The following is a 111,019-nucleotide window of genomic DNA, read 5'->3' on the forward strand; positions in this document are numbered from 1 at the left end:
GAGAGGCCCGAAGGTCCCCCTCTTTGGCCCGTATGCATCATGCGGTATTAGCCATCGTTTCCAATGGTTATCCCCCACATCAGGGCAATTTCCCAGGCATTACTCACCCGTCCGCCGCTCGCCACCCGAGAAACAAGTTTCTCTGTGCTGCCGCTCGACTTGCATGTGTTAGGCCTGCCGCCAGCGTTCAATCTGAGCCATGATCAAACTCTTCAATTTAAGATTTTGTTCGGCTCAATGAATACTGACTTCAAAACTACTAATGTAATTTTAAAGCTATTATCGTTCCAACAGAACGACAATGAATTGACTGTGCCAAGACTAAGTAAACTTAATCTCGATTGGTCACTCAGTTCATTGATACCTAATTTGAAACCGAAGTTTCTAATTGGATTATCATCAACGAGTGCCCACACAGATTGATAGGTTTATATTGTTAAAGAGCTTTCTGACAACTTAGCGACTTAAGCGCGTCTTCATCAGAGGGTGCGTATCTTACAACGCTAATTTTGATAGTCAAGAAGTTTTTTAATTTCTTTTTCTCAACCTGACTCGCTGCGTGACTTCCGTCTCACTCCGTGTCAGCGAGGCGGCATTATAGGGACTTCTTTTCAGCGCGCAATACTTTTTTTAAACTTTTCTTTCAACCGCTCAACAAATCATCAGAATGGGCTTTTTTGCATATATTTTCAGCACATTTGAATCTCATCACAGCATTAGATTGGAAAAAGAACGCACATAAACTTAAGATTTGTGTGTCTATTTTGTTAATAGGCATCCATTTTATCTGTACCCTAAATGTAGTAATCCAGTATGACGTTAAAAAAACTTATTGCGAGTGCCGCTCTGGCTATTCTGGGTGGGTTCCTTTTTTCTCAGCTTGCTCTATCTTCAGCTGTTAGTTTCGTTATTGGTGTAGTGCTTACCACTTTACTTTTTTCTTTTCTTAAGAGCGCACCTACTATAGATAACGATGAACCCTCTGTTTCAACAAAAACGCTTTATGTGGGTAATCTGCCTTATAAAGCCAACGAGAGTCATGTTCGCGAACTCTTTGCTGAACATGGCGAGGTGTATGCGGTGCGTTTGATGAAAGACAAACGCACTGGGAAAAGAAGAGGTTTTGGTTTTGTTGTAATGGCAAGCACTGATGCAGAGAATGCTATTAATGCTCTTAATGAAAAGGAATATGCTCAACGAACGCTCAAAGTCCGTATCGCGAATGAGATGAAGGCCTCTATAGAGGATACGGCTCTATAGTTTCAAACCCCATCTTTTGTAATGAATGGTTCAGCGCAGCTTCATCCCAAGGTTGCGCTGTACTAAATATCCTTTTCTGAGCAGATCCTGCCAATGCGTCTTCATGTTTTAGCAGATCTCTCACTCGTCTCGCAATCGCCTCACCGGAGTCCACGAGCAAAATGCCTTCCCCTAGCACGATCTGTATTTCTTCTTTTATTAACGGGAAATGAGTGCACCCCAACACAGCTACATCGATTTTATTTACCATGGGGTCGAGAATGGATCTTAGTTCCGCGAGATCGACAGGTTTGCCTCTTAACTTTTCTTCCGCAATATCCACTAACCTTGTTGAACCTAGCAGCTCGACCTCCTTCTCTTTGGCAAAATCACGAATAAGGTCATGGGTGTATTGTCGAGTTACGGTAGCTGGTGTCGCAATAAGGCCAACAGCTTTGCTTGCCAATGATGATGCAGGCTTAATAGCGGGAACCACACCGACGACCGGAATAGATAGCACGTTTCTCAGTGTAGGAAGAACAATGGTACTGGCCGTGTTACAAGCAATGACGACCAGATCAATATCGAAATGGCGAGACATTTTTTCCACCAAGACTTCCACTCGGCTTAATAATGTTTGTGGAGAAAGCTCTCCATAAGGATAGGCTTGGTTGTCAAATAAGTAGTAGTAGTTCACTTGAGGTAACAGCTTGTTCATTTCTTGAAAAACGGACAAGCCGCCTACGCCAGAATCAAAGACCAATACATTCGGTTGATTTGAACTTTTCACTCTCTTAAACCTACCTCGACCAAAACGTCCAAATCATACTCTCTCATGCTAATTTAGCAATGCTGCTCGATATCTTTGATAGGTGAAGCGGCCATCACTTTCCGTGGCTGTTAATTCCAACGAAATCTCCCCATCAAAGCAAGGTGCTCCAACAACCAAGGTATGAAACTCGCCATCTTCTCCACAAGGATCAACACCTGGAGGGAGCTCGGCGATTAAAGCTTTGTCATACCAACGTCCACACCATGACCCAGCCAGTTGATGACCATCCGTGGTTACGATCAACGTTTTAATACCACGATCAATAATTTCATTCGCTAGGTCATAACTCGGTTCCCCTAACAGCGGGAAGACGCACTCCCATCCGGCTGGTTCAATATAGCTTCGTCGGTAATCAGCAATGCCATTACAAAACATATCGCCAAATGCCACCGCATCGATCTCGATGCCAGATGATTTCAGTCTGGTCACAATGCGTTGTTGATACACCTCGTTTGACGGGAAGATTTGTGGCAAAGCAATTTTAATCAGCGGCAAATTGAGCAGTTGAGCCTGCATTTCGACAACTTCTAATGGTGTCGCTTGGAAAGGGACTTCACGATCAACGTATGTGGTATAAAGCGCCACGATTTGATAGTCAGGATTTTCCATCAACCTTAATAAGGTCAAAGTAGAATCTTTACCACTTGACCAACTAATAACAACTTTCTTTTTCATCACGCCCTCTGAAAAATAAAACCGCCCGAAGGCGGTTTTGAGAATGAGTTAGAACTGATACGTTAGATTCGCGAAGTATCTGCGCTCTGGAGCGTTGTAGTTCAATGTGGTTTGATACTTCTCGTTTGTTAGATTGTCTACTCGCACACGAACAACCAGATCAGGAGAAATCCAATACCCAACCGACGCATCCCACAAGCTTACCGATGGTAACTCATTCTTCGGATCGCTGACTTCTTTAGGATTACCCAACCTCTCCCCTGTATAGGTATAAGTCAGGTTAACGTCGAAATTCTCATACGAGGCATCCATCAACCACTTGTAGTTTTCATCTGCGCGTTTGGCCAATTTGTTCCCGCCAGAATCTTGGTGATCTTTAAATTCCGCGACAACCGTGTGATGAACAAACCAAGTATTGAAGTAGCCCGTAATCTCAAGCCCTTTTAATGTTGCATCCACATTCTCTGGGTACCACCAAGGTGAGCCTTCGTACCAAATAATAAGGTTGTCGACATCATTGTCATACGCTGCAACATCCACGGTGAAGAGAGCAAACTCACCCGTATAGCCAATTTCTCGGCTCATCGCTTCTTCAGGTTTCAAATCTGGGTTATTGGTTAAGTCCGAATAACTCGGCGCTTTGAAAGAAGTACCAAACGTTGCCCTGACAGAATGAGACTCTGTGAGTTGATAGCGCGTTCCTAGTGACCATGTTCGATAATTATCGTAAGTGTCATGCTTGTCATTACGTACACTCCCCGTCACTTGTAAGTCGCCCAGTTGAAGGTCTGTAGAAAGATAAACACCGGTCGTGCTACGAGACTCTCCAGCTAGTTTGTCTGGATTGCCATAGCTTAAAGCATCATCATCAAGCTTTTCTCTGCGCCAATCTGCACCTGCGCCAATGGTAACGCCCTCTGATATCAAATACTGATTGAGGAATTGCAGGTTGGTTAACGCGATTTTCTTGACCGTTCCCGCGTTATCCTTGCCCTCAGCTTGTGAGTAGTTCAAGTTTTCAATCGCTTGCTGGTTGGCTCGTAAAGTCGAGCTTAGACGGGAACCGCTATACTGAACATCCGCCGTGATACTTAGATTTTCAGAGTAACCGTAATTTTTACCCCCTGAATCATATTCCGTTAAGCTGTCATACCAACGCACTGACGCTGATCCGGAAAATTCATCATTGAACGCTTGGGAATAGGAGGCAAAAAGATTCTGGCTCTCATACCCATAGTTCAAGCCAGTTTCTGGGTCCTTGATATCAAACCCTTCTGTCTCTTCAAAACCACCAGCAAGTTTCAGCACGCCACCATTAGCAAAAGCCCTAGTCGTCGAAAAGTTCGCTTCCTTCTGCGCGTCACTTCCCGCCCCTAGAGAGACGACGGAACCTTCACTCGATTCACTGGACGTGGTGATAACGTTAATCACTCCAGCAATTGCATCGGAACCGTATAGAGCCCCACCTGGGCCTTTAATCACTTCTACTCTTTCAATAATACCTACAGGTATATGGTTAAAACTGATCCCGCCTGCAGCCGAGTTAATACGAACACCATCAACTAAAAATAAGACTTGATTGCTATTAAAACCACGAATGAATACGGAAGCTGAGTGACCGCGACCACCACTTTGAGAAACCTCGATACCGGGAACTCGTTTTAAGACATCAAGCAAGGATTTCGCTTGCGTTTCTTCAATTTCTTGTTTTGAAATCACCGTCGTTGACGCGATGACTTCGGCAAGTGGCTGCTCAAAGCGGTTAGCTGTCACGACAACAGTGTCATTAGTTTGCACTTCTTGAGCGTGTAAATAAGAGATAGGGGTAAGCAGCGATGTCATGGCGATCGCTAAAAGAGACTTTTGCATATTGTAATCCTAAATCGCGTAAATCCTACCGAGCGTGAAGATAAGGCTTCCAGTGTTTGCTCAGTTGCTGGCAGGTATTCGGACTCAAGAGCTGTTAACCTACTCGCCTGACTTCCCACACGATTCCGTCGTGCAGTGTCTTAATAAGCTTTCGTTCTCTCTTACCGCTGCGCGTCAGTTCCGGATTCACACCGGATTCCCTTTTCAGCCATCTATACTTCCAGATAGCACCAGCTTGAAGCGCATACTATTAAGCGATTGATTATTTGTCCAGTTAGAATTGGCATAAGCTATATTTTTACACAGTAGTGCTTATCAATTTCCCCTTGGTACTGGACAATGAACGGGGATTGAATAAAATCTGCGCTCTTTATCTCTAAAGCACCCGAAAGGTATGAATTCATGGCGACTCTTGATGTAAACCCACAACGCTATCAGCAACAGTTAGCAGAAAAAGTGCAACGCTTAACCGATATGTTTGCACCTTATCAAGCCCCTGAGCTGGAAGTGTTTGAGTCTCCAGAGCAGCACTACCGCATGCGCGCTGAGTTCCGCGTTTGGCATGAAGGGGAAGAGATGTACTACATCATGTTCAACCAAGAGACGCGTGAAAAATACCGTGTTGATCAATTCCCTGCGGCCAGTCGCTTGATCAACGATCTCATGCCTTTGCTGATTGATGCGATGAAAGACAATGAGTCGCTACGTCGTAAACTGTTCCAAGTCGATTTCCTTTCCACTCTGAGCGGCGAGATTCTGGTTTCTTTGCTTTACCATCGCCAATTGGATGATGCTTGGATTGAAAATGCTAAAGCTTTAAAACAGCGCCTGAATGACGAAGGGTTTAACCTAAACCTCATTGGTCGCGCACGTAAAATGAAGATCGTCCTAGACCGTGATTACGTGGTCGAAAAGCTCGACGTCAACGGTAAGCCTTACACCTACCAACAAGTAGAAAACAGCTTTACTCAACCGAACGGCAAAGTCGCAGAGAAAATGTTGGAATGGGCGGTCGATTGTACCCAAGAAAGCCAAGGCGATTTATTGGAGCTTTACTGTGGTAACGGTAATTTCTCCCTTGCGCTGGCGCAAAACTTTGAGCGCGTGTTGGCCACAGAATTGGCGAAACCGTCTGTGGAATCGGCGCAATACAATATCGCTGCGAACAAGATTGAGAATGTGCAAATCATCCGCATGTCAGCGGAAGAGTTTACCGAAGCGATGGAAGGGAAACGTGAATTCCGTCGCCTGAAAGACAATGGCATCGATCTCAAGAGTTATAACTGCAACACCATTTTTGTTGATCCACCACGCTCTGGCATGGATGTAGACACTTGTAAAATGGTGCAAGGTTACGAGCGTATTTTATACATCTCTTGCAACCCAGAGACATTAAAAGAGAACTTAGACATTCTGAGCGAAACACACCACATCACACGCTTTGCTCTGTTCGATCAGTTCCCGTACACCCACCACATGGAAGCAGGCGTGATGCTAGAGCGCAAGAAATAAGGCATGAAGAAGATGCGTTAGGATAAGGGCGCATTGATAACAATTGAGTGTAATTACCCAACCTGATCTCAACGCCACCGGCTCTGCTTGTGGCGTTTTGCCTTTCTAACCAAACGCCGTTTGTTCTCACATCCTCGCTAGACTGTTCGCAACCACTCTAAGTCGTTTAAAACGATGGTCTTTTCACATGGCCGAGAAACCACGTTGAGGTGACACATGAAGGCAGAGTGCAGTGCCTAACCTATCTTTCTCTTTGGCCATACCACCGCTTTAGCCTAGCAGCCACCTTATTGTCTCTTTAAACCAGCGATGCTCCTCAGCCCATACGACTAAGCGAGGTGACCAATGATAATACTGCGCCACCAGCCACTCACCGCCGGGGAGTTTGAGTAATACGTCGTCACGAAAGTGGCGATAGTAATCCAGTGTTTGCGGTTGTTCAGCAAACAATGAGGTGGCGAGAAAGCATCGACTATCGCTACGTTGTTCTTCCCCCGCTATCGCCTGAGGAGCGATGCTTAACTCAAGCAGTAGTTGAAACGTATCATTTTGCTCGAGAGCTCCCTGAGCTTGGACGTCCGAGTCCGTACTAATCGCAAGGCTTTGACCTCGGTTGGTGATAATGGTACTTCTCTCCCCACTGCTGCTGACCAACCGAGCTTGGGTAAACTGATAACTTTCTTGATCTAGACGGAGCAAAATACCACTTCGCTCTGCGAGCCATCGCCCTGACAGCAGCAAATGACCGTTAGCCAGTTGTTGCGCGCCAACAAGTTGCGCTGCCGTGAGATCCAAACGAAGTAACTGCTCCGCCAGTGACACACTCCACGAGTCACTGTTTTCGATGCTGACCAACGCTATCTGCCGCTCTTCGTTGACGCGATTTTTCACGGTAATTTGCCCCGAACGTGCCACATCGGTCGCCAATCGAACTCGGTTTCCGGCCACCTCTTGCACCAAATTTTGCGCATCTGCGATAACTTCCAAATCCACGCTGGTATTGTCCGATAAGTTTGCGCCATCGACAAAAAAAGTCACCCATGCCTCTTGTCCTGACGGCACTGGCCCAACCTGGATCACGCCACTTAACGAATCTGAAGACGCTTCACTCAAATCCGAACTGATGTCAAACGTGCTACTGCCCACGTCAATCCGATAGACCAAGCGCACCTGATAACTGTCCTCACTCGAGCCTTGGCGATCAAGATACTGATTGCTGGCACCACTGACACTGGCTATCTTCTGCTTATAGCTATTGCTGCTGGTTCGATAGATTTGATACTCATTGGCATAATCACTGCCTTGCCATGTCAACAGCTCACCTCTATCGAGACTCTGTTGATAAAGATGTATTGGCGTGGGAGCGACGGGGAGATATTCGAGTTGTTGCCACACGCCCTCCAAACTTTGCCACTCTATCCAACCGGCAGGCATATCCCAATCGTTAAACGAAACACTCGCTGCACTACTTTGCGTCGGGGTAAGCAGACGCACATAGTCACCCAAGGTGCTATTTTGTGAAGCACTACGATACCGCCACGCACTAATTTCATCCAATCGATGTCCAGCAAGACGAAGCTGACCAGAGTCACGCACAACCGACAACACTTGTGGAGCCAAGGCCGTGATATCTGCAATATTAGCCACACTGAGCATCCGCCCTTGCCGCACTCGGTGACTCAAAGAGGTATCGCGCTGGCTTTGCTGTACCAAAGCACTGACCACCTCCGCTGCTGACCAATGGGGATGCTGCTGCCATAACATCGCGCTCGCCGCCGCAACAAAAGGCGCCGCCATGGAAGTACCGCTCTCCATTCTTGTTGCGTTGTTCGGTGCTAAACTGAAAATATTGGTGCCAGGTGCCGCGAGATCAGCGTAAGCCCAATTGTAATTGCTTGTGCTGCTGAGACGCTGGTTGGCATCGTCCCAGTTTGCCACCACTAACATTGCCGATAGTTTGGCAGCAAACTTGGCTGGATAAACGTCTGCGCGCCCAAGATCAAGGCCTGAGTTGCCTGCCGCAGTCACTTGTACAATGCCGAGTTGATCGGCTTCACTCATTACATCCCATAATGCTTGCGAGTACTGCGTTACTGTCCAGGAGTGGTTGATGATGCGAGCCTGTTGGTTGATAGCCCAACGCACACCTGCTACCGCATCAGCAATTTTTCCTCCACCCGTGCTACCCAAAAAGCGAATCGGCATCACTTGTGCACTGCTGCAAGCGCCTTCAACTTGGCTGGTTTCATTGGGTTTGGCGGCAATGATACCCGCGATATGCGTACCGTGACCAAACGGATCACTCATGCTGGTGCTTTGGTTGATAACATCAAATGGTGCCGAGAAAAGTACGTGACTCAGCGCCTCGTGTTCGGTGTCCACCCCAGAATCCAGCACCGCCAAGCGAATCAAATCGCACTGCCTTTCTGTAGTACTCAACTGAGTGAAACCTGCAATCACTAAACCATCTTGTGCGTCTAACGGAGGCAACGCTGCACGTACAAGACCACTTTTTCGCTCTCGTTGATTCTGTTGCTGTGGCTGATCGACTTGCAAAGGTGAATTGGGCTCAATGTAGCGAACATCCACATCCGAGAAAAAGGACACGAGTTCGTCCTCATTAACACTCAGCAAGCGGTCTTGGTCCGCAAAAACATAGAGGGGTTGTCGATGATGATGGTGCTCTTGATACCCCTCATTGCTGATGCGAATCAGCCAACTTTGGGCCAGTGCTGGATGGCTCGCTAGCACAACAGCGCCAAATAGGGTCAATATGATGAGAGAACGGCGAAAAAGGTACGGCATCCGTGCGATTCCTGTATTAAAGCTATCCTTTCTATTAAAACTCAAATTTAAGCCGTTTCATCGATAAAAATGGTTTGAAACGGACTGATTATTGCTGTTCTGCATAAAGCATCACACCATGCCGTGAAACAGCATGGTGTGATGGCTTAGTCAGCGATTAACACTCGAACATCAAAATCACGAACACGCCACGATTCCAAGTTCAAGTACAAGTACAAGTACAAAGTTCAGCCTTACTCAATAATCACGCCACCATTACTGCCGTAATCAATCGCCAGTTCAGAGGCACTCAGAGTAAACGGTTGAATACACATAGTTGCGTTCCTTGTGGTGGTGTAAGTCATCACTTCGGTCACGGCCGTTTCAGATACGCCTTCACAACTTAAACTATAACTGTTGATCTGCGAATCTGGATTCCAGTCGCTTTGCAAGTTGCAGTAAGCCGAATTGCCATCAGCATAGAACACGCCCTCTTCAAACAGATCTAGCGCACCATCCGTATTGAGGTCGGCATAATCGTTGTATTGCACTTCGAGATCGTTAAGCTGATCAATCGCACTCTGCTGAGCAGCGTTCACTGCCAGCAAAGCATCGATCTGATCTCGCATCCATTGCACATCACTCTCAGTGGCACCATTGGCTAAATCATTATCGATTTGCATCTGAATGTTATTGATATCTTGTGTGTTCATATCAATCGTCCCCTGATGATTTGCTCGATAATTGTCGAACTGTGAGTACAAATAACTGTAACCATTCAACAGCAAGGTGTTGATTGCGCCAGCCACCCAACGGCTATTGGCTTCATCCCAACTGTATTGGTTGCTGAAGCTGACGTCTTGGTTGGTTAGATCGCTACAGCTCTCACTTGCTCTAGCAAGCAAGCCCGTTTGCACCGCAATTTCATTGAGTGACGCATCGAGGTATCTGGCCGGCGTTGTTGTACCATTTGCTGTACTGCCTTGTTCAAGAACTTCAATGAAGAAACCATTAATGGTATTGCCACCAACGAACGAGTTTGCACTGCCGCTCAATACATCTAAGAAGGTCTTTTCGTAGTTATTTTGTTCTTGCCAAGTATTGACGTGTAACACTTGAATACCAGTGTCAATAGGTTGTCCGCTACTCGCATCGTAGTAGGAGATATTCTCCATGTCCCAGCTATTACGTTCGGTTTGGCCATCACCATCACCACTGACATGGGCCACCCCCATCAGCACAGTTGCATTCCAGAACGTTCGGATCGGTGAGCTTTGATTTGCATCGCTCCAATCTAACGAGATAAGCTCCATTTCTTTGGTGCCAAGCTCAATAAACGCACTGTTTTCTCCAGCGGCATACTGCTGAAATAAACCTGCGATACTGTCTTGACGGAACATCTGCTCAACCACTTGACCTGGCTCAACCATGCCACCGTTATAGTCACCAGACTGGTTATTCGCATAAGGATGTAAATCGCTTTCGCCCGCGCCATCTTGGATACGCCACACGGGTGCCAATAACGCTGCTGAAGCTTTGGCATTGAACTCATTTCCAGTTAATACGCCAGCATCGCCATCGTCGAGATCCACCTTCTCACCCAAGTTGCCTGAATACCCATAGAGGCTAGGTAAGTGTAAGCCGAGAATGTTCCCTGTGATGCCCATTGCTTGTGCAGGTGTCTGTACCCCCTCGGTTTCAGGGTCCCAGTCTTTTTCATGTACTTGATTGAGTAGAGAGAGCGCGATTGGCGTTTGAGCCGTCCAAGTCGCCGCCACCCCTTTTAGTGCAACTTGGTGCTCTCCTTCAGTGAACGTGACATAGCTAACACTGGTCTCACGCAGCACACCTTGCGCATCCAAAAACTTCGCTTCGACACGGTACTTGCCTGGCATCAAGTTGACGGATGCCGTTGGCGAACTCGCACTGAGCGAAGCGGCGACAGCAAAGCGCTCTTTTAAGCCGTTCATGGGTAACTCGTAACACGCTAACTCTTCAGTGCCCACCATAACGGTCTCATTTTGATAGGCAGCCTTAGCTGAATCCTCATCGCAGGAACGGTGGGCTTCGAGCATCTCTTCCGCTTCAGAGAGACTGCCAACGTATTGATTGCGATAAAAATCGACTTCTATGTCACTGGCGCTACCAATCCAAGACGCTCCCACTTCTGGTGTGGGGAACTTAGCCGCCAATGTGACCGATGCGCTTTTCTTCTCTTGAGGCGCATCTGATGAAGATGCTGCTAGGTTCTCATCGTTACAGCCTGCTAAGCCGATTGCTGCAGCGACAACCACTGCTAATGGTTTAAGTGTAAATAAAGTTTTCATAGTTGTGTCCCTGCCAATTATTCGACAATAATTCCGATGTTTCCTGAAAATTCCAGTACCGATAAGGTGAGGCTTTGCGTTGCTTCCTGACCTTGGTTGTCTGTCACCGTCACGCTGACTTGATACTCTCCGACCGCTAAGCTCTCAGCTGCGATAGACGCATTGTTGCCATTGATCGTCGCGGATACGCCAGCACTGAACGTCCACTCGACCGTTGGGGAGCTGTCGTTATCATCACTCACGCTGACACTCAAATTGATGGCGTCTGAATTGGTGCCCGATACGTTTGCCTTCTGGATTCGTGGGGTCGCCGTTAAGGAAAGTATTTGTGGCGCTTTGTCTTCCACCACAGTCAAGGTCAGTTGTGATTCACTACTTAAGCCGACCGCATCGGTCGCTTTTAGCGTGATCACATAATTACCTGCGCCCAAGGTGTCCGCCGCGATGGTCGCCTGCTGTTGGTCGCTTGCCAATGCCAGTGCGCTACTCATGTCTTGACCATCTTTATTCATGGTCCAATCCAGAGTTAAGCCTGATACACCATCATCATCCGACACTTGCGCCGACACGATGATAGGGTCAGGGTTTCTTTGCCCTTGCAGTACCGTGATATTGTTGGCGCTACTACTGAGTGCCACAGATGGCGGTTGGTTAGCCAACACTCTAAACGTCACGGTTTTACTGCTTTCATTGGGGGTGGCTGCATCATCAGTTACCGTTAATGTTGCCTGATAAGTGCCAACAGGAATGGTGTTCGCGGCCAAACGGATGGTTTGCCCAGGAGCGTCACCGAGCAAAGCGGTCACATCCTGATTGTCGCCATTGACGAGACGCCAGTTCAGTTGGAGCTGATCACGCGCGGTGAAATCATCACTCACTAACGCAGTCAGGGTGATCAATGCAATGTTGTTCTGCCCATTACTGCCAACCGAACCTGGGTTAGCGCTGAGCACCTCAATCACTGGTGCTTGATCGGCAACCACATTGAATGAAATAACCGCAGAGCCAAACAACGGTGCACTATGATCATCGGTCACGGTCAAGGTCGCATTATGAAGCCCCACCGCCAGCGGCGCGAGATCGCATTGCTCTGTCGTACCGCTACATGAGTCGCTCCATAAGTAGCTCAACGTGTCACCGTTGCCATCACGTGCGATGGCAGTAACGATACCCTGATTTCCTTGTTGAACTTTTATGGTTTCACCTGCTGAGTAGCGGATGCTACCGTAATCGAAACCGATAACTTGTGGTGCAATGTTGTCGCTATCACGCACAGTAATCGCAAAGCGACGCTCTGGATTCATAACGCCCGATGCTCGCTCTTGCCCATCATCAGCGCTGATCACCAGCGTTTTATCGCCAGTTGAACTAAAGGTGATGGAAGCTCGCGTGCCGCTGCGTACAATTGTGCAGTTTGCATCGCCTTCACATTCAATATTGACGGTGACGGCATCGCCATCTGGGTCCGAGACAGACCAACGCAAATCGGCAACTTGATCAATCTTCATTTGCGCCTGACTACGCAATAGTGCACCAAGTAGCGGAGGTTGATTGGCACGGGTAAAGTCCAGCGTCGCTTTCTCGTCAGCACTAGTCACCGTTATTGTTTGACTCTGGCCAAGCGCGCTCACCGTTAGCGCACTGTCACACAACACACTGTGGCTGTAGTAACCATTGCTGTCGGTGTACGCATAATCTTGCCCACGTGAATGACCAATTTTCACATACTGCCCTACCACAGGTGTTGTGCCATTTGATTCAAACGTGTGACCTTCGATGGTACAAGCATAAGGATTAACCAGTACTAATTCTGGCAACTCATTACAGTTGCTATCCCCTGAGCCTATCGTCAGGGTTTCCGGTAGCTGGACATACTCTGTCTGCCCAGTTTTCTGGTTATAGACAGGGAGTGACCAGCGAGTGCCATCGGTTGGCTGTGCGGTGGCGGAAACTAAGGTGTTGATTTGATAAGAACCGTCTTCAATGTAGTGCCATTCGGTCCCTCCATCAGGCAGGCTAACCGTCATCTGACCGTAGAACTTCTCGCCGTTTTGATAGCTAACGTTACCCTGCAAACAGATACTGCTGTTGACACCGGTTTTGATTGGCCAGTCTAGGTTGATCCATTGAATCCACTCATTCGCTTGGCTGATCTCGACTTTGACGTACAGTTGTAGTGCTTCTTGGCCCGTCAGAGTGATCACGCCCTGTTCGTCAATAGGGATGTCATTCCCGCTGCTATTGGTGGCAACAGCGCCTACCGAATCGTTCACTAGCAACCCATTACCAACATATTGCCAACCCTGACCACTGCGATAAACATAAATGGGGATTTGAATGCCATCGACATTCATATCAAAATCACGCTGAATCGTAGAATATGAGCCTTTAGGAACCATCATGACGAGCGAAGGCCCCCCGTCTGCCGAAGGTTGCACATCGCTCAGGGGCAGCGGCTGCTGATTTTCATCCGTCAAACGTATCTGGCTAAAGGTACTGGAGATCAGACGGTAGCTTTCATCACTGTTTTGATTTTCAAAGTTAACCCCTTGCCCTTGATTGTCGGTTTCACCCTGTCCCTCAAACTCACCTGGGAAACTTTGAATATCATTGGCATTACTGGAGTCAAAATAGGCGACTTCGCTGTTGATGGCATTCACTGCCGGGTCAATGTTTGCAACCGGCAAGTTGAGTGAAAGTTGCACCTCATCACCTGCCGCGGGAGAAACATCACCCACAACGACACGCTGCTGACCTTGGCTGTTTTTCACCAAAGAAAAGCGCAGACTCGGCACGCCATTGGCCGACACCACCACAGAACTAAGCTCCGAACGTTTCACGGTGCTCACCTGTGCGGTGGCTAACACAACATTCACTGCCATCCGGCTGGATTGCTCATTGATGTCGATGCTTTTTTCATTTTCTACAAATCCTGATTTCTTCACCAAAACCACAACACGGCTTGCTTGGTGGCTACTGGCTTTGAGTTCAGGGACGGAGATGGAATAGAAGCCACTGTCATCACTTTCAGTACTGAGCTCCAGCAATGACTGACCATCACTGCTTTTGAACTGAACCACAACGCTCGATTTGGCGATAGGTTGTCCACTGGATGCGGTCACCTGACCGGAGACGATTTGCGTACTGATGGCGCGCACTTGCGTGACTGGGCCGACTGGAGATGGGCTTGAGCTACTGCTACCACCATCTCCACCACCACAGGCTGAAAGTGCCGCCGCGATAAGAGTGCTTATTACGGTGCGACTTAGACTGGTCATATTGTTCCTGCCAATGACTTGCTGATAATTTTCATCAGCACTCAATATAGGAGACTTCATATAAAAAAATGATGAAACGTCTCACTAACATGTCGTTCCATAAATGTTTCATATGAAAATGTGAAAACTGGCACACTTGGTTACATTTGGACATCCGTTGTAATCATTCATTGTTATCGGACGACAACAGATCGAGAAAATCGGTGGACTTCTTATCTGCCTGATGTGATGGGCTGGCAAGTTGCTAATCCAAATGGAGACTTCGGTATCCATACTTCACATTATCCCCATCCCCTTGCCACAGCCATCCGTCATCGAGTGGCAAACTTATGAATTAATTAGAACAAAAACAAATAAGTAAATAACTTGATAAACCCGACACCCTGTATGAATATAGAGCTCCAGATGTCTAGGCATCTTTAATTAAAATCAGATTAGGTAGAAGAAGATGAGAAAAATTGCATTACAAGGGATTGTGATTGCGGCAGTCGCTTTAGGCTTAACCGCTTGTGGCCAAGAAGAAGCCAAAGTCATTAAAGTTGGAGCAACGGTCGGCCCACACGCACAAGTTGTAGAAGCGGTGGCCAAAGAGGCCAAAGCACAGGGCTTAAATATTCAAGTTGTCGAGTTTTCCGATTTTATTACCCCTAATGCCGCATTGGCTGACGGTAGTATTGATATCAATAGCTATCAACATTTACCTTTTCTCACCAACTTCAATCAGAGCCGCAACGCCAATTTAGTGTCGGTTGGTCAATCGATTCTGATGCGAATGGGGATTTACTCAGATAGCGTGAAATCGGTATCGGACTTACCACAAAATGCCCGTATTGCGATACCAAACGATCCAACCAATGGTGGGCGTGGTTTGTTGCTGCTCCAAGAAGCCAAGCTGATTACATTGAAAGAGAATGTCGGACACAAAGCCAGTATCAATGACATTGTAGATAACCCGAAAAATATCAAAATTATTGAAGTCGATGCGGCGCAACTGCCAAGAACATTGAATGATGTCGATGCCGCGGCGATCACGATGAACTACGTGATGTCTTCAGGATTGAACCCCAAAGAGAAGGCGATTTATCTCGAGCCGAAAGATGCGGCACTCGCGGTCATGGTTATCGCAACAAAAGCGGAAAACAAAGATAACCCTGACTACAAAAAGTTTGTTGAAATCTACCAGTCACAAGCGATTCGAGATTACCTAGCCACTACCTTTAACGGCACTATTGAGCCAGCATTCTAATCCTTCCCCAGTCCCACAACTCGTTGGACTGGGGCACAGTACGGATCGCTTTTCAGATCAAGTGCCGATTAATCGGCACTTGGGCGGCGAATATATCCCAGCTTACTGCCAATCCACGCCAGCAGCAGTAACACCACCATGATCGCGAAGAAGTTCGATCCTGCTTCAGGGTGCTGAGCTTTAATAAAGGCCGAGTGACCAAACGCCCCGACAAAAAAGCACGCCAGTCCGACCAAAGGGATCTCTTCCGACACGGGATGATTGAGATACTCACGGTAGAGTGCCTGCACAGCCAGCACTAAGGCAATAATAGGGAAAATGGAGAAAGAGACTTCGCTCATGGTCAGCCAAGAAAGGATAGCATCGCCACACATCCCCGTGATCAACGCCAATACCAACGTCTTCTTTTCCGAACTGCGATTCACGTTATTTTCATTATCATTAGACATTATTCTATCTCACCTTTTAATCGGTTACGTTCACGTTCCTTGCGATACCAGTACGCACCTTTGGCGACCATTCGCAACTGCATAATCAGACGTTCGGCCAGCTCATCACGCTCGCGTCGGTCTAAGTCTAAAGCTTCTGCACCGGAACTAAAGACCAGAATCACCGACGCTTCAGCCTGCGCCAACGCTTCTTCTCGGTTCATTCCCGTGCTAATTAAATATTCGGTGAGCTCTGCTGCGAAGTGCTGCATCTCACGCGCAACCGCAGCGCGAAACTCCGCGGAAGTTCCAGAGCGTTCTCTTAACAATAGGCGAAATACGTTGGGGCTACTTTCGATAAACTCCATAAAGGTTTCCACCGAAGTGCGGATCACGCTGCCTTCTTTGACGATGCGCTGACGTGCTTGGCGCATCAATTGACGTAACAGCAAACCACCTTCATCCACCATGGTTAAACCTAACTCATCCATATCTTTAAAATGGCGATAGAACGAGGTAGGCGCAATGCCCGCTTCTCTGGCCACTTCTCGCAAGCTGAGATTGGAAAAACTGCGATCAGCACTCAATTGGCTAAATGCCGCGTCAATCAAAGAACGACGCGTTTTCTCTTTCTGCTGTGCGCGAATACCCATTGATTTCATTATGATGTTTGCTCTTATCTTAAATTGGCTTCCGGCCGTTACTATAGCGCGAATCGCTGCTAGCGATAAGCGATGATGCGCCATGGCGAGCACGTTACTACTGGCCAAGGCGGTTATGCAATCTTTTGTGCTCAATTTGTCGACATCCGCCATGCCATTGATTGGTTTTCGTGAAATGTGCGTGATCACTTCCACTCTCTACCGAGCCTGCTGTTTACCTGCTGGTATAATCAGTTAAAATCTCGCTAAAGCAATGTTAAGCAAATATAACAAGGAATGAAATCATGGCGCATGCGAATCACTTCGATGTGATTGTTATCGGGAGCGGCCCTGGCGGTGAAGGGGCAGCAATGGGTTTAACCAAAGCTGGCCTGAAAGTCGCAGTGGTGGAAAAAGAGAGCAGCGTTGGCGGCGGTTGTACTCACTGGGGCACCATTCCATCCAAAGCGCTGCGCCATGCGGTTAGCCGTATTATTGAATTCAACAGCAACCCACTGTTTTGCAAAAACAACTCCAGTTTACACGCCACATTTTCAACCATTCTCGGCCACGCAAAATCCGTTATCGACAAGCAGACTCGCTTACGCCAAGGCTTTTATGATCGCAATCAGTGCCAATTGATTTTCGGAACCGCCCGTTTTACCGATGCGCACACCATTAGCGTGACGCAAAACGACGGCACTGAAGAAGTGTATACGGCGGATAAGTTTGTGATTGCTACTGGCTCTCGCCCTTATCAACCAGCCGATGTCGACTTTAATCATGAGCGAATCTACGACAGCGATTCCATTCTCAGTCTAAAACACGACCCTCGCCACATCATCATTTATGGCGCAGGGGTGATTGGTTGTGAATACGCATCCATCTTCCGTGGTTTGGGGGTGAAAACCGACCTCATCAACACACGCGATCGCTTACTGGCCTTTTTGGACAACGAAGTTTCCGATGCGCTTTCCTATCACTTCTGGAACAGCGGCGTCGTGATCCGTAATGACGAGACTTATGAACGCATTGAAGGCACCGAAGATGGGGTGATTGTTCATCTTCAATCGGGCAAGAAAATGAAAGCCGATTGCTTGCTTTACGCCAATGGCCGTACTGGTAACACTGACAAGTTGAACCTGCCTGCGGTTGGACTTCAGGGTGACTCTCGCGGCCAACTGAAAGTCGATGGCAATTACCAAACCGAAGTGGAACACGTTTACGCGGTAGGCGATGTGATTGGTTACCCAAGTCTGGCGAGCGCGGCATATGACCAAGGGCGCTTTGTGGCGCAAGCCATTACTAAGGGCAAAGCCGATGGCTATCTGATTGATGACATCCCAACGGGGATTTACACCATTCCGGAAATCAGCTCGGTTGGTAAAACAGAGCAAGAATTAACAGCCGCGAAAGTGCCCTATGAAGTTGGCCGCTCTTCGTTCAAACATCTGGCTCGCGCGCAGATTGCCGGCAAAGACATCGGCAGCTTGAAGATCCTCTTCCATCGTGAAACCAAAGAAATTCTTGGTATTCACTGCTTTGGGGAACGCGCGGCGGAAATCATTCACATCGGCCAAGCGATCATGGAGCAAAAAGGCGAAGCCAATACCATCGAGTATTTCGTCAATACTACCTTCAACTACCCCACCATGGCCGAAGCGTATCGTGTTGCTGCACTCAATGGACTCAACCGTCTGTTCTAGTGTGCCCCCCGCTTCCCAAACAAAAACAGCAGGAATTCCTGCTGTTTTTTTACCATTTCATATGGACCACGACGGGAGTAAGACGATGTTTCAGCATGGGTATTTTACTTAGCCAACGCTGCCATGTTTTCCAACGTGCACAGAAACGATCGAAGGGAGAAAACACTTTGACCCATTGTGCCCAAGGGAGCCACTGCAAAACTTGTTCTGCCGGCACCGCCATGGCATGCGCATAACGATCAGAGCCCAATTTCTGCCCCAGGCTACTGTCGGTTAAGTCTCCCGCCAATACCATGCACACCTGCGCAGACACAAAGCGTCGCCCAAGCAGTTGCACAAAGTTGGCAACCTGAGTCAATGGACAATCGAGCAGCGCCAACTCACACACAATCAATACTGGTGTCTTGTCGTTGATCGCCAGTTGCTCTAAGCAAGAAAGGTCATCGACGCTGCCATGCTGTTGCTGGTAGCGTTCGTTCTTGTGGAATAATCGCTGACGCCAGAGCAAGTTTTCCGTAACATCCAACTCCACCCAATGGCATCGACCATTATCAAGACGATAAAAGCGCGTATCGAGACCAGCACCAACGTTAATAATCCACCCTTCTGGGTGCTGCTGTAAAAACTGCGAGACTTGTTGATCGCACTGCTGCGCTAAGGTCGCGTGTAACAGCTGTTTTTGCGCTACATCGCCAGATAAACACTCAGGCGCAAGCTGGCAACTTAAACAGGCTTTTGCGGCAATCGGGTCATAGATTAACCCTCCGTCGACCAAGCTTTCTCGGCTACGAAGCCACAATGGCTGCAACAATCTTGCTGGTACCGGATATCCCTTTTCCGATGACTGTTTGATTGAAGACATCACGAGACCTTTCTCATCGTTCCATAAAAGAACTTAATGATAATAAATCTCAATTGCAATTTCAATCCGTGCGATGCATCCTCACTGACGCCTTATTGAGAAACGATCGTCAAATGGGGCCGAGACAAAACAAATAAGCTCCGCAGGAACGGAGCTTATTGAGCATTGCTTTGCACATGGTTGGGCGTATTACATCCAATCCGTATTGCGGATAATACCCACGGCAATGCCTTCAATGGTCAGCTGCTGGCTAGTGAGATCCACTTCGATAGGTGCAAACTCTTCATTTTCTGCATGGAGCAACACGGTTGAACCTTTACGTTCCAAACGTTTTACCGTTACATCATCTTCAACGCGCGCGACCACAACTTGCCCGTTGCGCACGTCTTGTGTTTTGTGTACAGCCAACAAGTCACCATCCATAATGCCGATGTCTTTCATACTTTCGCCATGAACGCGCAAAAGAAAATCGGCTTGAGGTCGGAACATGCTCGGATCCACTTGGTAGTGCATTTCCACATGCTCTTGCGCCAAGATCGGCTCCCCAGCCGCAACACGGCCAATCAGAGGTAAACCTGGCTCATCATTCGCCGCTTCCTCTTCGAGCAGAATACGGATCCCACGAGAGGCACCTGGGACAATTTCGATCACTTGCTTACGAGCAAGCGCTTTTAAATGTTCTTCTGCCGCGTTGGCAGAGCGAAAACCCAGCTCACGCGCAATTTCCGCACGAGTGGGTGGCATTCCAGTCACTTCGATCTTGCTTTTAATCAGATCGAAAACTTGTTGTTGGCGTGGCGTTAACGGCTTCATAGGTCACCTGTCTTTTTATACAGTTAACTGTGAGTATATCCAGTAACTGTACAAATGGAAACCCAATTGATTGTTTTTTAATTTCTTCTCTCTTTTTGGCGAACATTTGTGTTTAAAACGCCGCTCTTGACCCACTCGGTTCAACGCAATTTAAGGAAATTCGTCTAATCCATACTCAATTAAGTTAAAAGGTTTGACCAGTTCTGGTATCCTTGCCGCTTAAAAATTATCGCTCAGATTTATTCCTATTACTGGAATCATTCAGTAACAGAAATAAGTTTGGGTATGTTTGAATTCTATTGAGGCTGTGAACCTATATGTCTTCAGGACAATCATTTTCACATTCATTACTGAAGCTACCGCTGTCGGCGTTGGTGAAAGGCACTGCGATTCCTTCTAATCCAATCGACGATCACCACATCGATATTAATAAGCCCATTGTTTATGCCCTGCCTTTTCGCTCGGCCGTGGACCTATTAACGCTCCAAAAACACGCACTCGAGTTAGGATTACCTGATCCACTTTCTCCGCTTGAGATCCATGGCAAATCACTCAAACGTTATGTGTTTATCGCCTCTCGACCAACCTTGGTTCAAAGCGATAACGATGTACCAAGTGATTCGATTGCCCTTTTCTCCGATTTACTGGCGCTCCATGCGGAAGACAGCGAACTGGATGTTCAGGTAATTCCTGCCACCGTATTGTGGGGACGTAAGCCGGGTAAAGAAGGCAACAATAAGCCTTACCTACAAGCGATGAATGGCCTGCAGAAAGCCAAAGCGGTGATCACCGCCGGTCGTGATTGCCTTGTGCGCTTTAGCCCTGTGGTCTCACTGCGTTACATGGCGCAATCACACGGTACCGATAGCTCGATTGCCCACAAGTTGGCACGCGTAGCTCGCATTCACTTCTCACGTCAAAAACTGGCGGCTTCTGGCCCGGACTTGCCTTCGCGCCAAGTGCTGTTTGCGCGTTTGATGAAATCGCCAGCCATTGAGCAAGCGATTGAGGAAGAAGCAAAAAGCAAAAACATCTCGATGGAGAAAGCGCGTAAAGAAGCGCAAGACATCATGGATGAGATTGCAGCGGATTTCTCTTACTCATTGGTGAAACAAGGCGATCGCCTGCTGGGATGGCTTTGGAACAAGCTCTATCAGGGGCTTAACATCAACAATGCCGCAACGGTGCGCCGTCTAGCGCAAGATGGTCATGAGATTGTGTATGTGCCTTGCCATCGCAGTCACATGGACTACCTGCTGCTCTCTTACGTGCTTTATCACGAAGGGATGGTGCCACCGCATATTGCCGCTGGCATAAACCTCAACTTCTTCCCAGCGGGTCCGATTTTCCGCCGCGGCGGGGCATTCTTTATTCGTCGTAGCTTCAAGGGCAATCGTCTTTATTCGACCATTTTCCGCGAATATTTGGCAGAGCTCTTTGCCAAAGGCTACTCGGTAGAATACTTCTCGGAAGGTGGCCGCTCGCGCACGGGTCGTTTGCTGCCAGCCAAAACCGGCATGTTGGCGATGACCATTCAAGCCATGCTACGTGGGCTAAATCGCCCAGTCACCTTAGTACCGGTTTACATTGGCTACGAGCACGTGATGGAAGTGGCAACCTACGCTAAAGAGTTGCGTGGTAAACGTAAAGAGAAAGAAAACGCCGGTCTTGTGCTGCGCACACTGCGCAAACTGCGTAACTTTGGCTTGGGTTATGTCAACTTTGGTGAGCCTATTCCGCTCAACCAATACCTCAACGAACATGCCCCTGAGTGGACCAAAGACATCGACCCAATGGGCGCGAGCCGACCTCAATGGATCAATCCTGTGGTGAACCAGTTGGCGAATAAGATGATGACGCACATTAACGACGCCGCAGCAGCGAACGCGTTGACCTTGTGTGCCACCGCATTACTGGCATCACGTCAGCGGGCGCTTTCTAAAGATTCCCTAATCCATCAGATTGAGTGCTACTTACAGCTCTTGAAGAATGTGCCGTACTCTAAGACCTATACCGTGCCTTCTGAAAGCGCGGAAGCTCTGGTAGAACACGCGATTTCATTGGATAAGTTTGTCATCGAAACCGACACCATGGGCGACATCATTTCGCTCGATCGTAATCAGTCGATCTTGATGACCTACTACCGCAACAACATCATCCACTTGTTCGCACTGCCATCGCTGATTGCACAGATGATCATTCGTCAGGAAAATCTAACCGTGGGCCAAATCCAGCAGCAAGTGGCGGAGATTTACCCATTCCTGAAAGCGGAACTGTTCTTGAGCCACAAAGAAGAAGAGCTTGATGAACTGGTTGTGAAAGTGCTAAACGAGTTGGTATCGCAGGATCTGATCAGCCTGAAAGAAGATAAGGTTGCGAAAAATCAAGCGAATACCCTCACGCTTGTTTTGCTCGGTCGTACCATCTCTGAAACACTTCAGCGCTACTCGATTGCCTTCAATCTGCTGGTCTCCAATCCTGAATTGGCTAAAGCGGATTTGGAACAAAAGAGCCAAGACATCGCTCAGCGTTTGACTCGCTTACACGGTATCAATGCGCCGGAGTACTTCGACAAAGGTGTGTTCGCCTCTCTGTTTAGCACGTTAAAACAGCAAGGCTACCTTGATAGTGACGGCAACTGCGACAGTGAGAAAACCGCACAATTTGCTACTTTACTCTACGCCTTACTCTACCCGGAAGTGAAGCTCACGATTGAAGAGAGTGTCTTCCAGCTCAAATCGGCGTAAGCCAGCATTAAATACAACAAAGGCATCCCGTGGATGCCTTTGTTTTTCTTTTTCTGTGCAACGAGCGCCAAGTAAACTCAGTGTGGTCTACCAAAACGCGACAAATAACCCGAGCGCCAGCACCATCCCGACATAGTTATTATTGAGAAACGCTTGGAAACACAACTCTCGCTGACGATGACGGATCAAATGCTGCTGATATACAAACAGCGCACCAGCGGCCAGCACACTCCAATAAAAACTTTGCCCCAATTGGTAATGCAAGCCAAGCCAAACCAGCATCACTAGCGTTAGCAATTGCAACAGGCCGATGATTAACTTGTCGTGGCGGCCAAACAAAATAGCGGTCGATTTAACACCGATGTGAATGTCATCATCGCGATCAACCATCGCATATTGGGTATCGTACGCAATGGTCCATAACGCATTAATTGCAAACACAAACCACACCACCCAAGGCAACTCATTGGCCTGCGCGGCCCACGCCATCGGGATTGCCCAGCTAAACGCTAAGCCAAGAAACAACTGCGGCAGATGGGTATAACGCTTCATAAATGGGTAAATGAACGCCAACACGATACCGGCAAATGAGAGCTGGATAGTGAGTGGGTTCATGGTCAACACCAACAAAAACGAGCTGATCCCTAACAGCAAAAACAGAATGACCGCTTCTTTCGCCGTCACGCGACCTGAAGGCAGAGGTCGCTGCTGAGTACGCTTAACATGACCATCCACTTTACGATCGGCAAAGTCATTGATCACGCAACCGGCACTGCGCATCAACACCACGCCCAACACAAAGACCAGCAAAACATGCCAATCGGGAGTCCCTTCCGCAGCAATAATCAACGCCCACAAGGTTGGCCAAAGCAGCAGTAACGTGCCAATTGGTCGGTCCATCCTCATCAGTTGCCAATAGGCCTTGGCCTTTTCTACTGACATTTACACACTCTCCCTGGAGTAAATCGGTGCATCAGGTAAAAACAGTTCTGCCACTAACATCGGTTTGTGGTTCATCCATAAACGAGAACGTCTGGCGAGTAAACGCCCTTGTGGCGTTTCAATCCAAGCCACTTGCAATGCGTCACGCTCAACTTGCTCTGCACTAAACACGGTGAGACCCAAAGGAATATCACCCAGCGAGGCTAAGTCGTAAGGCTGATCAGCTAAGGTGGTTTCAGGGATCAACGTTCTCCCCAACACCCACGGAGTTTGATCACCGGATAGTACTACCTCTCGGATCAAGTAAATCTCAGGGGATAATCCCTGAGTCTCTTGCCTTGTTAATTGGCCTACACCACTTTTTTCATTGCGCATCAACTCAACGGTCAGATGTTGGCAATGGCGCGCCAAACGGCGAGACAAGGAGCCTTGCTCCAGTAACCAGTGCTTAGCAAAGTCACTAGAAAAGTGAAAATCTTCAGGATTTTGCCATTTTGCTTCTATTAACAAAGCAAGATAGAGCGAGTTTGGCTGATTCATACTAGTATTCAATTAGTAGCTTTTAGTCGCGTTGTGCGTACAATAAAGCGTCACTTTACGGTAATGAGCCACCGTAAAGATTGTAATAACTTATAGTGACATTTGGACCGCCTATTGTAACAAGACAAACGCGTTTCGAGTATCGTGATCAGAAGAAAGAAAAGTCAGAAATATGTACAAACGTTATATAGCCCAAATAATTATCGCCTTCAGCTTGCTCTTTTCTTTACCTTTGCATGCCGAAGAAGAACAGACTGGCCCTCAACTTGCGTATTTCACCCTTGAGCCAGACCTCACCACCAACTTTTATACCAAAGGCAAGAAACTGGGTTACATCCAAGTGCGCATCGACATCATGGTCATGAGCAATGCGGATTTGGCGTTGGTCGAACACCATCAGCCGCTGATCAGAGACGCTGTGGTTGAGTTGCTGGGGCAGCAAAGTGAAGACACAGTGAAATCACTGGCTGGGCGTGAAGATTTGCGTAAGCATTTGGTCGAAAAACTCAATGAGATCTTATTGCCAGAAACGGGCAAAACCGTCATTGCTGACCTGCTGTTTACCAAATACCTCTATCAGTAGCATGTTCAGCTCGGCTGATTCTATTTATGTTATAAAACAAAAAGCGGCCTAGGCCGCATTTTGATGTTTTTGCTTGGTGGAATCCAGATAGGCCAGCCCCATGCCAGACAACAAACCCACGAGATGAGCAGTATTGGCAATCGCCATAAAGGGTTGAACGTAACCAAGAATGAGCCATACCAGCATAAAAGCGACCACGGGCCTAGGCACTGACAAGCCGAGATGAGGCACGCGATAACCTAAAATCCAAGCGTAACCGAGCAAGGCATAAACCACGCCAGATAAACCACCAAAATTGGCCCCTTCAACCCAAAACTGACCAGCGCCAGAGAGTGCGGCCGAAATGACAAAGATTTGCAGTAGTTTACCGCTACCCAATCTCTGTTCAATGTCGCCACCAAACTGCCACCACCACAGTAAGTTAAACACAATGTGGGTCACCGAGAAGTGCAGCAGTGCATGGCTCACCCAACGCCATAATTGCCATTGTTGTGCTGCTTCTGCCGGAAAATGCATCGCGCTTAAAAGCGTGCTTTCCCAACCAAACATCATGAGCACATAAACCGCCACACAGGCGACCATCACCGCCATGGTGACTGGCCCCGCTTTCGCTTTCACCATCGCCAGTAAACTGGGGCTTCGGTAACTGAACTGAGTTTTGCGCGTTTCCGCCATATCCCAAGATGCCGCGCTGTATTTACTGTCACCAGGATTCGCTAAAAACTGTTTGAGCTCGGCTTCGGTTTCAACCCAATGCTGATCGTCCATCAGCCATAAGGCAAACTGCCCTTCACCTTCAGGCATCATTCGCAAATCAATTTGTCGAGACGCCATGTAGTCGATAAAAGCCTGCGCCATCCTTGGATTGTTCAACACAATAAGACGCTGCATAGAGGAACCTCAGTTAGACGAAAAATCGAACCTCATTCTTCCACATCAAAGGCCGTTAGGCAAAAGCCCTTCTTTCTAAAGGGATCAGCTTGCTTCAACGGGCAAACTGGCACGATGCCAAGCTTCAAAACCACCATCGACACTGTACACCTCTTCAAAACCTTGATTGACTAGGTACTGAGCCGCCCCTTGACTGCTGATGCCGTGGTAACACATCACCAAAACAGGCTGTTCAAACTCCACCTGCTGCATGAAATTTACGATCGAATCGTTGGTTAGATGAAAGGCCGATTGGGCATGCGCCACAGCAAAAGATTGTGGGTCACGAATATCCACCAAACGTGCTTCTCCACGGCTGATGAGCGCGTGCGCGCCTTGTACATCAATATGCTTGAACTGTTCCATATACTTTCTCATTTTCGTTATTTTGTTCTGCTGGGATTGTAACCTATCCAGAGCCAAACTTAGACACACAGTTCTTCTGGTCTTTGACAGGCGTACATTTATCCATCATCTGTGGATAAATCTGTGGATTGCGTTGATAAAGTGTTTTGTGTCATTTTGATCCACTACATGTAGTAAGGATCTTGATCTTTCTGTGTGTAGTTTTATAACTATCCCCAAACGAAATTCCTCTTCAAGCCCTGATTTCATCCAGCTTTCGAACAGTTGATAAATAATTACTTCACAGAGTTATTCACAGGCTTGGCATCATTTCGTGATCATTTTCGTCACTCGATTTCGATCAAAAACACTCGCCATGATGTTGTGACAGGCAACAAAAAAGCCGAGATCATTGATCTCGGCTTTTGCTGATTCTTAAGTGGTTTCGTAAGAGAACTAAATCTCGCCGACGGCCATCTTCAGTTTCTTCATCGCGTTCTTTTCAAGCTGACGAATTCGCTCCGCAGAAACACCATACATTTCCGCGAGGTCTTGCAGCGTGGCTTTATCATCGTCCAACCAACGCGAGCGAACAATATGTTGGCTACGCTCATCAAGGCTAGCCAATGCCATCGCAAGGCGGTTATTGGTGTGAGCTTCCCAGTTTTGCGCTTCTAGGTTGTCCGCCACATCTGAAGATTTGTCTTCCAGATAAAGGACTGGTGCCGTTGATACCGAGCTAGAATCGTCTTCCTCATTTGGCAAATCAAAGGTCGAATCGACCGCCGCCAAACGCGATTCCATTTCTCGCACTTCTGCCGGTTCTACACCCAACTCACGAGCCACGGTTTCGACTTCACCATTGTTAAACCAACCAAGACGTTTTTTCGACTTACGTAGGTTGAAGAACAACTTACGCTGCGCTTTGGTGGTCGCGATCTTCACAATACGCCAGTTACGTAGTACGTACTCGTGAATTTCCGCTTTGATCCAGTGAACCGCAAAAGAAACTAGCCTCACCCCAACTTCTGGATTGAAGCGTTTTACCGCCTTCATGAGACCAATATTGCCTTCTTGTACTAAGTCAGCCATTGGCAAACCGTAGCCAGAATAACCGCGGGCAACGTGAACAACGAATCTCAGGTGAGAGAGAATCAGCCCTTTTGCCGCTTCAATTTCGCCTTTGTAGTGTAGACGTTCAGCTAGATCACGTTCTTCGTCTGCGGTCAGCATTGGGTAGCTGTTCACCGAGCGAATGTAGCCATCAAGGCTATCTTGCGTTACTAGTGCCATCGGATACGCTTGAGTTGTCATTCAATTCCTCATCAATCTCTGATCTGGAGTTATACATTGCAAATTAGCGCCGTTATCTTGAACTGAAGATGAATCAGTTTCAAGCGGGGTTAGCAATTATCCATAAACAAATCGTCTATACAAGTCAATCAAATTTGATTCTTTGCGACGATTGCCTACTATAAGACCCGCATCACTTAAACAGGTTCAATTTCTTTTAAATGGCGCTGCGCCGATACTTTTGCCGCCACGCAACCTAAGAAGGTCCCTGTCATCACAAGCAACAAGGATTCATCCCAGCTGAGGCCAATAAGACGAAATTGGCTGTCGTATAAAGCCGCGAGATCCGCAACGGCGCCATTCAACAACACCGTAATCAACGCGGTAAAACACCACGCCGATACCGCGCCAAGTAAACCAAACCACATTCCTGAATATAAGTAGGGGCGTAGAATAAAGTTGTCTGTCGCACCAATGAGTTTCATGGTTTGAATTTCTTCTTTGTTAGCGAGCACATTAAAGCGCAAGGTATTGCCAACGATTAAAAATACAGCACCCAACATTAACAGTGTCAAGGTCATGACAATAATTGTCGCGACCGTTTTTATTGCATCTAACCGTGTTAACCAATCTTCGTCTAGACGCACATCAGTAATGTCTTCTTCTTGACGCAGTTGTTGCGCCAACGCTTTGATGGCGTTGTTCTCTTCCACCGCAGGGGTGATCACCAAGACGCCCGGCAGGGCATAATCTTCCAGTAAGCTTAACGCTTGGTCAAAACCGGAATACTGGCTGAGATGCTCCAAGCCTTGCTGCGGAGAGATGTACTCCACCAATTCAACATCTTGCTGCGTTTCCAACTCATCTTTGAGCACCATGACTCGAGCTTCTGGTACTCCTTCACGCAAGTAGGCACTCACTTGTGCTGGCGACGTGACATGCGAGGTGGCAACGGCGATGTTTTTACCAAGCAAATACAAACAGGCAGGCATAGCTAATGCCATGGAGATGACCGCTAAGGTTAAAATATTCCCCAGCGGGCGATGCCAGATCGCTTTGAAGGAGGCTTTGGCTTGCTTGATATGGATCGAAACAAAACCGTCTGTCTTAGGGCGATTCGAGGTCGATTTGCTCGCTGGCTTTTTAAGGCGTTTATTCGCGGCCATAATCTTCTACCTCACTGAGAAAACCTTGGTTAAGTTCGAAATGGCGATACTGAGGACGAGAGTTGACCAAGTTGATGTCGTGTGTCGCCAATAAAATGGTCACGCCAGCACGATTGAACTCTTCAAACAAACGCAACACTCGGTTGGACAACTCAGGGTCAAGGTTGCCCGTTGGTTCATCGGCCAACAACAAGGTTGGGCGATTGACCACGGCGCGAGCGATACCGACACGTTGCTGTTCACCACCAGAAAGTTGGCTAGGCAGGCAACGGGCTTTATCAAGCAGCCCTGTTTTGTCGAGAGCTGCTGAGACTCGGCGTTTTATCTCATTCTCTGAGATGGATTCAATGCGCATCGGCAGTGCCACGTTGTCGTAAACACTGCGATCCATCAGTAAGCGGTGATCTTGGAAAACAATGCCGATATTACGACGTAAAAACGGCACGTCTTTATTCGGAATGCGTGTGATGTCATGACCATTGAAACTGATGCGACCATCAGTAGGTCGCTCAATGGCACAGATCAATTTCAGCAAGGTACTTTTACCGGCACCTGAGTGTCCACCTAAAAACGCCATTTCGCCACGATGTAAATGAAAGTCGACTTTTTGCAGGGCCTGACGGCCGCCACGATAGGCTTTACTTACCTGCTGAAATCGGATCACCGGTTATTCCTCTCTAATGCTTACTCTTCTCGACTAAATAGCGCGTCGATAAATTCTTGGGTTTCAAACGGGCGGAGATCCTCAATCCCTTCACCCACACCGATGTAGCGAATTGGAATGTTAAACTGATCGGCAATAGCAAAGATCACGCCGCCTTTCGCAGTGCCATCCAGTTTGGTCAAGGTGATCCCGGTGATCGGCGCGACATCGCTAAACAGTTTCGCTTGGCTAATGGCGTTCTGACCGGTGCCTGCATCCAAGGTCAACATGATTTCATGCGGTGCGGAGTCGTCGATTTTCTTCATCACTCGGACAATTTTGCGCAGCTCTTCCATCAAGTTGCTCTTGTTCTGCAAGCGACCCGCAGTATCGGCAATCACCACATCAACCCCACGCGCTTTGGCGGCTTCAATCGCATCATAAATCACCGATGCGCTGTCTGCGCCAGTGTGCTGTGCGATCACTGGGACATTGTTACGCTCACCCCACACTTGCAACTGCTCAACGGCCGCCGCACGGAAGGTATCGCCCGCCGCCAACATCACTTTCTTACCTTGATTTTGGAACTGTTTCGCCAACTTACCAATGGTGGTGGTTTTACCCACGCCATTTACCCCAACCATCAGGATAACGTAAGGGGTTTTGCTGCTGTCCACTTGCAATGGTTGCTCAACCTTAGAGAGGATCTCCGCCATCTCTTCCTTGAGCAAACCATACAGAGCCTCACCATCTTTTAAGTCACGGCGAGACGCTTTTTCTGTTAAGTTTTCGATGATTTTCAACGTGGTATCCATACCCACATCCGCAACGAGTAGCTGTTCTTCCAACTCTTCAAACAGATCATCATCGATTTTTTTGCCTTTAAATAGACCAAAGAAACCAGCGCCGATATTGGCTTTCGTGCGACTCAAGCTGCGTTTTAGACGCGCAAAAAAGCTTTCTGTTGGTTTTTCTTGTTCTTGCACGCGCGGTGCTTCAACCACCACAGGTGTCACTTCAACGGGTTCTTCAGCTGCTGGTTTGCTGATTGGTTCTGCCGCCGCCTCTTCAACCACTTCTTGGCTGACAATCGGTTCAACGCTCTCTACGGTTTTTTCGTCAGACTCGCTGATCACCTCTTCTGATTGTGCAGGCTCTGGTTGTTTTACTTGGTCATCGTCACCAAAGCCAAGCCACGATAGTAATCCGCGCTTTTTCTTTTCCGTCATCGGGAGATATCCTGGTTTCTTATATACTGGGTTGAATCTTTGCTGATACGCAAGCAAAGAGACAATCGCGACTGGTATACGCATGTGATCCGTTTTTCTCGGCGGAATAATGGTACACTTTGTCACTATCAAATTCTGGGCAATATCCAGGCTTTAGGCCTGGGCGATTGGCTATAGTAACACTTTATTAGCGGTCAAAAAATCTATGGTAAGACGTCGCCAGCAAAACACATCACAAAATAAGCCAACAACTGGCTGTGTACGCATCATTAGTGGCCTTTGGCGAGGGCGAAAGCTGCCCGTGCATGACGCCGAAGGCTTGCGCCCTACAACTGACCGAGTCAAAGAAACGCTGTTTAACTGGTTAGCACAGGATATCCCTCGCGCTCGCTGTTTGGATCTGTTTGCCGGCTCTGGCGGCTTAGGTTTTGAAGCGGCATCACGTCAGGCAGAGCAAGTCACCATGTTGGAGTTAAACCCCAAAGCGTTTGCTCAATTGCAACAAAATGTCACAGCACTAAAGGCAAATAATATCAAAGTGATTCAAGGCGATGCACTGCAATTCCTTAAGCAGCAAGGCACACCGCATCACGTGGTGTTTATTGACCCGCCATTTCGCCAAGGACTACTTGCCGAAGCCGTGACTTTGCTGGAGCAAAATGGCTGGCTGGCAGACGACGCGATGATTTATATTGAAAGTGAAAAAGAACTTCAGGTAGACGAGCTGCCTTCGACTTGGCATCTGCATCGCGAAAAAACCGCTGGGCAAGTCAGCTATCGCCTTTACGAGCGACAATAGTCAGCAAAGGATCGAGAAATGAAAGCACTGTTATTTTTAGCGAAAGCCGCCATCTCATTTGTGTGGTTGATTCTGTTGGTTAATATTGTGTCACCATTTCCAGGTAACGCCGCCATCGTGCTCTACATCATGACGGCATTTTTGTTCATCATGCATGGACTACAAATGCTGATCTTCGTCGGCGCGTTTGGTGACAAAATTACCATGACGCGCTGGGAAAAGAATTCCATTCTGATATTTGGCATTTTTGCCCTGCTCGATATTCGACGCAAATATATGATGTAATTCTTTTGCCTCAGAAATAACAATGCCGCTCCCTAGAGCGGCATTGTTTTATTCCGTCATTCAGATTAGCTCACGGCGCCCATATAGCTTTTAACACCGTTGAGGAACATTTGGGTTGAAATCATCACCAGCAACAAGCCCATCAAACGCTCAACCGCTTTTAAGCCGCGCTCTCCCAAAACTCGATGGAAAAAGCTGTAGAACATCAGAATCACAAACGTTGCCGACCAAGCAATCAGCACCGCAATAGAGAGCTCACCCAAATTATTAGGATGCTGAGAAGAGAGCAACAGTAATGCGGCAATCACAGATGGGCCGGCAATCATCGGTATCGCCATTGGCACAATAAAGGGCTCTTCACCTGCCGCTAAACCAGTAATGCTGCCTGCGCTGGGGAAAATCATCTTAATCGCGATGATGAAAAGAATAATGCCGCCGGAAATACTCAAGGTCTCTGGCTCTACCTGCAAGAAAGCCATGATGCTTTGCCCTGCAAACAAAAACAGCATCAAAATGAGGAGGGCGAACAGTAACTCACGAATCAATACCTTGCGACGTCGCTTCGCATCAAGGTGTTTTAAGATTGACAGAACAATCGGGAGATTACCCAACGGGTCCATGATAAGAAACAGCATGGTGGCTGCAGCAAGAATGTCCATAAGTGCTCTCAAAATACAACAATGGCGAGAGTATATACCAAATGGCGTTGGGAGGCAGAGTCGGGCGAGCCCTGGCATAAAATGAGCTCGCTACTAGGGAGAGAAACGAGCGATCAATCAAACCACTCGTTCCTACAGGGATGCACCCTTAGTGATTACAGATGCGCGCCAAGTTGACGCAGAACTTTCCTTGCTGCTCACTGATTTTTTCTCGTTCCAACAAAAAGCTCAGCAGTGAGTCTAAATCGAGCCCTTGTAGCTTACACGTATGAAAGCGGGTTTCACCACCGAAATGCGCCAGCAGTTCCGCACGGTCCATCGGCTGTTCTTTAAGAAGGTGAAGAAGATTGTGAGCATGGATATCATTCATGGATTAAGCGTCCTGTAACACGTCAAGTGGCCCCAGCTTAACCTTTTATAAAAATCGTGCTTTGACCTAAAACAGCTCAATAGATGATAGAAGCCACGATCAAAGCATGTGCGACGAAATAACTGCCCGACACCCAAACATAAGCACGCTTCATCGGTTTACGATAGCCATGAATCGCATACGCCAGCGCAGAATAAATCATGACTAAGGTTCCAGCAAAACCGATCGCATTGGAGAAGTCATTTGCTTGAAGCCAAACTTCCCCTGCCGCCCAAGCTAACTGCACCAACATAATGCCCATAATCACGACAGGAAAAACCAAAGAATCCAATTGAGGGAGGAGCAAGAAAAACGCCACGATGCTCGCCGCCAACAACAATGCCAAAAGCCACCAGACAATGTCGCCATTGAGTTGTAACCAGAAAGACTTGCTGTAGCAAAGCTGCGCGAGAAGAAAGCCAGAGAAATAGAGTGTTTTCTTCGATTTAAGAGAGTGAAGCGTATCGGCAGCCACTGACACCAGCAAGCCTGCGGCAATCCAGTAGCTATGGGCAGATGCTGGTCCTTGCGTTAACACCAAAACCAGTAAAAGAGATAAGGTAAACAATTTAAAAAACAACGCTTGAAATTGACTTGCGTGTCGAACGCCCATAACGGAAGTCATTCCAGATAAGCCTATCGCCAACCAACTCCACATCTGCAGTACCCTTCTATTTATTACGCGGCTAGTCTAGGTAGACGAGCAATTATGTAAAGCGGCAGAGGGCGAAAGTTCGATCTTGATAGCGATTCACTGCTTATTGTGAGGTAAGCCATAGCTTAGAGAAAAACCACTATTTTACGGTATCGGATCACGACAATACGTTTTAAATTCAGACCCCCTAGATAAAAAACGTGATAAAAAGCAGAAAGCAAACGTTAAACTCACTCAAAGGAAAATAAGCCGGACATTATCAGCGGTAATGAATAACAATAGACTGAAAAAACAAAATTAAAAAACAAAACAGAATAGAAACAAAACAAATAAAATCAACAAGTTAAATATTAAAGCAAAAGAAAACCACCCCTCGAGCTGGTACAACCAGAATAGACCACTAATCACATCATTGTTTTCTCATCCAATGATAAAACCCCTACGCAGCCTCTATTGACTTTCTACAACCTCGAAAAAACCAATCGAAAAGACCGACTATTTAGCAATAAAAGCCGCAGGACAAACCAAAACCAAACAAAGAGCACTAAACACTATTTGAGCAATATCACATTAATAAAAAAACAATTAAAAACATAAACTTAAAACAACAATTTACTAAAACACAAAAATTAGCGCAATTTAAAAGCACCCAAAAAACACTGTTTAATTACCAACAAACCGACAAAAACACAAAGTTATCTTATTTTTTCAAAGAGATTACTAACGATCTATTGATCACGCCTTAAAAACGATGCTATATTGCGTTCATAGAGTTCATCAACCGTTTATGGAGGTAGTGTTGTGATGTCTTCTTCTCAAAAGCAAGGACTGGTAATGATCGCAGTTATCGTTGGTTTAATGACACTACCAATGATGTACTAAGTTTCAGAATCTAAATAAAAAACGGGATGCTTTCGCATCCCGTTTTTTTTATTGTCTTTCATACGCCCATACAACGATTAGACATGGCAAGAGCATCCCCTCACCCTACACTTCACGGCGCACTCCGTGGATTGCCTCATTTCATTTTTCCCAGTTGAGCGTTATTTAAAATGCTGGCTAAGTACGTCCCAGTTGGCGTAGTAAAAAGCCATCGCCCCCAATGTCATGGAAAGCATCAATAAAATCGCCACACGCCAGATAAAGCGGCCACTTCTCGGTGTCAGTTCTTTTTCACACTCATCGCACACCGCCAAAAAGCCCTTTTTATCATCCAACTGATAATTATCTTCATGCACGACTTTATTGCGTATCGTCGCAATAAAACGGAGCTTGCCAATCACGTCATGTGGCAGACGTTCTTCACAGCTCGTCACGAGCTGATGCAACCCTTTACCTTCAGCATGATATTGAGTGCGCAACAAAGTCTCTAATCTACGGGTACGAGTGACCACTTGTTCGATTTCTGACATCGTGCCCTCCTTTCGTTCGAGTGTTTGTTTCATTCTATTCTTCTACAGTTTGATTCACATTTCGAGCCAAGTGAGCCGCATAGGCTCAAAATTGTGCTCTCATACGCATATAGAATGTGATATGCGCCGAAAATTTTATCGTCTCTTATCTTTAGATCACGATTCGCTACTGGCAACCCCTTGTTTGGCAACTAGCTTCTGTAAAATGAGACACTCATTCAGACTGGAGGTCATCATGCCTATTTCCTTTGTTTTTGCCGTACTCGCATTGATTGCTATTGGTGGTTGGCTCTTCGTTCGTTTCTATCGTACTCATATTCAAGGCAATAACGCCCCAGAACAAAAAGTACAGGTCACTGTGCTTGATAAACAGGTTATCCCTATTGCCGATGCTCAGCCTGGTGAAGATGATCAAGAGTATTGGATCTACGTACAACGTGGCGCTCTCGGCCCCAAACGCGAGTTTCAGGTTGGTGTACACTATTTCCACGCTCTTAACCCCGGCGATAAAGGGGAACTCACCTACAAGGGCGATAAGTTTCTTCATTTTGCCCTGAAGCGCTAAGGCAATAACCAACGTGTCTTAGCGGAGAGCGAGAATAGGTAACTCAACGCTAAGGCACCCGCCCCACTCAGCACGACCCATAACGGGATGACCCACGCAGGATGACCCTGATACCAACCCAACTCTTTCATTGGCCATAGAAAAATAGGATGCAATAAATAGATGCCTAAACTGTGGCGGCTGATCAACGCCACCCACTTTTGCCATTGAGCCGACAACCGCTCGCCCACAGAGCGACACAGCACAAACACCATCGATGCCGCCAATACCACATTGATGGTTTTATACGACAGCCAACGCCCAACGGTGTATTCCCCTGCAGCAAGGCTATTACTCACCACCATAATCACCGTGGCAGCCAATGCCATTCCCCCCAGCAGCACCGCCCCAACGACCACTGAGCGTTGATTCGGGACTTTGCTAAAGAGCAGATAGCCAAGAGGAAGGTAGCCACTGTACAGCCATAGCCCGTAGCTCCAAGGGCCATCGATACCCGCCAGATACAACACAGTGGTGAACAACCATAACGCGGTAAAGAGATAGAGGATGTCCTGACGTTGCTGGCGAACAAGCCACTGGAACATCGGAATCACAAAATAGAGCGGAATAAAATAATAGAAGAAACCAAGATGGTAATAGGTGGCATGCTCTGGGCTGTTGCTGAGCACTTCTGTCACTTTACTGCTATCAAAACCGCCCGCACTCAAGCCGGAGAGGAGCGCATAGAACAACGACCAAAAGAGAAAAGGGATCAGCACCTTACCTAAACGACGACGAGCATAATAAGGCAGATCAAATGGCCGAGTGTCACTGAGCATCAGGGCGCCAGTGATAAGAATAAAAACCGGTACCGCCCAACGAGAAATGCCATTGATGCCAACGGCCGTCACCCACTGATCAAAAGGAATCGCCCCTAACTCATGACGATAAGGCGCAAGCACATGAATGGCGATCACGGCCACCGCCGCGACACATCGTAGCAAATCAAAAAACTGAACTCTTTCGCGCATTCTCTATCCTCTTGCTTTTCATGGCTTTGACTATAGCAATAAAAAAAGCTGACACATGACATCATGCGTCAGCTTTTGGTTAGAATTCACACACTGCGATCAGGCGGTTTTCGCTGCAAAGCGAGGGAGCTTGATTGAAATTAACGTCGTTAAAACCAAGAAGAAGCAAGAGACCCACAAGCAAGCAGCCAAACCGAATTCTTGATAGATCCCCCCCGACAATACTGTGCCGATCAAACGGCCCATGGCATTGGCCATATAGTAAAAACCCACATCCAATGAGACGCCATCGCCTTTGGCATAACTGACAATCAGATAAGAGTGAAGGGAGGAGTTAATCGCAAACACCGCCCCAAATAGCAACAGGCCAATCACGATCACTTGCTGAGGATGCCACGCTTGTTGCACCGCATAGGCAATGGCTCCTGTTAGAAATGCCAATAACGCGGCCCAGTAAAAAGCACTGTGACCATCCGGCACTCGACCTTGCGCCTTCCCTGTAATGCGCGGCGCGATGCCTTGCACAACGCCATACCCCATGACCCATAAGGCAAGAAAACCACCGACCCAAAGATGATCCCAGCCAAATACGCTGCCAAGGTAAACGGGCAGTGCCACCACAAACCAGACATCTCGCGCACCAAAGAGAAAGAGGCGAGCTGCTGAGAGAATGTTGACAGGCGCCGATTTGGAGAAAATCTCATTAAACTTCGGCTTGTTTTTCGCTTTGCCCATCTCCGACTCTAGGCTAAGCAAACTGCCAATCAACACTAGGGTGAGTACCCCCGCCATGACGAGTACCGCGTATTGAAAACCGAGGACAGCCAATAAGAGACCACCGAGGAAAAAGCCCGCCCCTTTTAAGGCATTCTTCGAACCCGTCAGAATGGCCACCCACTTGAACAATGCGCCTTGCTGCTCGTCCGGTACCAAGGTTTTGATGGCGCTTTTGGCACTCATCTTATTCAAATCTTTGGCAATACCAGAAAGTGCTTGCGCGGCCATCACCCAAGGAATTGTCAGCCAAGCGGCGGGGACAGCCAACATCAACAACGCAATGATTTGCATGGCCAAGCCGATGTTCATGGTCTTGTTGAGCCCGAGCCTTGCCCCCAACCATCCACCAATCAGGTTGGTCACCACGCCAAAAAACTCGTAAAACAAAAACAGCGAGGCAATCGCCAGCGCCGAGTAGCCAAGGTCGTGGAAATAGAGCACCACCAGCATGCGCAGTGCCCCATCGGTTAAGGTAAAGTTCCAATAGTTAAACGTGACCAGCATGTATTGGCGGACACTTTTGCTCAGTTGAGCGATCATCATTAGCCCTCTGTGTACAGGTTAACAAGCTTTTGGATCATGATGATCCAAAAGCTCTAATGGCTGCTCACTGTGCGTTTGCCACAGATTCGATGTAGCTCAACTGCACTTCTCGCGTGAAGGCGCCGGGTCTCAACGCTTGCACTTCACGGATAATGTCGTCCAATGCCCAGCCTTGCTCTAGCAGCAAATGGGCGGCGAACAATCCGGTGCGACCGGAGCCGCCCATGCAGTGCAGCGCCACTTTGCCACCATCACGGAGAATGGCTTGCAGCTCTGGGCTGGCTTGCTGCCAATGCACGGCGAAGGTCTCATCTGGCGCGCAGTCATCTTCGATTTCGATTTGATACCAACGCATGCCGAGCTCGACGACCAACGGGCCAAGCTCTGCGACCTCTTTACTCGCCAGTTCCGCATCGCCCAGCGCCGTCACAACGGCTTGTACACCGCTGTCCGCCAACTGTTGCAATGACGAACGTAAATCGACCCCTTTGGTACCAGGGCAAGGTGTTAAGACCAATGCGCCAGACGGTAGGTCCAATTGCCAAACAGGGTGGTAGGTGATTGACGTTGCCATTATGCCGCTCCTACTTTACGCACAAGCTCTGCGGTACGGGTCGCGTAGCCCATTTCGTTGTCATACCAAGCGTAAATCTTCACCATGCGCGTACCCACCACCATGGTAGAGAGGGCATCGACGATAGTTGAGCGTTGGTCGCCACGATAATCAATCGACACCAATGGGCGCTCTTCAAAGCCGAGAATGCCGTTTAACTCCCCTTGCGAGGCTTCTTTGAGTAATGCGTTGACCTCTTCAGCAGTGGTGTCACGCTTCACATCAAAAATAATATCGGTCAGTGAGGCATTCGCTAGAGGCACGCGCACCGCGTGACCGTTAATGCGATCTTTCAATTCTGGGAAAATTTCCACAATCGCCGTGGCACTGCCTGTGGTTGTCGGGATCAAGCTCATGCCGCAGGCACGGGCACGACGCAAATCTTTGTGCGGCGCATCAAGAATGGTTTGCGTGTTGGTGAGATCGTGGATAGTGGTAAATGATGCTTGTTCGATACCGAGTTTCTCGTGAATCACTTTCACCACTGGCGCAATGCAGTTGGTGGTGCACGAGGCTGCGGTCACAATGCGGTGCTGCTCTGGGTTGAAGATCTCGTCATTCACACCCACCACAATATTGGCAATGCCTTCTTCTTTCACTGGAGCGCTGACCACCACACGTTTCACGCCTTGCTCGAGGTATTGATTGAGGAAGCTGCTTTTGCGATGCACGCCGGTCGCTTCAATCACCACATCACAACCCGACCAATCCACTGCACTGATGTCACGCTGTTGAGTGGTTTCAATCACGTGATCATTGATGTGCAATTGCTGGCCTTGCACAGTCACCTCGTGGTGCCAGCGCCCTTGTACTGAATCGAACTCCAGTAGGTGGCCCAATGTGGTGGCATCCCCCGCCACATCATTAATTAAAACAAACTCCAATTCTGGCCAATCAAAGGCCGCGCGCATTGCCAAGCGGCCAATACGGCCAAATCCGTTAATTCCCACTTTGATAGTCATGGTCTATTCCCTAATGATTCAATTTCAATTTAACAGCACGCCACACGATCTTGCTGATGCAGGCGCGCAATATCTTGTTGATAAACTTGCTTTAAACAGTTGGAAGCAATCAAGTCATCGACCATTTTTTTCATCCAACCAGGCAACTGTTCGGAGAGGCGATAAAAGACCCATTGACCCTGTCTTTCATCCACCAACACTCCGCTGGCTCGCAGCTGTGCCAAATGACGAGAGACTTTCGGCTGGCTCTCTTGCAAGGCATAAGTGAGCTCTCCAACACAAATCTTGCCTTCACGAGCCACCAGCATCAGGCAACGAACGCGAGTTTCATCAGAAAGCAGTTTAAAAAACTGGTGTGGCAGCATGTTTACATTCCTATATATGGATATGCGAATATATTGTAAAAAAACAAAGCCGACGTCAACGCGTCGGCTCAGTTGTCATCAAAAATTCATATTGCGCGGTGCTGACTGGATTAAATCTGGGTGAACTCCTGCGACCAACGCTGCGCTTCGACCAGTTCGTAGCGCACATCTTCCACCGAGAGGCCTAGCTTAACGCATAGCTGTTCAATGCCATGCCAATCGGCTTGTTCGAAGCACTCTTCCAGCGCAATTAATGCCCCGTAGGCACCACCACGGCACAGCAATGCCTGTTTCGCGATTTCGCTCAATGGCAGATCGTTGACCAAAGACTCCACCGACAGATCCATCATCGCGTCAAGAATCGACAACAACCCAATCATAAAGCCTTGCTCGTTGTGCTTACTAAATGGCAGACGACGCGACATCAGTTCACAAAACTGGGCACGTTGCAGTGACAAGTTAAACAACTCGCGTGGCTTGTTGGTTGAGATGTAAGACGCCACCACCAAAGAGACGAACATTTTCAACTTGTCTTGCCCTAGGTAAATCAGCGCTTGGCGAAATGAGCTTATTGCCACTTCCAAACGAGTTGACTGAGTATTGACAAAACGCAGCAGCTTGTAGGATAGCGCCACATCTTGCGAAATCAGCTGTTCAATTCGAACAAAATCCGGTTCTCTTTTGCACACTTCACGAAACAGCTCCAACGCCACAACCTGCTCAGGGCTGACATAGCGAGTTTGCACCATTTCGGGTTTACTAAAGAAATAACCTTGGAAAAATTTAAAACCCGCCTGTTTTGCTTGCTCAAACTCGGCCGCGGTTTCTACCCGCTCGGCAAGGAAATGGTATTTCACTCGTCGTGCTAAATGCTCTTTCACCACTAGGCATGCTTTGTCCATCCCAAGAGCCATCACATCCAATTTCACGATGTGCACATAGGGCAAGAAACGACGCCATTCTGGGGTTAGGGTAAAATCATCGAGCGCGATCACGTAGCCTGATTGGTGTAGCTCGCGAATAGCCTCAAGCAACTCATCCGTCGGTTGACAGGTTTCTAAGACTTCAATGACGACTTTATTCTTGGGCAAACTTAGCGGCAAACGGCGAATCAAGGTTTGGTAAGGAAAGTTAATAAAGCAGCGTGAGGAAATGATGGTTGGATTGGTGCCAATCGACAAGAAATTCTCAACAATCAGGCGATACGTTGCTCGGTTGGACTCAATGTGCGTCGGGTAGGCATTTTTCTCCCCGTCACGAAACAAAAGTTCATAACCTAAGGTGTGCTTTTTTCGATTAAAAATCGGTTGTCGAGCAACGTAAGTGGTGTTCATGGCGTGCTTTATCTTATGCCTAGTCGCTAAACCAAGCCGTTATTAAGGGAGTTATGATTTTGCCGCGGCCAATAATGCCCCACAACCCATAAACATTGAACCAAATAATTTGTTTATTTTGACCATTACACGCTCTGAACGAACAAAACGCCCTAATCGAGCGGCCAAACTGGTGTAACCGAGCATCACAAACGCATCAATCACCACAGTCGTGATGCCTAGCACCGCCAACTGAGTCACTTGATCTTGGCTTGGGTCGATAAATTGTGGAAACAGCGCCACCAGAAAGACGATCGATTTGGGATTGGTGAGGTTAATCAACACGGCTTTGCGCATCAGAGCAAAACCTGAAATCGCCTTCTGTTGTGAAGCCGTCACCAAACTCGAGCTATCTCGCCATTTTTGAATGCCCAACCAAACCAAGTACACCGCCCCCACCCACTTGATCACCGTGAATGCTGTCGCCGATTGTGCGACGAGGGCACCAATGCCCGCCCCAACCAGAATAATGTGCACGGACAAACCGATTTGCAGCCCCACTATAGAGGCCAATGATTTGCGAGTGCCATAACTGAGGCCGTTGCTGATCGAATTGACCGTACCAGATCCCGGCGCCAAACTGAAAACAATGGCGGTCACAACATACGCCAGCCAAACATGGGTATCCATTTGCATTTCCCCGATAATTCTCTGATCATTGACGACAGGAACGCATGATCAGGTATTTATTTGATGGTTAATAACAGCTCACCTCTCTCTTATACGCAAGAGGCTTTATTTGAGCAAGCAATCGGTGGCCCGATCGCTGCCCTTTGGCAGCAGCGACAAGAGGGTTTCCTAAAAACGCGCGATAAGATGCAGTTGTATTGGTGTAAGCTGACCAACCCACAACACAAAAAGGCAGTGCTGGTGGTCAATGGCAGAATCGAATCGGCTTGGAAGTACCAAGAGCTTCTGTTTGATCTCTACCGTCAAGGCTATGACGTCTACAGCTACGATCATCGAGGCCAAGGTTTATCAGATCGCCTGGTGAAAGACTCTGATATTGGTCACGTCTACGAGTTTGATGATTACATTCTCGACATGGAAGCGGTGATTGCGCACTTTGATTTCTCCGCTTATCAGCAGAGATACATTGTTTCTCATTCGATGGGTGGTGCTGTGGCCACGCGCTACTTACAAACCCACCCGCAACATGGATTCGATAAGTTGGTGCTCAGTGCGCCGATGTTTGGTATTGATCTCCCTTGGTATATCAGCCCAGTAGCCATGGCGGTTAGCCAGATTCTCACCGCCGTCTACCCAACGCCCACTTATGCACCGGGACACAAAAGATACTATGAGAAGCCTTTTGAAGATAACCCACTCAGCCAGAGCCAAGCGCGTTATCAATGGTTTAGACAGTTGTATCGCGACAAGCCCGAGCTGCAAGTGGGTGGCCCGAGCACCCGTTGGGTATGGCAAGGCTTAATGGCCGCCAAACAGTGCATTTTGCTGACGCGACAACTCACCATTCCGGTATTGCTGTTGCAAGCGGGGGGCGATCGCATCGTCAGCAATCACGCACAGTCGCAGTTTTTCAAAAAACTGCACAAAACCAATAAACGCAGTGAAATGGTGACGATTGAAGGCGCGCAACATGAATTGTTGTTTGAAAAAGACCACTACCGCAACCAAGCACTCAGTACGATGTTCCGCTTTTTGCAGAAAGAGGAAAGCACACACGCTTAATTTACCCTCTTTTTCTCTGCACTTTTCACATACACTGGCGCTTATCCCCCTGGTGAACATCGCTCGTTCAAACATCCAAGTTGGATAAGCGTTGTGTCACTTTTGCTGCTCTGAGTGATTTTCATGAGCAGCTTTTTATTCCTGTTTCCTAACCACATCCGACTGACATAAGAGGGCCGTATGACTGCGAGCTTGCCAAATAAAGAGATCACCAAAATCGTTGCTTCCGATCTGGATGGCACGCTGCTGGCACCGAATCACCAACTTAGCGAATTCGCTAAGCAGACGCTCAAAGCACTGCATGAGCAAGGTTACACCTTTATTTTCGCCACTGGCCGTCACCATGTCGATGTGGCAGGCATTCGCGCTCAAGTGGGCATTCCCGCCTACATGATCACCTCAAACGGTGCTCGTGTTCATGACCAGCATGACCAACTGATGTACAGCAAAAATGTTCCGGCCGAGCTTGTGCAGCCGGTGATTGATATTGTCAAACAAGACCCTGAGATCTTCGTTCATCTTTACCAAAACGAAGACTGGCGCCTCAACCGTGAAGACGAAGTGATGCGCAAGTTCCATGAAGAGACGGGCTTTACCTATAAGGTTTACGATATCGACAACGCACCGACTGACGGCATTGCAAAAATCTTCTTCACCCATCCAGAGCAAGATCACGAGCATCTGGTTGGCTTTGAAAACCAGTTGCGTGAAGCCTTTGGCGATCAACTCAATATTGCCTTCTCAACGCCTTGGTGTTTGGAAGTGATGGCTGCGGAAGTGTCAAAAGGGGACGCGCTGAAAGCGGTCGCAGAATCACTGGGTCTGACACTGGAAAACTGTGTGGCCTTTGGCGATGGGATGAACGACGTGGAAATGTTGTCGATGGCTGGCAAAGGGTTGGTGATGGAAACCTCTCACGAAAAAGTGAAGAAAGCCCTGCCAGACAACGAAATCATTGGCAGCAATGCCGACGATGCCGTGGCGCACTATCTGCAAAAGCATCTGCTGTAAATACGGCACCATCAATGACCACGGGGCAGCGCCACGCTGCCCCGTTTTTATTTTTGCCTGCTGCTCACTTGCGACAACCTTGCTGCACATCGGCAAGGCTAGCGACGGCTCGGCAGTTTTTCTTTGGTCAAAATTGCCTGCCATTCTTGTTCCGTCACCGGCATCACCGACAAGCGATTGCCCTTTTTCACCAATGGCATGTTTTCCAACTCAGGCATGGCTTTCAACACCGCCAAAGGGATCACTCGTTCGGTTTTGCGCACAAATTCCACATCGACCATTATCCAACGCGGGTTTTCTGGCGTTGATTTCGCGTCGTAATAGTCGCTGTTGGCATCAAATTGAAAATGATCGGGGTAAGCTTCACGAACCACTTTGGCGATCCCTGCCACGCCAACCTGCTTGCACGAGGAGTGGTAAATCATCACCCAATCGCCCTCTTTAACCTCATCACGCAGCATATTTCTTGCCTGATAATTTCGCACCCCCTCCCAACATGAAACCTTTTGTACGCGTAAAGTGTCGATAGAAAAGGTGTCCGGTTCAGTTTTAAACAACCAATATGCCATAATGCGGTCCAAGCAGATTTAGAGATGGAGAAAGATATAACATGAAGACGTTTAAAAACCCAGTCGCCCTATCGACACTGTTGCTGTTACAAGCGTGTTCAACCAGCGCCCCCGTCGCCACTCAATCTGCTCCTGTGCTGCCAACCGCCAATCTCAACCAGCCAGAGTCTGTGGTCGCACAGAGCTTTATCCTGTCAGGCAGTTTGGTCGTCGGCCATGAAGCGCAATACATCACACCTTGCGGCAGTACGCAGCAATATTGGCTACAGCTGAGCGCTCAGCAGCGCCAGCAATTGATGGCGCTAACCAGCCTACCCTATCAGTCCATGTATGGCGAAGTGATCGGCCATTTAAAAACCACCGGTGATGAAGGCTTTGCTTCGGAATACGATGCGTTGTTTGTGGTGGAGCAACTCAACTTAGTCGATGCCAGCAACCCAACCCGCTGCGAGCAAGCCGCTCGCCCAACGCAAGCATTTGGTAATGAGCCCAACTGGCGTATCGATTTTGCTGCCAATCAGCTGACCATCAAGCAACTGAGCAAACAAGATCAAACGCGTGCGATTAGCCGCAGCCAACTCAGCCCCCGCAAACGCGAGTATCAGTTTGATGACGGCCAATTGCTCCTCACTGAAAATTTGTGCAAAGACACCATGAGCAACAGCCTTTACGGCTGGAAAGCAACGCTTGACTGGCAAGATACTCAGCTATCGGGCTGCGCCACCACCTCGAACATCGATGCCACGCTCGGTTGGCGTGGTTTGTACACGGCCACCTCAACCCAATCGTCCGGTTTTAGCGTGCACATGCAGCTCAACGCAGACCACAGCGCTGAAACGCGTTATCTCTATGCCAATGAAGAACGTCCTCTGGTGGAAAAAGGCTACTGGCAGCAACTCAATCCCAACCAGATCCAAGTCGTGATGACGCATCATCAGGGGCAAAAATTAGTCACCGAACGCATTTTCACCCGCACGGGCTCACAGCTAAAAGCGGACAAGGAAAAAGTCGGCAAGGTGGTCTATCCGATTGCTCAAGGGGGGCTGATTTTGTATCCCGCCGCCGCAGGTGAAATGATGAGTGACGCTCCCATCACCACTCAAACTGCCGTTCCCACAGACACCCGTAACGTAGCCTCCAGCGCGGAGTTTCGTCGCGATGTTGATCAGGCAATACGTGAGTATTTTCGTCTGCACAAAACCGATCCAAGCAATAACCAATATCGCTGGCTAACGTACGATCTCAATGGAGATGGCAAAGAAGAACTGCTGGCGCAATTGGATTGGTGCGGCTCGGGTGGGTGTACCCTGCTGATTTTTGAAAATCATCAAGAAACTTGGCGCTTCAATAGCCGCATTACCTTGGTGAACACACCGATTTACCTCGGCAATCAACGCAACCACGGCTGGCAAGATCTTATCTTCAACGTCAGTGGCGGCGGCGCCAAAGCTCAGTCACACCTGATGCAATATGATGGTATTAGCTATACACTCAATCCGAGCGTTGCGCCTGTCGCGCTTGGTGAGCAGATCAGTCAGGTAGAACTGTTCTCCGATGGCATCAGCCCGGTACGCGAAGGGGTGAAACTGTGAAGCCACAAGCCTGTCCTCAGTGTGGGCTACGTTATCAATGCTTGTGTGACCAGTTTCCATCACTGCAAAGTGAGGTCGCACTGGTGCTATTGATGCACCCCAATGAGGTCGAGCGAGAAACCAATACCGGGAAATTACTGCATTGGTGCCGTTTGCCCGTGCGCCAGTTCGTTTGGCAACGCGCAGCGCCTCCGCAAGCGTTATTGGATCTCCTTAGCGATGCGCAGTTTATGCCTGTGGTGCTCTACCCCAGTGAACAGAGTATCACCCTGACTCAAATAAAAGAGCGCGCCCAGCAAACCCAGCGCCAGCCACTGTTTATCATTCTTGATGCCACATGGCAGGAAGCACGAAAGATGCTCAACAAAAGCGAGTGGCTAAAAGCACTGCCACAGCTCGCTTTACACGGCGACAGCGCGTCGAACTATCAACTAAGACGCAATCAGCAACAAGGCAATCTGTGCACCTTAGAGATTGCGGCAGAGTTAGTGAAGCAACTCGGTGAAGCACACAACGCCACGTCAATGACCGAACTGCTGCGCCATTATTTGGCGGCGTTTCATGCCGATCGCAGTGGCCATGCGCTAAAAAGCGAGCCTTAATAAAACAGAGGTTAGCCCTGATGCCCCATCTAGGACTAACCCGCCCCCTCAGAATAAGCGACTTGGCTGGCCGAGATAATAGCCCTGTAAGTAATCCACTCCCATGTCTTGGGCGATTTCACACACCTGCTGATTGTGGACAAACTCCGCCACCGTTTTCGCTTCCAGCACCTGACACAAGCGCACCAACTGACTGGCGATCTTGCGCTGTTTGCTGTCTTGGTCGATGTTGCGGATCAAACTGCCATCGAGTTTTATGATGTCTGGCTCAAGCTTAATAATTTCGTCGATGTTGGAGTAACCCGAACCAAAGTCGTCAACAATGATGCGCGCCCCCAACTGACGGAAATGGCTGCACACTTCAATCATGCGGCCATAATCTTTGATCTGCTCCGATTCCAACACCTCCAAACCGATACGGCTAGGGTCATTGAGCTGACGAATCGCCGTTTCCAACAGCAGCATGGTTTTATCGCTCAACAGATCTTGCGGGGAGAGGTTAATCGAAAACTTCCCGCTTCTCTCTCGCATATAGTTCAAGGTGCTTTGAATCATATGGCGGCTCAAACGGGTATAGAGGTGGGTGTCGGCAATCATCGGCAAAAACTGCCCTGGCAAAATAATGCGTCCATCGTTTTCGACGATTCGCACCAAACATTCTTGTGAGTAGGGTGTGGTGCCGTCGGCGTGAAACAGCGGTTGCGCATACGTGACGATATTTTGCTGCAAAATCGCCCGGCTGACGCAACTGAGCCAAGCCAGTTGCTCTTTGCGTCGCTCGTCACTCACTTGAATGTCTTTGGCATTGCAAATATGGGTGTTGCTGCGCACCCCAGCGCGCCGCGCCTCAATCGCTTTGAGCAGCAGTTCGTCGCCACTGGCTTGCGGGAAATCTCGCCGACTGGCTAAGCCACCACACAATGAAATCGACAGGTAATCCACTTGCTCCAAACCAGACGGTTCGAAGTTGGTTTGCTCAATCACATCGGCAAAACGGGTAAATTGCTGCTTGATGATGTCACCGCAAATTTCAGCACGAAAGACAAATGCCCATTCACCAACACCAATGCTGTAGAGCTGCATATCCGCTTGTTTGCCCAAGCGCCGCCTCAGACGAGTTAAGAAACTCACCGACAACATACGCAGCAGCTCATCACCGACCTGATAGCCATATTTTTCATTGATGTGGCTGAAGTTGAGCAGCTTTAAGGTCAACAAATGTTCATCATCGCGAATGGTCGACAAATACTCTTTCAGGGCGATGCGATTTTGTAAACCGGTGCGACTGTCACGGCGATAACTTTCTTGCAGTTTCAGCGTTTGCCGCTCCAGTTGATACTCCATATGGGACTGCACTTGGTCGAGATCGGCAATCGCATTGCGAATCAAACAAAACAGCGGTGAGATGGTGCTGTCGACATCATCAGCGGGCAGTTTAAGCTCGGCTACCTCATCGCTTTCGCGCATCGCAAGGTAAGTTAAGCTGTGGTGTAACAGATCTTGTTTGACGCCATCATGATATAGCTCGCCCATGCAGTAGCTGCCATGACTGATCGCGATCTGATGAAAAGGCGCCACCTCTTGGCAACCATCGATAAAATCGAGCCGAGACGCACAATTGTAGATAAACACCGTTTCCGGTTGATGCAGCGCCAGCTCCACCACACCATGTTTGAGCTGCTCTAAGGTTAACGAAGGGTGGTTGTAGCAAAAACGCACCTGATCGCCGATAGACCAAGTTTTATCGAAAGAGATACTGCCATCGCTGTGGATCTCTCGCACCGCACACACCTCTTTGTGTTTGCCTCGTTCTCGGTAGAGCGGAAAATTGAGCAGATGGCTGGCAGAGAGCTCATGGCCATCGGCCAAATAACGCTTGTAAACCTCGTAGGCTGGCTTATTACCAAGAGAAATGAGACGCTGCCCTTCGGCGGCCGTAACGGCATGGTACATACCAACCGGGTTCCACTCTGAGTACGCGCTGGTCCATACTTTAAGCTGTTCACTGTGCAGAGCCACGGCCACCACCGCTTGCGTGTAGAGCTGGTCTTGGTGCAGCACCCAACATCCGTCAGCACCAGTTTGCGCTAAACCGCCGCACACTGGCGTTGCGATGCCATCATTGAACGTGCCGTACAGTGGGTAATCTTGCCGTTCCACTTGCACGGAAAAGCTGATCACCGCTCGGCTGGTGGGGGTTAATTGCAATGCTTGGCGTAAATCATAACCATCCAGCTCTGCGGATCCCGAATAGGCCACCACTGCCGAAGTCAGTGTGGTGTGACAAAATTCCGCGATCACCACCAAGCAACCGCCGGTTAAAATTTCACCGCCTCGAATGGTGTGCTGCGTACTGTGGCCTATGATGTCCACATTCGGCAAATGCGCCAGCAGATGCCGAGCGTATCCCTGTGTGATAAAAGCCGTCTGAGTGGAGAAAATCTGCACCAAATAGGCATTGTGCGCGTCCCAGCGATAACCGGCGGTCATCGCTTGTAACTGCGCAAGATCCTCGACCCAGAACGAGAAAGTCTGCATATCCGTATCAACCCCGACGTCAAATGGGCGCAAACCCTGCATGTTCCAATTATGAGAATTCTAATTTATGATGCTTTTTTCAGCAAAACCAGCGTTATGCAGGGAAGATTGATAGGATTGAGAGCGGGCTTACAAAAGTAGTAACAACTGACTTAATTCATTGATTTCTAAATTAGGAAGTGTTTTTGCTTTGGCTTGCTGACGTAGATTGATCTGCTTTGGATTGATCCAGCACGACATAAAACCATGTAAATTGGCACCATGTACATCCGAGAGTAAGTGGTCGCCAACATGGAGAATGCGCTGCGCCGGCAACTGCAAGATCTGCTCCGCACGCTGGAACAGATCGCTCGCTGGTTTAGCCACCCCATCAGGACCGGCTTTTAAGATGGCTTGAAAGTAGCCATCCAGGCCGATCGCCGCGACATCCACGTTACCATTAGTGATCGCCACTAAAGGCAGTTTGTCCGCCAATAATCTCATGACACGGTGCGTTTCGGATGGCACCACCAACTGGCTGCGCCAATACAACGCCACCGCAACCCCCTCATCCGCCGCTTGCTTCGCCGCCGCCACATCGTACCCAAGACGCAAAAACGCCTGGGTCAGTTGCTGATGACGCAGCTGCGTCACATCACTGCGCAATTGCGGGGAGCTTGCCGCCACTTCACGCTTTAACTGAGACCAATCGCTATGACTCATCACTTGTGTCGCAGGATGCTGCGCGGCGAGCCACGCCAGCACCTCACGCTCCAAGCGTTCAATCACCGGACGGTTATCATACAAGGTATCGTCTAAGTCGAAGGTCATTGCCGCGATCGGCTGCAGCGGGCGGTAGTGTTTCATTCATCTTCCTCTTTGTGTTGAGAAGATTTTTTACGCGCCCTTGGGTGCGCTTGATCATACACATCGGCCAAATGTTGGAAATCGAGGTGAGTATAGATTTGCGTGGTCGAAATGTTTTCGTGGCCAAGTAATTCTTGCACCGCACGCAGGTTATTGCTCGATTCGAGAATGTGCGTAGCAAATGAGTGACGCAGTTTATGCGGCGTAATGTGGCTGGCCACGGCCTGTTTTTGGCCCCATTCGGCCATGCGCTTTTGCACACTGCGATGGGAAATACGCGAGCCCAGCTTCGAGACAAACAACGCCGGCTCACTTGGGTCCGCCAAACCACTGCGCACTTTTAACCATTTTCCAACCCACTCGACCGCCATACCTGCAAAAGGCACTTTGCGTTCTTTGTTGCCTTTACCGATCACGCGAATTTCACCACTGCGCAAATGCACATCACGTACATCGATATCGACCAATTCGGCCAAGCGCAATCCCGCACCGTACATCAACTCCATGATGGCGCGATCACGGATGGCCAGCGGATCATCCTCATTCACGTCGAGCAGTTGATTCACTTCATCAACATCGAGGTTTTTGGGCAGAGGACGTTTTTTGCGCGGAGCCGAAACCCCTTTGGCTGGATTGGCCGTGAGGATGCCACGCAAAATCAAAAAGTCGAAGAAGCTGCGCAGCGAAGACAGACGCGTCGCGATGCTGCTCGCCTTCATCCCCTCGCGCATCCCTTTGCCCGCTAGTTGGCGTACCCAACCTGCGTCGACTTGCGGCCACGCTTTCAGCCCCATACTGTGCAAGTGTTCCGCCATGGTTTCCAGTTGCTGCTTGTAGTTGCGCTGGGTGTGCAGGCTTAAGCCCTTTTCCGCACGCAAGTACTCATAGAACTGATCAAGCGGCTTTCTCAGGCCACTAGGCAGTGGTGTGTTTGACGCTGTCGTCATGCTGCAATTGCCAAGCAAGGGTTTGAGCTAAATGGGCCACCACTAACGAGAGGTGACGAAGGAACAAGGTATCCATCTCCGGTTGGAAATGACCCCCATCGGCACTGGAAAACGCCAGCAAACCAAGGGGATGTTGCTTCACTAGCGGCAAGACCACGTAAGAGCCCATTTCTGGTACGGGCAAATCACCAAACAGCGCTTCGCGATCAGCATTGCGCAGACGACCCAAATACGCCGATTTGCCATTGAGATGGTTGGTGGCAAAACGCTGGTAATTTTCCAAACTCAGTTGGTGCTTCGCTTCACATTGGTTCAACAAACGTACATAGGCCACCAAACCGAGTTCATGCGCTTTGAGCTCTATCGCCTTCACCACTTGCTGAAAATCGCGACAACGCAGGATCTGCTCTTGCAGGTCCATGAACTCATAAAAGGTGCGATCGTTGTTCGCCGCCAAAGACATCAAGGTCGTGATCTCTTCTTCCAATGCTTCAATACGTTGGCGTTGACGGTTCAGTTGAATGTGGACAAGCGATACTGTCCCTTGTTCCGGGTGCGGAAAGTTCAAGCGGTCGACCAACTCCGGACGATGAACAAAAAAATCGGCATGATCTTGAAGATACTCCGCCACCACTTCGGCGGTCAGAGCATCGGCTTCAGGGTAAGACAAAACATTTCCTCAAACGATAACTCATGCAAGGTGATGAAAACTCATCACCCGCGGTGGCTAGAATCCGTGGGTTCTAGCAAGACAGCTGACCATCAAATACATGGGTCGCAGGTCCCGTCATATAAAGTGGCGTACCAGGCCCCTTCCAGTGAATGAGCAAATCGCCGCCAGGCAAACTCACGGTGACGTTTTCATCCAACAAGCCTTGTAAGATGCCGACCGCCACCGCGCCACACGCGCCGCTGCCACAAGCCTGCGTTTCACCCGCACCACGCTCATACACGCGCAGGCGAATCTGTTCACGATTGACCACTTGCATAAATCCGGCATTGACGCGCTCAGGGAAACGCTCATGCGATTCAAGCAATGGACCTAACGTCTCCACTTCCGCGCTATCAACGTCATCCACCACTGTCACGACATGTGGATTGCCCATGCTCACCGCACCGCAAAACAGCGTTTTTTCGCCAACACGCATAATGTAGGTTTTCTCTTTTTGCTTGGCGCGGAAAGGGATTTTGTTCGGTTCAAACTCTGGCACACCCATGTTAACGGTGATTTCATCGTCTTCTTCCACATCAAGAATCATTTTGCCTTTCTTGGTGCTGACACTGATGCTGTATTTATTGGTCAGCCCTTTCATGCGAACAAAGCGAGCAAAACAGCGCGCGCCATTGCCACACTGTTCCACTTCACTGCCATCAGCATTGAAAATACGATAGTGGAAATCCGTCTCAGGATCGTAAGGTGCTTCCACCACCAGCAGTTGGTCAAAACCAACGCCAGTATGACGATCCGCCAAACGGCGGATCAGCTCTTGAGAGAAGTAAACGTTTTGAGTAATGCAGTCGACCACCATAAAGTCGTTACCCAAACCGTGCATTTTAGAAAAATGGAAATGCATAAAAAGCTCGTTACTCCGGAAGAATGTGTTCTAGTTCCCACAAGCTACGCAATTCTTCGCGCTGGCGTACCAGATAATGCTGTTTGCCATCCACCATCACTTCCGCCGCACGCGCACGAGTGTTGTAGTTGGACGACATGACAAAGCCATAAGCGCCCGCACTGCGAACCGCTAGCAAATCGTTCTCTGCCAACACCAGTGAACGGTCTTTACCGAGGAAGTCACCGGTTTCACAAATTGGCCCAACTAAGTCATAAGTCACCGCTTCGCCTTGACGCGGCTGAACGGGCACAATGTCTTGCCACGCTTGGTACAGCGCAGGGCGCATCAAATCGTTCATCGCTGCATCAATGATGGCGAAATTTTTGTGTTCGGTGTGCTTGAGAAATTCTACTTTGGTCAGCAATACGCCTGCGTTCGCAGCAATCGCACGTCCTGGTTCAAAAATCAGTTCCAAATCTTGGTGATTTTCTAAACGCCCCAACAGCGCTTTAGCGTATTCAGAAGGCTGAGGCGGCAATTCGTTGCGGTAGACCACGCCAAGGCCACCACCCACATCAAGGTGACGAATGTTGATGCCTTGCTCTTTTAAGTGATCGATCAAAGCCAGCAGGCGATCGGTCGCATCGATAAATGGGTCAATCGCAGTAAGCTGCGAGCCGATATGGCAGTCGATACCTTGGACGTTAAGGTTTGCTAGGCTTTGGGCAAATTGGTATACCGCAGGCGCGCGATCAAACGCAATACCAAACTTGTTGTCACGCAAACCAGTCGAGATATAAGGATGGGTCTTGGCGTCCACATCGGGATTAATGCGTAGTGAGATTGGCGCTTTCACACCTAACTCTCCCGCAACGCGGTTCAAACGCTCAAGTTCAGGTTCCGATTCGACGTTAAAGCACTTGATGTTGAGTTCAAGCGCACGGCGCATTTCCGCTTCGGTTTTGCCCACACCAGAGAACACCACTTTACGTGGGTCGCCGCCAGCGGCCAACACCCGCTCCAATTCACCACCGGATACGATGTCAAAACCAGAGCCTAATCGCGCCAAGGTGTTCAGTACCCCCAGGTTCGAGTTGGCTTTCACCGCATAACAAACCAGGTGAGGATGCCCTTCTACCGAGCGGTCAAACGCATGCCAGTGACGCTCTAGCGTCGCACGCGAATAAACATACAGAGGTGTGCCGTACTGCTCAGCCAGACTGGTTAAGGAAACCTCTTCCGCCCAGAGCTGACCATCGTCCTGATAATTGAAATAATCCAAAATTCACTTCCCTTATAATATGGTCGACTGCTAAATCAGTTGCGATGCCTACTGTGATTGCTCAGATTGTTGAGCGTCATCTGGAATGTACAAAGCGCCCGATTGACCACATCCGGCCAAGAGCGCTACCGACAAGGTTAACAGCACAGTAAGTATTTTTTTCATTTTGCATATCGTGATTATTGATTCAATGCCCCCTATAATCGCACCACACTCAGGAAAAGCAATAGGATAGATAGGATGAACAATACTGAATTTCATCAACTAGTGGATAACGAGCTGCAACTCATTGAAGAAGCGATTGATGAATCAGGCGCAGACATCGATTACGAAACCACGGGCAACGTGATGACGTTAGAATTTGATGACCGCAGCCAAATCATCATCAATCGCCAAGAGCCGATGCAAGAAATTTGGTTAGCCTCGAAATCCGGCGGTTTCCACTTCCAATACAAAGCGGGTCAGTGGATTTGCTCCAAGACTGGCGTTGAGTTTGCACACATGGTCAAACAAGAGTGTGAAAAGCACGCGGGTGAATCGATCGATTGGGCTTAAACCAACGTCGTCTCACACCAGCAACGCACAAACACAAAGAGCACCTTTCGGTGCTCTTTGTGTTTCGAGTAGAGTAAGACGCGTAGCTATCGTTAAGCCATTAAGTGGCTAGGTAACTCAGCGGCTAGGTAACTATACGTTGACCGCTTTTGACATCTTGGTTTGAGTACAGGCATCGTTACGATAAGGAATAATGTACGACTCCTGCCCTTCCTCTTGCGGATGAATGATTTGATAATACTGAGGCAAGTTGAAGTTAATGCATTTCGAGGCAACATGCTTGTCGTCTTTCACCGCGGTGTAGAAACTGTTCACACTGGCGATCATCTCATCTTTAGAGCCGCTAAACTGGTGATACACTTCCACTTGGTTGGCTTCGTCCAACACATAAATGTTGAAGCCTTTCTCCGTGTCTTCAAAGAAAAACTGAATCAAGCCTTCGCTGGCAAAACCATCCACTACAGGCGGCAGATGATAGTCGTCTTCACGATCCAGCATCAGCAGCGGTGAGCCTTTGAGTTTATTGGTAGAGATACTGCGATAAAAATCGACCGAGTTTTCTAACCTCTGTACCGACACGCCACGCCGTTCAAAGAACAAACCGTAAGTCTGGGCCGCCAAGCGAATCGCTTTAAAACGGCGACGCTTTTCTTGCTCCACCGGCTTAAGGCGCAAATCAATACATTCGGCCAACAGTTGATACACCATATTGCGCATCACACCACGCAAGTTTTTGCTGTAGCAGAATACATCCACCGACTCTGGCGGAATCGCGTCTTGGTGCATTTTGCCCAACACGGTTTTCAGTGCATCCAACATCGCGGTCTCACCACGGAAATGCAGGGTCCGCACTTCATGCCAAGAGTTGCGATAAACCAGATCGACACTGCCAATCAAACATTTCTGTTCCGCACCAAAACTGAAGATGTCGGCGTTCTTAAGATCGACTTTTAATGAGCGTCCAGACAGCTCAGCGGTTGGATCGTTTTCAAAATTGATGAACATCGCCAATTGGCTGATTTCACATGGGCTGGCTAACGCTTGCATGGTCGGACGGCGTTTACGCAGCGAGAAGGTATTACGCAGATCGCTCACCATCTGATAGAACTTATCGATGTCCAGTTGCGCTTCTTTTACTACCGCGTGTAAACGAGTGGACTCAGTGATCAAGCCATTAAAGAACGCCCACGCCACCAACTTACTTAAGTATTCATGATGCTCAAGATACGGCTGGCCCAAAATGCGGTGCGCAATCAGCGGTTGCTTATACAGATACCAGCCGGATTTATTGATGCGCCCTTGGCGCACTTCAATGAAGCTCAAATCGGGTTCGTGCAAGTCTGGGGAAATTTGTGGATTGAGCAGCGTCACCTTACCCGGCAACACTTCAAACGCCGCATAAAGCTTACGCGCAAGAATACTGATGTCCTGAGGGCTAATCGCCGAGGTAATATCGTTACGACGAGCAAACTGAATCAGGTTGCGGTAACTCTGCATCAAGGCATCAAGCAAAGCATGATGCACCACTTTGACCTGTTCCACTTTCCAGTTACGTCGGTTATCCAACTCCGCAATCACCGCCTGCGACCATTGCCATTGGCTGGTCAACTCACGCAACGCTTCGCGGCGCCACGCCACGGAACCGATACCCGGTTCACGCGAGAGTTTTTCATGGGTTTTGAGATAAAAGCAGCGACGCACCAGATCCAAACGTGTGTGGTCATTAATACGTTCGAGATAGCGAGTGACCTTCTCCAGCATCAGATAGTACGCATCCATCCCATAGAGATCTGGTTCATGAGCAAAGAAACGACGCTTACTGTCGATACTCAGCAATTGCGTGTGTGGGTATTCCCACGAATACGCTTCAAGCAAAATTGCCTTCAATACCGACTTGTATGGCGAGTCGATACTCTTGTAGAGCTGCCACAAGTTCGAACCAAAGTACTCTTCAGCCGGAATGCGGCTCAGTTGACCAAAATCGATCCACTCATTGCAATTGATGTGGCCACCACTGCACAGCTCTGCCACGTATTGTTCGTAGCACTCTTCCATCTCAGGCGGCACGATTTGCCACAACAAGCGCTGCCCAGCAAGACGTACCGCTGAACGATAAAACTCATCCAACAGCAACATATGCTGTGACGAACCACAGTTGTCACCCGTCATCTCTTCCGAGCGGTTGCTGCGGAAACGATCTTCATCCATCAAGAAAAAGTTGGCTTCTACGCCATGCATCTGCGCCCAATCGGTGATCAGTAAGCATTTATTGGCGAGGCTCTCTCTTTCGTCATGGCCCATTTGTGTAGGAATGCAGACCCAAATATCGAGATCACTGGAGGTGCTTTGGCCAATGGACGAGGTACTGCCCATGGTATAGAGACCAAGAATTTGTGCATGCGGCGCGCGAGGTAAGGACTGACCTAGGGTTAATTCCGTGTCATCAACAAACTGCTGTTGAATATCATTGAGCTTAAGCCCATGCACCCCAAAGGGAACATCAGCGTCAAAATAGCCGGGAATAGCGGGGTGATTAAAGTGCAGTAAAACCGGGATAAGGTGGAATACTTGCTGACTTTGCAAATCCATAAGCGCCAGCGCACGCTCGATGCGTTGCCGGTTGAGGGTATCTAATCGCTGGATTAATTTTTCGGTATAAGCCTGCAAGGGATATCCTTGGTTTCAATATTGAGACACGTCTGCATAAGTTTTGAGCCATCCTGGCTAAAAAACGTGATCAATTTAACACTTCCATCCGTATTGGTAAAGACAAATGCGCTGCATTCTTCACCACCACACTCGCGCTGGTGATAGGCAGAGCACGGCCTCAAACTCGGCGGCTAAGTGTCGCTTGTAATCTTTATAACTAATAATAGTCCATCCGCCAAATGAGAATCCAATCACACTATTTCAGTCTCACCTACCATTTCGTTAACGGTAGCATCAGTTCCACCAACTAACAGTAAGACTTTAGCAGTGAGAGTGGTAGGATTAGCCCAAATCAGAACGTTCAAGATATTGGGAAGACAATGACACACTCAACGCCAATCCGAATCGCAACACGCAAAAGCCCCCTCGCTCTATGGCAAGCCTACTACGTAAAAGATGCGCTACAGAAAGCCCATCCGGGCTTGGAAGTCGAGCTGGTGACCATGGTGACCAAAGGCGACGTGATTCTTGATACCCCTCTTGCCAAAGTGGGTGGCAAAGGCCTTTTTGTCAAAGAGCTCGAGGTGGCAATGCTGGAAGGTCGTGCTGACCTCGCCGTTCACTCGATGAAAGACGTGCCAGTGGATTTCCCGGAAGGTTTAGGTTTGGTGACGATTTGTGAGCGTGAAGATCCTCGCGATGCCTTTGTCTCAAACACCTACCATCATGTTGATGAACTGCCTCAAGGCGCGGTTGTCGGCACTTGTAGCTTGCGTCGTCAATGCCAATTGAAAGCCTATCGCCCAGATTTGGTGATCAAAGAACTGCGCGGCAACGTCGGCACTCGTTTAAGCAAACTCGATGCGGGTGAGTACGACGCGATCATTCTCGCGGCCGCTGGTCTGAAACGTCTTGAACTGGAAGAGCGCATCCGCAGCTTTATTGAGCCAGAACAATCGCTCCCTGCCGTAGGCCAAGGTGCTGTGGGCATTGAATGTCGTACTGACGATGAGCGTATTCTCAAGCTTCTCGAACCACTGAACCACGCCGATACGGCCGATCGCGTCAAATGCGAACGCGCCATGAACCTCACCTTAGAAGGCGGCTGCCAAGTGCCAATCGGTAGCTATGCGCTGCTTGAGGGTGATGAGATCTGGCTACGTGCTTTAGTGGGCGAGCCAGACGGCAGCGAAATCGTCCGTGGTGAAATTCGTGGCCCTCGCGCACAGGCGGAACAATTAGGCGTGCAATTGGCCAATCGACTGCTGGATGAGGGCGCCAGAGAGATCCTCACTAAGTTGTACCAAGACCACGAATAACATGGCGGTACTGGTAACAAGGCCAGCCGAGCAAGGCCAAGCGCTTTGCCAACTGCTTCAACAAGCTGGAGTCCCTGCACTCCAGCACCCTCTTATTGATATCGTTGCGAATAGCTCACTCAACACCCTCGCCAACGACCTGAAGCAAAGCGATGTGATCATCGCGGTGAGTCAACATGCGGTGCATTGCGCCGAACACATCCTCAAAGCACAGCAACAAAACTGGCCGCAAAACGCGCTTTACCTTGCCGTTGGTCAAAAAACCGCACACTATTTGAGCAAAGTTACCCACCAAGACGTAAACTACCCGACGGTCAGTGATAGCGAGCACCTCCTACAACTCCCAGAGTTCAATCGGATAGCCGGAAAACGCGTACTGATTCTACGCGGTAACGGCGGACGAGAACTGATACATCAGGCATTGAGCCAACGAGGGGCTGACGTCCGGTATTGTGAGACCTACCAGAGAGAATTGATCCCCTTTGATGCGGTAAGCTCTCTCACCTTATGGCGCGATCAGGGCGTCGACACTCTGATTGTCACCAGTGCAGAACAACTCGACTACCTCCACGCTCAAATGAGTGATGAGGGTAAATTTTGGTTATATCAACAACGCTTGCTGGTTCCCAGCGAACGTATTGCTGCCATTGCGACCCAACTTGGCTTTACTCAGGTTTGCAATGTAGGAAGTGCCTCGAACAAAGATTTACTGGCTGCTCTCCAGCCTAAGTAACACAGGACAAACTCATGACAAGTAAAAAAAATAACGAGCCAAATAAGCCTGAAGAAACAACTTCTCAACCAATAACCTCTGACGCCGCCACGCCAGAAACATCGAACACTGAATCGACTGCGTCCGTTTCAGCCGATGAACCAACAGTGACACCAACAACACCGCCACCAGCAGCCGCTACAAAGAAAGAAGATAAAAAACCGAGCCAAAAACTCAGTATCCTTGCCATCATCATTGCGTTGTTGGGCACTGGCGGCGTGGCGTTCCAGCTTCAACAGCAAAACAGCCAATATCAGGCACAAATCGCTGCGCTGCAAAATCAGTTGCAACAAACGCAAAGCGCGATGAGCACTGAGCTCAACCAAGTGAAGCAAGAGACCGTCGCCAAAGCGACTGAAGTCACTCACAAAGCAGAAGTGGTGCTGGCTCAGCAGCAGAAAAGCATCGAAAGCTTGCAACTTGCGATGGCGGACGTAAAAGGCCGTCGCCCGAACGATTGGTTATTGGCGGAAGCCGACTACCTCGTCAAACTGGCGGGCCGAAAACTGTTCCTTGAGCATGACGTCGTGAGCGCCACCAGCTTGATGGAAAGTGCCGACCAACGCATCGCAGCACTCAACGATCCAAGCCTCGTGCCTCTGCGTAAAGCGATGGCCAAAGACATTACCGATCTGAAAACCATTCCACTGATTGACCGCGATGGTTTAGTGCTGCGTTTGACCGCACTGCAACAACAAGTCGACCAATTGCCATTGGCAAATGCCATTCTGCCAGAAGCGAAAACCGTCGAGAAACAACAAGTCTCTGACGACATCAACAACTGGCAAAACAACTTAATGGCGTCGCTCAAAGCCTTCTCAGAGAACTTTATTACCTTCCGTACTCGCGATGGCAACGTCATTCCACTGTTGTCGCCAGAGCAGCACTTCTATCTGAAAGAGAACATCAAAGCGAAAATCGAAACCGCCATCAAAGCGGTCTATCAAGAACAAGGTGAGGTTTACACCACCTCACTCACCACCGCAGAAGCGTGGTCGCAAGCGTTCTTTAACCAAGATAATAACACGGTGAAAGAGTTTACTCAGTCGTTGAAACAGCTCAGCGAGCAAAAAATTCAGGTGCAATACCCTGTAAAACTGCAAACACAAAATCAATTGGCGGATGTGATTCGTGAACGTCTACGCCGTGAAGTCACTAGCATGACCAGCACGGAGGCGCAGCAATGATTCGTTTGATCTTCCTCTTTGTCGTGCTTGGTGCCGGGCTGTTTGTCGGTACCCAGTTTTCTGGCCAGCAGGGTTATGTGCTGATCTCGATCGCCAACACCACCATTGAAATGAGTGTCACCACCTTGGTGATCTTCATCGTTGCTGCGTTAGCCGGTTTGTTTGGCTTAGAATACTTAGTTAAAAAAGTACTCTATACCGGTTTCACTACGTGGAACTGGTTTAGCGTACGCAAAATGCGCCGCTCTCGTCGTTACACCAACGAAGGCATCATCAAGTTGCTGGAAGGCGACTGGAAAGGCGCAGAGAAGAAAGTGACACGCTGGGCCAACCATCATGACATGCCTCTGCTTTGTTACTTAGTGGCCTCAGAAGCAGCGGATGGCCAAGGTGACAAAGCCAAACGCGATCACTACTTGGCATTGGCTGCCGAGCAAGAAAATGCCTACTTGGCGGTAGAGCTAACCCGATCAAAGCAGTTGGTACGAGAGGGCGAATTTGCGCTGGCGTTTGATAGCTTGCAGTCTCTCAAAGGTCGCTACCCTAATAATCCGATTGTGCTGAACTTGCTCAAAACCACTTACCTAGAGCTCAAGTTATGGCAGCCTCTGATTGACCTCTTGCCAACACTCAACAAGCAAGCGTTGATCTCCCCAGAGGACGCCGAACAGATGCACCAACGAGCTCAGTGCGGTTTACTGGCCGACGTTGCTGGGCAGCAAGGCAGTGAAGGATTAATCAAACACTGGAATACGCTGCCACGCAAAGTCAAACAAGACCCACATTTGGTGGCCTGCTTTGCCAAACAGCTGATTAGCCGTAAAGCCGACCACGAAGCACTCACCGTGATCAAAGAAGCTCTGAAAAAATCGCCATCGCCAGAGCTGTATGCACTCCTGCCACAACTCAACCTTAGCGATGTGCATCCTGTGATTGTGATGCTCGAACAGAATGTGAAAAACGACAACCACAATGCCGAAGCGCACAGCGCACTGGCGCAGTTGTATTTCCGTGAAGGCAAATGGCCACAAGCACAGTCGCACTTTGAAACGGCCCTGAAAGTACGTTCGAGTGTTTCCGACTACGCTTTCCTAGCCGACGCGCTTGAGAAGCAAAACCTCAACAAAGCAGCGCATGAAGTGTCACGTAAAGCGCTGACGCTGGTACAAAATCACTGATTCTTGGTGAAAGAGATAACCTGTAAAAGCAAAGGGACGGTTGAACCGTCCCTTTGCTTTTTTATTTGTCTTTACTTGAGCTTACACCCACTGCCCCGCGACAAAGCCGCTCGACCAACACCACTGGAAATTGTAACCGCCAAGCCAACCTGTCACATCCATCACTTCGCCAATAAAGTACAGCCCTGGGACGGTTTTGCACTCCATGGTTTTTGAGGAAAGGTAATCGGTGTCCACACCGCCCAACGTGACTTCCGCCGTGCGGTAGCCCTCAGTGCCATTAGGCGCAATTTTCCAATGCTGCAGATACTCGACAATCTCTTGCAGCTCTTTTCCATTGTATTGCTTAAGAGGTTTGTCCGTCAGCTCGTTACGCTCGATCAATACTTCGATGAGGCGCTTAGGCAGCACTTTCGCCAGTGTGTTTTTCATGCTCTGGTTGGGGTGTTTTTCCAAATTGCGTTGCAGCAGCTCCAACACATCCACCTCGGGCACCAGATTAATGCTCACCGCTTGGCCTGCCTTCCAATACGAGGAGATTTGCAACACCGCAGGGCCAGATAAGCCGCGATGGGTAAACAGCAGTGCTTCTTTAAACAACGTACCGTCTTCTGCGGTGATCTCCGCCGGAATGGCAATTCCCGACAACTCAGCAAAATCTTCTTTGTCTTGCTTATGCAGCGTAAATGGCACTAAGCCTGCGGTGGTCGGCACCACTGGAATACCAAACTGCTCAGCGATTTTATAGCCGAAAGGGGTCGCGCCCAGTTTTGGCATCGATAAGCCACCCGTCGCCACCACCAGAGATTGGCATTCAAATGCCTCTGCGCCAGCACGCAGCACAAAACCTTGCTCGGTTTTCTCGATTTCGGTGAGTTGTACCTGGTAGCGCTGGGCAATGTTCGGCTGGTCACACTCACTCAGCAGCATGTTGACGATCTCTTTGGCAGAGTCGAGGCAGAACAGCTGACCATGGTCGCGCTCTTCAAACTCAATACCATATTTGTAGATCATCGAAATGAAGTCCCAGTTGCTGTACTGCGACAGGGCGGATTTGACGAAATGGGGATTCCGGCACAAGTAGTTTTTCGCCGAGACCTCATTGTTGGTGAAATTACAACGACCACCACCGGAGATGAGAATTTTGCGTCCTGGCTTTTTCGCGTGGTCAAGCACCAACACTTTGCGGCCACGACGGCCTGCCTCGGCAGCACACATCAATCCCGCCGCACCGGCGCCAATCACCACCACATCAAACTTGTTACTCATGCTGGAAAATCTCTCTGACAATAAAAAAGGATGTGCAGTTGGCACATCCTTACTTTTTCGCCGCTATTCTAACGGCAAAGTGGGTTATTTTCCAAGCACTGGCTACAGAAGAAATGCAGCCAACAAAGTCACACCGGTCAAGCTTACACTCAGGACGAATAACTCTCTTACCCGATCGCATTTCCCAGTAAAAACTTCATCGTGATGATGGTGGTACTCTTTGCTTTTCAGATAGTGGTAGAGTCGCACCTGTTTGGTGACATTGCCGTGAGTGGTAAAAAATCCGTTACCATCCACTTGTTGATATAACAGTGGATGCGCTTCACGCATGATATAAATCAGTGAACGAAGAGCGGTAAGATAACGAGCGAGGTTAACCCCCGTTACCACCATAAGCGCAAACAGGATAATATCTCCATTGATCATCTTTTCCTCCCTACATCTTCATCAATGCTCAAGAGAAAAAGACAATCAATGTCTTTCTAACCCGCTAACGGAAACTGGCTGTTCCGTTAAGCTGCTGGAGCATCCATGATTGAAGATGAACCTTCTTTCGCCATTTGTGCCAGATCTTTATCGATGAAGAACAGGGCTTTGCCGTCTTCACCAACAAGTTCAATTTTATCCAAAATCCCTTTGAACAATTTTTCTTCTTCGTGCTGCTCTGCGACATACCACTGCAGGAAGTTAAAGGTTGAATAATCCTGACTGGTAAACGCAACATGAGCGAGCTTATTAATCTGCTGAGTGATCATTTGTTCATGTTCATACGTTTCGCGGAACACTTCACCCAAGCTTGCAAAATCATGTTTTGGTGCTGCAATCGCGCCTAGAATCGGTAATGCACCCGTCTCGCTGACGTAAGTGAACAGGCGTTGCATGTGTTGCATCTCTTCCACAGCGTGCACTCTTAAAAACTGTGCTGCGCCATCAAATCCTTTATCTTCACACCAAGCACTCATTTGTAAGTATAGATTGGATGAGAAAAATTCCAGATTAATTTGCGCATTCAATTGTTCGACCATAGTCTGAGACAGCATGAGGACTCCTGATTGTTTGTATCCGTTTTGAGCTACTATACCACGAAAATTTCGATAACTCTTTGTTACATGGAATTGGATCTGAGATCCCTTTGGCAAAAAACTCTTCACCTAAGTGCTATGTTTTAACTATACCCACGAGGGAAAATGATAAAGGAGAGCACACCATGAGTTATCAACACATATTAGTCGCTGTTGATCTTTCTGACGACAGCAAGCTATTGATCGATAAAGCCGTTTCTTTAGCAAAAGCTTTAGAAGCGAAAGTATCCTTTATCCATATCGATGTGAATTATGCCGAGCTGTACACCGGCCTTATCGACATCAACATGGCCGAAGCACAGCATCAGGCGATGGAGGCGTCTCGCACTCAATTAGGCAATCTCGCGGATTACGCCAACTACCCGATCACTCATACCTTGGTCGGCAGCGGCGATTTAAGCAATGAACTGTGTGACACCATTGGTGAGTACCAAGTGGATTTGCTGGTGTGCGGTCACCACCAAGATTTTTGGAGTAAACTGCTCTCTTCTACTCGTCAACTGATCAACTGCTCTCCGGTTGATATGTTGGTTGTACCACTTAAAGAGTGATTTTGCTTTTGCCCTTCTCGGCAAATCGGTAGACTGCGGACATTGGTTATTTACTCGTTATCACTATGTTTTATCTCTCCGCAGTCACCCTGTTATGGGCATTTTCATTTAGCTTGATTGGCGTTTACCTCGCCGGTCAGGTGGATTCTTGGTTTTCGGTGCTGATGCGCGTGGCACTCGCCAGCGTCGTGTTTGTTCCTTTCCTCAAATTCAAAGGGGTCAGCAAGCGTCTTATCGGTCAATTAATGGTGGTCGGCGGCTTCCAGCTCGGCTTGATGTACTGCTTCTATTACCAATCGTTTCTGCTGCTGTCAGTTCCTGAAGTGTTGCTGTTCACCGTCTTTACGCCGATCTACGTCACGCTGATCTACGATTTGCTGCATGGGCGTTTCTCTCCTTGGTATTTGGTGACGGCCATCATCGCCGTATTGGGTGCCGTCTTTATCAAATTTGCCACCATTAACCCGAACTTCTTGTTGGGCTTTTTGGTGGTGCAAGGGGCCAACCTCTGTTTTGCCATTGGCCAAGTGGGCTACAAATACATTATGGAGAAAGAGCAACTCGAGTTGCCACAACACACGGTATTTGGTTACTTCTACCTTGGCGCACTGTGTGTGGCCTTGGTGGCGTTTGCTTTAATGGGCAATCCGAGCAAGCTGCCCACCACCGAACTGCAATGGGGCATTTTGATTTACTTAGGCCTGATTGCATCTGGCTTGGGCTATTTTGCCTGGAACAAAGGGGCAACCTTGGTCAATGCTGGTGCTTTGGCGGTAATGAACAACGCTTTGGTGCCTGCTGGGCTTATCGTCAACATCGTGATTTGGAATCGCGATGTCGATTTGCTGCGCCTAACATTGGGCGGCGGGGTCATTCTGTTTTCGCTGTGGCTGAATGAAACTTGGGTCAAAGCCAAAGTGGAACGCGACTTTGCTCGCAAAGCGTCACAAGCCTAGCCCTTATCTCGCCTAGCGCCCTGCTTCAATGGTCCACATGCACTCAGCCCACCATTCGGTGGGCTGAGTCGTTATTCTTGCTTGAGTACGCTTAGTGCACTTGCTCGGCACTGCCTTGCAATACTTGTTTGTGGCTTAACACTCGTAAAATGCCGTTGTATTTGTTGAGTTTTCCTTCCAACTTCTCACGCTTTTGCAGTTGTTTGACTTTTTGCTTGGCTAACTTCGCCAGTTTCTTATGGTATTTGCGCTGTTTTTTCAGCGCCTTTTTGGCTTGCTTAAGTTGTTTTTTACCCAGTGATGGCAAATTAATGTCAAACGCACTCACCGACTCCGCCGTCAGTAATGTTTGCGGACGTTGATTCTCGGCTATCGACGTTGGCGAGGGTAACGTGGCAGCCTTTACCGCCAAGGGTTTGGTTTTCGATTTTAGACTCGGAATGGCTTGTGGCTTACACAGCGAATTTTTCGATGAAGACGCACGCGCACAAGAACGGCAAAGGTATTTAGGCGCTGCAACCAACTGATGAATCTCACCCAATTGACTGGCGATCTCTCTTCTATCCATCTTACAAAAGCGTTTTGTCATGCGACTACTCCAACACAAACCATGTCTGCACATTACCGATAGTTTGAATAATAATAATTCTTAGTTAGATATACAGCGAGTGCGGCAAATTGGCAAGCGCAGAAATGTGAGACTTTCTGCGCGACAGAAAAGAAAAGGAGAGATTGAGGGGAAAAGCGCTTAACTCATCGACGCGTTGACATAGACGTCAAAACGGTTCTTTTTGGTCTCAATCGCCATGCTGGGTTGAACGCCATCGAGCCACTCTGCATAGTCTGGGCGCTTCACCACCACACGCTTGGTCGCCAATGCTAACGCCGGTGTGAGCAGCGCATCGGCATCGGTATCTGCCCCAACCAAAGATTGAAACACGCGCATCTCTTTTTTCACTAAGGCGGTTTTCTTTTTGTTTTCAGGATGCGGGTACATGGGGTCCAGATAGACCACATCGGGACGAACAAATTCGGCATCGCTGGCTAACGCCGCGAGCGCATCGTGGCTTGACGCGTGCAGCAGTGACATACGCTCACTCACCCAAGCACCGATTTCATCATCTTTTTTCGCTCTGGTTAAGCCATCGTCGAGCAAAGCGGCCACAACGGGGTTGCGCTCCACCATCTGCACCTTGCACCCAAGCGAGGCTAAAACAAACGCATCACGCCCAAGCCCTGCCGTGCCATCCAAAACCGTCGGTGTCGCCCCTTTGTTGAGCCCCGCGGCTTTGGCAATGGCTTGCCCTTTACCTCCACCAAACTTGCGTCGATGCGCAACCGCACCGCCTGCCAAATCGACATAAATTGCCCCCAGCTTAGGTTCATCAAGCTTACGCAACTCCAAACGCTCGAACGTCAGCACAAGAGCGAAATGGCTGTCTGCATCGTGGGTCAGTTGCCATTTGCTGGCAATGGCGTCGAGATAAGGCTGTAAAGCCACATCTTCACAAATCAGTTGTAGTTGCACAGGGTGCTCCGAAAAATCGTCATGGATGAGGAACTGGCTGGCGAGTTTACCGCAAGCAAGGCTGGAACTGTAGCGATTCCATCGGCCCTAAACAGGGCGATGCATTCACTCAAGCGCTACCTCGCTGTGTTAGTTCGGCCTGCCATTGTGCCACCAGCTCTGCCAATGGCGTTGGGTAACCCATCACGTAGCCTTGGGCGTAATCCACCCCAAGTTCTGTCAGTAACGCGACAATTTCACTGTTTTCAACGAACTCAGCTACCGTTTGCTTACCCATTTGCTGCGCCAGTTCATTGATGGCTCGCACCATGATGTGATCGCTCTCATTGCGATGCATGTCCTGCACAAAAATGCCGTCGATTTTCACCACATCGACGGGCAATTGCTTGAGATAGCCAAACGATGACAGCCCAGAACCAAAATCATCCAACGCAATCAAGCAGCCCAGCGCTTTCACTTGAGCGAAAAACTCCATCGCCAAGCTGATGTTTTTCATCGCGGCCGTTTCGGTGATTTCCCAACAAATTTTATCGCACGGTAAGACGGTGTTTTCCAATCGATCGAGCAGGAACATCATGAATTCTGGGTTACCCATCGAGTGTCCAGAAAGGTTAATTGAACAACGATCAAGCTGCGCCACGACCTCAGGATGAGCTTCAAGCCAGTTAAAGGTTTGGGTCACGACCTGTTCATCAATCAAATGCGCGATGTTGTAGCGCTCTGAAGCTGGCATAAAAATCGCGGGAGAAAGATACTGCCCTTGCTCATCACGTATTCGGCTCAAAATCTCAAAGTGCATGGTAGAGCGTTCTTGACTGAGTGGAATAATACGCTGAGCAAACAGTTCTAAACGGTTATTGGCCAGGGCTTCATGGACTAGGTTGACACTTTCCATTTCTTGCTGGCGTCGCTGCAGTTCTTCGCTGTCCAAGCTAAACAGTTTAAAGCGATTGCGCCCCTGCTCTTTAGCGGCGTGACAGGCCGTGTCTGCCTGCGCATGCACCATTTGTGGCGATTCGGCCGTATGGTCAATCATACGAATGCCAATTGAGCAGGTTAGGTTTATTTGCACTTTTTCCCAGATGAAAGGCTGGCTGCTTAATGTGGCAATGATGGTTTTCGCCACACCGATGGCGGTGTGTTCATTGCTGTCTTTGAGTAAGACAGCAAATTCATCGCCACCTAAGCGCGCCAAAATCGCGGTATGTGGCAACACTTCTTCCAACATGCTGGCGCAAAATTGAATTGCCCCATCCCCCGCATCATGCCCTGCGGTATCATTAAGCACTTTAAGCTGATCCAAATCGATGTAGAGCATCGCATGCACACGGCGATGACTTTCCACCTCGCGCAGCGCGCGTTTGAGTTCAATATCAAATTGGTTGCGATTAAAGGTATCGGTCAACAAATCGTATTTGGCTTGATATTCCAACTGGCGTGCCAACTGTTTGTTGTGGGAGATGTCTTCACCAACGATCAAAATTTGCCCAGACTCGGTCAATGGGCGAATGTTTTCTCTCAGCCAAACGGCACTGCCATCTTGATGACGATATTCGATTTCGCGTCGCCATACCCCTTGTAAAATTGGCGTAGGTTGCAGCAGCATTTGTCTTGGCGTCATTGCTTGCTGATCAATATAGAAGTCTTGTAGTAGATGTCCCATCATCTCGAGTTGCTCATAGCCTAAAAGCTGCTGAGCAAAACGGTTTACCTGCTGAATGCGGTTGTTTTTATCCAGCGTCACCATCATCACCGGCTGTTGCTCATAATAATTGCGTAAGTTGGACTCTCGTTTATAGAGCCTATCTTCCATTAACTTACGCGAGGTGATATCTCGAGCTTCAAAGAGAAATTGCGCCTCTTGACTACTGTCTGAATAAAGGGGCTTTAACGAGATTTCCAGCATGATGGAGCCCAGATTTCGACTCCAGATCTCAACCTCAAACGTTGAAAGCTGCGCGTTCGAATCACTGAAATAGTCCGCCAAACGCTTGGCTGATTCATCTTCCCAATGTTGATGTTGCCACAATGGGCGATCAACAGATGCGCCGTGGTCAAACAACAGCTCTTGTAATTGAGCATTACTCGAAATCACACAACCATTGCTGTCTAGAATCCCAATGTATTGCAAACTCTGGTCGAAAATAGACTCGAGCATCGACTGACTCTCACGCGCCAACGTTTCGCTCTGTTGAATGCGGCGCAAGTAATAGACCAACAGCACAATCACCAGCAGCAACATCACAAATACCGAGCTGTAGAGACGGATCTCTTGCGCGTAACGCACCGAAAATGGCTCGGGTTTATTGACCAACACCGAGGCTGGCTCGCCTTCCACCCCTAACTTCCAGCGCGCCACGGCTTGATAATCCAGTTTGATGTCAGGCTCCACCACCTTCACTTTCGGTAAAGGTGAGGCGGGTGAGTCCAGCACTTGGTTCAACACTTCACCCGTGGCAAAGCCTTGCTTGTAACCACTTTGAATCACGCCACCGACCGCACCATGACCAAGACCGAGATCGTGCACCATGTAGATCGGTGCTCTGCTGACGCGATTGAGCTCCTGCCAATCGTCATCATCACTCAACGTACCATCGGCATCGCGGTAATAAGCCCAAAACAGCACTGCGCTGTCTAAATCGAGCGTTTGCACACGCTCAATCAACTCGGCCACCGTATTCGGCACTAAATGCTGCACTTTTTGCTGATACTCAGGATAGCGGGACAAAAACTTGTCCACCTGCGCGCGCAGCGCGACACCCGTGATCGAATGGTCCGTCACCACAAAAATTTGCTGTGCTTGGGGCTGTAAACGCTCAATCAGCGACACGTTCGACAGCAGATCAATATCTTCAATCACGCCAGTGGCATTCAAACCCGTGTGCAATTCTGGCGTGTAATTATTAATGCCACCAAAAATCACCGGCGTGCCCGCCAGTGGCTCCGCCAAACGCTGCATCAACTGCAGTGCAACGTTATCGCTCACCACAATCGCATCAAAACGTTCTTGTGCCACTTTGGTTTTGTAGAGAAAGTAAAGCTGATTGAGAAAGCTGGCGCTTTGATTGCGTTTGGTGTCGAGATAAAGCACACGCAGAGTCATGTCGCGCTCACCGAGTGTTTGTGCGAGGCCAAGTTGGAAGGAGTCTGTCCAAAAGAAACCTTGGTGGTAAGAGTGCACCACTAAAATATTTTTCTCATGGGCACTTGCCCAAAAGCTGCATAGCATTATCAACATGGAAAAATAAAATCGCACTGGCTCACCGTCCTCTCATTCAGCCTATGAGCAAAAAACCTTGATTGTGAAAGATAAGCTGCCCTTGTTAGTATTATACCCATATGCTGATTAGAAAAGGGACAGACAATGCATTCAGCCAATACCAAGATTGATGATTTGGATCGCGCTATATTGAAAACGCTGATGGCGGACGCGAAAACGCCTTATGCAGAGATGGCTAAGCAGTTCAACGTCAGCCCTGCCACCATTCACGTGCGCATCGAAAAGATGAAAGCGGCGGAGATCATTGAAGGTACCGAAGTGGTGGTCAACACCAAAAAACTCGGCTACGACGTGTGCTGTTTTATCGGCATCAACCTCAATGCGGCGCGCGACTATCATTCCGCGCTGGAAAAACTCAACGCATTGGATGAAGTGGTGGAAGCGTATTACACCACGGGCGCGTACAACATCTTCGTCAAACTGATGTGTAAGTCGATTGAAGAGCTGCAATTTGTGCTGATCGACAAACTGCAAGCGATCGACGAAGTGCAATCGACCGAAACGCTGATTTCGCTGCAAAACCCGATCAATCGCAACGTCAATCCTTAGCTCGCAACAAACTTAGCGCACCGCAAAAAAAACAAGGCCAGCCGTTGGGCTGACCTTGTGATATTGAGTTTACTTCATCGAATTAAGCCGCAATACCGGAATGGCGCAGCAAAGCATCGATTTGTGGTTCACGGCCACGGAAGCGTTTGAATAGCTCCATCGGCTCTTCGCTGCCACCCATCTCAAGAATATGGTTGAGGAAGCTCTGACCCGTCTCAGCGTTGAAAATGCCTTCTTCCTCAAAACGCGAGAATGCGTCAGAAGAGAGCACTTCTGCCCATAGGTAGCTGTAGTAACCCGCACAGTAACCGCCCGCAAAAATATGGCCAAAGCTGTGTGAGAAACGCGCCCATTCAACCGCAGGCAGTACCGCGACTTTCTGCTTCACTTGCGCCAAGGTTTCGAGCACGCGTGGGCCAACTTCAGGGTCAAATTCGGTGTGCAGCGTGAAGTCAAACAGACCGAACTCAAGCTGGCGCAAAATGCCCATTGCCGATTGGAAATTCTTCGCCGCCAACATTTTCTCTAGCATCGCTTTTGGCAATGGCTCACCCGTTTCATAGTGGCCAGAGATAAACGCCAGCGCTTCCTCTTCCCAACACCAGTTTTCTAGGAACTGACTTGGCAGCTCCACCGCATCCCAAGGCACACCATTAATACCAGACACCGCACCCGTGGTGACTTGAGTCAGCATATGATGAATACCGTGGCCAAATTCGTGGAACAAGGTGACCACTTCATCGTGCGTAAACAGTGCTGGTTTGTCGCCGATTGGGCGGTTGAAGTTACACGTCAGGTACGCCACTGGGGTTTGCAGCTCGCCTTGTGCATTAATACGACGCACGCGGCATTCATCCATCCAAGCACCGCCACGTTTGTGTTCACGCGCATAGAGATCAAGGTAGAAGCTGCCACGCAGCGCGCCCTGCGCATCGAAAATATCGAAGAAACGCACGGAGTTGTGCCAAACGTCAATCCCTTCGCGCTCTGTCACGCTCATGCCAAACACACGTTTGAGCACTTCAAACAAACCGCTGACGGCTTTCGACTCAGGGAAATACGGACGCAGTTCTTCATCCGAAATTTGGAACAGGTGCTGCTTTTGTTTTTCGCTGTAGTAAGCGATATCCCACACATTCAGTTCAGACACACCAAACTCTTGCTCAGCAAACTGACGCAACTCTGCCACTTCACGCTCACCTTGTGGTTTGGCTTTGGTGGCTAAGTCATTGAGGAAGCCCAACACTTGCGCTGGGTTTTCTGCCATTTTGGTCGCCAGAGACTTTTCGCTGTAGGTGTTAAAGCCAAGCATGCGAGCAATTTCATGACGCAGTTTCAACTGCTCGTTGATGATCTCGGTGTTGTCCCACTTACCGGCGTTTGGACCGCGATCCGACGCGCGAGTCACGTACGCTTCGTACACTTCACGGCGCAGCGCTTGATTGTCACAGTAAGTCATCACTGGCAGGTAAGACGGCACATCCAGCGTGATCAAATAACCGTCGAGCTCTTTGGCTTCAGCGGCGGCTTTCGCGGCCGCCAACGCCGATTCCGGCATGCCTGCTAACTCTTTCTCATCGGTGATGTGCTTGGTCCAGCCCATGGTGGCGTCTAGCGTGTTGTTGGAAAACTTAGAGCTCAGCTCTGACATACGCTTGCTGATTTCGCCGTAGCGTTTTTGCTCATCCGCAGGCAGACCAATGCCTGATAGCTCAAAATCGCGCAATGCATCGGTAATGGTTTTCTGTTGTGCAGTGGTCAACTTGGCAAACGCTTCGCTGGCTTTAATCGCTTTGTACGCTTCAAACAGACCTTTGTGCTGGCCGACCCAAGTGCCGTATTCCGACAACATTGGCAGGCAGCTTTCATACGCGTCGCGCAGCTCGTCGCTGTTGACAACAGAGTTCATGTGGCTCACGGGGGACCAAATACGGCTGAGACGATCATCCACTTCTTCGATCGGCGCAATCACCGTTTCCCAGCTAGGGGTATTGTTGCCTTCAAGCACCTGTTCAATCTTGACACGACAATCGGCAATCGCCTGTTCCACCGCAGGAAACACATGCTCTGGCTTGATTTGAGAAAACGGAGGCAGATCCGTAAAAGTAAGGAGTGGATTAGACATATAAATTCCTTTTGTTTGACTCTTCAGTATCGTGGCCAACTGTCCATCGATGGCTCGCTTATTCACAATAATAATACGCGATTTTCCTCGACTGTCGCCAATTGGTCTTACATTTTGATACTAAATTAGGGTTAAAGGTTCACATTTCAATACGAATAGACGATTAACTTTTTTGTGACTCAGAGAGAATCCTGAACATCAGCGTCAGTTGGGTATATAATCGCCCTATTAATCCCTGACCACACTCTACCAAGAGTGTTACGAGAGTGAATTTTGCTAAGTTATCGTCATAGCTTTCATGCCGGCAACCATGCCGACGTGGTAAAACACATTGTTCAGAGCTTGATTCTGGACTCGCTAAAACAAAAAGACAAACCCTTCGTCTACCACGACACCCATTCGGGCGTTGGCCGCTACGATTTGACCCACGAATGGTCAGAGAAAACGGGCGAATACAAACAAGGCGTGGCGCGTATTTGGGATCGCAGCGATCTGCCTGCCGACATCGCCAGCTATATCGCTTCGATCAAAGCCCTCAACAATGGCGATAAGCTACGTTACTACCCTGGCTCACCACGCGTCGCACGTGCTCAATTGCGCGATCAAGACCGCATGGTTCTGACGGAGCTCCATCCAAGCGATTACCCGCTATTGGAACAAGAGTTTCACCGCGATCGCCAAGTCAGCATTTACAAAGAAGACGGCTTTCAACGCCTCAAAGCCAGCTTGCCACCGCAAGAGCGCCGCGGTCTCGTGTTGATTGACCCACCTTACGAGTTGGCCAAAGAGTACCGTGATGTGGTGCAAGCGATTTACCAAAGCCACAAACGCTGGGCAACTGGCATCTACGCGATTTGGTACCCTGTGGTCAACCGCTGCGACATCGACGACATGTTAGAAGGACTGGAAGGTCTGGGCATTCGCAAGATTCTGCAAATTGAGTTGGGCGTGTCACCGGATACCAATGAGCGCGGCATGACCGCTTCAGGCATGATTGTGATTAATCCACCTTGGACGCTGGAAAGCCAGATGCAACAAATTTTGCCTTTCCTTAAGGAAGCCATTGCGCCGGCAACCGGTCATTGGAAGGTAGAGTGGATCGTTCCTGAGTAAAAGAGAGACGCAGCCCCCAAAGAATTTCCGTACGACAGATTGAGTTCAACCAATCTGTCCTCCATATAAAAATGAAATAAATTGAAAAACGCAGGGAGCACGCGAATAAATCGTCCCTGCCAGACAGGAGAAAGTAATGGCAACGCATTTTGACTATATCTGTATCGGCGGCGGCAGTGGCGGCATCGCTTCAGCAAACCGTGCGGCGATGTATGGCGCGAAAGTGGCGCTGATCGAAGCAAAAGATCTCGGCGGCACGTGTGTGAACGTTGGTTGTGTACCGAAAAAAGTGATGTGGCATGGCGCGCAGATCGCAGAAGCGATGAGCCTATACGCTCCTGACTACGGCTTTGATGTGGAAGTAAAAGGCTTCGACTGGAGCAAACTGGTTGAGAGCCGCCAAGCGTACATTGGCCGCATCCACCAATCTTACGATCGCGTGCTAGGCAACAACAAAGTCAACGTGATTAAAGGCTTCGCTAAGTTTGTCGATGAGAAAACCGTGGAAGTAAACGGTGAGCACTACACCGCCGATCACATTCTGATCGCTGTGGGTGGCCGCCCGACTATTCCAAACATCCCTGGCGCGGAATACGGCATCGATTCAAACGGCTTCTTCGACCTTGCTGAGCAACCAAAACGTGTTGCTGTCGTTGGCGCGGGTTACATTGCGGTGGAAATCGCTGGCGTGCTCAACGCGCTTGGTACAGAAACCCATCTGTTCTGCCGTAAAGAGTCGCCACTGCGCAGCTTTGATCCAATGATCATCGACACCTTAGTGGAAGTGATGGCGGCAGAAGGCCCAACACTGCACACCCACTCGGTACCAAAAGAAGTGGTCAAAGAAGCCGATGGCAGCTTAACGCTTCATCTAGAAAACGGTGAAAGCCAAAACGTAGATCAGCTTATCTGGGCAATCGGCCGTCACCCAGCGACTGATGCCATCAACCTGAGCGCAACCGGCGTAGCAACCAACGAGCGCGGCTACATCAAAGTCGATGAGTTCCAAGCAACCAACGTTGCTGGCATCTACTGTGTGGGCGACATTATGGAAGGCGGTATCGAACTCACACCCGTTGCGGTGAAAGCGGGTCGTCAGCTTTCTGAGCGTCTGTTCAACAACAAACCCAACGCGAAGATGGACTATGACTTGGTCCCAACTGTCGTGTTCAGCCACCCACCTATCGGCACCATTGGTCTTTCTGAGCCAGAAGCAATCGCTCAATATGGCAAAGAGAACGTGAAAGTGTACACCTCAGGCTTTACTGCGATGTACACCGCCGTGACTCAACACCGTCAGCCATGCAAGATGAAGCTCGTATGTGCGGGTGAAGATGAGAAAGTGGTTGGCCTGCACGGCATCGGTTTCGCGGTGGACGAAATGATTCAAGGTTTCGGTGTCGCGATGAAGATGGGCGCAACCAAAGCCGATTTCGACTCGGTTGTGGCTATCCACCCAACCGGTTCGGAAGAATTCGTCACTATGCGTTGATCGCATCATCGAATAAGCGAGAAATAACAAAAGGGTCATCAATCGATGACCCTTTTTGTTATGGAGCAATGGTGTTTACTTCACCGCACGAACCAGTTCCGCAATGCCTTCCCAATCGCCGCTGTCCATCATGGCGGTTGGAACCATCCAAGTACCGCCACACGCGACAACCGATTTCAGCGCGAGATAATCTTCCACGTTAGATGGGCTCACGCCACCTGTTGGCATGAATTCCACTGGGTAAACCGCCGTCAGCGCTTTAAGCATGTTGACACCGCCTGATGGCTCAGCAGGGAAGAACTTCAGGGTACGTAGACCCATTTCCATCGCTTGTTCAACCAAGCTTGGGTTGTTGACGCCCGGAACAATGGTCACGCCGCGTTGCTGACAGTATTTCACGGTGGTTGGGTTAAAGCCTGGGCTGACAATGAAATCCACGCCTGCCTCGATGGCGATGTCCACTTGTTCTGTGGTTAATACCGTGCCCGCACCAATCAACAAATCAGGGTAGGCTTCGCGCATGATGCGAATGGATTCCGCCGCCGCTTCCGTGCGGAATGTCACTTCCGCACAGGGTAAACCGTTTTCTACCAACACTTTTGCCAATGGCAAGGCGTGTGCTACATCGTTGATAGCGATAACTGGGACGATTTTGATCTCTCTTAATCGTTGTTCAAGTGTTGTCATAGATAACCTCTAGAGAATAAAGCTCAATACAGCGACGATAAGGAAAGCAATACCACCAAGCAAGGTTTCCATTACCGTCCAAGTTTTCAGCGTGGTTTTCTCATCCATCTCAAGCAGACGAGAGACCAGCCAGAAACCAGAATCGTTAAAGTGAGAAAGTACCGTTGCACCGCCTGCGATAGCAATCACGATAAAGCAGAGGTCTAACTCACTCAAACCTGTGGTTGCCGCCACAACTGGGGCAATCAGCGCAGCGGTGGTCGTCAGTGCCACGGTGGCAGAACCTTGCGCCACACGCAAACAGGTTGAAATCACAAACGCAGCCACAATCACTGGCATGCCTGTGTCGGTCAATACATCGGCCAAGGCATTACCAATGCCGCTGGCGCGCAATACGCCACCAAACATGCCGCCCGCACCGGTAACAAGGATAACGCCACAGATCGGAGCCAGTGAGTCGCCACACAATTTTTCAAGTTTAGCCATGCCGTAATCTTTGGCAAACACTGCCAAGCACACGATCAAGGTAATAAGCAGCGCGACGGGCGTTTTACCTAGCATGCGAAGGAATTCCACCAACGGTGTTTTACCGTCAATCACCCCTGCCACTGCCAGCGTGTTTAGGCCGGTATCCAAGCAGATCAGTAATACGGGCAGCACTAAGATGGTCATTACCGTGGCAAATTTTGGCAATTTGCTTTCATCGACAATCGCATCGCTGTTAAAAAATGCTTTAGAAAGTGGGATGTCGAATTTCTTACCCGCGTACAAACCAAATAGGTACGCGCCAAGATACCAAGTTGGAATCGCAACTAGGATACCCACAACCAGCAACAAACCGATGTTGGCACCTAAAAATTCCGCTGCCGCCACGGGGCCCGGATGTGGAGGCACAAAGGCGTGCATCACCGCAAACGCACCCGCAGACGGTAAGGCGTATTTGATTGGCGAGCCACCAAAGCGTTTCGCCACGCTAAAGATGATGGGCATCATCACCACAAGGCCGGCATCAAAGAAGATTGGGAAACCAAACAGCAGCGACGCAATACCCAGCGCGAACGGGGCGCGATCTTTACCAAAGCGACCAATCAGCGTGTCGGCCAGCACTTTGGCCCCGCCAGTCACTTCCAAAATTTTACCAATCATGGCGCCAAGGCCGACCAACAGTGCAACAGAGGCGAGCGTGCCGCCAAAGCCACCCATCATGGTGGGCACCACTTTGTCCGAGGTCACGCCTGTGGCAATGGCGGTACCCAAACTGACAATGGTCAGTGAGGCAAACGCATGCACTTTGAGTTTGATGATCAGCACGAGCAACGCCGCAATCGCCAGCGCAGCTATGGTTAAAAGATATGTAGGATCAGGGGTGTGGGCTAATTGCTCCATAAGTTCACCTTTCGAATTATTGTTTGTGTTGTGGTTCACATTTATTTACGTTACCGGTAACATGTTACCGATAACATGAATAAGATAAACCCATATTTCAAAGTGAATTTCAAATTTGAGATCACGCGCAAGTTTAGTTATGAGGACAAGTTATGGCGGGTAGTAGTGTCATTGTGATGGGTGTCTGCGCAAGCGGAAAGACCACAATTGGTGAGCTGTTGGCAGAAAAACTGGGGCGTAAATTCATTGATGGTGACGATCTCCATCCACGCGCCAACATTCAGAAAATGGCCTCTGGCCAGCCACTGAACGATGACGACCGCAAGCCGTGGCTGGAGCGTATTCGTGATGCGGCGTATAGCCTTGAAAGCAAAAATGAGCACGGCATTATCGTCTGCTCTGCGCTGAAAAAGAGCTATCGCGATCAAATCCGCGACGGCAACAACAATGTCACCTTCTTGTTCCTTGATGGCGATAAGTCACTCATTCTTGAGCGTATGCGCCAGCGTCAAGGCCACTTCATGAAAGAGAACATGGTCAATAGCCAGTTTGAAACACTTGAACGCCCCGATGGTGAACCTCGCACTCTATTGGTCAGTATTGATACCACTATCGAAGACGTTGTCGCCAACGCGGCCGAGTTAATCCTAGAACAAGATGAGGCACAAGCATGACCCATCCCGTCATTTTAGAGGTCACTCAGCGCTTGGTGGAACGCAGCCAGGCAACACGTGCGGCGTTTGTTGCACGCACCGAAGAGCAAGCCAAAGCGGGCAAAGGGCGTGTTGGTTTATCGTGCGGCAACTTAGCGCACGCGGTGGCGGCATCTTGTTCGGCAGAAAAGAAAAGCATCCTCGATTTTACTCATGCCAATGTGGCGCTGATCAGCGCCTACAACGACATGCTCAGCGCCCACCAGCCTTACCTGCACTACCCAGAGCAAATTAAGCGCGCACTGGCAGAGTATGGCCATACCGCGCAGGTCGCCGGCTGTGTGCCTGCAATGTGCGATGGTGTCACTCAAGGCCAAGCTGGCATGGATATGTCGCTGTTTTCTCGTGATCTGATTGCGCAATCCACTGCCCTCTCTTTGAGCCACAATGTGTTTGATGCCACCTTGCTGCTCGGCATTTGCGACAAAATCGCCCCAGGGCAACTAATGGGCGCACTCGCCTACGCACACCTGCCTACCGCATTTGTGCCAGCGGGTCTCATGGCAACTGGCATCAGCAATGAAGAAAAAGTCGATGTTCGCCAAAAATACGCAGCGGGCGAAGTGGGTAAAGACGCGCTGCTCGATATGGAGTGTCGCGCCTATCACTCCGTCGGAACCTGCACCTTCTACGGCACCGCCAACACCAACCAACTGGTGTTTGAAGCGATGGGATTGATGTTACCCGGCTCGGCGTTTATCCATCCAAACTCCGAGCTCCGACACGCGTTGACTGAACACGCTGCGATCAAAATGGCGGCCATGACCGCCGGCTCGGCTCACTTCCGCTCACTGGCTGAAGTAGTCACTGAAAAGAGCCTGATCAACGGCATCATTGCTCTACTTGCTTCCGGTGGCAGCACCAACCACACCATTCACATGTTGGCCGTGGCGCGCGCTGCGGGTATTGAGCTCACTTGGCAAGACATCAGTGATCTTTCTGACGTGGTGCCGCTGCTAGCACGCGTATACCCTAACGGCCCCGCTGACATGAACGCCTTCCAACAAGCTGGCGGCGTGCCTGCGCTGCTGTATCGTCTCAATGAATCGGCTCTGCTGCATCGTGACGTCAAGCCAGTGTTTGGCGAGTTCGACGACCAAATGAGCCTACCAAGCCTTGTCGACGGCAAGCTTGTTTGGACACCATGTGAGGGTACGTTCGATAGCCATGTGATCGCCGACAAATGCTGCGTTTTCCAATCCACAGGCGGCACAAAAGTGCTGACTGGCAATTTAGGCAAAGCGGTGGTGAAAGTCTCTGCGGTGAAAGAAGATCAGCGCGTGATTGAAGCGCCAGCGCTGGTGTTCCAGTGCCAACATGAGGTGGAAGCGGCGTACCAACGTGGTGAGCTCAACCGAGATTGCATTGTGGTGGTGACACACAATGGCCCAGCCGCCAATGGCATGCCAGAGCTACACAAGTTGATGCCGATTCTCGGCAATGTGCAAAAGGCGGGCTTTAAAGTGGCGCTGGTGACCGATGGCCGTTTGTCTGGCGCATCAGGCAAAATCCCATCGGCCATTCACGTCTCTCCAGAAGCGATTCGTGGCGGCGCGATTGGCTTAGTGCGTAATGGTGATGTGATTCGTGTCGATTGCCAGACAGGCGAGTTAAACAACCTCAGCGACACCACAGGTCGCTGCGTGCTTGAAATCGATACTGAGGCAAGCCAGCAAACTTGGGGACGCAATCTGTTCAGCACCCTTCGCCACTCGGTGTCTAGCGCCGAACACGGTGCCAGCTTTATCGTCTGATCAACAAGGGCGCGTTTATCGCGCCCTTGGTTTTAATCACATCGACCGAGTTACACACTCTCGCCAGCGGTAATGCGGTAGCCCATATCCACCACATTTTGTTCCAACGTTTCACCGCGCAAACGGGCCAGCAACAACTCGGCACTTTTCTCACCAATTTGAAAACGTGGCGTATCGACACTGGTCAATTTCGGACGAATCGTCTGGCCGATATCCAATGCGTTGTAGCCCACAATGGCCAGTTGCTTCGGCACTTCAATGCCACGCTGCTGCGCGCACAGCAAGGTACCGATGGCGATGTCATCATTGGTACAAAAGACCCCGTCCATCTCTGGATACGTCGCCAAGGCGCGCTCTAACAGCTCATCCGCCAACGAGAAACTGGAGTGTTCGCCCGTCAGCACGTGTTTCGGCTCTAAGCCAGCTTCACGCATGGCGCGATCATAGCCTTGCATACGCAGTTTGGTACGCGTATCCAAGCGTGCACCAAAATACACAATGGTGCGCTTACCCGACGCCAGCATGCGTTTCACCACGCTGTAAGAGGCATCTTCGTGGTCTAACCCCACCGCCATATCGATTGGCTGCGCTGGCAGTTCCATGGTTTCCACTACGGGAATGCCTGCGTTTTTGATCATCTGTAAGGTGCGTTCGGTGTGATGGCTTTCAGTTAAGATCAGGCCATCGACCTGATAAGAGAGCAGCGACGCGATTTTGCGCTCCTCTTCCAACTCATCGTAGCTAAAGTGCGCCAAGAGGGTTTCATAACCATGCGCTTTGGTGACGGTTTCAATGCCCTGAACAAAGGAAGCAAAAATTTGGTTGGACAAAGAAGGCAGCAGGATCCCAATTGCTCGGCTAGAGGATTTCGACAACATCGCTGGGGCACGGTTCTCGATGTACCCCATCTGTTCAATCGCAGTGGCGATTTTCTCGCGGGTCTTTTCCGCCACCGAATCGGGATTACGCAGGTAGCGCGATACCGTCATCTTGGTCACGCCGACTTGATCCGCCACATCCTGCAAAGTGGTGCGCGGTTTCTTATTGTGTTGAGCCATAAAAAGATTTTTGTCATTAATGTTACTTGTAACATTATGACCAATCCGATCCTCACACACAACCAAGGTGCAGTGCTAAAAACCCACCAATGTGATCTTCCCCTGCGCCATCTCCCCTAACTGGCAGGAGAAATCGAGGCGTTTATCGGCGGGTTTGCTAAACAGCACCTTCAACTTATCAAACGCTTCTGGCACAAAACTGACGCTTTTGAGCCGTAGGCTTTTGCGCGTTAAGCTGTCCAAAAATGCCAAAGAGGATTTATCCAACACCATCTGGCATGTGTCTAAAATCGCTTTGCTGACCATTTTTTTATGGATAGCTTGGCTCAGTTGTTCAGCTGTAATGTGCGTATTGGCACTCGCCAGCACGCACACCGCGTAAATATCCAGCACCGCCACCGCGCGTGGTTTTTGCGTTTCGCCATCTTCATAGATGGCAATCATGCAGGGCACTTTGCTTTCATCAAACTGTTGTAAGCGGATATTGGTGAGGGCAATCTCATCATGCACCACTTTTCGCAGTAGCTTCTCCAACTGACTTAACTTGGGCAAGGCGAGCTCTTTTTGGATTTCCACCAGCTCATCAAACGCTTTTTCACTCTCTTCCGCCCCTTGCACCAGTGGCAACAGCTTGCGATGCAATGCATCGTCATCAAACGGTTTACTCAACACAAAGCTCGCCCCCGCCGCTTTTGCTTGGGCAATTTGCTCGTCATCATCGACGGTGGTGATCATCGCAATTTTCACCTCAGGAAAACGGGAGGCAACGGTTTGCACCAGTTCCAAGCCACTCATGTCTGGCATGTGCCAATCCGTCAGCACGATATCCGGACGCCAATGCGCCATTTTTTCCAGTGCCTCACGAGCACAGTTGGTCTTTTCAATCGACAAGCGACGATAGCCAAACCCAAGCAAGGCTTTGCGAACAATTTCCAGCGTCGCTTTGCTGTCATCGACAATCAGTATTTTCACCGTTGATGCGCTTCCAGTTGCGAGAAGTGTTTAAATTATAGGCACAATTCGTCGCAGCTTCTAAACTTATCAATACGCGATTAAACGAGGTAAGCACGCGATGTCGTTCGAGTTCTTCGACCAATCTTGGGATAAAGAGTTGTTGCTGATGTTAGGCATCAACCTTGGCTTGATGATTTTGTTGGCTTGGTTTGTGTTGCTGTGGCTGATGCTGCGAGAGTTTCGCAAAGCTATTCACCCCAAAGAGGCAAACGCCAAGAGCCTTGCCGCCTCCCCAACGACAGTGGCGATGTGTGAAGAATCGGTCAATCACGCCATCGACTACAGCAATGAGAACCGCGAAACGCTCAATGCACTCATTCAAATTCAACAAGCACTTGAAAAGCAAGTAGCCGAGATTCGCGCCACAAGCCCAAACCCCAGTGAACAAGATCTCGCCTCCATTGAGGCTCTCAACCAAAAACTGAGTAAATCCCAACAGTTGATTCGTAAGCTCAGGGGCGATCTCGACAAAAGCGTGCGTGGCCTGCGCAAAGCCAAAGCCAAGCTACTAGAACAAAATGATACCGTTGATGGATTGCGCAAACAGAAAGAGGATATTGAGAAACAGTTTGAGCAACTGGAGCGGGAGTACATCATGATCAGCGAAAGCGGTGGCTTTCAAGATGTCGAGCAAGGCTTTCAAAAAGAGAAGGATCAACTGCTCGCCACCATTGAGAACTACAAACAGCAGTTGGCCAATCAAGCGCCTGCCAGCACGAGTAGCGCTGCCAGTGATGAGCTCAAACAGAAGCTACTTGCGATGCAAAAACAGCTGATGCACGTCAACAAAGAAAAGGCATTTATCGAGCAGAAATATCTGGAACTGACACAAAAAATCGAAAACAGAGCGGAATAATATGTGATTTTTATTTGTTTAGTCGCTCTTAATTTCGACTGAAATCAAAGATTTTATCTTTTTAATTTCTCAATAGTAAGAAAACTCTCACATACGATACAGAATTCTTATAAACTGAGCGCGAACAAAAAACATAACTATATGCATTAATGTCTGTACCGCTAGGCTCCAGTGCCACGCAAGTGTTTTATCACTTGCTGGATCTCAATGAAGAAGAGAAACAACAAGCGCTCCAACAACTCGAACAAGACGCCCCTGATGTCTTTCGAGCGTTGGCACCGTTAATCCAGTCTCATGAACATGAGCCTTTCACCGCCTTGCTTGGCTTTCACGCCAATCATGCTACCGAGATCCCACTCGACCTTACCAACCAGCTAATCGACAAATATCAGCTCACTCATGAACTGGGAAGAGGCGGCATGGGTGTGGTGTACGCCGCTTATCGCGCTGACGAGACGTTTGAACAACAACTGGCCATCAAATTTATCCAACCCTCTTTGACTCAAGTACTGGGAAAAAAAGCGCTGTTTGATGAAGCGCAGTTACTCGCTAGACTTAACCACCCTTGTATTGCCAAAGTGTTTGATGGCGGGGTGCATCAAGATTCGGTGTACATTGTGATGGAAAAGGTGGAAGGCCTCACGCTGGATGCTTTTTTGCAACAACATCAGCTGGATCAACGCACCCGGCTCACGCTGTTTCGTTACCTTTGCCAAGCGATTGAACACGCGCATCACAATCAGGTGCTGCATGCTGACATCAAGCCGGAAAACATCCTCATTGATCAAGATTGTAGGCCCAAGCTGCTCGATTTTAACCTAACGCAAAAAGTCAGCACTCAGGCCAATCAATCAGGGCAAGTGGGATTGGTGGCCTTTAGCGAACGTTATGCCAGCCCAGAGCAAAAATCGGGGGGCTATTTAACGCAGCAGAGTGATCTCTACTCGCTAGGAAAAATCTTGCAGTTGCTCTTTGCTCAAGTTGGCAAACATTCCGATCTGCGCTTCATCATCGACAAAGCCACCCAAGAAAAAGCGGAACAACGCTACCAAAGCGTCAGCGAATTACGAGCGGACATCGAGAACATGCTGGCGTGCCGACCAATTTCACTCAAACAGCACATTCCGCTCTACAGCACCAAACGGCTAATACAACGAAGGCCGATCCCGACTGTGCTGCTCACCTTATTGGTGATGAGCGGCATGCTGTTCACCAGCACCTTGATCAGCAAAAATCGCCAACTCCAGCAAGAAAAGTTGGTTGCTGAGAATATGATGTATGAAGTAACCAGTTTGATGTTCCACACCAAAGGCAATGAAACCGCACATCTGTCAGTGAACTCAATGCTAGAAATCACACGCCGACGAATTCTCTCCAATCCAGAGATCCCTAAGCACATTAAGCAGAAAATGTTGTTGGCGATGATAACGCCAACACCAGAGAAACACGCTGTCGAGGCAAACTGCCAAGAAAATTGCCAACCTTAATCAAACCGTAAGAGATCATGAAGCCACGATTCTATGCCACAGCCTTGCTAAGTTGCCTCTCCTTGAGCGCGCAATCGGCCACGCCCAAAACGGGTTACTTTATTGACTCTCCCGTTACGGGCTTGTATTACAAAACCAGTTCAAATCTCTCAGGCACCACTCACAAAGGCGCTTTTCAATACCACCCAGGGGATGTGGTGAGTTTTTTCCTCGGCAGTGACGACAGTGGCTATTTGCTCACAACGCTTTCTGGCCAAGAGGTGATTACCCCAACACTCGCCACAACCAAACCAAGCCGCAGTATCAATATGACGCGTTTGTTGCTCTCGCTCGACAGCACGCCAGAAAATCGTGATGAAATCATTCTGCTCAATCGCATTGTCTCGGATCCTCAATTCCAACAACAACTGCAAGGCATTGATCTCAATTTTCTCGATAACACCGCCAACCAACTGGATATAGAGTTGGTTTCCATCAAGGAAGCCGCTGAGCATCTCAATCAGAGCCAGCGTTACATTGAGCAGCACTTTACCTCGAACGAAGCGATTTTCTCACCGCTGAATGTGCGCCTGCGCAACATCATCATCAAAAAAGCCGATTGGCAGGGGCGTGCTTGTGCGCTTGACTTACGCATGCTCGATAAGCCTAACTACCGCACCCCCATCGGCGAGATGAGTTTCGAAGTGACCAAAGAGCACTTAATCCAATACCCCAGCGTCGGCGATTACTTCAACGGCTGTTACCTCAATCGACAGCACGCTTATCGAGAAAAAACCGTGGAGCCATTGAACCATTTTGCACAGTGGGAAGGGGTTGTTGGCTGTGCTAGCCAAGGTTGCACGCGTCACGATCTCAATGGTTTCTCTCTGGAAGATTTCGATGACGAAGGCGATTGGAAATATCGTTCGGTAGCAATGAATTTTGACCCTCACACCGAGCTAGTCATGGGCAAAATGCAAGGGTTGGGCAAGAAGGCTGAAGTCACCCACAGCAACAAATCGGAATCGATTTGGTTTATCTATCCAGAAAACAAGGGACAACACATCGCCTTTGAAGGGGTCTGGAAAGAAACCCAATACCAAGAGCAAACCCTCACAGAACGCTGCTTAAACATTGCCGATGGCCGAGTGTGGCTTGGCCCTAGCAATGTGTCGTCATGCCCGCTGGCGGCATCAGCCTATCGCCAAGATGTGACACAAGAGTATCAAGATATGTGGTGGCTACGTAATGCCTCTGGTCACGCACAATTAGAGCAGATGAACGTAATGGTGCGCTGGTTTCCACAACCTTACCCAGCGCAATACACCACATGGGAATACCTCCCTGCCGGACAAAATTGGGATCAGGGCATCTTGTATCGCTATCAACAGCAAGTGTCTCCTCAACGCGATGGCTCTGATCGCATTGATACTTACACCATTTCCGAATTCGTTAAACAACAAGGAGAGCCGTCATGAGTGCACAATCGACTTCTCTTACCCATATCATTCAGCAGTGGCAAGCCGGTGACAAAGAAGCCGAAAGCCAGCTGTATCAATTCGCCTACCTGCAACTGAGAAAAATTGCCCAACAAGAGCGAGAGCGGAACGCCGAAAAGTATGGCCTTGAAAACGAAGTATTGGCAGACAGCGTGAACAGCACCACCGCCTTAATTCACGATGCCTATCTCAAGCTTTCCACCAGCGACATGAGTGAAATCAGCGGCAAGCGCGATTTTTTCCTCATGGCCGCCAAAGTGATGCGCCAAATTTTGATCGACAATGCACGTTCGCTGCAAGCGCAAAAGCGCCAGCAAGTGACACAGCTACCGAGTGAACATCAGGAAAAATTTGAGCAGTTGATCATCATGGACAAAGCACTGGATAACTTCAGTGTTCGCTACCCTCGTCAGTCTAATGCGCTCAAACTGAAGTACTTGATGGGGATGAAAAACCAAGAGATCAGCGAGTTACTCGAATGCAGTGCCAGTTTGATTGAAAAAGACCTCAAATTCTCACGCAGTTGGCTGCAATCACGAATGGCATAATCCGGATCATGACTCACCGTAAGCCCCTATTCGTCGTCTTCGCCATCACATTTGTCACTGGAATGTGGTTTTGGCTCTCTTCAAGCCAAGCGACCTCGAGTGTGCTGTCTGAGGCAGAAACCCACGTAGCAGCGCCACATGCCAAAGCCATTTCGGTTGAAAACAAGGCACCAAACGCAGCAACGCCAACCCAAAACGCGAACCTTCACGTTCCGCCTCTCTTCACTCAGGCGGCAGCCATTTTGCCTTCGCCACCATCAGAGGAAACTGGGCAAACACCAATACCAGAGGAAGAACTCGAAATCGCTCTGCCAAGCAGCGCGTCGAATACCACAGTGATTGTCTCCGACAAAGAACTTGCCAAAGGCGTTGGCGCAAACAGCAAACCTAGGCTCAATGCGGAAGTAGCCAAACAAATCCAGAGTCAGGTTTTCGGCTGGGAGCTCGATCAAGGCGCTCCCATTCGCTATTCCCTCAACATTGATCAACTGTTTGTGGATGCCGATGACGACTTTCTCACCCTCACAGTGCGTATAAACGTACCGGGGCTCAAAGTTCGCAATCTGGATACCGTGCAGATTTTAGGCACCGTAACCCAAGCCGCAGCGCAACCCCAGTTGATGATCGCCGCGCGCGATGATCACCACGGTAGTGATGATCAATCATGGGTAAAAGCCTATTTTGATCTGCCGGCAATTGGAGAGACGGGCGGCCAGTTTAGCCACCCACTGATTGGTCAAACCTTCTATCGCTTAGAAACCACCCAAACCTTTGCGGGTATTCGCTACCCTTATGAGGTGATTTACTGCCAAGCGTGGAAGCTGATCAATCATCAAGTCTATTTTGCTGCGGCGCGTAACCGTCGCCAATGCCCGAGCGATGAAGAACTTAAGTTGATTGGCGAGTTTGAGCAGCAAGACGATAAGCTGATTCTCACCAGTAGTCAGTCCGCCTTTGATGCCAAACAAACCTGGATTACTCGCCAAAGCTACCCATCCAACCTCACGGAAGGGTTGGTAAACCATCTCACCACGGTGCATGACGGCAGCCAGTACGAAACCTACACCATGCTCACCGACAAAACCGCGATGGAGGCAAGGCTCAACGTGGAAACAGGTCGAAAGCTTTATGAGATGACCTTTTTTGACTACCTCTTTATCGACGCAGAGCAAAATTACCTTCCCGCAGAAGTCGGGAACTACATCTACGAGCGTCAAGCCGCGGACCCCACGGAGTATCAGCGCTTTGACTCCGACCTCAACATTCATCGCATCAGTGGCAGTTTTGATTGCTCCACCCTGCAGCCTTACTTTGAGCTCTCCGTCATTGCGGGTCGGGGCGACTACGAAGATGTCATCTCCTACAGCCAAAGCGAAGATGGTGTCTCCTCGGTCGCCTGTTTTGTCTTTCCATCCGGACCAAACAAACGCTCTTTGGCCATCAACCACGACTATCGAGATGACAATGACCTGCAACAAGGCGAGATTTACAGCTACATCCTACGGCCGAAACCGCAGTTCGCACACCTGTTGGAGGAGTTAAAAATCAATCTGATTTACCACCACCCGCAATTGTGAAATTGAGCCCAACAAACGGGATTAGAAGTTCCACAACGCTTGTAATCCCGTATTGAGTGTCCAAGTTTGTGCTTCTGGCAACCAAGCTTGACCTTGCTTCTCCACACCACTTGCTGTGGTATACATCACTCGTTGCGGATCAGACTCGAAACGTTTCTCGTAACCGAGCATCACAAACCACCCCAAATGCAAACCTGGCATGATCTGATAGCTAAGGGTTGCTTCCGCATTGGTTCTAAAACCGAAGTCGTTAAATTGAATGTCTTCAAAACGTGAGTTTTCAGTGACACTCCAAATCGGCACACCGAATATCCAACGGCCACTAACACGCCAATCGCTCTCCCCATACAGGTGGCCAGAATCGTAAGCTAAGCCAGCATCGAGGAAAATATCCGTCGATTTCTCTTCCCACGTATTGCCTTCGCGAAACACATCATTGACGTAACCATTGTGGTTTTTCAGGCCATAGCGTTTGTAGGTTTGATAGCTCAATGACGTCCCAGCCAACACACGCCAGTTATCTTGCAGTTTGTAGTGCAGCAAAATGTTGGTTGCCGCTTTCAAGTATTCAAACTGATTGGTTTGAATTCGCGTACCGTCTTTCTGCCACTCTTCAGTGGCGCTCATCGGCGAAAAGGTCGCTAACGCATCGATGGAAAAATCGTAACGCGCATTGATGTGGTAAAGCCCTCCCGTGTTTAGCACCGGGCTCACCACGCTGGCATCGGAATCTAAGCCGGGAAACAACTCTTCATACACCACATTCTCAAAGCCAAGGGTAAAGTAAGAGTAACCATATTTGCTCTTATCAAGGGTCACTTGCGCCTCAGCCGCTGAAGAGCCCAAACACGCACCAATCATGATTAACCTAACCCACTGTTTCATTGTTATCTCCTTCTTTTTTGGGCTCCGATGTTAACCCTGTCGAACCATTTGCCAACCCCGCTATTGATAAAAAAATTAAAATAAATTTTACGGTTTTTTCGCTGTTTTTCGTGCCTTGAAACTCCCGCTCTAACCGGATAAAAAAGCCCCGAAATTCTCCCTTCTTTCGCATGATTTATAAAAAGAGGAAAGAAGACTCTAACGATGTGCGTTATTCAATTTAGTCAGAATAAAGAAGCAAAGGACTCTTAGATGAAAAAGGTTAGTTTACTAGCAGCGTCAGTGGCGATCGCCCTCACCGGTTGTGGCGGTTCAGACAGTGGTTCAGGTTCAAATGGCAACGTTGCACCTGGCGGTGTTATCGTGACAGGCTTTGACGGTTACTTTAACAATGCCGTGGTGTTTGCTGACACCAACAATAACGGTGCATTTGATGTTAACACAGACCAAATTCTAGGTCTGACTGCGCCTTTAAAAGGCAAAGATGGTCAGCTTGAAATCAAAACAGCAGAATTCAACGCTATCAAAGAAAAACAAACACGCCTAGGCCTACAAACGCTAGTTCCTGGTGGCAATGTGCAAACCGCGCTAATTGCGAAAGACCCATCGCTTTACGCAGGTAAATACACTATCGACATGGACCACCCGACTCAAGCCATGGCACACGAGGTCGCCCTATTCACTCTACCTGGCGAAAAAGTAATTTCACCACTGACTGACCTTGTTGTGGTTCAAGCGGGTGCTAACCCAACCGAAGAAATAATTGCGCAAGCAAAAAAGAAAGTGAACGAAACGCTCGGTATTAGCGGCGACACTGCCTTTAGCGATGTGATTGCCGCACAGAACCATACGCTGCACAAAACCGCACAGATTCTAACTGAATCAAAAGTGAAAGCAGAGAAGAACTCCGGCACTTATGATGCAGAAACCGCTCTTATCATCGCGCAAGAAGCCACCACAATTGTTAATGATGCAAATAACGCGGACAAACTTGATGATCCAAGCTTTAAGCCTACCGTTGAAGTAGAAAATGGCCAAGCAACCGTAACCATCAACAACAAACTGAGCGTAAACAGCAATGTGGAAGCGCAAGTTCGCACCTCGCTAAGCACAGCGCAAGAGTCACACACCATTGCTCTAGACATCAACACCAGCGCGGAAATCAATGGCAAAACGGTGAACCTATTCTCCGATAAAGATGCTAATGAAATCACGGTTACCGTGGAAGTGATTGACTACGATACCAACCAAGTCATTCTGTCATCTGTTGGCGAGAATGGCGCTGTTATCCATGTTGATGGTGATCTAACCAAAGGTGGTACGCTACAAGAACGTCTATCTTACATGGTGAAAGTCAGTGCCAATGACATTAATAGCGATAAGAAAGTGGTCGGTAATGCTGCGGCCATCTTCAACCTAAAAGTCGCGATCCCAAACAGTGCACCAGTGGTCGACCAAAGCATCGCGGCTACCATGCAAGAGTGGATTGGCAGTATTGAGCTATTTGCTGGGACTGAGTTAACCGAGCAAGAAGAGATGTCAATTGATGGCCTATTTACCGATGCCGACGATGACAACTTGACATACACGGCAAAAACATCAGTTAAAGGTCTCAACGCGCTTATCATTAACAATCAAGGCCAAAACCGTTTACGTATCGAAGGTAAGCCTGAGCAAGTTTATGCGGCAGGCGAAACCATTACCGTTGAAGCCTTTGATGGTAAAGAGCGCACAGCAATCGCTTTTAAACTCGCCGCTGTGGAAGAAGCACCAGTCCCAAGCTTTAGCGTAAACAACGCAGAACTTGCAAACCTACAAAGCGAAATCACATCACAGCTTGTTGACCTCAAAGTGAATAAGCCGCTGCCAAGCGTGCAGCTCAGCATCACACTGGATGATATTTTTAAAGCCGTTAACGCTCATGGTCCTGTTGAATACTTCGCTGGTATGAAAGGGGAAAATCAAGATCACAATACCAGTGTTGCGGGTATTAAGGTCGCAGTTGACAACATGGGTGTTCTAACCATCTCGGGCACACCTCTAGAAGCAAGTACCAACGGTGAGTTTTATATTGCTGCTGGGATCTACCCAGATGCGGAAGATGGTGTTATTTCAGAAATGACGCGCATTGCACTTCCTGAAGTGAAAGCCGTTGTGACACCTCCATCCGAGACTCACCCACTGGAAGGAAAAACTTGGTATCGCCTCGAGCATGGTAGTGGCACACCTGAGGAAAAACTCCCTTACAGTCGTATCTGGTGTGACACACTGCACTTTGAAAACGGAAAAGTTTCGGGTAACTACCGCACCATGAGCAACTTAACCCAATGTGGCGAGTTAGCGGAAAACTCTTGGTCTAATGGCACATATCGCGTTGAAGGGGATCAAGTCATTGCCCAATTTGGTGATGATCCCGACGCAACGCTGACAATTAGAGACGCAGATGACATTGCCCCTGGGGCAAAAGTCCTGTTCTGGACTTCGGACGAAGGAACCGAGCGTTATACCTTGTTTAGCAATAAGTCAGACGCAGAAGCACGCATTCAAATCCGATCGGATGATGGTCCAGAAAAGCGTTTTTTCAATATGCCGCTTCCAACTGAGGTTAATGGCGTAGAAGCGCTCGGCATGGTCTCTCTATCGCTGCTGAGAAACAATAATCCAGATGATACAGGGGCAATGAATGCAAACTTAACGTTGGAGTTCCCAGATCAAAACTTTACTTGTGAAAACGTACAAGAGTTCTATGAGAACTTTATTATCACAGGTCCAGGGCTGGTCACAGAAACCACCGATTACAACACGGGGAACGTTTACAAAACTTACGGTGTTTATTCGGGGAACCAATGGGGAACTTCTCTAGAATGCCATCCTAATCACGAAAATGGTGTCGAACACGCTACCATTGATTTCGACTTACCTGAACTAACTACACATGGTTTATATAGCTTTATCGGCAAAGTAAAGAGCCATCAAGGCGAATACATTGAAGCCATCAAGTTCAACATGACTTGGACAGGTACTGGCAACAACGAATAATTGTTACCATAGAAAAACACCAAGCCCCGCATCGCGGGGCTTATTTGTTTTGGGTGTCATCCAACTACTTCACACACAGCACATTGAGCAATGAAGAGCCTTTTACTTGCGTCACACGACCATCAGTAAAAAAGCCTTTGTTCCCTCGCCCCCAATAAGGCAACTGCATTGGCCACAGCTGGTTTTCCATCACTTTTGAATCCAATAAGGTGAGGAACTCCTCTTCAGTTAATAAACGCATGTGCAGATCGCTGCACACCACTTCCGCACTGCTGTAATCCAAACGATTCCACGCTTGATTATGCTCCATGTAAAATTGGTGTTTATCATCCATTAAGTAAGGCACCACATAAGTACGGCCTTTTAACTCGGCACTTTTACGAATGTCGATGGATGAAGAGTCGTCGTTACTGCGCTTAGCTGGTGTTGTGGCCAAGGTCGCCTGTGCAGGAGCTGCTATTGGCTTGTTGGCCGCAGCCGGTGCTTTCGGTAGAATTTTGGGGGCGGCAGGTTTGGTTATCGCTTTCGGCTCTTTGCTTGCCGTGACCGGTTTTGCCGCAGAATGTGGCTTAACAACTCGAATAAAGGCTTCTCGGTAATCGCCCAGTTTTTTGACCTGTTTAAGATCTTTGCTGGCTTGAGCAAAAGATTGATACGGGCCAATTAAGCAACGATAGGTTTTGTTTTCCGGTTTCATCCACACATCGGTGGTGATCTGCTTGTAAAGCGGTTTGGCGTCGGCCAGTGGCATTGGCTGATTTAAGACGCCACATTGAATCCAAAAGAAATCCTCTTTGCCGCTTTTGGGCGCTTTTTTACCCCAAACACCATCGCCAATCGGGCAGGCTTTATCTAACATGGGTAATTCGTTGGTGCTTGCCTGTGTGGCTTCACATAGAAAGCCTTCCGCCGCTGCAGGAGTAGCAACACCAAAAAAGCACAATGCCGCCATCAACCACAATCGTTGAGGTTTGAAGATCGGCAAGCGCGCCGATTTGCTTAGTTCCATAACTTCACTCTACCCGTTTCATCAATGAATTTGTTCAGTGACGCTCAGACTGCTGCCTACAACACGTTGCAAGGCCAAAAATTTGCCGCGTCCTGGTGAATAAAAAATGACAAGCAAAAAAAGAGCCGTAATTGGCTTACGACTCTTAGTTTAGGTAGTTTTCCGATTATAAATCAATCAGCTCAGATCACCCTTTGTAGATTTTTGGGTTAAATACGTCACGTAACCAGTCACCCAATAGGTTGATCACTAACACCAGCGTCACCAGCACAATGCCTGGGAAGGCGGTGATCCACCAAGCGCCGGAGAAGATGTAGTTAAAACCAATGCTGATCAACGCACCCAGTGACGGTTGGTCAACGGGCAAACCCAGTCCTAAGAACGAGAGCGCCGCTTCCGACATGATCGCGTTGGCGACTTGCACGGTTGAGATAACCAAAATCGGTGATAAACAGTTCGGCAGAATATGACGGAACATGATGCGCGGTGCTTTAAAGCCCATCACACGCGCTGCTTCAACGTACTCTTTCTTCTTCTCCGCCAATACCGAGGCGCGGATCGTACGTGCGTATTGTGGCCATTCCGCCACACCGATGATCACCACCAGCATCACCACCGCATATTGGCTGTAGAAATCACTGCCGAAACTGGCTTTAAAAATCGCCGAGACAATAATCGCCACCATCATGGTCGAGAAGGAGAGCTGAACATCGGCAAAACGCATCAAGAAGTTGTCAATGCGGCCACCAAAGTAACCCGCTGACAGGCCAATCACGATACCCAAAAACAGCTGCAGCGCCACCGCCATAAAGCCGATGGTTAACGATAAACGCGAACCGTATAGGATGGTGGAAAGAATATCGCGACCTTGCTCATCGGTGCCCAGCACGAAGTTGTCATCACCGCCTTCCATCCAAGATGGCGGTAGCTCCGCGTCCATAATGTCAATCGATGAGAGATCATAGGGGTTGCTCGGCGCGATTAACGGCGCGGCAATCGCCAACAGCAAAAACAGCATGAACACCGCGAAGCTGCTCATCGCCACTTTGTCGCGTTTAAAATAGTAAAGAAAATCCGATTCTTTAAAGCGTTCCCATACAGAAGGAGCTTTATTAACGTGTTCCATGATTATGCTCCTTTGCCTGTTAAGTTCACGGTCGGGTTGATTAAGCCATACAGCAGGTCAACGATGGTGTTGGTCACCACGAAAATCAGTCCGACAAAAATGACGTAAGCGGTGATCAGTGGGGTATCCACGCGGTTGATCGCCTCAAGGAAAAGGAAGCCCGTTCCCGGCCATTGGAACACGGTTTCAGTCAAAATGGTGTACGCCACCATGGTACCAATCTGCACGCCACCAACGGTTAACACTGGCAGCATGGTATTTTTGAGCGCATGTTGGTAATAAATTTTGTTCAGCGCGAGACCTTTCGCCTTGGCAAATTTGATGTATTCCGAACTCAGCACTTCCAGCATTTCTGAACGCACCAGACGAATAAACAGTGGCAGCATGATCGACGCCAACGCGATACAAGGCAGCACTAAGTGCTTTAAGCCATCAATAGTAAAAAAGCCCGATTCCCAACCGAGTAGGTTATACGTTTCCCCTCGCCCATAGGATGGCAGCCATTGCAGCTCAATCGAGAAGACGTACATCAGCATGATCGCGGTTAAGAAGACGGGGATCGAAATACCGATGCTGCTGCCTGCCATGACCACTTTGGTAAAGAAACTCTTCGGATGAATCGCGGAATAAACCCCAAGCGGGATCGAAAAGACGATGATTAATACGGTCGCGCCAAACACCAACTCTAGGGTGGCAACGAGTTTATCAAGAATCACATCCACCGCAGGACGTTTAAAAAAGTATGAAGTGCCTAAATCGCCCTGCAATGCAGCGCCGATAAAGCGTGTGTATTTGGTGATAAAGGGATCGTTTAGACCAAGTTCATCTCGCAGCGCTTGGCGCTCTGCTTCTGAAACTGACTGGCCCACTAGCTCACGCAACGGGTCGCCTAGGTTATCCTGAATGGCAAACGCCACTAAACTGATCACAAACATCACTATCAGTGCCTGAAACAGGCGCTTGACCAGAAACGAAAACATTCCTTGCCCCTTTTGCTATCCATGACTATGCCCGTTCGCTATCACGGCCATATAAACTTCAGTCTGAAAACGGCGCTCAACCCGACTGAAACAAAGTTGAGCGCCTAAAATCACTCATCCCACCCAACGCTTGAGTGGGAGAAAGCGAGTGTTACTCTTTAACTACCAAGTCACCAAAGTATGGGAAGTCCATCGCGTTGACGATTGGTTTGATATCCAGCGTAGATTTCGCGCCCCACGCTAGGTTTTGCCAGTGTAGAGGAACGAATGCCGCTTCGTTGTACAACGTAGCTTCTACTTTCTGTAGCATCGCTGCTCGTTTGGTAGGATCGGTTTCTACGTTTGCCGCTTCCACCAACTTGTCCACTTCTGGGTTTGAGTAGTGACCACAGTTGTACTGACCACGGCCCGTTTCTTCGTTACGCGTCATGGTGAGGAACTCAGAGAAGTTCGCCGAATCTTCTGTGTCTGAGTGCCAGCCGATCATCAACATATCTGCTGCACACTTATCAAACTCAGGCCAGTATTGCGCTTTAGGCATGGTCTTTAGGTCTACCTTGATACCGATTTTCGATAGCATGGCAGACGCCGCTTGAGCCACTTTCGCATCGTTAACGTAACGGTTGTTCGGCGCGATCATCGTCAGCGTAAAGCCTTTCTCATAACCCGCTTCTTTCATCAACTGCTTCGCTTTTTTCAGATCGAAACGAGGAACCAGCTCCGCGTTGTAGCCCGCGTAGCCTTCAGGGCCCTGCTGGCCAGCCGCTGTCGCAAAACCTTTCATGATTTTATCAACAATGCCTTCATTGTTGATGGCATGAACGATCGCTTGACGCACGCGCACATCTTTCAGCGCTTCATGGCTGTTTTGGTTCATTTGGAAAGTGATGATGCGCGTACCAGGCAGCGTCACAAGCTCGATGCCTTTCGCATCTTTCACACGTTGGTGATCGTTAGGCGCAACCGGCGCAATCATGTCAACACCACCAGAAAGGAGCGCAGCCACACGTGTCGCGTCTTCTTTGATTGGCACAAGCGTCAGCTTATCAACGTTACCTTTTGACTCTTTGTCCCAGTAATCCTTGAAGCGCTCAAACTCGACCTTCACACCTTGCTCACGAGAAGTAACGATGAACGGGCCGGTACCAGAAACGTTGGTCGAAGCAAATGAGTTACCGTGCTTCACCACTTCCGCTTTGTCTTTGCCATCGGCTGTCGTGCCAGAGTAGAACTTGCTGTCCATCGGGAAGATGTAAGTGGCAGTTTGTAGTACCAATGGGTAAGCCCCTTTGGACACCAACTCAACCGTGTAATCGTCCACTTTGACCATTTTTTCATACGGTTCAAAGATCGCTTTGAAGTCTGGAGAATCTTTTAGACGAGCGAACGTCCACACGACATCATCAGCCGTCAGTTCGTTACCGGAATGGAACTTCACCCCTTTACGTAGCTGGAAGCGGTAAGTGGTGTCGTTAACACGTTCCCATTTTTCAGCCAAGCGAGGTTCAAAATCCAATTTCTGGGTATAACGAACTAGTGGATCAAACACCATGTGTGACATTTGTAGCGTACCACCAGACAACTGCTCATGCGGGTCAAGTGACACTGGATCTGCATCATAAGCAACTTTGATGTCTGCCGCAGCAGCACTCAGGCTTAGGCCTGCTGCCATTAAAGCCACGGTCAGTTTGCTTTTCATGGTTTTCATTGCATAACTCCTTATGCGGGAATCCGAATCCCTAGTTGTTGTATTTGCGTCTGTTATTGTGCCAAGCAAGCTTGGTTATGCCGTTTTCACCTCTTCCCTCAAACCAGTGAACTCTGGCATCAAGGAAATCAGGTGCTTACTGTACTCATGCTGTGGAGAGCGGAACAGTTGCTCAGTCGGTGCGACTTCGAGCAAGGTCCCCATCTGCATCACACCCACTCGGTCACACATTTGGCGGATAACCGGAAGGTCATGACTGATAAACAGCATGGTTAAGTTCAGTTCGCTTTGTAGATCTTTGAGCAAATTCAGAATCTGTGCTTGAACCGAGACATCCAGTGCCGAGGTTGGCTCATCACAAATTAAAAGACGTGGACGAGTCGCCAATGCGCGCGCAATCGAAATACGCTGACGCTGGCCACCCGAAAATTCATGTGGATATTTCACCCCGGCCATTCGCCCTAAGCCAACGTGCTCCAAGAGATCGTTCACGATTTGGCGCGTTTCCGCTTCACTGTTGGTCAGTTTATGGAAACGAATGGGCTCCGCGATGATGTCGAAAATCTTCATACGCGGGTTCATCGAAGTGTATGGATTTTGGAAGACCATCTGCATTTGGCGACGTAAAGGACGGCGCGCTTTTTCTGACGTCAACGCAGTAAGATCAATACCTTCAAACGTCACCTTACCAGAGTTAGGCGCATACAGCCCCGCGATCACTCGTGCGATAGTGGATTTACCCGAACCCGATTCCCCCACCAAGCCAAAGGTTTCCCCTTCATGCACTTGGAAGCTAACGTTATTTGATGCCTGCACATACTCACGACGGCTCTCAAACAGCGAGTCTTTAGTGACGAAACGCAAGTTAACATTTTCCACATTAAGCAGTGGCCCGGTGTATTTTCTCTGATCTTCACTTTGACCCAGCCAGTGATTCTTAATATCAAGAGGCTGCAATTCGCTCGCTTCTTCGATGTAGCTGACCAGAGGGAAACGATCAAGCTTCCTATCCGAACGTGGTACCGCGGAAATCAAGCTGCGCGTATAAGGATGATCTGGGTTACCCAACACTTTGGCCGTAGGGCCAAATTCAACCAAGTCACCTCGGTACATAACGGCAACACGATCTGTCACGTTCGATACCACGCCCATGTCGTGCGTGACCAACATGCACCCCACGTTGTGCTTAATGCATAGCTCGCGGATCAGGCTGAGAATTTGGTCTTGAATCGACACATCGAGTGCCGTGGTGGGTTCATCGGCAATGATCAAATCCGGCTCGCCTGCTAGGGCAATCGCAATCACCACACGCTGACGCATACCGCCAGAAAACTGGTGAGGATACTGCTTTAAGCGGTTTTCAGGTTGAGGGATGCCCACCTGCTTCATTAATGACAATGCGCGCGTGTAAGCCTCTTCGTCAGAGACATTCATATTGGCGTGAATGGTTTCTTTTAGCTGCTGTTCAACAGTAAAGAGAGGATTGAGCGAGGTCATGGGATCTTGGAAGATAAAACCAATTTTAGAACCACGCACTTTGCGCATTGCTTCTGGAGAAAGGCCTGAAATTTTTTCGCCATCAAGGAACACCTCACCGCTGGCAATACGACCAGGAGGGCTCAACAAATCGCTCACCGCATTACCTACGGTTGACTTGCCCGCACCCGACTCACCGACGACGCCAACAATTTCGCCTCGTTCAATATTAAACGACAACGATTTCACCGCCGCATGAACCCCATGCCGCGATGGATACTCGATACGAAGATTTTTCACTTCTAATAGTGACATTTCAGACCTCTACTGCCTTGTCTGTGGTGCTGAATAATCAAACACGATGATCATTCAACAAACCAATGAATCCCTTCTGATTGCAGAATATTACTCTAAAAATCAGGTCGGAACACAATTTGGCAAAAAACACACAAAAAAGCAACAATTAAAGTTTAACGGCCAGCAATCGGTTAATTTCAAGGCAAAAATATCGAATAAATATTCGTTAATAGATATTTAACAAAAATCAGCGCAACACTTTTTGTGTGCCAGTTGGCATTTTTGCTAGAAAATGTCGCCAAAAATGACCCATCATTCATCATAATCATCCGTGAGATTTTTTCATGTGAATATTAACAAATACAAAACAACACTTTATTCCATTTAGAAAAACCAGTTAATACGCTTAGTGTGTAACTAATCATTAAGCATAAAATGCTAAATATGGAATTATAGACACTGGCCATCCGCTGTGTTTTTCCTTCACAGCATCAGCAACTCACTGGTGTTTGAAAATCAGAGTGTTAAATGCCAAGAAACTAAAATATAGACACAAAAAAGCCACGCGTTATGAGAAAGGGGAGATTTCCTCTCAGATTGAGAGGTTCATCAGCAACTCCACTTAGCAAGCCTTAAAAATCTCTCATCAGAGACAAAAGCGAGCGCATCAGCATACCCAGTAAGGCTCGTGGGTTGCGGCAAGAAAATGAGAACCTTAGAGAGAAGGTAGAGAGAAGAAGATCGCACAGACGCTTTAGTCCACGACGCCAAAACGACGAAAGCCTGCTATAAAAGCAGGCTTTCTACGGTGGGCGTGAAGAGGAATTCGACGCGGCTGGGCTTCCAGACCCCGACCCAGTATGCACACAAAATCATCTGCATTTAATACAAGATGTAAAAAAGCCCCACTATTGCTAGTGAGGCTTTAGAATGTGGTCGGTGAAGAGGGATTCGAACCCCCGACCCTCTGGTCCCAAACCAGATGCGCTACCAAGCTGCGCTATTCACCGAAATTTGATTCTTTAAACAAAGAATGGGGTGGCTAACGGGACTCGAACCCGCGACAACCGGAATCACAATCCGGGACTCTACCAACTGAGCTATAGCCACCATCAGATTGTCATGTTTACCGCTTATTTAAGCCATAAACCTGAGTCTCGCCTTAGGCAAAACTCAAATAATAGTGGTCGGTGAAGAGGGATTCGAACCCCCGACCCTCTGGTCCCAAACCAGATGCGCTACCAAGCTGCGCTATTCACCGACAAATGTTTCATTCTTAGAAAAGAATGGGGTGGCTAACGGGACTCGAACCCGCGACAACCGGAATCACAATCCGGGACTCTACCAACTGAGCTATAGCCACCATTGTTTTTTCACCGATATCTCCCCCAGGCATCCAAATGGCGCGCCCGAAAGGATTCGAACCTTCGACCTTTGGCTCCGGAGGCCAACGCTCTATCCAGCTGAGCTACGGGCGCATGCCCTATCGGCGGAGTGGAATAATACGTAGTTCACACTATGTCGTCTAGTGTTTTTTTTAGTTTTTTTTCCGTTTGGTCTCTTTTTCGTCAGTTATCTGGCAACAAATGTAAATAACAGATGTGATTCAGACCCTGTAGCTGATAACTTGTTGTTTATTGCAACAAGTTAACGGGATATAATCACCCATTATTTACATTGATTTAACAGCTGCAGTTGACTGCTAAATCAAAACAGCACTCTAACTATATAAATGTTTGGTAAGCCAGCTGACTTACCTTGGGAATGTAAAGTGAGTTTAATGGATATGTCTCGACGAATGATTAGCGTTTTATTCGCTGCTTTAACCTTTTCTACGGCAGCTATGGCGACCAGTACTGACCACGATGCCATTGCAGAGCGCATCAAGCCAGTAGGTGATGTTTATCTAGCCGGTAGTGAGCCCGTTAAAGCTGAACCAACCGGACCACGTGATGGCGCAACAGTTTACGGCACTTTTTGTATTGCTTGTCACTCGTCTGGGGTAAATGGCGCACCAAAAACAGGTAATGCTGCAGATTGGGCACCTCGTATCGCACAAGGTCATGATGTGTTGAACAAGCACGCGATTGAGGGCTTTAATGCCATGCCTGCTCGCGGTACTTGTATGGACTGTTCTGACGACGAAATCATTGCCGCGATTGATCACATGATCAAAGGTCTATAAAACAAAGTTTCTTAAAGCAGAAGGGCTTGGTTTTCCAAGCCCTTTTCTTATTTGACTAACGCTACTTCTTGTTGAACATGGCACGTAAGTTGGCAATGTGCGCTTGGCCTTTGGCCATTCTTTCTTCCTGTGTCACTGGCTTTTTGGTTTGTTCCCATTCCACATCATCGAAAGGCAACTCGTCTAGGAAGCGACTTTGGCTGGGTTTGATCAACTCCCCATACTGACGACGCTCTTTACACATCACGAAAGTCAGCTCTCGCTGCGCACGCGTAATGCCAACGTACATTAAGCGACGTTCTTCCTCGACGTTATCTTCATCGATACTGGTTTGGTGCGGTAATATCCCTTCTTCAGTCCCGATCAGGTACACATATGGAAATTCCAGACCTTTAGACGCATGCAGTGTCATCAGTTGTACGGCATCACTGTCTTCATCTTCTTCACCACGTTCCATGATGTCACGCAGTGTCAAACGTTGAACCACTTCTTTCAACGTTTTCTCTTCTTGATCGTTATTGTCACCTTCTAAATCGGCGACAATCCAAGAGTAGAGATCAGAGACGTTTTTCATGCGCATTTCTGCGGCTTTCGGGCTGGCAGATGTTTCGTACAACCAATCCTCATAATGAATGTCTCGCACCAACGAGCGCACTGCTTCTACGGTATCCCCTCGCTCCGCTTGATCGGCAATCGCCACCAGCCAATGAGTAAAGCGCCGCAAATTGTCGAGACCACGTCCGGTCAGATGCTGCTCAAGGCCAAGTTCAAAGCTGGCTTCAAATAAACTTTTGCCACGCATGTTGGCATAGCTGCCTAACTTCTCCAGCGTCACAGGGCCAATTTCACGCTTGGGTGTGTTGACGATGCGCAAAAATGCGTTGTCATCATCAGGATTCACCAACACTCGCAAATACGCCATGATGTCTTTGATCTCCGCGCGCGCGAAGAAAGACGTACCACCAGACAGTCGATAAGGAACGCGGTTTTGCATCAGCGACTTTTCGATGAGACGCGATTGATGGTTACCACGGTAAAGGATGGCATAGTCTCGATAGTCGGTGCGATTGAGAAACTTGTGGGCAATGATTTCCCCCGTGACACGCTCCGCCTCATGTTCATCGTTATTGGCCAACAGCACTTTGAGTTTTTCACCATCGGGAATTTCCGAGAAGAGCGACTTTTCATACACGTGTGGGTTATTGGCAATCAAGATATTCGCCGCGCGCAAAATACGACTGGTCGAACGGTAGTTTTGCTCCAATTTAATCAGGCGTAAGTTAGGGTAATCTTGCCCCAGCAACACTAAATTTTGTGGTTTCGCCCCACGCCAAGAATAAATCGATTGATCATCATCCCCAACCACGGTTAATCGTCCGCGCTCACCCACCAGCAGTTTCACCAGTTCATATTGACTGGTGTTGGTGTCTTGATACTCATCAACCAGAAGGTAACGGATACGATTTTGCCAGTATTGACGCACCTCATCATGCCCACGAAGGAGTAACACTGGCAGCAAGATAAGATCATCAAAGTCAAGGGCGTTGTACGCTTTCATCTGCTTCTGATACATCTCAAAACAGAAGGCAAACAACTGCTGCTGTTCGCCTTGCGCGCGTGCCACAGCCTGCTCTGGTGAGAGCATGTCGTTTTTCCAATTTGAGATGGTGCTCATCAACTGACGCAGCAAATCTTTATCGCCATCCAGCTGTTTTTCAGTCAGCTCTTTAAGCAGTGCAAGCTGATCTTGATCGTCAAACAAGGAAAAGCCCGACTTCAACCCCAGATGGCGATACTCTCGTTTGATGATGTTCAAACCAAGCGTGTGGAAGGTTGACACCATCAGGCCTTTTGATTCCCCCTTCCCCAGCGTTTGCCCCACACGTTCTTTCATCTCACGTGCGGCTTTATTGGTGAAGGTGACCGCCGCAATATTACGCGCTTTGTAGCCACACTGTTGCACCAAATAGGCAATCTTATTGGTGATCACTCGTGTTTTGCCTGAACCCGCACCCGCAAGCACGAGGCAGGGACCTGATACGTATTTCACGGCTTCGTCTTGTCTTGGATTCAGTTTCATAGTGCTTATCTGTGGTCAAAAATCGAGGCCCATATAATAGTCGTCGAGTGATGAGATTGCCATTGCCTCATTGACAAGATTTTTACTCAATAGCACACATAGCACTTGCCAATATGGCTGTTGTTTCCGCTATAATGAATGAACGTTCATTCACTGGTGGATAACCCATGTCATCTGAAGAGCAGAACGACAAGCAACAACAAATCCTAGCTGCGGCAGAGAAGTTGATTGCGGAGTCCGGTTTTCAGGGTCTATCGATGAGTAAATTGGCCAAAGAAGCAGGCGTCGCAGCCGGTACGATTTATCGTTATTTTGACGATAAAGAACACCTGCTGGATGAACTCAGGCTACGTATTACTCAACGAGTTGCCACGGCGATTCAAGCCAACGTAACCCGTGATATGCCTTTGAAACAACAATATCGCACCATGTGGCTAAACACATGGAATTTAGCGGCTTCAAACTTGTCTACTTTGAGCAACCGTATTCAGTATGAATCACTACCTTGCTTGAATAGCCACAAAACCCGCGAGCTAGAGAAGAAAATGTTTCACCAAGTTGCTTTAATGTTCGATATGGGCAAGGAGCAAGGGGTGTTCAAAACGCTGGATAACGAAATTTTGTTTGGTCTAAGTTTGGAGACCAGCGTCAGGCTAGCGAAAAAACACGCATTAGGCTTTTACCAACTGGATGACAAGGCACTTGACGCTGCCATCGAAGCCAGCTGGGATGCAATCATTAATCACTAATTGGAGTTCTTAATAGAATGAAAAAGTGGACCTTTTTTATGTTACTTATCGCCATTCTGCTGTTTGGCAGCGTGATAGGTTTCAACCTCTTCAAACAAAAGAAAATTGCCGAATACATGGCAAATCGTCCTGAGCCAGAGTTCCCAGTAACGGTCACAGAAGTGAAACCGGTCGACTGGGTACCTGTGATTGAAGCGATCGGTTTTATCGAACCCAACCAAGGTGTGACGATTGCCAATGAAACCAGCGGTGTCATTAAACAGATCCGCTTTGAATCAGGCACGCAAGTCAAAGAAGGTCAACCGCTTGTTCTGCTCGACTCCGATGTAGAAAAAGCCAACCTGAAGAGCAGTGAAGCAAAACTGCCAGCGGCAGAAGCGAAGTACAAACGCTATCAAGGCCTCTTCAAAAAAGGCTCGATTTCAAAAGAAGCGTATGATGAAGCTGGAGCCAATTACTACTCGTTAAAAGCCGATATTGAAAGCTTGAAAGCCTCGATTGCACGCCGTGAAATCAAAGCGCCATTTTCAGGCGTTATTGGTATTCGTAATGTCTACCTAGGCCAATATCTGCAAGCAGGCTCTGATATCGTACGTTTGGAAGACACCAGCGTGATGCGCTTACGTTTTACCGTGCCGCAAAACGATATTTCTCGCATCAATCTCGGCCAGGAAGTGGATATTTTTGTCGATGCTTATCCGCAAAACCCATTCAAAGGCTCAATCACTGCGATTGAACCAGCGGTCAATATCCAAAGTGGTTTGATTCAAATACAAGCAGATATTCCAAACAGCGACGGAAAACTGCGTAGTGGTATGTTTGCCCGCGCTAACATCATTCTGCCGAAGTTAGAAGACCAAGTCACACTGCCACAAACGGCGATCACATTTACGCTCTACGGTGACAATGTTTACATTCTAACGGAAGAAGACGGCGTGCAACGTGTGAAACAACATGTGGTGAAAGTGGGTGAACGCACTGGGAATATCGCACATATTCTCGATGGCGTAAAAGTGGGTGATCAGGTGGTGACATCTGGCCAGGTTCGCTTGAGTAACGATGCCAAGGTTCGTGTTGTCGAAAGCGACGCGATTACACCTCCGGCTGAAACCCCTATGCTGTAATTGGAGGCATCATGCGCTTTACTGATGTTTTTATAAAACGTCCAGTTTTAGCGGTATCCATCAGCTTTTTGATCGCCTTGCTTGGCTTACAAGCGGTGTTCAAGATGCAGGTTCGAGAATACCCTGAAATGACCAATACCGTCGTAACGGTAACCACCAGTTACTACGGCGCCAGTGCCGATTTGATCCAAGGTTTCATTACTCAACCTTTGGAGCAAGCCGTTGCGCAGGCAGATAATATTGACTACATGACCTCACAATCGGTGCTGGGTAAATCAACCATCACGGTGAACATGAAGCTCAATACGGATCCGAATGCCGCCTTGGCGGATATTTTGGCCAAAACGAACTCGGTTCGATCGCAGTTACCAAAAGAAGCCGAAGACCCAACGGTGACCATGTCGACCGGTTCGACAACGGCGGTGCTGTATATCGGCTTCACCAGTGACGAGCTGTCATCAAGCCAAATCACGGACTACCTAGAGCGCGTGATTAACCCACAACTTTTCACCATCAATGGTGTGTCGAAAGTTGACCTCTATGGTGGCTTGAAATACGCACTACGCGTGTGGCTGGATCCGGCCAAAATGGGCGCACTGCGCCTCACCGCAACCGACGTGATGGGCGTACTCAACGCCAACAACTACCAATCAGCAACGGGGCAGGTAACGGGCGAATTTGTCCTGTACAACGGCAGTGCCGATACTCAGGTCTCTAACGTACAAGAGCTGGAAAACTTGGTGGTGAAATCGGGTGATGGTGAAGTGATTCGCTTGGGCGATATCGCAAAAGTCACACTAGAAAAAAGCCACGATGTTTATCGTGCCAGTGCAAACGGCCAAGAAGCCGTGGTAGCCGCCATCAACGCAGCACCAAGCGCCAACCCCATTAACATTGCGGCAGATGTCCTTGAACTGCTTCCTCAGCTTGAGCGCAATCTGCCTAGCAATATTAAGATGAACGTGATGTACGACTCGACCATCGCCATCAATGAGTCCATTCACGAAGTTGTGAAAACCATTGTTGAAGCGGCTGTGATCGTACTGGTGGTGATCACCCTATTCTTGGGGTCGTTCCGCGCCGTTATCATCCCTATCGTCACCATTCCACTGTCGTTGATCGGTGTGGCGATGGTGATGCAAGCGATGGGGTTCTCGTGGAACCTGATGACACTGCTGGCGATGGTTTTGGCTATCGGTCTGGTGGTGGATGATGCGATCGTCGTACTAGAAAACGTCGACCGACACATCAAAGAGGGTGAATCGCCATTCCGCGCAGCCATCATAGGTACACGTGAAATTGCGGTACCGGTTATCGCTATGACGCTCACTCTGGGCGCGGTGTACGCACCGATTGCGCTAATGGGCGGGATCACTGGTTCGCTGTTTAAAGAGTTTGCTCTGACCCTTGCGGGTTCGGTATTTGTATCCGGTATTATCGCGTTAACACTGTCGCCAATGATGTGTTCGAAGATGCTAAAGGCGCATGAAAAGCCAAGCAAATTTGAAGAGAAAGTGCATCATGTGCTAGATGGCATGACCAACCGCTACGAAAAAATGCTCAAAGCGGTCATGGACCATCGCCCTGTGGTGATCGGTTTCGCACTGATTGTTTTTGGTACGCTCCCTGTTCTGTTTAAGTTCATTCCAAGTGAATTGGCACCTTCAGAAGATAAAGGCGTGGTGATGTTAATGGGTACTGGTCCATCCAACGCAAACTTGGATTACCTACAAAACACCATGAATGACGTAAACAAAATTCTGTCTGATCAGCCAGAGGTTCAGTTTGCTCAGGTGTTTACTGGGGTACCAAACTCTAACCAAGCCTTTGGTCTAGCAACGTTGAAGCCATGGAGCCAGCGTGAAGCGAGCCAAGCGGAAATCACTAAGCGTGTGGGTGGTTTGGTTTCCAACGTCCCAGGTATGGCAGTGACGGCTTTCCAAATGCCAGAACTTCCAGGCGCAGGCTCTGGTCTACCAATCCAGTTCGTGATTACCACACCAAATAGCTTTGAGAGTTTGTACACCATCGCCAGTGACATTCTGACGGAAGTGACTTCAAGTCCGTTGTTTGTGTATTCAGATTTGGATCTGAAATACGACTCTGCGACGATGAAAATCAAGATCGACAAAGACAAAGCCGGCGCGTATGGCGTTACGATGCAAGATATTGGCATCACACTAGGAACCATGATGGCTGACGGCTATGTCAACCGCATTGACCTTAATGGCCGCTCTTACGAAGTGATCCCGCAAGTGGAACGTAAATGGCGTTTGAACCCTGAGTCGATGAAGAACTACTATGTGCGCGCTGCCGATGGCAAAGCGGTCCCTCTGGGTAGCTTGATCACCATCGATGTCATCGCTGAACCTCGTTCATTGCCTCACTTCAACCAATTGAACTCCGCTACCGTCGGCGCTGTACCTTCACCAGGCACAGCGATGGGCGATGCCATCAATTGGTTCGAAAACATTGCTAGCAGCAAGCTACCAACTGGCTACAACCATGACTACATGGGTGAAGCTCGTCAGTTTGTTACTGAAGGCAGCGCCTTGTACGCCACCTTTGGTCTTGCTTTGGCGATTATCTTCTTGGTATTGGCGATTCAGTTTGAATCGATTCGCGATCCAATCGTTATCATGGTATCGGTGCCACTGGCGATCTGTGGTGCTTTGATTGCGTTGGCATGGGGTCTTGCGACGATGAACATCTACTCGCAAGTGGGCCTGATTACCTTGGTTGGCCTGATCACCAAGCACGGCATCTTGATTTGTGAGGTGGCCAAAGAAGAGCAGTTACATAACAAGCGGTCTCGTATCGATGCGGTGATGGAAGCGGCGAAAGTACGTCTTCGTCCAATCCTAATGACGACGGCGGCTATGATTGCTGGTTTGATCCCACTGATGTATGCAACGGGTGCTGGCGCCGCTCAACGCTTCAGCATCGGTATCGTTATCGTCGCAGGCCTAGCGATTGGTACACTGTTTACCTTATTCGTGTTGCCTGTGATTTACAGCTACCTCGCTGAAAAACACAAACCGCTACCTGTGTTTGTAGAAGATAAAGATTTGGAAAAACTCGCTCGAGTGGATGAAGCAAAAGCCGCTCAACGCCAAATCGCAGAACAGTAATTGCGATACAATATAAACGAAAGGCCGCTTATGCGGCCTTTTTGTTACTTTTCACACCACATCTGTGTCGCTTTTTTACGCCAGAGATAGCGACTTTCACCAGTCAATTACATAGAATACCAACAAAGAAATCAGGAGCTACCTCATGTTTGACCCAAAGAAAATTGAGCAGATTGCAAAACAAATTCACGACTCTATGCCACAACCCGTTAAGGATTTAGGCGCGGATGTGGATCAAAAAATCCGTCAAGTCATTCAAGGCCAACTCAACAAGCTTGATGTGGTTAGCCGTGAAGAGTTTGATGTGCAAACGCAAGTCTTACTGCGCACTCGTCAAAAGCTCAGTGAGATGGAAAAGAAACTGTCAGAGCTTGAAGCAAAGCTCGCTGATAAGTAATCCCCAAAACGCTACAGTTAGGGCGTTTTTCTTCGTTCTAAAGCAAAGATAAGCGAATAAACAAAAGGCTTGGTCAGAGACCAAGCCTTTTAATTACATGTTGTGTTTTCTTTTGTATTTATCACCCCAGTCTGCCTGGAGTTTTGTTAACGCCCCTTTCTAGACACTAGAATGAGAATAGGTGGAAAGGCGAAACTTAGCCACCAACAGCGATACGTTTCATGTCAGTCATGTAACCACGCAGCTCTTCACCGATGTATTCAACAGGGTGATTGCGGATAGTCTCATTTACGGCAATGAGTGTCGCGTTATCAACTTGATTAGAGGTTTCACCTAACCCCTTACCAATCACATCTGTCCCTACCGAAGGCATAAACTTCTCACGAAGTAGCGGTGTTGCCACATTAGCAAACAGGTAGTTACCGTATTCCGCTGTGTCTGAGATAACCACGTTCATCTCGTATAGACGCTTACGTGCAATTGTGTTTGCAATAAGTGGTAACTCATGCAGCGACTCGTAGTAAGCCGATTCGTCGATAATGCCAGAAGCCGTCATTGCTTCAAACGCCAGTTCAACGCCAGCACGAACCATTGCAACCATTAAGATACCGTTGTCAAAGTACTCTTGCTCAGAGATTTCAACATCCGTTGATGGGTAATTTTCGAACGCCGTTTCACCCGTTTCAGCGCGCCAACCTAGCAGATTCGCATCATCATTCGCCCAGTCAGCCATCATAGTGCTAGAGAAGTGACCTGAGATAATGTCGTCCATGTGTTTGTTGTACAGAGGACGCATCAGATCCTTTAGCTCTTCAGAAAGCTCAAATGCTTTGATCTTCGCTGGGTTTGATAGACGGTCCATCATATGTGTGATACCACCGAACTTCAGTGCTTCGGTAATGGTTTCCCAACCGTACTGCAGTAACTTACCTGCGTAACCTGGGTCAATGCCTTCCGCAACCATCTTCTCGTAACATACGATAGAACCAGCTTGAAGCATGCCACATAGAATGGTTTGCTCACCCATCAAGTCTGATTTCACTTCAGCAACAAATGAAGACTCAAGACAACCCGCACGATGACCACCAGTCGCAGCCGCCCAAGCTTTCGCAATGTCCCAACCCTCACCTTTTGGATCGTTCTCTGGGTGAACAGCAATCAATGTAGGAACACCAAAGCCACGTTTGTATTCTTCACGAACTTCTGTACCGGGACACTTAGGCGCCACCATAACAACCGTTAGATCTTTACGGATTTGCATGCCTTCTTCAACAACGTTAAAACCGTGTGAGTAGCCAAGAGCCGCGCCTTCTTTCATTAGGGGCATTACGGTTTCAACCACATTGGTGTGCTGTTTATCTGGTGTCAAGTTAACAACAAGATCAGCTTGAGGGATCAGCGTTTCATAACTACCCACTTCAAAACCGTTATCTTTAGCATTTTTGTATGATTGACGCTGCTCATCAATCGCGGCTTGACGTAGTGCGTAAGCAACATCAAGACCTGAGTCACGCATGTTTAGACCTTGGTTTAGGCCTTGCGCACCACAACCTACGATGACGACTTTTTTACCCTTAAGGTAATCCGCCTCTGTAGCGAATTCACTACGATCCATAAAACGACAACGACCCAATTGGTCTAGTTGCTCACGAAGGTTCAAAGTATTGAAATAGTTCGCCATCAGGGCTCTCCTTAAAATTCATCCATCACGGTCGGTGGTTACTCACCGAATGAATTCATACTAAAACAGACTTTAAGTTGCTCAAAGTGATATATTCACAATCAGTAATTGCAAATAATGCAACACGGAAAGACATATACAATGAACATTAAAAGCTTACAGTTATTCATTCACCTCTGTGATAGTAAAAACTTTGCCAAGACGGCAGCAGCAATGCACATCAGTCCATCCGCGCTCAGTCGTCAAATTCAAAAGCTAGAAGAAGAAACTAGCCAGCAACTCTTCACTAGAGACAATCGTAGTGTTGAAATAACACCTGCAGGTAAAAAACTGATGCCAGTTGCACTTAAAATGCTTAACGAATGGCAGCAGTATCAATTACAAAACCGTTATTCAGAAACCGAACTCAAAGGGGAAATACGCTTATTTTGTTCCGTCACCGCCAGCTATAGCCACTTGCCAGAACTTCTTTCTGAATTTCGACTACAACATCCTTTTATTGAATTCAAAATATCTACCGGTGATCCTGCACAAGCCATGGATAAAATTCTGAACGGAGAGGCTGATATTGCTATTTCCGCCAAACCAGACACAGTACCAGCAAAAGTGGCTTTTGAGCCCATCAGCGAAATTCCACTCTCTGTAATTGCACCTCAAGGAGTGAGCAGTTTCACGGATGAAATGAACCGTGATAAACCTGATTGGTCTGCGATCCCCTATATAGTTCCTGAAGCAGGTACCGCTAGAGAAAGGGCGAATACTTGGTTTAAAAAGATGAAAATTAAACCCAATATTTATGCTCAGGTTTCAGGTCATGAAGCGATTGTGAGTATGGTAGCTTTGGGGTGTGGTATTGGTATTGCGCCGGATGTTGTGATCAACAACAGCCCAGTCAAAGAGAAAATACAGAGACTAAAAGTCGCTCCTATTAAACCTTTTGAGTTAGGGGTTTGCTGCATCAAATCTCAACTCGAAAATCCCCTAATTCAAGCCTTATGGAAAGTTGCTGAAAGTAAGTACATCGTGATTTAAGCAGCAATGCAAAGCCTGTCAAAACCGATGAGCTTTTTAGTAGTGGTGAAGTGCTGATATTTGACAACTAGGGGTTTGATACAAATCCCTTCTTATTATCAAACACCAGAAATGACGAAAGCCTGCAAATTACTTTGCAGGCTTTCTATGTAGTGGCGGAGAGATAGGGATTTGAACCCTAGGTACGCTATTAACGTACGCCGGTTTTCAAGACCGGTGCTTTCAACCACTCAGCCATCTCTCCACAAATTGTCCTAAAACTTAG

94 protein-coding genes, 6 tRNA genes, 1 rRNA gene and 1 riboswitch are annotated in these 111,019 nt (G+C 48.7%); of the genes, 37 read left to right on the forward strand and 64 right to left on the reverse strand.

The genetic code is table 11. The features are described from left to right. A 16S ribosomal RNA gene (locus tag FC652_RS15145) occupies window positions 1–219 on the reverse strand; the annotation flags it as partial. Between the two features lie 594 nt (window positions 220–813). Here FC652_RS15145 and FC652_RS15150 point away from each other — a divergent pair. Beyond that, on the forward strand, window positions 814–1,260 hold the full coding sequence (locus FC652_RS15150; RefSeq protein WP_176299264.1) for an RNA-binding protein: 447 nt from the start codon (window positions 814–816) through the stop codon (window positions 1,258–1,260). On the opposite strand, the gene murI is transcribed toward FC652_RS15150, so the two are convergent. Genes murI through FC652_RS15165 form a run of 3 tightly spaced genes read right to left on the reverse strand, consistent with a single transcriptional unit; the run spans window position 1,238 to window position 4,615 of the window. Then, window positions 1,238–2,029, reverse strand: a complete 792-nt coding sequence (gene murI / locus FC652_RS15155) for a glutamate racemase (RefSeq protein WP_176299265.1) — start codon at window positions 2,027–2,029, stop codon at window positions 1,238–1,240. The two genes, FC652_RS15150 and murI, sit on opposite strands and share 23 nt — an antisense overlap. A 48-nt stretch (window positions 2,030–2,077) precedes the next feature. Further along, window positions 2,078–2,746, reverse strand: a complete 669-nt coding sequence (locus FC652_RS15160; protein ID WP_176299266.1) for an adenine nucleotide alpha hydrolase — start codon at window positions 2,744–2,746, stop codon at window positions 2,078–2,080. A gap of 48 nt (window positions 2,747–2,794) precedes the next feature. Then, entirely contained in the window at window positions 2,795–4,615 is a 1,821-nt protein-coding gene (locus FC652_RS15165; RefSeq protein WP_176299267.1) for a TonB-dependent receptor, read from the reverse strand. A 51-nt stretch (window positions 4,616–4,666) separates the two neighbouring features. Then, window positions 4,667–4,865, reverse strand: a riboswitch (cobalamin riboswitch). 152 nt (window positions 4,866–5,017) lie between these two features. Between FC652_RS15165 and trmA the strand changes: the two genes are divergently transcribed. Next, entirely contained in the window at window positions 5,018–6,127 is a 1,110-nt protein-coding gene (gene trmA, locus FC652_RS15170; protein WP_176299268.1) for a tRNA (uridine(54)-C5)-methyltransferase TrmA, read from the forward strand. Window positions 6,128–6,397: 270 nt separating this feature from the next. On the opposite strand, the gene FC652_RS15175 is transcribed toward trmA, so the two are convergent. From FC652_RS15175 to FC652_RS15185, 3 genes are all read right to left on the reverse strand, one after another. Then, a complete protein-coding gene (locus FC652_RS15175) occupies window positions 6,398–8,932 on the reverse strand; it encodes a S8 family serine peptidase (protein ID WP_176299269.1) in 2,535 nt (844 codons plus the stop codon). Window positions 8,933–9,165: 233 nt separating this feature from the next. Then, the gene (locus FC652_RS15180; protein ID WP_176299270.1) at window positions 9,166–11,238 is read right to left on the reverse strand and encodes a hypothetical protein; all 2,073 of its coding nucleotides are present in this window, start codon (window positions 11,236–11,238) and stop codon (window positions 9,166–9,168) included. 17 nt (window positions 11,239–11,255) lie between these two features. Beyond that, window positions 11,256–14,516, reverse strand: coding sequence for a hypothetical protein (locus FC652_RS15185; RefSeq protein ID WP_176299271.1), 3,261 nt, complete (start codon window positions 14,514–14,516; stop codon window positions 11,256–11,258). Window positions 14,517–14,964: 448 nt separating this feature from the next. On the opposite strand from FC652_RS15185, the gene FC652_RS15190 reads away from it, so the two are divergent. After that, complete coding sequence (locus FC652_RS15190; RefSeq protein ID WP_176299272.1) at window positions 14,965–15,762, forward strand: MetQ/NlpA family ABC transporter substrate-binding protein; 798 nt, start codon at window positions 14,965–14,967, stop codon at window positions 15,760–15,762. Window positions 15,763–15,830: 68 nt separating this feature from the next. Here the strand turns inward: FC652_RS15190 and FC652_RS15195 are convergent, their stop codons facing one another. Both FC652_RS15195 and fabR read right to left on the reverse strand, forming a co-directional pair. Next, complete coding sequence (locus FC652_RS15195) at window positions 15,831–16,211, reverse strand: YijD family membrane protein (RefSeq protein ID WP_013570949.1); 381 nt, start codon at window positions 16,209–16,211, stop codon at window positions 15,831–15,833. Continuing rightward, window positions 16,211–16,852 carry an HTH-type transcriptional repressor FabR gene (gene fabR / locus FC652_RS15200; protein WP_011149134.1) on the reverse strand — a complete coding sequence of 214 codons (642 nt, stop codon included), beginning with the start codon at window positions 16,850–16,852 and terminating at the stop codon, window positions 16,211–16,213. The genes FC652_RS15195 and fabR overlap by 1 nt, the downstream gene beginning before the upstream one ends. A 284-nt stretch (window positions 16,853–17,136) precedes the next feature. Between fabR and sthA the strand changes: the two genes are divergently transcribed. Then, window positions 17,137–18,537: a Si-specific NAD(P)(+) transhydrogenase gene (gene sthA, locus FC652_RS15205; protein WP_011079178.1), complete on the forward strand. Its 1,401-nt coding sequence runs from the start codon at window positions 17,137–17,139 to the stop codon at window positions 18,535–18,537. A gap of 49 nt (window positions 18,538–18,586) precedes the next feature. On the opposite strand, the gene FC652_RS15210 is transcribed toward sthA, so the two are convergent. Both FC652_RS15210 and lexA read right to left on the reverse strand, forming a co-directional pair. Then, window positions 18,587–19,399 carry a class I SAM-dependent methyltransferase gene (locus FC652_RS15210; RefSeq protein WP_013570946.1) on the reverse strand — a complete coding sequence of 271 codons (813 nt, stop codon included), beginning with the start codon at window positions 19,397–19,399 and terminating at the stop codon, window positions 18,587–18,589. A 189-nt stretch (window positions 19,400–19,588) separates the two neighbouring features. Further along, a complete protein-coding gene (gene lexA, locus FC652_RS15215; RefSeq protein ID WP_011079176.1) occupies window positions 19,589–20,212 on the reverse strand; it encodes a transcriptional repressor LexA in 624 nt (207 codons plus the stop codon). Window positions 20,213–20,529: 317 nt separating this feature from the next. Here lexA and plsB point away from each other — a divergent pair, with 317 nt between their 5' ends. Beyond that, window positions 20,530–22,959, forward strand: a complete 2,430-nt coding sequence (gene plsB, locus FC652_RS15220; RefSeq protein WP_045620231.1) for a glycerol-3-phosphate 1-O-acyltransferase PlsB — start codon at window positions 20,530–20,532, stop codon at window positions 22,957–22,959. 87 nt (window positions 22,960–23,046) lie between these two features. Here the strand turns inward: plsB and ubiA are convergent, their stop codons facing one another. Both ubiA and FC652_RS15230 read right to left on the reverse strand, forming a co-directional pair. Then, on the reverse strand, window positions 23,047–23,901 hold the full coding sequence (ubiA, locus tag FC652_RS15225) for a 4-hydroxybenzoate octaprenyltransferase (protein ID WP_039552152.1): 855 nt from the start codon (window positions 23,899–23,901) through the stop codon (window positions 23,047–23,049). Continuing rightward, window positions 23,902–24,441: a chorismate lyase gene (locus FC652_RS15230; protein ID WP_176299273.1), complete on the reverse strand. Its 540-nt coding sequence runs from the start codon at window positions 24,439–24,441 to the stop codon at window positions 23,902–23,904. 172 nt (window positions 24,442–24,613) lie between these two features. On the opposite strand from FC652_RS15230, the gene FC652_RS15235 reads away from it, so the two are divergent. After that, window positions 24,614–25,024 carry a flagellar basal body-associated protein FliL gene (locus FC652_RS15235; RefSeq protein WP_011079172.1) on the forward strand — a complete coding sequence of 137 codons (411 nt, stop codon included), beginning with the start codon at window positions 24,614–24,616 and terminating at the stop codon, window positions 25,022–25,024. Between the two features lie 48 nt (window positions 25,025–25,072). On the opposite strand, the gene glpG is transcribed toward FC652_RS15235, so the two are convergent. The 6 genes from glpG to ftsY all read right to left on the reverse strand — a co-directional run bounded on the left by glpG (window position 25,073) and on the right by ftsY (window position 30,630). Next, the gene (gene glpG, locus FC652_RS15240) at window positions 25,073–25,915 is read right to left on the reverse strand and encodes a rhomboid family intramembrane serine protease GlpG (protein WP_176299274.1); all 843 of its coding nucleotides are present in this window, start codon (window positions 25,913–25,915) and stop codon (window positions 25,073–25,075) included. A gap of 84 nt (window positions 25,916–25,999) precedes the next feature. Continuing rightward, window positions 26,000–26,320: a thiosulfate sulfurtransferase GlpE gene (glpE, locus tag FC652_RS15245; protein WP_011079170.1), complete on the reverse strand. Its 321-nt coding sequence runs from the start codon at window positions 26,318–26,320 to the stop codon at window positions 26,000–26,002. A gap of 435 nt (window positions 26,321–26,755) precedes the next feature. After that, complete coding sequence (gene rpoH / locus FC652_RS15250; protein ID WP_011079169.1) at window positions 26,756–27,613, reverse strand: RNA polymerase sigma factor RpoH; 858 nt, start codon at window positions 27,611–27,613, stop codon at window positions 26,756–26,758. A gap of 176 nt (window positions 27,614–27,789) precedes the next feature. Beyond that, window positions 27,790–28,758 (reverse strand): permease-like cell division protein FtsX, encoded by a 969-nt coding sequence (ftsX, locus tag FC652_RS15255; protein WP_011079168.1) that lies wholly within the window; start codon window positions 28,756–28,758, stop codon window positions 27,790–27,792. Then, entirely contained in the window at window positions 28,745–29,422 is a 678-nt protein-coding gene (gene ftsE / locus FC652_RS15260) for a cell division ATP-binding protein FtsE (RefSeq protein WP_176299275.1), read from the reverse strand. Before ftsE ends, ftsX begins: the two co-directional genes overlap by 14 nt. A 20-nt stretch (window positions 29,423–29,442) precedes the next feature. Next, entirely contained in the window at window positions 29,443–30,630 is a 1,188-nt protein-coding gene (gene ftsY, locus FC652_RS15265) for a signal recognition particle-docking protein FtsY (protein WP_176299317.1), read from the reverse strand. A 205-nt stretch (window positions 30,631–30,835) separates the two neighbouring features. Between ftsY and rsmD the strand changes: the two genes are divergently transcribed. Further along, a complete protein-coding gene (gene rsmD / locus FC652_RS15270) occupies window positions 30,836–31,429 on the forward strand; it encodes a 16S rRNA (guanine(966)-N(2))-methyltransferase RsmD (protein WP_045620228.1) in 594 nt (197 codons plus the stop codon). 18 nt (window positions 31,430–31,447) lie between these two features. Continuing rightward, window positions 31,448–31,714, forward strand: a complete 267-nt coding sequence (locus tag FC652_RS15275) for a DUF1145 domain-containing protein (RefSeq protein WP_017420383.1) — start codon at window positions 31,448–31,450, stop codon at window positions 31,712–31,714. Between the two features lie 65 nt (window positions 31,715–31,779). Here FC652_RS15275 and FC652_RS15280 read toward each other — a convergent pair whose 3' ends face one another. From FC652_RS15280 to FC652_RS15295, 4 genes are all read right to left on the reverse strand, one after another. Further along, the gene (locus FC652_RS15280) at window positions 31,780–32,373 is read right to left on the reverse strand and encodes a YhgN family NAAT transporter (RefSeq protein WP_176299276.1); all 594 of its coding nucleotides are present in this window, start codon (window positions 32,371–32,373) and stop codon (window positions 31,780–31,782) included. 148 nt (window positions 32,374–32,521) lie between these two features. Then, window positions 32,522–32,743 (reverse strand): YecH family metal-binding protein, encoded by a 222-nt coding sequence (locus FC652_RS15285; RefSeq protein WP_017420385.1) that lies wholly within the window; start codon window positions 32,741–32,743, stop codon window positions 32,522–32,524. Window positions 32,744–32,819: 76 nt separating this feature from the next. After that, the gene (locus FC652_RS15290; RefSeq protein WP_176299277.1) at window positions 32,820–33,440 is read right to left on the reverse strand and encodes a lysoplasmalogenase; all 621 of its coding nucleotides are present in this window, start codon (window positions 33,438–33,440) and stop codon (window positions 32,820–32,822) included. A gap of 1,040 nt (window positions 33,441–34,480) precedes the next feature. Continuing rightward, a complete protein-coding gene (locus FC652_RS15295) occupies window positions 34,481–34,849 on the reverse strand; it encodes a DUF4145 domain-containing protein (protein WP_176299278.1) in 369 nt (122 codons plus the stop codon). Between the two features lie 235 nt (window positions 34,850–35,084). On the opposite strand from FC652_RS15295, the gene FC652_RS15300 reads away from it, so the two are divergent. Continuing rightward, the gene (locus FC652_RS15300; RefSeq protein ID WP_011079159.1) at window positions 35,085–35,414 is read left to right on the forward strand and encodes a DUF2500 domain-containing protein; all 330 of its coding nucleotides are present in this window, start codon (window positions 35,085–35,087) and stop codon (window positions 35,412–35,414) included. On the opposite strand, the gene FC652_RS15305 is transcribed toward FC652_RS15300, so the two are convergent. The 7 genes from FC652_RS15305 to rhtB form a co-directional block, all read right to left on the reverse strand. Continuing rightward, window positions 35,411–36,424 carry an acyltransferase gene (locus FC652_RS15305; protein WP_176299279.1) on the reverse strand — a complete coding sequence of 338 codons (1,014 nt, stop codon included), beginning with the start codon at window positions 36,422–36,424 and terminating at the stop codon, window positions 35,411–35,413. The two genes, FC652_RS15300 and FC652_RS15305, sit on opposite strands and share 4 nt — an antisense overlap. A gap of 99 nt (window positions 36,425–36,523) precedes the next feature. Continuing rightward, on the reverse strand, window positions 36,524–37,741 hold the full coding sequence (gene arsJ / locus FC652_RS15310) for an organoarsenical effux MFS transporter ArsJ (RefSeq protein ID WP_176299318.1): 1,218 nt from the start codon (window positions 37,739–37,741) through the stop codon (window positions 36,524–36,526). A 67-nt stretch (window positions 37,742–37,808) separates the two neighbouring features. Continuing rightward, the gene (locus FC652_RS15315) at window positions 37,809–38,318 is read right to left on the reverse strand and encodes a dual specificity protein phosphatase family protein (protein ID WP_176299280.1); all 510 of its coding nucleotides are present in this window, start codon (window positions 38,316–38,318) and stop codon (window positions 37,809–37,811) included. Further along, a complete protein-coding gene (locus tag FC652_RS15320) occupies window positions 38,318–39,319 on the reverse strand; it encodes an ArsJ-associated glyceraldehyde-3-phosphate dehydrogenase (protein ID WP_176299281.1) in 1,002 nt (333 codons plus the stop codon). Before FC652_RS15320 ends, FC652_RS15315 begins: the two co-directional genes overlap by 1 nt. A 29-nt stretch (window positions 39,320–39,348) precedes the next feature. After that, the gene (locus FC652_RS15325; RefSeq protein ID WP_176299282.1) at window positions 39,349–39,684 is read right to left on the reverse strand and encodes a metalloregulator ArsR/SmtB family transcription factor; all 336 of its coding nucleotides are present in this window, start codon (window positions 39,682–39,684) and stop codon (window positions 39,349–39,351) included. Window positions 39,685–39,794: 110 nt separating this feature from the next. After that, the gene (locus FC652_RS15330) at window positions 39,795–41,018 is read right to left on the reverse strand and encodes an EAL and HDOD domain-containing protein (RefSeq protein WP_176299283.1); all 1,224 of its coding nucleotides are present in this window, start codon (window positions 41,016–41,018) and stop codon (window positions 39,795–39,797) included. A gap of 51 nt (window positions 41,019–41,069) precedes the next feature. Continuing rightward, a complete protein-coding gene (gene rhtB / locus FC652_RS15335; protein WP_176299284.1) occupies window positions 41,070–41,687 on the reverse strand; it encodes a homoserine/homoserine lactone efflux protein in 618 nt (205 codons plus the stop codon). Window positions 41,688–41,750: 63 nt separating this feature from the next. Between rhtB and FC652_RS15340 the strand changes: the two genes are divergently transcribed. After that, window positions 41,751–42,749, forward strand: a complete 999-nt coding sequence (locus FC652_RS15340; RefSeq protein ID WP_176299285.1) for an alpha/beta fold hydrolase — start codon at window positions 41,751–41,753, stop codon at window positions 42,747–42,749. A gap of 180 nt (window positions 42,750–42,929) precedes the next feature. Next, window positions 42,930–43,760, forward strand: coding sequence for a Cof-type HAD-IIB family hydrolase (locus tag FC652_RS15345; RefSeq protein ID WP_176299286.1), 831 nt, complete (start codon window positions 42,930–42,932; stop codon window positions 43,758–43,760). Between the two features lie 98 nt (window positions 43,761–43,858). Here FC652_RS15345 and FC652_RS15350 read toward each other — a convergent pair whose 3' ends face one another. Continuing rightward, window positions 43,859–44,329, reverse strand: coding sequence for an EVE domain-containing protein (locus tag FC652_RS15350; protein ID WP_043877014.1), 471 nt, complete (start codon window positions 44,327–44,329; stop codon window positions 43,859–43,861). 41 nt (window positions 44,330–44,370) lie between these two features. Between FC652_RS15350 and FC652_RS15355 the strand changes: the two genes are divergently transcribed. Both FC652_RS15355 and FC652_RS15360 read left to right on the forward strand, forming a co-directional pair. Further along, on the forward strand, window positions 44,371–45,921 hold the full coding sequence (locus FC652_RS15355; RefSeq protein WP_176299287.1) for a COG3650 family protein: 1,551 nt from the start codon (window positions 44,371–44,373) through the stop codon (window positions 45,919–45,921). Next, window positions 45,918–46,523: a tRNA-uridine aminocarboxypropyltransferase gene (locus tag FC652_RS15360; RefSeq protein ID WP_011079147.1), complete on the forward strand. Its 606-nt coding sequence runs from the start codon at window positions 45,918–45,920 to the stop codon at window positions 46,521–46,523. The genes FC652_RS15355 and FC652_RS15360 overlap by 4 nt, the downstream gene beginning before the upstream one ends. A gap of 48 nt (window positions 46,524–46,571) precedes the next feature. Here FC652_RS15360 and FC652_RS15365 read toward each other — a convergent pair whose 3' ends face one another. From FC652_RS15365 to FC652_RS15395, 7 genes are all read right to left on the reverse strand, one after another. Next, window positions 46,572–49,061: an EAL domain-containing protein gene (locus tag FC652_RS15365; protein WP_176299319.1), complete on the reverse strand. Its 2,490-nt coding sequence runs from the start codon at window positions 49,059–49,061 to the stop codon at window positions 46,572–46,574. A gap of 129 nt (window positions 49,062–49,190) precedes the next feature. Further along, window positions 49,191–49,907 carry a 5-amino-6-(5-phospho-D-ribitylamino)uracil phosphatase YigB gene (gene yigB, locus FC652_RS15370; protein WP_176299288.1) on the reverse strand — a complete coding sequence of 239 codons (717 nt, stop codon included), beginning with the start codon at window positions 49,905–49,907 and terminating at the stop codon, window positions 49,191–49,193. Beyond that, window positions 49,904–50,854: a tyrosine recombinase XerC gene (xerC, locus tag FC652_RS15375; protein WP_176299289.1), complete on the reverse strand. Its 951-nt coding sequence runs from the start codon at window positions 50,852–50,854 to the stop codon at window positions 49,904–49,906. Before xerC ends, yigB begins: the two co-directional genes overlap by 4 nt. Beyond that, the gene (locus FC652_RS15380; RefSeq protein WP_176299290.1) at window positions 50,823–51,524 is read right to left on the reverse strand and encodes a DUF484 family protein; all 702 of its coding nucleotides are present in this window, start codon (window positions 51,522–51,524) and stop codon (window positions 50,823–50,825) included. Before FC652_RS15380 ends, xerC begins: the two co-directional genes overlap by 32 nt. Before the next feature lie 73 nt (window positions 51,525–51,597). Continuing rightward, a complete protein-coding gene (dapF, locus tag FC652_RS15385; RefSeq protein WP_176299291.1) occupies window positions 51,598–52,428 on the reverse strand; it encodes a diaminopimelate epimerase in 831 nt (276 codons plus the stop codon). A 10-nt stretch (window positions 52,429–52,438) separates the two neighbouring features. Then, complete coding sequence (lysA, locus tag FC652_RS15390; protein WP_176299292.1) at window positions 52,439–53,692, reverse strand: diaminopimelate decarboxylase; 1,254 nt, start codon at window positions 53,690–53,692, stop codon at window positions 52,439–52,441. 48 nt (window positions 53,693–53,740) lie between these two features. After that, a complete protein-coding gene (locus FC652_RS15395) occupies window positions 53,741–53,953 on the reverse strand; it encodes a lipoprotein (RefSeq protein ID WP_039552105.1) in 213 nt (70 codons plus the stop codon). On the opposite strand from FC652_RS15395, the gene cyaY reads away from it, so the two are divergent. Continuing rightward, the gene (gene cyaY / locus FC652_RS15400; protein WP_011079140.1) at window positions 53,933–54,247 is read left to right on the forward strand and encodes an iron donor protein CyaY; all 315 of its coding nucleotides are present in this window, start codon (window positions 53,933–53,935) and stop codon (window positions 54,245–54,247) included. The two genes, FC652_RS15395 and cyaY, sit on opposite strands and share 21 nt — an antisense overlap. A gap of 132 nt (window positions 54,248–54,379) precedes the next feature. Here cyaY and FC652_RS15405 read toward each other — a convergent pair whose 3' ends face one another. After that, the gene (locus tag FC652_RS15405) at window positions 54,380–56,914 is read right to left on the reverse strand and encodes a class I adenylate cyclase (RefSeq protein WP_176299293.1); all 2,535 of its coding nucleotides are present in this window, start codon (window positions 56,912–56,914) and stop codon (window positions 54,380–54,382) included. A gap of 362 nt (window positions 56,915–57,276) precedes the next feature. On the opposite strand from FC652_RS15405, the gene hemC reads away from it, so the two are divergent. The 4 genes from hemC to FC652_RS15425 are packed head-to-tail and all read left to right on the forward strand — an operon-like array spanning window position 57,277 to window position 61,352. Continuing rightward, a complete protein-coding gene (gene hemC / locus FC652_RS15410; protein ID WP_108694244.1) occupies window positions 57,277–58,215 on the forward strand; it encodes a hydroxymethylbilane synthase in 939 nt (312 codons plus the stop codon). Between the two features lies 1 nt (window position 58,216). Beyond that, on the forward strand, window positions 58,217–58,948 hold the full coding sequence (locus FC652_RS15415) for a uroporphyrinogen-III synthase (RefSeq protein ID WP_108694245.1): 732 nt from the start codon (window positions 58,217–58,219) through the stop codon (window positions 58,946–58,948). 14 nt (window positions 58,949–58,962) lie between these two features. Beyond that, the gene (locus FC652_RS15420; protein ID WP_108694246.1) at window positions 58,963–60,174 is read left to right on the forward strand and encodes a uroporphyrinogen-III C-methyltransferase; all 1,212 of its coding nucleotides are present in this window, start codon (window positions 58,963–58,965) and stop codon (window positions 60,172–60,174) included. After that, on the forward strand, window positions 60,171–61,352 hold the full coding sequence (locus FC652_RS15425) for a heme biosynthesis protein HemY (protein WP_176299294.1): 1,182 nt from the start codon (window positions 60,171–60,173) through the stop codon (window positions 61,350–61,352). The genes FC652_RS15420 and FC652_RS15425 overlap by 4 nt, the downstream gene beginning before the upstream one ends. Before the next feature lie 81 nt (window positions 61,353–61,433). On the opposite strand, the gene FC652_RS15430 is transcribed toward FC652_RS15425, so the two are convergent. The 3 genes from FC652_RS15430 to ftnA form a co-directional block, all read right to left on the reverse strand. Further along, complete coding sequence (locus FC652_RS15430; RefSeq protein WP_176299295.1) at window positions 61,434–62,621, reverse strand: NAD(P)/FAD-dependent oxidoreductase; 1,188 nt, start codon at window positions 62,619–62,621, stop codon at window positions 61,434–61,436. A 102-nt stretch (window positions 62,622–62,723) separates the two neighbouring features. Next, the gene (gene uspB, locus FC652_RS15435; protein ID WP_011079133.1) at window positions 62,724–63,047 is read right to left on the reverse strand and encodes a universal stress protein UspB; all 324 of its coding nucleotides are present in this window, start codon (window positions 63,045–63,047) and stop codon (window positions 62,724–62,726) included. Between the two features lie 86 nt (window positions 63,048–63,133). Further along, the gene (gene ftnA / locus FC652_RS15440; protein WP_011079132.1) at window positions 63,134–63,661 is read right to left on the reverse strand and encodes a non-heme ferritin; all 528 of its coding nucleotides are present in this window, start codon (window positions 63,659–63,661) and stop codon (window positions 63,134–63,136) included. Between the two features lie 167 nt (window positions 63,662–63,828). Here ftnA and uspA point away from each other — a divergent pair, with 167 nt between their 5' ends. Beyond that, the gene (gene uspA / locus FC652_RS15445) at window positions 63,829–64,254 is read left to right on the forward strand and encodes a universal stress protein UspA (protein ID WP_026050289.1); all 426 of its coding nucleotides are present in this window, start codon (window positions 63,829–63,831) and stop codon (window positions 64,252–64,254) included. A 65-nt stretch (window positions 64,255–64,319) separates the two neighbouring features. Beyond that, window positions 64,320–65,210, forward strand: a complete 891-nt coding sequence (locus tag FC652_RS15450) for a carboxylate/amino acid/amine transporter (RefSeq protein ID WP_176299296.1) — start codon at window positions 64,320–64,322, stop codon at window positions 65,208–65,210. Window positions 65,211–65,301: 91 nt separating this feature from the next. Here FC652_RS15450 and FC652_RS15455 read toward each other — a convergent pair whose 3' ends face one another. From FC652_RS15455 to FC652_RS15465, 3 genes are all read right to left on the reverse strand, one after another. Continuing rightward, window positions 65,302–65,799: a hypothetical protein gene (locus tag FC652_RS15455; RefSeq protein ID WP_176299297.1), complete on the reverse strand. Its 498-nt coding sequence runs from the start codon at window positions 65,797–65,799 to the stop codon at window positions 65,302–65,304. Window positions 65,800–65,958: 159 nt separating this feature from the next. Beyond that, the gene (locus tag FC652_RS15460; protein ID WP_176299298.1) at window positions 65,959–66,738 is read right to left on the reverse strand and encodes a class I SAM-dependent methyltransferase; all 780 of its coding nucleotides are present in this window, start codon (window positions 66,736–66,738) and stop codon (window positions 65,959–65,961) included. Window positions 66,739–66,847: 109 nt separating this feature from the next. Beyond that, on the reverse strand, window positions 66,848–69,976 hold the full coding sequence (locus tag FC652_RS15465; RefSeq protein WP_176299299.1) for a bifunctional diguanylate cyclase/phosphodiesterase: 3,129 nt from the start codon (window positions 69,974–69,976) through the stop codon (window positions 66,848–66,850). Window positions 69,977–70,102: 126 nt separating this feature from the next. On the opposite strand from FC652_RS15465, the gene asnC reads away from it, so the two are divergent. After that, window positions 70,103–70,567, forward strand: coding sequence for a transcriptional regulator AsnC (gene asnC, locus FC652_RS15470; protein WP_176299300.1), 465 nt, complete (start codon window positions 70,103–70,105; stop codon window positions 70,565–70,567). An 82-nt stretch (window positions 70,568–70,649) separates the two neighbouring features. Here asnC and prlC read toward each other — a convergent pair whose 3' ends face one another. Further along, the gene (gene prlC, locus FC652_RS15475; protein WP_176299301.1) at window positions 70,650–72,692 is read right to left on the reverse strand and encodes an oligopeptidase A; all 2,043 of its coding nucleotides are present in this window, start codon (window positions 72,690–72,692) and stop codon (window positions 70,650–70,652) included. A 273-nt stretch (window positions 72,693–72,965) separates the two neighbouring features. Here prlC and FC652_RS15480 point away from each other — a divergent pair, with 273 nt between their 5' ends. Together FC652_RS15480 and gorA are read left to right on the forward strand one after the other, a co-directional pair. Continuing rightward, window positions 72,966–73,805, forward strand: coding sequence for a 23S rRNA (adenine(2030)-N(6))-methyltransferase RlmJ (locus FC652_RS15480; protein ID WP_176299302.1), 840 nt, complete (start codon window positions 72,966–72,968; stop codon window positions 73,803–73,805). Between the two features lie 136 nt (window positions 73,806–73,941). Beyond that, window positions 73,942–75,297, forward strand: a complete 1,356-nt coding sequence (gene gorA / locus FC652_RS15485; protein WP_011149093.1) for a glutathione-disulfide reductase — start codon at window positions 73,942–73,944, stop codon at window positions 75,295–75,297. 75 nt (window positions 75,298–75,372) lie between these two features. Here the strand turns inward: gorA and FC652_RS15490 are convergent, their stop codons facing one another. Together FC652_RS15490 and FC652_RS15495 are read right to left on the reverse strand one after the other, a co-directional pair. Next, on the reverse strand, window positions 75,373–75,984 hold the full coding sequence (locus FC652_RS15490; RefSeq protein ID WP_011079120.1) for a bifunctional 4-hydroxy-2-oxoglutarate aldolase/2-dehydro-3-deoxy-phosphogluconate aldolase: 612 nt from the start codon (window positions 75,982–75,984) through the stop codon (window positions 75,373–75,375). A gap of 9 nt (window positions 75,985–75,993) precedes the next feature. Then, the gene (locus tag FC652_RS15495) at window positions 75,994–77,370 is read right to left on the reverse strand and encodes a GntP family permease (protein ID WP_026050287.1); all 1,377 of its coding nucleotides are present in this window, start codon (window positions 77,368–77,370) and stop codon (window positions 75,994–75,996) included. A gap of 152 nt (window positions 77,371–77,522) precedes the next feature. On the opposite strand from FC652_RS15495, the gene FC652_RS15500 reads away from it, so the two are divergent. Together FC652_RS15500 and edd are read left to right on the forward strand one after the other, a co-directional pair. Then, window positions 77,523–78,044 (forward strand): gluconokinase, encoded by a 522-nt coding sequence (locus FC652_RS15500; protein ID WP_017420425.1) that lies wholly within the window; start codon window positions 77,523–77,525, stop codon window positions 78,042–78,044. Then, window positions 78,041–79,837: a phosphogluconate dehydratase gene (gene edd, locus FC652_RS15505; RefSeq protein ID WP_176299303.1), complete on the forward strand. Its 1,797-nt coding sequence runs from the start codon at window positions 78,041–78,043 to the stop codon at window positions 79,835–79,837. Before FC652_RS15500 ends, edd begins: the two co-directional genes overlap by 4 nt. Window positions 79,838–79,887: 50 nt before the next feature. Here edd and FC652_RS15510 read toward each other — a convergent pair whose 3' ends face one another. Both FC652_RS15510 and FC652_RS15515 read right to left on the reverse strand, forming a co-directional pair. Continuing rightward, window positions 79,888–80,895, reverse strand: coding sequence for a substrate-binding domain-containing protein (locus FC652_RS15510; protein ID WP_061058994.1), 1,008 nt, complete (start codon window positions 80,893–80,895; stop codon window positions 79,888–79,890). A gap of 75 nt (window positions 80,896–80,970) precedes the next feature. Then, entirely contained in the window at window positions 80,971–81,867 is an 897-nt protein-coding gene (locus tag FC652_RS15515) for a response regulator (RefSeq protein WP_011079115.1), read from the reverse strand. Between the two features lie 100 nt (window positions 81,868–81,967). Here FC652_RS15515 and FC652_RS15520 point away from each other — a divergent pair, with 100 nt between their 5' ends. The 5 genes from FC652_RS15520 to FC652_RS15540 all read left to right on the forward strand — a co-directional run bounded on the left by FC652_RS15520 (window position 81,968) and on the right by FC652_RS15540 (window position 87,855). Then, window positions 81,968–82,765, forward strand: a complete 798-nt coding sequence (locus tag FC652_RS15520; protein ID WP_176299304.1) for a chromosome partitioning protein ParA — start codon at window positions 81,968–81,970, stop codon at window positions 82,763–82,765. A 149-nt stretch (window positions 82,766–82,914) separates the two neighbouring features. After that, entirely contained in the window at window positions 82,915–84,252 is a 1,338-nt protein-coding gene (locus FC652_RS15525) for a serine/threonine-protein kinase (RefSeq protein ID WP_176299305.1), read from the forward strand. A gap of 17 nt (window positions 84,253–84,269) precedes the next feature. Beyond that, window positions 84,270–85,709 (forward strand): chromosome partitioning protein ParA, encoded by a 1,440-nt coding sequence (locus tag FC652_RS15530; protein ID WP_176299306.1) that lies wholly within the window; start codon window positions 84,270–84,272, stop codon window positions 85,707–85,709. Next, window positions 85,706–86,278 carry a sigma-70 family RNA polymerase sigma factor gene (locus FC652_RS15535; protein WP_011079111.1) on the forward strand — a complete coding sequence of 191 codons (573 nt, stop codon included), beginning with the start codon at window positions 85,706–85,708 and terminating at the stop codon, window positions 86,276–86,278. Before FC652_RS15530 ends, FC652_RS15535 begins: the two co-directional genes overlap by 4 nt. Window positions 86,279–86,286: 8 nt before the next feature. Continuing rightward, window positions 86,287–87,855 (forward strand): hypothetical protein, encoded by a 1,569-nt coding sequence (locus FC652_RS15540; protein ID WP_176299307.1) that lies wholly within the window; start codon window positions 86,287–86,289, stop codon window positions 87,853–87,855. Window positions 87,856–87,876: 21 nt separating this feature from the next. Here the strand turns inward: FC652_RS15540 and FC652_RS15545 are convergent, their stop codons facing one another. Beyond that, complete coding sequence (locus FC652_RS15545) at window positions 87,877–88,740, reverse strand: hypothetical protein (RefSeq protein WP_176299308.1); 864 nt, start codon at window positions 88,738–88,740, stop codon at window positions 87,877–87,879. A gap of 252 nt (window positions 88,741–88,992) precedes the next feature. Between FC652_RS15545 and FC652_RS15550 the strand changes: the two genes are divergently transcribed. Then, window positions 88,993–91,779, forward strand: a complete 2,787-nt coding sequence (locus tag FC652_RS15550; protein ID WP_176299309.1) for a hypothetical protein — start codon at window positions 88,993–88,995, stop codon at window positions 91,777–91,779. Window positions 91,780–91,843: 64 nt separating this feature from the next. Here FC652_RS15550 and FC652_RS15555 read toward each other — a convergent pair whose 3' ends face one another. The 10 genes from FC652_RS15555 to FC652_RS15600 all read right to left on the reverse strand — a co-directional run bounded on the left by FC652_RS15555 (window position 91,844) and on the right by FC652_RS15600 (window position 99,853). Further along, window positions 91,844–92,788, reverse strand: a complete 945-nt coding sequence (locus FC652_RS15555) for an SPOR domain-containing protein (protein ID WP_176299310.1) — start codon at window positions 92,786–92,788, stop codon at window positions 91,844–91,846. A gap of 187 nt (window positions 92,789–92,975) precedes the next feature. Further along, on the reverse strand, window positions 92,976–93,914 hold the full coding sequence (locus FC652_RS15560) for an ABC transporter permease (protein WP_176299311.1): 939 nt from the start codon (window positions 93,912–93,914) through the stop codon (window positions 92,976–92,978). Between the two features lie 2 nt (window positions 93,915–93,916). Next, window positions 93,917–94,894, reverse strand: a complete 978-nt coding sequence (locus FC652_RS15565) for an ABC transporter permease (RefSeq protein ID WP_011079105.1) — start codon at window positions 94,892–94,894, stop codon at window positions 93,917–93,919. 151 nt (window positions 94,895–95,045) lie between these two features. After that, window positions 95,046–96,602 carry an ABC transporter substrate-binding protein gene (locus FC652_RS15570; RefSeq protein WP_176299312.1) on the reverse strand — a complete coding sequence of 519 codons (1,557 nt, stop codon included), beginning with the start codon at window positions 96,600–96,602 and terminating at the stop codon, window positions 95,046–95,048. A 75-nt stretch (window positions 96,603–96,677) separates the two neighbouring features. After that, window positions 96,678–98,393 (reverse strand): ABC transporter ATP-binding protein, encoded by a 1,716-nt coding sequence (locus tag FC652_RS15575; protein WP_176299313.1) that lies wholly within the window; start codon window positions 98,391–98,393, stop codon window positions 96,678–96,680. A gap of 915 nt (window positions 98,394–99,308) precedes the next feature. After that, window positions 99,309–99,385: transfer RNA gene (locus FC652_RS15580), tRNA-Pro, on the reverse strand. Window positions 99,386–99,409: 24 nt separating this feature from the next. Then, window positions 99,410–99,485 (reverse strand) — tRNA-His (locus tag FC652_RS15585). 74 nt (window positions 99,486–99,559) lie between these two features. Further along, window positions 99,560–99,636, reverse strand: a tRNA-Pro gene (locus tag FC652_RS15590). 26 nt (window positions 99,637–99,662) lie between these two features. Further along, window positions 99,663–99,738 (reverse strand) — tRNA-His (locus tag FC652_RS15595). A 38-nt stretch (window positions 99,739–99,776) separates the two neighbouring features. Continuing rightward, window positions 99,777–99,853, reverse strand: a tRNA-Arg gene (locus FC652_RS15600). A 302-nt stretch (window positions 99,854–100,155) separates the two neighbouring features. Here FC652_RS15600 and FC652_RS15605 point away from each other — a divergent pair. Beyond that, window positions 100,156–100,560 carry a cytochrome c5 family protein gene (locus tag FC652_RS15605; protein ID WP_060532869.1) on the forward strand — a complete coding sequence of 135 codons (405 nt, stop codon included), beginning with the start codon at window positions 100,156–100,158 and terminating at the stop codon, window positions 100,558–100,560. A gap of 61 nt (window positions 100,561–100,621) precedes the next feature. On the opposite strand, the gene rep is transcribed toward FC652_RS15605, so the two are convergent. Next, on the reverse strand, window positions 100,622–102,640 hold the full coding sequence (rep, locus tag FC652_RS15610) for a DNA helicase Rep (protein WP_176299314.1): 2,019 nt from the start codon (window positions 102,638–102,640) through the stop codon (window positions 100,622–100,624). A gap of 167 nt (window positions 102,641–102,807) precedes the next feature. Between rep and FC652_RS15615 the strand changes: the two genes are divergently transcribed. The 4 genes from FC652_RS15615 to FC652_RS15630 all read left to right on the forward strand — a co-directional run bounded on the left by FC652_RS15615 (window position 102,808) and on the right by FC652_RS15630 (window position 108,041). Continuing rightward, window positions 102,808–103,389, forward strand: a complete 582-nt coding sequence (locus FC652_RS15615) for a TetR/AcrR family transcriptional regulator (protein ID WP_176299315.1) — start codon at window positions 102,808–102,810, stop codon at window positions 103,387–103,389. Between the two features lie 17 nt (window positions 103,390–103,406). After that, entirely contained in the window at window positions 103,407–104,513 is a 1,107-nt protein-coding gene (locus tag FC652_RS15620) for an efflux RND transporter periplasmic adaptor subunit (protein ID WP_065090000.1), read from the forward strand. 11 nt (window positions 104,514–104,524) lie between these two features. After that, the gene (vmeD, locus tag FC652_RS15625; protein WP_108654639.1) at window positions 104,525–107,644 is read left to right on the forward strand and encodes a multidrug efflux RND transporter permease subunit VmeD; all 3,120 of its coding nucleotides are present in this window, start codon (window positions 104,525–104,527) and stop codon (window positions 107,642–107,644) included. 145 nt (window positions 107,645–107,789) lie between these two features. After that, a complete protein-coding gene (locus FC652_RS15630) occupies window positions 107,790–108,041 on the forward strand; it encodes an accessory factor UbiK family protein (protein ID WP_011079097.1) in 252 nt (83 codons plus the stop codon). Between the two features lie 196 nt (window positions 108,042–108,237). Here FC652_RS15630 and ilvC read toward each other — a convergent pair whose 3' ends face one another. Beyond that, entirely contained in the window at window positions 108,238–109,722 is a 1,485-nt protein-coding gene (gene ilvC, locus FC652_RS15635) for a ketol-acid reductoisomerase (RefSeq protein ID WP_176299316.1), read from the reverse strand. 141 nt (window positions 109,723–109,863) lie between these two features. Here ilvC and ilvY point away from each other — a divergent pair, with 141 nt between their 5' ends. Then, the gene (gene ilvY / locus FC652_RS15640) at window positions 109,864–110,754 is read left to right on the forward strand and encodes an HTH-type transcriptional activator IlvY (protein WP_108654637.1); all 891 of its coding nucleotides are present in this window, start codon (window positions 109,864–109,866) and stop codon (window positions 110,752–110,754) included. A 153-nt stretch (window positions 110,755–110,907) separates the two neighbouring features. On the opposite strand, the gene FC652_RS15645 is transcribed toward ilvY, so the two are convergent. Continuing rightward, window positions 110,908–110,998, reverse strand: a tRNA-Ser gene (locus tag FC652_RS15645). Window positions 110,999–111,019: the final 21 nt, after the last annotated feature.

It is taken from the genome of Vibrio sp. 05-20-BW147, from assembly GCF_013369385.1.
GTDB lineage: Bacteria > Pseudomonadota > Gammaproteobacteria > Enterobacterales > Vibrionaceae > Vibrio > Vibrio floridensis.

Excerpts from the sequence above, each read along its gene's own strand:
- FC652_RS15150 (WP_176299264.1), top strand. The coding sequence starts at position 814 with ATGACGTTAAAAAAACTTATTGCGAGTGCCGCTCTGGCTATTCTGGGT.
- FC652_RS15160 (WP_176299266.1), bottom strand. The coding sequence starts at position 2,746 with ATGAAAAAGAAAGTTGTTATTAGTTGGTCAAGTGGTAAAGATTCTACT.
- FC652_RS15165 (WP_176299267.1), bottom strand. The coding sequence starts at position 4,615 with ATGCAAAAGTCTCTTTTAGCGATCGCCATGACATCGCTGCTTACCCCT.
- trmA (WP_176299268.1), top strand. The coding sequence starts at position 5,018 with ATGGCGACTCTTGATGTAAACCCACAACGCTATCAGCAACAGTTAGCA.
- FC652_RS15175 (WP_176299269.1), bottom strand. The coding sequence starts at position 8,932 with ATGCCGTACCTTTTTCGCCGTTCTCTCATCATATTGACCCTATTTGGC.
- FC652_RS15180 (WP_176299270.1), bottom strand. The coding sequence starts at position 11,238 with ATGAAAACTTTATTTACACTTAAACCATTAGCAGTGGTTGTCGCTGCA.
- FC652_RS15185 (WP_176299271.1), bottom strand. The coding sequence starts at position 14,516 with ATGACCAGTCTAAGTCGCACCGTAATAAGCACTCTTATCGCGGCGGCA.
- FC652_RS15190 (WP_176299272.1), top strand. The coding sequence starts at position 14,965 with ATGAGAAAAATTGCATTACAAGGGATTGTGATTGCGGCAGTCGCTTTA.
- FC652_RS15195 (WP_013570949.1), bottom strand. The coding sequence starts at position 16,211 with ATGTCTAATGATAATGAAAATAACGTGAATCGCAGTTCGGAAAAGAAG.
- fabR (WP_011149134.1), bottom strand. The coding sequence starts at position 16,852 with ATGAAATCAATGGGTATTCGCGCACAGCAGAAAGAGAAAACGCGTCGT.
- sthA (WP_011079178.1), top strand. The coding sequence starts at position 17,137 with ATGGCGCATGCGAATCACTTCGATGTGATTGTTATCGGGAGCGGCCCT.
- FC652_RS15210 (WP_013570946.1), bottom strand. The coding sequence starts at position 19,399 with ATGTCTTCAATCAAACAGTCATCGGAAAAGGGATATCCGGTACCAGCA.
- lexA (WP_011079176.1), bottom strand. The coding sequence starts at position 20,212 with ATGAAGCCGTTAACGCCACGCCAACAACAAGTTTTCGATCTGATTAAA.
- plsB (WP_045620231.1), top strand. The coding sequence starts at position 20,530 with ATGTCTTCAGGACAATCATTTTCACATTCATTACTGAAGCTACCGCTG.
- ubiA (WP_039552152.1), bottom strand. The coding sequence starts at position 23,901 with ATGTCAGTAGAAAAGGCCAAGGCCTATTGGCAACTGATGAGGATGGAC.
- FC652_RS15230 (WP_176299273.1), bottom strand. The coding sequence starts at position 24,441 with ATGAATCAGCCAAACTCGCTCTATCTTGCTTTGTTAATAGAAGCAAAA.
- FC652_RS15235 (WP_011079172.1), top strand. The coding sequence starts at position 24,614 with ATGTACAAACGTTATATAGCCCAAATAATTATCGCCTTCAGCTTGCTC.
- glpG (WP_176299274.1), bottom strand. The coding sequence starts at position 25,915 with ATGCAGCGTCTTATTGTGTTGAACAATCCAAGGATGGCGCAGGCTTTT.
- glpE (WP_011079170.1), bottom strand. The coding sequence starts at position 26,320 with ATGGAACAGTTCAAGCATATTGATGTACAAGGCGCGCACGCGCTCATC.
- rpoH (WP_011079169.1), bottom strand. The coding sequence starts at position 27,613 with ATGACAACTCAAGCGTATCCGATGGCACTAGTAACGCAAGATAGCCTT.
- ftsX (WP_011079168.1), bottom strand. The coding sequence starts at position 28,758 with ATGGCCGCGAATAAACGCCTTAAAAAGCCAGCGAGCAAATCGACCTCG.
- ftsY (WP_176299317.1), bottom strand. The coding sequence starts at position 30,630 with ATGACGGAAAAGAAAAAGCGCGGATTACTATCGTGGCTTGGCTTTGGT.
- rsmD (WP_045620228.1), top strand. The coding sequence starts at position 30,836 with ATGGTAAGACGTCGCCAGCAAAACACATCACAAAATAAGCCAACAACT.
- FC652_RS15275 (WP_017420383.1), top strand. The coding sequence starts at position 31,448 with ATGAAAGCACTGTTATTTTTAGCGAAAGCCGCCATCTCATTTGTGTGG.
- FC652_RS15280 (WP_176299276.1), bottom strand. The coding sequence starts at position 32,373 with ATGGACATTCTTGCTGCAGCCACCATGCTGTTTCTTATCATGGACCCG.
- FC652_RS15285 (WP_017420385.1), bottom strand. The coding sequence starts at position 32,743 with ATGAATGATATCCATGCTCACAATCTTCTTCACCTTCTTAAAGAACAG.
- FC652_RS15290 (WP_176299277.1), bottom strand. The coding sequence starts at position 33,440 with ATGTGGAGTTGGTTGGCGATAGGCTTATCTGGAATGACTTCCGTTATG.
- FC652_RS15295 (WP_176299278.1), bottom strand. The coding sequence starts at position 34,849 with ATGTCAGAAATCGAACAAGTGGTCACTCGTACCCGTAGATTAGAGACT.
- FC652_RS15300 (WP_011079159.1), top strand. The coding sequence starts at position 35,085 with ATGCCTATTTCCTTTGTTTTTGCCGTACTCGCATTGATTGCTATTGGT.
- FC652_RS15305 (WP_176299279.1), bottom strand. The coding sequence starts at position 36,424 with ATGCGCGAAAGAGTTCAGTTTTTTGATTTGCTACGATGTGTCGCGGCG.
- arsJ (WP_176299318.1), bottom strand. The coding sequence starts at position 37,741 with ATGATCGCTCAACTGAGCAAAAGTGTCCGCCAATACATGCTGGTCACG.
- FC652_RS15315 (WP_176299280.1), bottom strand. The coding sequence starts at position 38,318 with ATGGCAACGTCAATCACCTACCACCCTGTTTGGCAATTGGACCTACCG.
- FC652_RS15320 (WP_176299281.1), bottom strand. The coding sequence starts at position 39,319 with ATGACTATCAAAGTGGGAATTAACGGATTTGGCCGTATTGGCCGCTTG.
- FC652_RS15325 (WP_176299282.1), bottom strand. The coding sequence starts at position 39,684 with ATGCTGCCACACCAGTTTTTTAAACTGCTTTCTGATGAAACTCGCGTT.
- FC652_RS15330 (WP_176299283.1), bottom strand. The coding sequence starts at position 41,018 with ATGAACACCACTTACGTTGCTCGACAACCGATTTTTAATCGAAAAAAG.
- rhtB (WP_176299284.1), bottom strand. The coding sequence starts at position 41,687 with ATGGATACCCATGTTTGGCTGGCGTATGTTGTGACCGCCATTGTTTTC.
- FC652_RS15340 (WP_176299285.1), top strand. The coding sequence starts at position 41,751 with ATGGTTAATAACAGCTCACCTCTCTCTTATACGCAAGAGGCTTTATTT.
- FC652_RS15345 (WP_176299286.1), top strand. The coding sequence starts at position 42,930 with ATGACTGCGAGCTTGCCAAATAAAGAGATCACCAAAATCGTTGCTTCC.
- FC652_RS15350 (WP_043877014.1), bottom strand. The coding sequence starts at position 44,329 with ATGGCATATTGGTTGTTTAAAACTGAACCGGACACCTTTTCTATCGAC.
- FC652_RS15355 (WP_176299287.1), top strand. The coding sequence starts at position 44,371 with ATGAAGACGTTTAAAAACCCAGTCGCCCTATCGACACTGTTGCTGTTA.
- FC652_RS15365 (WP_176299319.1), bottom strand. The coding sequence starts at position 49,061 with ATGCAGACTTTCTCGTTCTGGGTCGAGGATCTTGCGCAGTTACAAGCG.
- yigB (WP_176299288.1), bottom strand. The coding sequence starts at position 49,907 with ATGAAACACTACCGCCCGCTGCAGCCGATCGCGGCAATGACCTTCGAC.
- xerC (WP_176299289.1), bottom strand. The coding sequence starts at position 50,854 with ATGACGACAGCGTCAAACACACCACTGCCTAGTGGCCTGAGAAAGCCG.
- dapF (WP_176299291.1), bottom strand. The coding sequence starts at position 52,428 with ATGCATTTCCATTTTTCTAAAATGCACGGTTTGGGTAACGACTTTATG.
- cyaY (WP_011079140.1), top strand. The coding sequence starts at position 53,933 with ATGAACAATACTGAATTTCATCAACTAGTGGATAACGAGCTGCAACTC.
- FC652_RS15395 (WP_039552105.1), bottom strand. The coding sequence starts at position 53,953 with ATGAAATTCAGTATTGTTCATCCTATCTATCCTATTGCTTTTCCTGAG.
- hemC (WP_108694244.1), top strand. The coding sequence starts at position 57,277 with ATGACACACTCAACGCCAATCCGAATCGCAACACGCAAAAGCCCCCTC.
- FC652_RS15415 (WP_108694245.1), top strand. The coding sequence starts at position 58,217 with ATGGCGGTACTGGTAACAAGGCCAGCCGAGCAAGGCCAAGCGCTTTGC.
- FC652_RS15420 (WP_108694246.1), top strand. The coding sequence starts at position 58,963 with ATGACAAGTAAAAAAAATAACGAGCCAAATAAGCCTGAAGAAACAACT.
- FC652_RS15425 (WP_176299294.1), top strand. The coding sequence starts at position 60,171 with ATGATTCGTTTGATCTTCCTCTTTGTCGTGCTTGGTGCCGGGCTGTTT.
- FC652_RS15430 (WP_176299295.1), bottom strand. The coding sequence starts at position 62,621 with ATGAGTAACAAGTTTGATGTGGTGGTGATTGGCGCCGGTGCGGCGGGA.
- uspB (WP_011079133.1), bottom strand. The coding sequence starts at position 63,047 with ATGATCAATGGAGATATTATCCTGTTTGCGCTTATGGTGGTAACGGGG.
- ftnA (WP_011079132.1), bottom strand. The coding sequence starts at position 63,661 with ATGCTGTCTCAGACTATGGTCGAACAATTGAATGCGCAAATTAATCTG.
- uspA (WP_026050289.1), top strand. The coding sequence starts at position 63,829 with ATGAGTTATCAACACATATTAGTCGCTGTTGATCTTTCTGACGACAGC.
- FC652_RS15450 (WP_176299296.1), top strand. The coding sequence starts at position 64,320 with ATGTTTTATCTCTCCGCAGTCACCCTGTTATGGGCATTTTCATTTAGC.
- FC652_RS15455 (WP_176299297.1), bottom strand. The coding sequence starts at position 65,799 with ATGACAAAACGCTTTTGTAAGATGGATAGAAGAGAGATCGCCAGTCAA.
- FC652_RS15465 (WP_176299299.1), bottom strand. The coding sequence starts at position 69,976 with ATGTTGATAATGCTATGCAGCTTTTGGGCAAGTGCCCATGAGAAAAAT.
- asnC (WP_176299300.1), top strand. The coding sequence starts at position 70,103 with ATGCATTCAGCCAATACCAAGATTGATGATTTGGATCGCGCTATATTG.
- prlC (WP_176299301.1), bottom strand. The coding sequence starts at position 72,692 with ATGTCTAATCCACTCCTTACTTTTACGGATCTGCCTCCGTTTTCTCAA.
- gorA (WP_011149093.1), top strand. The coding sequence starts at position 73,942 with ATGGCAACGCATTTTGACTATATCTGTATCGGCGGCGGCAGTGGCGGC.
- FC652_RS15490 (WP_011079120.1), bottom strand. The coding sequence starts at position 75,984 with ATGACAACACTTGAACAACGATTAAGAGAGATCAAAATCGTCCCAGTT.
- FC652_RS15495 (WP_026050287.1), bottom strand. The coding sequence starts at position 77,370 with ATGGAGCAATTAGCCCACACCCCTGATCCTACATATCTTTTAACCATA.
- FC652_RS15500 (WP_017420425.1), top strand. The coding sequence starts at position 77,523 with ATGGCGGGTAGTAGTGTCATTGTGATGGGTGTCTGCGCAAGCGGAAAG.
- edd (WP_176299303.1), top strand. The coding sequence starts at position 78,041 with ATGACCCATCCCGTCATTTTAGAGGTCACTCAGCGCTTGGTGGAACGC.
- FC652_RS15510 (WP_061058994.1), bottom strand. The coding sequence starts at position 80,895 with ATGGCTCAACACAATAAGAAACCGCGCACCACTTTGCAGGATGTGGCG.
- FC652_RS15520 (WP_176299304.1), top strand. The coding sequence starts at position 81,968 with ATGTCGTTCGAGTTCTTCGACCAATCTTGGGATAAAGAGTTGTTGCTG.
- FC652_RS15525 (WP_176299305.1), top strand. The coding sequence starts at position 82,915 with ATGTCTGTACCGCTAGGCTCCAGTGCCACGCAAGTGTTTTATCACTTG.
- FC652_RS15530 (WP_176299306.1), top strand. The coding sequence starts at position 84,270 with ATGAAGCCACGATTCTATGCCACAGCCTTGCTAAGTTGCCTCTCCTTG.
- FC652_RS15535 (WP_011079111.1), top strand. The coding sequence starts at position 85,706 with ATGAGTGCACAATCGACTTCTCTTACCCATATCATTCAGCAGTGGCAA.
- FC652_RS15540 (WP_176299307.1), top strand. The coding sequence starts at position 86,287 with ATGACTCACCGTAAGCCCCTATTCGTCGTCTTCGCCATCACATTTGTC.
- FC652_RS15545 (WP_176299308.1), bottom strand. The coding sequence starts at position 88,740 with ATGAAACAGTGGGTTAGGTTAATCATGATTGGTGCGTGTTTGGGCTCT.
- FC652_RS15550 (WP_176299309.1), top strand. The coding sequence starts at position 88,993 with ATGAAAAAGGTTAGTTTACTAGCAGCGTCAGTGGCGATCGCCCTCACC.
- FC652_RS15555 (WP_176299310.1), bottom strand. The coding sequence starts at position 92,788 with ATGGAACTAAGCAAATCGGCGCGCTTGCCGATCTTCAAACCTCAACGA.
- FC652_RS15560 (WP_176299311.1), bottom strand. The coding sequence starts at position 93,914 with ATGGAACACGTTAATAAAGCTCCTTCTGTATGGGAACGCTTTAAAGAA.
- FC652_RS15565 (WP_011079105.1), bottom strand. The coding sequence starts at position 94,894 with ATGTTTTCGTTTCTGGTCAAGCGCCTGTTTCAGGCACTGATAGTGATG.
- FC652_RS15570 (WP_176299312.1), bottom strand. The coding sequence starts at position 96,602 with ATGAAAACCATGAAAAGCAAACTGACCGTGGCTTTAATGGCAGCAGGC.
- FC652_RS15575 (WP_176299313.1), bottom strand. The coding sequence starts at position 98,393 with ATGTCACTATTAGAAGTGAAAAATCTTCGTATCGAGTATCCATCGCGG.
- FC652_RS15605 (WP_060532869.1), top strand. The coding sequence starts at position 100,156 with ATGGATATGTCTCGACGAATGATTAGCGTTTTATTCGCTGCTTTAACC.
- rep (WP_176299314.1), bottom strand. The coding sequence starts at position 102,640 with ATGAAACTGAATCCAAGACAAGACGAAGCCGTGAAATACGTATCAGGT.
- FC652_RS15615 (WP_176299315.1), top strand. The coding sequence starts at position 102,808 with ATGTCATCTGAAGAGCAGAACGACAAGCAACAACAAATCCTAGCTGCG.
- FC652_RS15620 (WP_065090000.1), top strand. The coding sequence starts at position 103,407 with ATGAAAAAGTGGACCTTTTTTATGTTACTTATCGCCATTCTGCTGTTT.
- vmeD (WP_108654639.1), top strand. The coding sequence starts at position 104,525 with ATGCGCTTTACTGATGTTTTTATAAAACGTCCAGTTTTAGCGGTATCC.
- FC652_RS15630 (WP_011079097.1), top strand. The coding sequence starts at position 107,790 with ATGTTTGACCCAAAGAAAATTGAGCAGATTGCAAAACAAATTCACGAC.
- ilvC (WP_176299316.1), bottom strand. The coding sequence starts at position 109,722 with ATGGCGAACTATTTCAATACTTTGAACCTTCGTGAGCAACTAGACCAA.
- ilvY (WP_108654637.1), top strand. The coding sequence starts at position 109,864 with ATGAACATTAAAAGCTTACAGTTATTCATTCACCTCTGTGATAGTAAA.